The 115,343-nt window shown below is 42.2% G+C and carries 108 protein-coding genes and 13 tRNA genes (2 of these 121 cut by a window edge); 58 read left to right on the top strand and 63 right to left on the bottom strand.

Translation table 11 applies throughout. From position 1 onward, the window contains the following. The 3 genes from MP3633_RS10220 to MP3633_RS10210 form a co-directional block, all read left to right on the top strand. On the top strand, positions 1-466 hold the 3' portion of the coding sequence (locus MP3633_RS10220; protein WP_112138483.1) for a ZIP family metal transporter. It extends 248 nt beyond the left edge of the window; the window shows 466 of its 714 coding nt (coding positions 249-714); its start codon lies beyond the left edge, outside the window; the stop codon is at positions 464-466. Positions 467-577: 111 nt separating this feature from the next. Further along, complete coding sequence (locus MP3633_RS10215) at positions 578-1,723, top strand: benzoate/H(+) symporter BenE family transporter (protein WP_342356098.1); 1,146 nt, start codon at positions 578-580, stop codon at positions 1,721-1,723. Between the two features lie 12 nt (positions 1,724-1,735). Next, a complete protein-coding gene (locus MP3633_RS10210; RefSeq protein ID WP_176335468.1) occupies positions 1,736-2,359 on the top strand; it encodes a GntR family transcriptional regulator in 624 nt (207 codons plus the stop codon). On the opposite strand, the gene MP3633_RS10205 is transcribed toward MP3633_RS10210, so the two are convergent. The 12 genes from MP3633_RS10205 to nadC all read right to left on the bottom strand — a co-directional run bounded on the left by MP3633_RS10205 (position 2,356) and on the right by nadC (position 13,092). Further along, positions 2,356-3,045 carry a sensor histidine kinase gene (locus MP3633_RS10205; RefSeq protein ID WP_112138489.1) on the bottom strand — a complete coding sequence of 230 codons (690 nt, stop codon included), beginning with the start codon at positions 3,043-3,045 and terminating at the stop codon, positions 2,356-2,358. The genes MP3633_RS10210 and MP3633_RS10205 overlap by 4 nt on opposite strands. A 2-nt stretch (positions 3,046-3,047) precedes the next feature. Continuing rightward, on the bottom strand, positions 3,048-4,259 hold the full coding sequence (locus MP3633_RS10200) for a response regulator (RefSeq protein WP_112138491.1): 1,212 nt from the start codon (positions 4,257-4,259) through the stop codon (positions 3,048-3,050). Between the two features lie 26 nt (positions 4,260-4,285). Further along, positions 4,286-4,510, bottom strand: coding sequence for a DNA gyrase inhibitor YacG (gene yacG, locus MP3633_RS10195; RefSeq protein WP_176335467.1), 225 nt, complete (start codon positions 4,508-4,510; stop codon positions 4,286-4,288). Then, complete coding sequence (gene coaE, locus MP3633_RS10190) at positions 4,504-5,115, bottom strand: dephospho-CoA kinase (protein ID WP_176335466.1); 612 nt, start codon at positions 5,113-5,115, stop codon at positions 4,504-4,506. Before coaE ends, yacG begins: the two co-directional genes overlap by 7 nt. Positions 5,116-5,118: 3 nt before the next feature. Continuing rightward, positions 5,119-5,904, bottom strand: coding sequence for a prepilin peptidase (locus MP3633_RS10185; RefSeq protein WP_176335465.1), 786 nt, complete (start codon positions 5,902-5,904; stop codon positions 5,119-5,121). Further along, entirely contained in the window at positions 5,905-6,969 is a 1,065-nt protein-coding gene (locus MP3633_RS10180) for a type II secretion system F family protein (protein ID WP_176335464.1), read from the bottom strand. Beyond that, positions 6,956-7,906 carry a GspE/PulE family protein gene (locus MP3633_RS10175; protein ID WP_176335463.1) on the bottom strand — a complete coding sequence of 317 codons (951 nt, stop codon included), beginning with the start codon at positions 7,904-7,906 and terminating at the stop codon, positions 6,956-6,958. Before MP3633_RS10175 ends, MP3633_RS10180 begins: the two co-directional genes overlap by 14 nt. Then, positions 7,903-8,355, bottom strand: coding sequence for a pilin (locus tag MP3633_RS10170; protein WP_112138503.1), 453 nt, complete (start codon positions 8,353-8,355; stop codon positions 7,903-7,905). The genes MP3633_RS10175 and MP3633_RS10170 overlap by 4 nt, the downstream gene beginning before the upstream one ends. Positions 8,356-8,430: 75 nt before the next feature. Further along, positions 8,431-8,805: a hypothetical protein gene (locus MP3633_RS10165; protein ID WP_176335462.1), complete on the bottom strand. Its 375-nt coding sequence runs from the start codon at positions 8,803-8,805 to the stop codon at positions 8,431-8,433. A 100-nt stretch (positions 8,806-8,905) separates the two neighbouring features. After that, positions 8,906-11,005 (bottom strand): phosphate acetyltransferase, encoded by a 2,100-nt coding sequence (gene pta, locus MP3633_RS10160; RefSeq protein WP_176335461.1) that lies wholly within the window; start codon positions 11,003-11,005, stop codon positions 8,906-8,908. Positions 11,006-11,050: 45 nt separating this feature from the next. Beyond that, complete coding sequence (locus MP3633_RS10155) at positions 11,051-12,241, bottom strand: acetate/propionate family kinase (RefSeq protein ID WP_176335460.1); 1,191 nt, start codon at positions 12,239-12,241, stop codon at positions 11,051-11,053. Next, entirely contained in the window at positions 12,238-13,092 is an 855-nt protein-coding gene (gene nadC / locus MP3633_RS10150; RefSeq protein WP_176335459.1) for a carboxylating nicotinate-nucleotide diphosphorylase, read from the bottom strand. Before nadC ends, MP3633_RS10155 begins: the two co-directional genes overlap by 4 nt. 905 nt (positions 13,093-13,997) lie before the next feature. On the opposite strand from nadC, the gene aceE reads away from it, so the two are divergent. Further along, positions 13,998-16,664: a pyruvate dehydrogenase (acetyl-transferring), homodimeric type gene (aceE, locus tag MP3633_RS10145; RefSeq protein ID WP_176335458.1), complete on the top strand. Its 2,667-nt coding sequence runs from the start codon at positions 13,998-14,000 to the stop codon at positions 16,662-16,664. 90 nt (positions 16,665-16,754) lie between these two features. Next, on the top strand, positions 16,755-18,680 hold the full coding sequence (gene aceF, locus MP3633_RS10140; RefSeq protein WP_176335457.1) for a dihydrolipoyllysine-residue acetyltransferase: 1,926 nt from the start codon (positions 16,755-16,757) through the stop codon (positions 18,678-18,680). 91 nt (positions 18,681-18,771) lie between these two features. Here aceF and MP3633_RS10135 read toward each other — a convergent pair whose 3' ends face one another. Together MP3633_RS10135 and rne are read right to left on the bottom strand one after the other, a co-directional pair. Continuing rightward, on the bottom strand, positions 18,772-20,418 hold the full coding sequence (locus MP3633_RS10135) for a SulP family inorganic anion transporter (protein ID WP_176335456.1): 1,647 nt from the start codon (positions 20,416-20,418) through the stop codon (positions 18,772-18,774). A gap of 121 nt (positions 20,419-20,539) precedes the next feature. After that, the gene (gene rne, locus MP3633_RS10130; protein WP_176335455.1) at positions 20,540-23,650 is read right to left on the bottom strand and encodes a ribonuclease E; all 3,111 of its coding nucleotides are present in this window, start codon (positions 23,648-23,650) and stop codon (positions 20,540-20,542) included. Positions 23,651-24,124: 474 nt separating this feature from the next. Between rne and rluC the strand changes: the two genes are divergently transcribed. The 4 genes from rluC to MP3633_RS10110 all read left to right on the top strand — a co-directional run bounded on the left by rluC (position 24,125) and on the right by MP3633_RS10110 (position 28,579). After that, on the top strand, positions 24,125-25,096 hold the full coding sequence (rluC, locus tag MP3633_RS10125; protein ID WP_176335454.1) for a 23S rRNA pseudouridine(955/2504/2580) synthase RluC: 972 nt from the start codon (positions 24,125-24,127) through the stop codon (positions 25,094-25,096). A 196-nt stretch (positions 25,097-25,292) separates the two neighbouring features. After that, positions 25,293-26,759, top strand: a complete 1,467-nt coding sequence (locus tag MP3633_RS10120; RefSeq protein WP_176335453.1) for an anion permease — start codon at positions 25,293-25,295, stop codon at positions 26,757-26,759. 559 nt (positions 26,760-27,318) lie between these two features. Then, positions 27,319-27,780, top strand: coding sequence for a hypothetical protein (locus MP3633_RS10115; protein ID WP_176335452.1), 462 nt, complete (start codon positions 27,319-27,321; stop codon positions 27,778-27,780). A gap of 46 nt (positions 27,781-27,826) precedes the next feature. Next, positions 27,827-28,579 (top strand): CLCA_X family protein, encoded by a 753-nt coding sequence (locus MP3633_RS10110; RefSeq protein WP_176335451.1) that lies wholly within the window; start codon positions 27,827-27,829, stop codon positions 28,577-28,579. Between the two features lie 82 nt (positions 28,580-28,661). Here the strand turns inward: MP3633_RS10110 and gcvP are convergent, their stop codons facing one another. The 3 genes from gcvP to glyA all read right to left on the bottom strand — a co-directional run bounded on the left by gcvP (position 28,662) and on the right by glyA (position 33,321). Then, positions 28,662-31,526: an aminomethyl-transferring glycine dehydrogenase gene (gene gcvP / locus MP3633_RS10105; RefSeq protein WP_176335450.1), complete on the bottom strand. Its 2,865-nt coding sequence runs from the start codon at positions 31,524-31,526 to the stop codon at positions 28,662-28,664. Positions 31,527-31,601: 75 nt separating this feature from the next. Next, a complete protein-coding gene (gene gcvH, locus MP3633_RS10100; protein WP_176335449.1) occupies positions 31,602-31,985 on the bottom strand; it encodes a glycine cleavage system protein GcvH in 384 nt (127 codons plus the stop codon). A 58-nt stretch (positions 31,986-32,043) separates the two neighbouring features. Beyond that, entirely contained in the window at positions 32,044-33,321 is a 1,278-nt protein-coding gene (gene glyA / locus MP3633_RS10095) for a serine hydroxymethyltransferase (RefSeq protein WP_176335448.1), read from the bottom strand. A gap of 369 nt (positions 33,322-33,690) precedes the next feature. Between glyA and gcvT the strand changes: the two genes are divergently transcribed. The 4 genes from gcvT to MP3633_RS10075 all read left to right on the top strand — a co-directional run bounded on the left by gcvT (position 33,691) and on the right by MP3633_RS10075 (position 37,324). Next, the gene (gcvT, locus tag MP3633_RS10090; RefSeq protein ID WP_176335447.1) at positions 33,691-34,791 is read left to right on the top strand and encodes a glycine cleavage system aminomethyltransferase GcvT; all 1,101 of its coding nucleotides are present in this window, start codon (positions 33,691-33,693) and stop codon (positions 34,789-34,791) included. 131 nt (positions 34,792-34,922) lie between these two features. Further along, positions 34,923-35,462 carry an elongation factor P hydroxylase gene (locus MP3633_RS10085; RefSeq protein ID WP_176335446.1) on the top strand — a complete coding sequence of 180 codons (540 nt, stop codon included), beginning with the start codon at positions 34,923-34,925 and terminating at the stop codon, positions 35,460-35,462. Continuing rightward, positions 35,443-36,585: a 4-phosphoerythronate dehydrogenase gene (locus MP3633_RS10080; protein WP_176335445.1), complete on the top strand. Its 1,143-nt coding sequence runs from the start codon at positions 35,443-35,445 to the stop codon at positions 36,583-36,585. The genes MP3633_RS10085 and MP3633_RS10080 overlap by 20 nt, the downstream gene beginning before the upstream one ends. A gap of 16 nt (positions 36,586-36,601) precedes the next feature. Further along, positions 36,602-37,324, top strand: a complete 723-nt coding sequence (locus tag MP3633_RS10075; protein WP_176335444.1) for a flagellar brake protein — start codon at positions 36,602-36,604, stop codon at positions 37,322-37,324. A gap of 62 nt (positions 37,325-37,386) precedes the next feature. Here MP3633_RS10075 and htpX read toward each other — a convergent pair whose 3' ends face one another. The 3 genes from htpX to MP3633_RS10060 form a co-directional block, all read right to left on the bottom strand. Next, the gene (htpX, locus tag MP3633_RS10070) at positions 37,387-38,265 is read right to left on the bottom strand and encodes a protease HtpX (RefSeq protein WP_176335443.1); all 879 of its coding nucleotides are present in this window, start codon (positions 38,263-38,265) and stop codon (positions 37,387-37,389) included. Between the two features lie 67 nt (positions 38,266-38,332). After that, entirely contained in the window at positions 38,333-39,550 is a 1,218-nt protein-coding gene (locus MP3633_RS10065) for a pyridoxal phosphate-dependent aminotransferase (RefSeq protein WP_280526375.1), read from the bottom strand. 229 nt (positions 39,551-39,779) lie between these two features. Then, on the bottom strand, positions 39,780-40,349 hold the full coding sequence (locus MP3633_RS10060; protein ID WP_176335441.1) for a YajG family lipoprotein: 570 nt from the start codon (positions 40,347-40,349) through the stop codon (positions 39,780-39,782). Between the two features lie 130 nt (positions 40,350-40,479). On the opposite strand from MP3633_RS10060, the gene MP3633_RS10055 reads away from it, so the two are divergent. From MP3633_RS10055 to MP3633_RS19135, 28 genes are all read left to right on the top strand, one after another. Next, positions 40,480-40,555, top strand: a tRNA-Glu gene (locus MP3633_RS10055). Positions 40,556-40,612: 57 nt separating this feature from the next. Further along, positions 40,613-40,687: transfer RNA gene (locus MP3633_RS10050), tRNA-Gly, on the top strand. Between the two features lie 59 nt (positions 40,688-40,746). Continuing rightward, positions 40,747-40,822 (top strand) — tRNA-Glu (locus MP3633_RS10045). Positions 40,823-40,891: 69 nt separating this feature from the next. Beyond that, positions 40,892-40,966, top strand: a tRNA-Gly gene (locus MP3633_RS10040). Positions 40,967-41,025: 59 nt separating this feature from the next. Then, positions 41,026-41,101: transfer RNA gene (locus tag MP3633_RS10035), tRNA-Glu, on the top strand. Positions 41,102-41,170: 69 nt separating this feature from the next. Then, positions 41,171-41,245: transfer RNA gene (locus MP3633_RS10030), tRNA-Gly, on the top strand. 59 nt (positions 41,246-41,304) lie between these two features. After that, positions 41,305-41,380, top strand: a tRNA-Glu gene (locus tag MP3633_RS10025). A gap of 69 nt (positions 41,381-41,449) precedes the next feature. Beyond that, a tRNA-Gly gene (locus MP3633_RS10020) sits at positions 41,450-41,524 on the top strand. Positions 41,525-41,583: 59 nt separating this feature from the next. After that, positions 41,584-41,659: transfer RNA gene (locus MP3633_RS10015), tRNA-Glu, on the top strand. A gap of 50 nt (positions 41,660-41,709) precedes the next feature. Continuing rightward, positions 41,710-41,785 (top strand) — tRNA-Glu (locus MP3633_RS10010). 49 nt (positions 41,786-41,834) lie between these two features. After that, positions 41,835-42,662 carry an aminodeoxychorismate lyase gene (gene pabC / locus MP3633_RS10005; protein ID WP_176335440.1) on the top strand — a complete coding sequence of 276 codons (828 nt, stop codon included), beginning with the start codon at positions 41,835-41,837 and terminating at the stop codon, positions 42,660-42,662. Continuing rightward, a complete protein-coding gene (gene mltG / locus MP3633_RS10000) occupies positions 42,649-43,680 on the top strand; it encodes an endolytic transglycosylase MltG (protein WP_176335439.1) in 1,032 nt (343 codons plus the stop codon). The genes pabC and mltG overlap by 14 nt, the downstream gene beginning before the upstream one ends. A 12-nt stretch (positions 43,681-43,692) precedes the next feature. Next, positions 43,693-44,331, top strand: coding sequence for a dTMP kinase (tmk, locus tag MP3633_RS09995; RefSeq protein ID WP_176335438.1), 639 nt, complete (start codon positions 43,693-43,695; stop codon positions 44,329-44,331). Further along, positions 44,332-45,270 (top strand): DNA polymerase III subunit delta', encoded by a 939-nt coding sequence (gene holB / locus MP3633_RS09990; RefSeq protein ID WP_176335437.1) that lies wholly within the window; start codon positions 44,332-44,334, stop codon positions 45,268-45,270. A gap of 7 nt (positions 45,271-45,277) precedes the next feature. After that, the gene (locus MP3633_RS09985; protein WP_176335436.1) at positions 45,278-46,087 is read left to right on the top strand and encodes a TatD family hydrolase; all 810 of its coding nucleotides are present in this window, start codon (positions 45,278-45,280) and stop codon (positions 46,085-46,087) included. 213 nt (positions 46,088-46,300) lie between these two features. Next, positions 46,301-48,760 (top strand): Lon protease family protein, encoded by a 2,460-nt coding sequence (locus MP3633_RS09980; RefSeq protein WP_176335435.1) that lies wholly within the window; start codon positions 46,301-46,303, stop codon positions 48,758-48,760. A 522-nt stretch (positions 48,761-49,282) separates the two neighbouring features. After that, the gene (locus MP3633_RS09975; RefSeq protein ID WP_176335434.1) at positions 49,283-49,714 is read left to right on the top strand and encodes a cytochrome b562; all 432 of its coding nucleotides are present in this window, start codon (positions 49,283-49,285) and stop codon (positions 49,712-49,714) included. A 61-nt stretch (positions 49,715-49,775) separates the two neighbouring features. Then, the gene (locus MP3633_RS09970; protein ID WP_112138563.1) at positions 49,776-50,135 is read left to right on the top strand and encodes a hypothetical protein; all 360 of its coding nucleotides are present in this window, start codon (positions 49,776-49,778) and stop codon (positions 50,133-50,135) included. A 109-nt stretch (positions 50,136-50,244) separates the two neighbouring features. Next, positions 50,245-51,312: an AraC family transcriptional regulator gene (locus MP3633_RS09965; protein WP_176336776.1), complete on the top strand. Its 1,068-nt coding sequence runs from the start codon at positions 50,245-50,247 to the stop codon at positions 51,310-51,312. Positions 51,313-51,452: 140 nt separating this feature from the next. Then, entirely contained in the window at positions 51,453-53,225 is a 1,773-nt protein-coding gene (locus MP3633_RS09960; protein WP_176335433.1) for an acyl-CoA dehydrogenase family protein, read from the top strand. 54 nt (positions 53,226-53,279) lie between these two features. Then, on the top strand, positions 53,280-54,929 hold the full coding sequence (locus MP3633_RS09955) for an electron transfer flavoprotein-ubiquinone oxidoreductase (RefSeq protein ID WP_176335432.1): 1,650 nt from the start codon (positions 53,280-53,282) through the stop codon (positions 54,927-54,929). Between the two features lie 119 nt (positions 54,930-55,048). After that, positions 55,049-55,498: a YaiI/YqxD family protein gene (locus MP3633_RS09950; protein ID WP_112138569.1), complete on the top strand. Its 450-nt coding sequence runs from the start codon at positions 55,049-55,051 to the stop codon at positions 55,496-55,498. 79 nt (positions 55,499-55,577) lie between these two features. After that, positions 55,578-56,867, top strand: a complete 1,290-nt coding sequence (locus MP3633_RS09945) for an NAD(P)/FAD-dependent oxidoreductase (protein ID WP_176335431.1) — start codon at positions 55,578-55,580, stop codon at positions 56,865-56,867. Between the two features lie 143 nt (positions 56,868-57,010). Next, complete coding sequence (locus MP3633_RS09940) at positions 57,011-57,421, top strand: MerR family transcriptional regulator (RefSeq protein ID WP_176335430.1); 411 nt, start codon at positions 57,011-57,013, stop codon at positions 57,419-57,421. 32 nt (positions 57,422-57,453) lie between these two features. Continuing rightward, the gene (locus MP3633_RS09935; protein WP_176335429.1) at positions 57,454-60,039 is read left to right on the top strand and encodes a heavy metal translocating P-type ATPase; all 2,586 of its coding nucleotides are present in this window, start codon (positions 57,454-57,456) and stop codon (positions 60,037-60,039) included. Between the two features lie 255 nt (positions 60,040-60,294). Then, complete coding sequence (locus MP3633_RS09930; protein ID WP_176335428.1) at positions 60,295-61,473, top strand: MFS transporter; 1,179 nt, start codon at positions 60,295-60,297, stop codon at positions 61,471-61,473. A 240-nt stretch (positions 61,474-61,713) separates the two neighbouring features. After that, positions 61,714-62,667, top strand: a complete 954-nt coding sequence (locus MP3633_RS09925; RefSeq protein WP_176335427.1) for a cache domain-containing protein — start codon at positions 61,714-61,716, stop codon at positions 62,665-62,667. Next, positions 62,598-62,822: a GGDEF domain-containing protein gene (locus MP3633_RS19135; RefSeq protein ID WP_176335426.1), complete on the top strand. Its 225-nt coding sequence runs from the start codon at positions 62,598-62,600 to the stop codon at positions 62,820-62,822. The genes MP3633_RS09925 and MP3633_RS19135 overlap by 70 nt, the downstream gene beginning before the upstream one ends. A gap of 219 nt (positions 62,823-63,041) precedes the next feature. Here MP3633_RS19135 and yjjG read toward each other — a convergent pair whose 3' ends face one another. From yjjG to MP3633_RS09885, 7 genes are all read right to left on the bottom strand, one after another. After that, a complete protein-coding gene (gene yjjG, locus MP3633_RS09915) occupies positions 63,042-63,722 on the bottom strand; it encodes a pyrimidine 5'-nucleotidase (RefSeq protein WP_176335425.1) in 681 nt (226 codons plus the stop codon). Positions 63,723-63,749: 27 nt separating this feature from the next. Further along, complete coding sequence (gene yjjX / locus MP3633_RS09910) at positions 63,750-64,328, bottom strand: inosine/xanthosine triphosphatase (RefSeq protein ID WP_176335424.1); 579 nt, start codon at positions 64,326-64,328, stop codon at positions 63,750-63,752. A gap of 90 nt (positions 64,329-64,418) precedes the next feature. Next, on the bottom strand, positions 64,419-65,516 hold the full coding sequence (aroC, locus tag MP3633_RS09905) for a chorismate synthase (RefSeq protein WP_112138585.1): 1,098 nt from the start codon (positions 65,514-65,516) through the stop codon (positions 64,419-64,421). 3 nt (positions 65,517-65,519) lie between these two features. Further along, entirely contained in the window at positions 65,520-66,434 is a 915-nt protein-coding gene (gene prmB, locus MP3633_RS09900; protein ID WP_176335423.1) for a 50S ribosomal protein L3 N(5)-glutamine methyltransferase, read from the bottom strand. 53 nt (positions 66,435-66,487) lie between these two features. After that, positions 66,488-67,252 carry a hypothetical protein gene (locus MP3633_RS09895; RefSeq protein WP_176335422.1) on the bottom strand — a complete coding sequence of 255 codons (765 nt, stop codon included), beginning with the start codon at positions 67,250-67,252 and terminating at the stop codon, positions 66,488-66,490. Positions 67,253-67,432: 180 nt separating this feature from the next. Further along, positions 67,433-68,452 carry a signal peptide peptidase SppA gene (sppA, locus tag MP3633_RS09890; protein ID WP_176335421.1) on the bottom strand — a complete coding sequence of 340 codons (1,020 nt, stop codon included), beginning with the start codon at positions 68,450-68,452 and terminating at the stop codon, positions 67,433-67,435. Positions 68,453-68,455: 3 nt separating this feature from the next. After that, the gene (locus MP3633_RS09885) at positions 68,456-69,100 is read right to left on the bottom strand and encodes an HAD-IIIA family hydrolase (RefSeq protein WP_176335420.1); all 645 of its coding nucleotides are present in this window, start codon (positions 69,098-69,100) and stop codon (positions 68,456-68,458) included. A 67-nt stretch (positions 69,101-69,167) separates the two neighbouring features. Between MP3633_RS09885 and MP3633_RS09880 the strand changes: the two genes are divergently transcribed. Continuing rightward, positions 69,168-69,590 (top strand): MaoC family dehydratase, encoded by a 423-nt coding sequence (locus MP3633_RS09880; RefSeq protein ID WP_176335419.1) that lies wholly within the window; start codon positions 69,168-69,170, stop codon positions 69,588-69,590. A gap of 83 nt (positions 69,591-69,673) precedes the next feature. On the opposite strand, the gene adhP is transcribed toward MP3633_RS09880, so the two are convergent. Next, positions 69,674-70,684 carry an alcohol dehydrogenase AdhP gene (gene adhP / locus MP3633_RS09875; protein ID WP_176335418.1) on the bottom strand — a complete coding sequence of 337 codons (1,011 nt, stop codon included), beginning with the start codon at positions 70,682-70,684 and terminating at the stop codon, positions 69,674-69,676. Positions 70,685-70,904: 220 nt separating this feature from the next. Here adhP and MP3633_RS09870 point away from each other — a divergent pair, with 220 nt between their 5' ends. Continuing rightward, positions 70,905-71,210 (top strand): hypothetical protein, encoded by a 306-nt coding sequence (locus MP3633_RS09870; RefSeq protein ID WP_176335417.1) that lies wholly within the window; start codon positions 70,905-70,907, stop codon positions 71,208-71,210. Positions 71,211-71,251: 41 nt separating this feature from the next. Next, entirely contained in the window at positions 71,252-71,845 is a 594-nt protein-coding gene (locus tag MP3633_RS09865; protein ID WP_176335416.1) for a CBS domain-containing protein, read from the top strand. Between the two features lie 64 nt (positions 71,846-71,909). On the opposite strand, the gene tusA is transcribed toward MP3633_RS09865, so the two are convergent. Continuing rightward, positions 71,910-72,146 (bottom strand): sulfurtransferase TusA, encoded by a 237-nt coding sequence (gene tusA / locus MP3633_RS09860; protein WP_112138602.1) that lies wholly within the window; start codon positions 72,144-72,146, stop codon positions 71,910-71,912. A 68-nt stretch (positions 72,147-72,214) separates the two neighbouring features. Beyond that, positions 72,215-72,799 carry an alpha/beta family hydrolase gene (locus tag MP3633_RS09855; RefSeq protein ID WP_176335415.1) on the bottom strand — a complete coding sequence of 195 codons (585 nt, stop codon included), beginning with the start codon at positions 72,797-72,799 and terminating at the stop codon, positions 72,215-72,217. A 184-nt stretch (positions 72,800-72,983) separates the two neighbouring features. Between MP3633_RS09855 and hemN the strand changes: the two genes are divergently transcribed. The 3 genes from hemN to MP3633_RS09840 are packed head-to-tail and all read left to right on the top strand — an operon-like array spanning position 72,984 to position 75,705. After that, a complete protein-coding gene (gene hemN / locus MP3633_RS09850; protein ID WP_176335414.1) occupies positions 72,984-74,354 on the top strand; it encodes an oxygen-independent coproporphyrinogen III oxidase in 1,371 nt (456 codons plus the stop codon). A 21-nt stretch (positions 74,355-74,375) separates the two neighbouring features. Further along, on the top strand, positions 74,376-75,137 hold the full coding sequence (gene fnr / locus MP3633_RS09845) for a fumarate/nitrate reduction transcriptional regulator Fnr (protein WP_112138608.1): 762 nt from the start codon (positions 74,376-74,378) through the stop codon (positions 75,135-75,137). Between the two features lie 25 nt (positions 75,138-75,162). Further along, positions 75,163-75,705, top strand: a complete 543-nt coding sequence (locus MP3633_RS09840; RefSeq protein WP_176335413.1) for an adenine phosphoribosyltransferase — start codon at positions 75,163-75,165, stop codon at positions 75,703-75,705. A 68-nt stretch (positions 75,706-75,773) separates the two neighbouring features. On the opposite strand, the gene MP3633_RS09835 is transcribed toward MP3633_RS09840, so the two are convergent. From MP3633_RS09835 to MP3633_RS09820, 4 genes are all read right to left on the bottom strand, one after another. After that, positions 75,774-76,340, bottom strand: a complete 567-nt coding sequence (locus MP3633_RS09835) for a YfaZ family outer membrane protein (RefSeq protein WP_176335412.1) — start codon at positions 76,338-76,340, stop codon at positions 75,774-75,776. Positions 76,341-76,350: 10 nt separating this feature from the next. After that, on the bottom strand, positions 76,351-77,190 hold the full coding sequence (gene ttcA, locus MP3633_RS09830; protein WP_112138614.1) for a tRNA 2-thiocytidine(32) synthetase TtcA: 840 nt from the start codon (positions 77,188-77,190) through the stop codon (positions 76,351-76,353). Positions 77,191-77,311: 121 nt separating this feature from the next. Next, complete coding sequence (locus MP3633_RS09825; protein ID WP_176335411.1) at positions 77,312-77,830, bottom strand: SprT family zinc-dependent metalloprotease; 519 nt, start codon at positions 77,828-77,830, stop codon at positions 77,312-77,314. Then, positions 77,821-79,587, bottom strand: coding sequence for a RecQ family ATP-dependent DNA helicase (locus MP3633_RS09820; protein ID WP_176335410.1), 1,767 nt, complete (start codon positions 79,585-79,587; stop codon positions 77,821-77,823). The genes MP3633_RS09825 and MP3633_RS09820 overlap by 10 nt, the downstream gene beginning before the upstream one ends. Positions 79,588-79,683: 96 nt before the next feature. Here MP3633_RS09820 and MP3633_RS09815 point away from each other — a divergent pair, with 96 nt between their 5' ends. Further along, on the top strand, positions 79,684-80,328 hold the full coding sequence (locus MP3633_RS09815) for a UPF0149 family protein (RefSeq protein ID WP_176335409.1): 645 nt from the start codon (positions 79,684-79,686) through the stop codon (positions 80,326-80,328). 37 nt (positions 80,329-80,365) lie between these two features. Here the strand turns inward: MP3633_RS09815 and MP3633_RS09810 are convergent, their stop codons facing one another. From MP3633_RS09810 to MP3633_RS09780, 7 genes are read right to left on the bottom strand one after another with little or no spacing between them, the layout of a single operon-like run. Next, positions 80,366-81,505 carry a fused response regulator/phosphatase gene (locus MP3633_RS09810; protein WP_176335408.1) on the bottom strand — a complete coding sequence of 380 codons (1,140 nt, stop codon included), beginning with the start codon at positions 81,503-81,505 and terminating at the stop codon, positions 80,366-80,368. A 10-nt stretch (positions 81,506-81,515) separates the two neighbouring features. Then, positions 81,516-81,818, bottom strand: a complete 303-nt coding sequence (locus MP3633_RS09805) for an STAS domain-containing protein (protein WP_176335407.1) — start codon at positions 81,816-81,818, stop codon at positions 81,516-81,518. A 27-nt stretch (positions 81,819-81,845) separates the two neighbouring features. Continuing rightward, positions 81,846-82,151 carry a BolA family protein gene (locus MP3633_RS09800; RefSeq protein ID WP_176335406.1) on the bottom strand — a complete coding sequence of 102 codons (306 nt, stop codon included), beginning with the start codon at positions 82,149-82,151 and terminating at the stop codon, positions 81,846-81,848. A 10-nt stretch (positions 82,152-82,161) separates the two neighbouring features. Further along, entirely contained in the window at positions 82,162-85,578 is a 3,417-nt protein-coding gene (locus MP3633_RS09795) for an SbcC/MukB-like Walker B domain-containing protein (protein WP_176335405.1), read from the bottom strand. A gap of 9 nt (positions 85,579-85,587) precedes the next feature. After that, positions 85,588-86,235 (bottom strand): DUF4194 domain-containing protein, encoded by a 648-nt coding sequence (locus MP3633_RS09790; RefSeq protein WP_176335404.1) that lies wholly within the window; start codon positions 86,233-86,235, stop codon positions 85,588-85,590. Further along, positions 86,235-87,626 (bottom strand): Wadjet anti-phage system protein JetA family protein, encoded by a 1,392-nt coding sequence (locus MP3633_RS09785; protein WP_112138631.1) that lies wholly within the window; start codon positions 87,624-87,626, stop codon positions 86,235-86,237. The genes MP3633_RS09790 and MP3633_RS09785 overlap by 1 nt, the downstream gene beginning before the upstream one ends. A 39-nt stretch (positions 87,627-87,665) precedes the next feature. Then, positions 87,666-88,073: a sirohydrochlorin chelatase gene (locus tag MP3633_RS09780; RefSeq protein ID WP_112138633.1), complete on the bottom strand. Its 408-nt coding sequence runs from the start codon at positions 88,071-88,073 to the stop codon at positions 87,666-87,668. A gap of 167 nt (positions 88,074-88,240) precedes the next feature. Here MP3633_RS09780 and MP3633_RS09775 point away from each other — a divergent pair, with 167 nt between their 5' ends. Then, positions 88,241-89,125: a TIGR01777 family oxidoreductase gene (locus MP3633_RS09775; protein ID WP_176335403.1), complete on the top strand. Its 885-nt coding sequence runs from the start codon at positions 88,241-88,243 to the stop codon at positions 89,123-89,125. 5 nt (positions 89,126-89,130) lie between these two features. On the opposite strand, the gene MP3633_RS09770 is transcribed toward MP3633_RS09775, so the two are convergent. From MP3633_RS09770 to MP3633_RS09745, 6 genes are all read right to left on the bottom strand, one after another. Then, positions 89,131-89,637, bottom strand: a complete 507-nt coding sequence (locus MP3633_RS09770) for a DNA topoisomerase family protein (protein WP_176335402.1) — start codon at positions 89,635-89,637, stop codon at positions 89,131-89,133. A 5-nt stretch (positions 89,638-89,642) separates the two neighbouring features. Further along, entirely contained in the window at positions 89,643-90,014 is a 372-nt protein-coding gene (locus MP3633_RS09765) for a hypothetical protein (protein WP_176335401.1), read from the bottom strand. Then, positions 90,011-90,748: an HAD family hydrolase gene (locus MP3633_RS09760; protein ID WP_112138640.1), complete on the bottom strand. Its 738-nt coding sequence runs from the start codon at positions 90,746-90,748 to the stop codon at positions 90,011-90,013. Before MP3633_RS09760 ends, MP3633_RS09765 begins: the two co-directional genes overlap by 4 nt. A 1-nt stretch (position 90,749) precedes the next feature. Further along, positions 90,750-91,742 carry a ferrochelatase gene (gene hemH, locus MP3633_RS09755; protein WP_176335400.1) on the bottom strand — a complete coding sequence of 331 codons (993 nt, stop codon included), beginning with the start codon at positions 91,740-91,742 and terminating at the stop codon, positions 90,750-90,752. A 176-nt stretch (positions 91,743-91,918) separates the two neighbouring features. Then, entirely contained in the window at positions 91,919-92,719 is an 801-nt protein-coding gene (locus tag MP3633_RS09750) for a sulfite exporter TauE/SafE family protein (RefSeq protein WP_176335399.1), read from the bottom strand. Between the two features lie 94 nt (positions 92,720-92,813). Beyond that, on the bottom strand, positions 92,814-93,749 hold the full coding sequence (locus tag MP3633_RS09745; RefSeq protein WP_176335398.1) for a chemotaxis protein CheV: 936 nt from the start codon (positions 93,747-93,749) through the stop codon (positions 92,814-92,816). 113 nt (positions 93,750-93,862) lie between these two features. Here MP3633_RS09745 and MP3633_RS09740 point away from each other — a divergent pair, with 113 nt between their 5' ends. Beyond that, positions 93,863-95,047, top strand: coding sequence for an EAL and HDOD domain-containing protein (locus tag MP3633_RS09740; protein WP_176335397.1), 1,185 nt, complete (start codon positions 93,863-93,865; stop codon positions 95,045-95,047). Beyond that, positions 95,044-95,820 (top strand): TatD family hydrolase, encoded by a 777-nt coding sequence (locus MP3633_RS09735; RefSeq protein ID WP_176335396.1) that lies wholly within the window; start codon positions 95,044-95,046, stop codon positions 95,818-95,820. Before MP3633_RS09740 ends, MP3633_RS09735 begins: the two co-directional genes overlap by 4 nt. Positions 95,821-95,829: 9 nt before the next feature. Here the strand turns inward: MP3633_RS09735 and MP3633_RS09730 are convergent, their stop codons facing one another. From MP3633_RS09730 to MP3633_RS09720, 3 genes are read right to left on the bottom strand one after another with little or no spacing between them, the layout of a single operon-like run. Continuing rightward, on the bottom strand, positions 95,830-98,172 hold the full coding sequence (locus MP3633_RS09730; RefSeq protein WP_176335395.1) for a DNA polymerase II: 2,343 nt from the start codon (positions 98,170-98,172) through the stop codon (positions 95,830-95,832). A 27-nt stretch (positions 98,173-98,199) separates the two neighbouring features. Continuing rightward, on the bottom strand, positions 98,200-100,659 hold the full coding sequence (locus MP3633_RS09725; protein WP_176335394.1) for an ABC transporter permease: 2,460 nt from the start codon (positions 100,657-100,659) through the stop codon (positions 98,200-98,202). Continuing rightward, complete coding sequence (locus tag MP3633_RS09720; RefSeq protein WP_112138654.1) at positions 100,656-101,339, bottom strand: ABC transporter ATP-binding protein; 684 nt, start codon at positions 101,337-101,339, stop codon at positions 100,656-100,658. The genes MP3633_RS09725 and MP3633_RS09720 overlap by 4 nt, the downstream gene beginning before the upstream one ends. 26 nt (positions 101,340-101,365) lie before the next feature. Between MP3633_RS09720 and MP3633_RS09715 the strand changes: the two genes are divergently transcribed. The 3 genes from MP3633_RS09715 to MP3633_RS09705 are packed head-to-tail and all read left to right on the top strand — an operon-like array spanning position 101,366 to position 103,675. Next, positions 101,366-101,995, top strand: coding sequence for an arylesterase (locus tag MP3633_RS09715; protein WP_112138656.1), 630 nt, complete (start codon positions 101,366-101,368; stop codon positions 101,993-101,995). Positions 101,996-102,014: 19 nt separating this feature from the next. Beyond that, on the top strand, positions 102,015-102,953 hold the full coding sequence (locus MP3633_RS09710) for a D-2-hydroxyacid dehydrogenase (protein WP_176335393.1): 939 nt from the start codon (positions 102,015-102,017) through the stop codon (positions 102,951-102,953). Next, entirely contained in the window at positions 102,950-103,675 is a 726-nt protein-coding gene (locus MP3633_RS09705; RefSeq protein WP_176335392.1) for a pseudouridine synthase, read from the top strand. Before MP3633_RS09710 ends, MP3633_RS09705 begins: the two co-directional genes overlap by 4 nt. 4 nt (positions 103,676-103,679) lie before the next feature. Here the strand turns inward: MP3633_RS09705 and MP3633_RS09700 are convergent, their stop codons facing one another. Next, positions 103,680-104,186 carry a GNAT family N-acetyltransferase gene (locus MP3633_RS09700; protein WP_112138662.1) on the bottom strand — a complete coding sequence of 169 codons (507 nt, stop codon included), beginning with the start codon at positions 104,184-104,186 and terminating at the stop codon, positions 103,680-103,682. A gap of 147 nt (positions 104,187-104,333) precedes the next feature. Between MP3633_RS09700 and yciH the strand changes: the two genes are divergently transcribed. The 3 genes from yciH (at position 104,334) to MP3633_RS09685 (ending at position 106,310) form a co-directional block, all read left to right on the top strand. Beyond that, complete coding sequence (gene yciH / locus MP3633_RS09695; RefSeq protein WP_176335391.1) at positions 104,334-104,678, top strand: stress response translation initiation inhibitor YciH; 345 nt, start codon at positions 104,334-104,336, stop codon at positions 104,676-104,678. Between the two features lie 236 nt (positions 104,679-104,914). Further along, positions 104,915-105,868 (top strand): GGDEF domain-containing protein, encoded by a 954-nt coding sequence (locus MP3633_RS09690; RefSeq protein WP_244959580.1) that lies wholly within the window; start codon positions 104,915-104,917, stop codon positions 105,866-105,868. Between the two features lie 25 nt (positions 105,869-105,893). Beyond that, positions 105,894-106,310 (top strand): acyl-CoA thioesterase, encoded by a 417-nt coding sequence (locus tag MP3633_RS09685; RefSeq protein WP_112138666.1) that lies wholly within the window; start codon positions 105,894-105,896, stop codon positions 106,308-106,310. A 92-nt stretch (positions 106,311-106,402) separates the two neighbouring features. On the opposite strand, the gene MP3633_RS09680 is transcribed toward MP3633_RS09685, so the two are convergent. Further along, positions 106,403-106,490, bottom strand: a tRNA-Ser gene (locus tag MP3633_RS09680). Positions 106,491-106,578: 88 nt separating this feature from the next. Continuing rightward, positions 106,579-107,145 (bottom strand): nitroreductase family protein, encoded by a 567-nt coding sequence (locus tag MP3633_RS09675; RefSeq protein ID WP_176335389.1) that lies wholly within the window; start codon positions 107,143-107,145, stop codon positions 106,579-106,581. A 111-nt stretch (positions 107,146-107,256) separates the two neighbouring features. Between MP3633_RS09675 and MP3633_RS09670 the strand changes: the two genes are divergently transcribed. Then, positions 107,257-108,774 carry a coiled-coil domain-containing protein gene (locus tag MP3633_RS09670; protein WP_176335388.1) on the top strand — a complete coding sequence of 506 codons (1,518 nt, stop codon included), beginning with the start codon at positions 107,257-107,259 and terminating at the stop codon, positions 108,772-108,774. Between the two features lie 25 nt (positions 108,775-108,799). Here the strand turns inward: MP3633_RS09670 and nadA are convergent, their stop codons facing one another. The 10 genes from nadA to ruvB form a co-directional block, all read right to left on the bottom strand. Further along, positions 108,800-109,843 carry a quinolinate synthase NadA gene (gene nadA, locus MP3633_RS09665; protein ID WP_112138686.1) on the bottom strand — a complete coding sequence of 348 codons (1,044 nt, stop codon included), beginning with the start codon at positions 109,841-109,843 and terminating at the stop codon, positions 108,800-108,802. A 42-nt stretch (positions 109,844-109,885) separates the two neighbouring features. Continuing rightward, positions 109,886-109,961: transfer RNA gene (locus tag MP3633_RS09660), tRNA-Lys, on the bottom strand. A gap of 27 nt (positions 109,962-109,988) precedes the next feature. Continuing rightward, positions 109,989-110,064, bottom strand: a tRNA-Lys gene (locus tag MP3633_RS09655). Positions 110,065-110,105: 41 nt separating this feature from the next. Next, positions 110,106-110,867, bottom strand: a complete 762-nt coding sequence (gene ybgF, locus MP3633_RS09650) for a tol-pal system protein YbgF (RefSeq protein ID WP_244959571.1) — start codon at positions 110,865-110,867, stop codon at positions 110,106-110,108. A 14-nt stretch (positions 110,868-110,881) separates the two neighbouring features. Continuing rightward, the gene (gene pal / locus MP3633_RS09645; RefSeq protein ID WP_176335386.1) at positions 110,882-111,451 is read right to left on the bottom strand and encodes a peptidoglycan-associated lipoprotein Pal; all 570 of its coding nucleotides are present in this window, start codon (positions 111,449-111,451) and stop codon (positions 110,882-110,884) included. A 20-nt stretch (positions 111,452-111,471) separates the two neighbouring features. Further along, a complete protein-coding gene (gene tolB, locus MP3633_RS09640) occupies positions 111,472-112,770 on the bottom strand; it encodes a Tol-Pal system beta propeller repeat protein TolB (protein WP_176335385.1) in 1,299 nt (432 codons plus the stop codon). Then, positions 112,770-113,630 (bottom strand): TonB family protein, encoded by an 861-nt coding sequence (locus MP3633_RS09635; RefSeq protein ID WP_244959570.1) that lies wholly within the window; start codon positions 113,628-113,630, stop codon positions 112,770-112,772. Before MP3633_RS09635 ends, tolB begins: the two co-directional genes overlap by 1 nt. 80 nt (positions 113,631-113,710) lie before the next feature. Continuing rightward, positions 113,711-114,139 (bottom strand): protein TolR, encoded by a 429-nt coding sequence (tolR, locus tag MP3633_RS09630; protein ID WP_176335383.1) that lies wholly within the window; start codon positions 114,137-114,139, stop codon positions 113,711-113,713. Further along, the gene (tolQ, locus tag MP3633_RS09625; RefSeq protein ID WP_112138697.1) at positions 114,139-114,819 is read right to left on the bottom strand and encodes a protein TolQ; all 681 of its coding nucleotides are present in this window, start codon (positions 114,817-114,819) and stop codon (positions 114,139-114,141) included. The genes tolR and tolQ overlap by 1 nt, the downstream gene beginning before the upstream one ends. Positions 114,820-114,828: 9 nt before the next feature. Continuing rightward, positions 114,829-115,343 carry the 3' portion of a Holliday junction branch migration DNA helicase RuvB gene (gene ruvB / locus MP3633_RS09620; protein ID WP_112138699.1) on the bottom strand. The gene runs 499 nt beyond the window's last position, so 515 of the gene's 1,014 nt are visible here — the last part of the coding sequence; the start codon falls outside the window, past its right edge; it ends in the stop codon at positions 114,829-114,831.

The raw sequence follows: 115,343 nt of genomic DNA, 5'->3' as shown, positions 1-115,343 counted from the left end.
TATGTGTCTGGATATTCAACTATCCAAAAGTCAAACCTCTATGAGTCAGTTGGTGGCTATGTTGGCTGATTTTATTCCGGAATCCCTTGCTTTGGGTGCGGCGTTTGCATTGGGTACTATTAATGGCGTGCTGCTCGCGACGCTTATTGCAATGCAAAATCTCCCTGAGGGCTTTAATGCTTTTCGAGAGCTAAAAGCATCCTCTCATTATCGTCCATCTACTATCATTCTTTGTTTTGTGTTGCTGGCATTATGCGGACCAATAGCAGGTGTTGTCGCACATGTTTGGCTTGCTGAATGGCCTGCGGTGGTATCGGGAATCATGTTATTTGCCTCAGGTGGAATTTTATATGCCGTGTTTCAAGACATTGCCCCTCAGGTTACTTTGGAGAAGCGTTGGGCGCCACCAATGGGTGCAGTAATGGGATTTGCGCTTGGTTTGGTGGGTTATATGTTGGTGCAATAATAAAATATAGATAAAAATGTATACAAAAATACTTTTTTTGAAATATAGTTAATATTAATTTCAAACCATATAGGTAATAGGGTTGTGCTCAAAATATTAAAGGATTTCAGTTTGAGTGCATTGGTCGCAGGCTTTGTGGCGGTGCTCATTGGTTTCGCGAGTTCAGTCGCGATCGTCTTTCAGGCGGCGCAAGCTGCTGGTGCTGACTCTAATACAATCGTGTCTTGGATTATGGCGCTTGGTTTTGGCATGGGCGTAACTTGTTTCTTCCTTTCTTTATGGTACAGATCGCCTGTCATTACCGCTTGGTCGACACCTGGAGCCGCATTGCTAGCAACAAGTTTGGGGACAATTAGTTATGCTGAAGCGATTGGCGTATTTGTCTTTGCTGGCCTATTAACTCTGTTAACAGGTGTGTCAGGTTTGTTTGATAAAGTCATGCGTTTGGTTCCCTTACCGCTTGCTTGTGCAATGTTAGCTGGAGTGCTTTTTAAATTCGGTCTTTCTATTTTTGACGCCATGATAAGTGATGTTTTTCTTGTCGGCAGTATGTTGGTTACTTATTTGGTGAGCAAGCGACTTACTCCTCGTTATGCTGTGCTGTTTGTATTGATGGCAGGTGTTGCGCTTGTGCTTGGAAGGTCCGATGGTCAGCTTATGTCTAGTATTCCTGTTGAGATTGGTTCTCTTGTTTGGGTTTGGCCTGAATGGAATATTAGTGCACTGATTGGGATTGGTGTGCCTTTGTATATTGTGACTATGACGTCTCAAAATATCCCTGGTGTCGCAGTAATGCGCAGTAGTGGCTATCAAACGCCGGTTTCTCCTCTCATTAGCTGGACTGGATTTACGTCAATTTTTTTAGCGCCTTTGGGCGGTTTTGCTTTCAATTTAGCAGCGATCACAGCGGCAATTTGTTCTGGTGATGAATGCCATAAAGATCCTAAACGACGTTATATTGCAGGACTATCAGCCGGTATATTTTATTTGTTGGCGGGCTTGGCTGGTACGTCTGTCGTGGCGCTATTCTCCATTTTTCCTGCAACTATGATTGCTGCATTAGCCGGTATTGCTTTATTGGGAACTATTGGGATGAATTTAAAAAATGCCATGGCGGATGACCCTAATCGAGAAGCAGCATTGGTCACTTTTTTAGTTACCGTTTCGGGTGTTTCGTTTGGCGGTATCGCGTCGGCTTTTTGGGGTATTTTATTTGGTGTTATATGTCTTCTAGTATCAAATATTAAGCTTAAGTAAAGGCATTGCTTAGTGGATATTACCCAGAAAATTAAAGAGCATATTGTTAATGGTGAGCTTCCAAGAGGCGTACCTCTTCGTCAAGCTGAATTGTCAGCACGTTATGGTGTGAGTCGAATACCGATTAGAGATGCGCTTCTATCATTAAGAGCCGAAGGCTGGCTTGCCCCTCACGGTAAAGCGGGTGTGATGATACCCGCTCTTAATTGGAAAGAGGCGGAGGATCTTTGCTTAATGCGGGCTGAACTAGAATGTCTTTTGTTTGAGATGGCGTTTGATAATATTCAAGAAGAGAATGTTAAAGAAGCGAGAGGCTTTCTTATCGATTTAGACCATGAAAATTTAACATTAGTGGGACGAGGGGAGCTTAACTGGCAGTTTCATAATGCTTTGTATCAAGCGGCCAATAGACCGACACTTCAAAGAGTCGTGGAGGGGTTAAATAAACAGGCTGTTCGCTATCTAGGTTTTCAGTATGGACCTTTGGGCTATCGATCAATAAGTCAGGATCAGCACGAAGTTTTGCTTCGCCTTATTGAGTCAAAAAATAAGCAGGCTGCGCTCAACTATTTGAGGCAGCACATTGAGCAAGCAGGAAAGTTGTTATCAGAATATCTGAAAGAAATTTCATATTAATAGTGTTCAACGAAGAGCTCTTCTGATGCTTGGGGTAGGTAGACGGTAAGGCTTGCACCACCAAGAGATAAAGAAGATTCCTTTTTTATAAAGCCACATACTTCATCAACAACGTGCGCTGAGGCTGATAATTCAGCAAAATACAATCCTAAGCCAGTGTTAACCTCAAAGATATCTTCCGGTTGCTCTTCTATATGCACAAAACCTTTGCCATCGTCCTCTATAGAGATGACTAGAAATTCTTTTTCCTGCCTTGCACTGAGAATGATTTTTGATTTTGCAAAGCGAAAAGCATTATAAACAGCCGTGCTAACGACCGCCGTCATTAATCTCTCATCAAAAGTACCCGTTAGGTTGGTATCGCAATGGTAGTCTAATACTAGGTTTTTGGCATTGGCAGACGGTTGTAAAGCGAACACTTGATCATCTAAAAATTCATCGATTGAAAAAGTATCAACATGGAGATCGTAGCCATTTGACGCAAGTCTGTAGAGGTAGAGATACTCGACCCATTCGTCATTTAGTTTTTTAAGCGACTCTTCTATCAATATGATTTTACTTTGGTTTGGGTCATTACTGTCTGTTGTGTCTTTCAGGCCTTGTAGCTGATAAAGCAGGGTGCCTACTTGGTTTTTACTTTCGTGTATTGCACTGGCAAGAATAGTACTAATATTCAGTTTTTTCATCTCTAGCCTCCAAAAGCATTGCTATAGGCAGAGCTTTGTTTTTTTGTTGGTGGCGTAGCACTGCCTGATGCTGCTTCACTAAGCCAAACCTCAAATATTTGCTTGGACGTCAATGTGTCTTTTTCCGCTAAATAAACGTCTATTTCATAACTATAAGATTTGGCTTTATTCTCCATGTCATCAAAAAATGACTCATGAACTTTCTTAAGAGTACTTTCAAAATTGTCTTTTTGTCGTGGCAGTAATGGGCCGCTGTCCGCTATTCTGGCGAGGGATTCCAGGTGTTTTAGATAGACTTCAGCCGTGTTGTAACAAGAGTATTTGGCTAAAAAAACCGCTCTTCGATATGCCATTTCAGCGGTTACTGGGTCATTTAGCGATAAACTGATTTTACCTAATTCGATTTGGCGAAGAATATTTTTGGGCGATCTGCCTATCGCTTCAACTAGAGTTGCTTGGGCTTCCTCAGGCTTCCCCTGAGCGACTTGAATTTTTGCAAGCCAATCATAGGCGCTGACAAAGAATCGGTTATCAAACATTAGTTGCCGAAAGTTTTGCTCCGCTTTTTCCAATTCGCCCATAAAAAAATAGGATTTAGCTTTGCCAAATAATGCCCAAGGCATTTTTCGACTTTTTAATGTGTTATTGAATAAAGACAGTGCTTTTTTGTATTCTTTTATCTCTAGCAGGCTTTCACCTATGACTCTTTCACATTTACCAATTAAAGAAGGGTGTTTTTTTATTACCCGTTTTGCGGCGGCAATTGCTTCTTCGTAATTATTTGAATCAAGCGCAACATTCACGTCATACAATTTTTCTTTTGTTTCTAATAATTTGCTGAGACGTCTTTGCAAAACAGCTTGAGAGAAAGGTTTCGTAATGTAGCCGTCAGGCTGATATTCGATGGCGCCCATGACCATTTCAATTGATGTTTCGGCGGTGACCATTAAATAAGTAGCTGTGTTTGGTATGAGTTTAGAATGTCTCACTTCTTCTAACAGTTGTTGTCCATCTTTACCGTTACCTAGGTTGTAGTCAGATAGAATGACATCAAAAGTTCGATTTCTCAGAAGCTCAATAGCAGTTTCTGCTTTCATGGCAATGTCAATTGAGGTAAAACCAAAATCTGTTAGCATTTTTCGCTGCATGATTCTGGCTTCTGCCATATCTTCTATGAGTAACGCTTTTTTCTTAGAGAAGTCTGGTTGTGCCATAAATAATTACATTCCACGTCTAGCAATTATAAAAAGGATTTATTTGGATCAATCACGAGATCTTCCGAAAAAATCTCGTCCTCTTCTGAGGTTTGCTGAGGAATAGAATAAGATTCACTCGCCCATGCTCCCAAGTCAATCAACTTACATCTCGCACTACAAAACGGACGGTCTGGATTTTTTTTAGACCAAGGTGTTTTTGTTTGGCACGTTGGGCAGGCAACTAAGGTTGCAGTATTACTATTTAACATGATAATAACTCTAAAATATTTTGGTGCAATTTGAAGACTTTAGCATTCATTTCAACAATATTACCAGCGTTTTCCAAGACTAGATCAGCCCTCTTAATGCGTTCACTGTTGCTTAATTGTGTACCCATGATTTTTTCAGCGCTTTCTTGGCTTACCCTGTCTCTGTTCATGACGCGTTGAATCTGTATATGTGCGGGAACATCAATCACGACCACTAGCTTGCATATAGCGTCTTGATTTGTCTCAAACAGTAGAGGATGAACAAGTAATGTGTATTTTGAGGATGTAGCATTGATTTGTACTTTTATTTCATCACGAATGGCGGGATGTGTTAAAGATTCTAGCCATAATCTCTCTTCTGGTTGATTGAAGATTATAGTGCGTAAGGCGCTTCGATTCAGGTTGCCATCATTTAATAATATGCGATCACCATAGCGCTGATGAATGTTGCTTAAGCAAGCCGATCCTGGCTGAACGACGAGTCTTGCGACGTCATCAGCGTCGACACTTTGAATGCCCAATTTGTTGAAGCATTTTGTAATTGTGCTCTTGCCTGAGCCAATGCCACCAGCAAGGCCAATGATAGGTGGAGTAGTGTCAGCCATAGGTTATAAATAAAACATCAGCATGCCAGAGAGAATTAAAAATGGGCCAAATGCCATGTGTTTAGATCCATCTTTATTGAATAACAGAGTGTATAGGATTCCGGTTAAACTTGCACAAAGTAACAGAGGCGCTAAGCTTGAAAATCCAAGCCAAGCGCCAAGTGCCGCGATGAGCTTTACGTCGCCTAGCCCTATGCCTTCTTGTTTTCTAAATGTTAAATATAGCCATCGTAACGTGAATATAAGGCTATAGCCTATTAACATCCCCAATACACTGTTTTCTAATGTGTTTGAAAGTAAGTGGAGTAATAAACCACACGCCAATATTATTGTACTGCATTCATCGGGTATTAATTTATGCACTATATCAATGCATGCTGCTGTTATTAAAGCACTTACTAATACAGTCTGCAGCGTAAGCTGATAGACGTCTTCATATAGCCATAACAGAGGAAGGCAGAAAACAAGGTGTAGAAGCTCGATCGTAGGATAATGAGAAGAGATCTTTTTTTGACAGTAGTGGCATTTTCCCTTGAGTAATAAATAACTTATTAGAGGAATCAGGTCTTGCCACCTAAGTATCTGTTCGCAATGTGAGCAGTGAGATCGAGTGTTACTTATTTGGACTGGAGGAAGTTTGTTAAAAGGCAGTGAAAGAAAGTCATGCGCTTCTTTTTCCCATAAGTAAGCGTGCTTCATCGGCCATCGAGAGATAAAAGCCGCGGAATAACTACCAATACTTAAGACAGTTAATGTGTAAAAAAACCATTCTAATATGAATGTATCCATTTAAGGCATCTCAAGCAGTGGTGCGTATAAAGAAATCAGAGCAGAAGTGACAAACCCACCAGCGATAAATAGACACACTGCGGGAATGAGTTTCTCAAGTAAGGAAATATTTTTTTGCCAGTGCTTTTCGTGTTCTATTTTGGCAAGAATAAGCGCTCTTTCTATGTTGCCATCTTGCTCTGCAGAATGAAGGGCTATGGCCGACTGATTGGGAAACCAAAGCTTTGGGAAGCTAGCTGCATAATTATTTCCAAGGCAGAGCGTGTAATACACCGTATAAATTTCTTGTTTCATTGGTTCGTATTGAAAATATTCCGGCATCCTTTTTATCGCCTGTTGCAAAGTGAGCCCTGTTTTTCGTGTTGTACTTAATAGAGAGAAAAGTTTGGTAAGACGAAAGGTTGAGCTGTATTTTTCTAGCCAATAACAAGCATGGCCTCTATAAAGGCTATGGATGATTACGAGTTGAATGGCGCTGCATACGGTATAAATAGACAAGTCACTAATGAATTCAAAAACATAATTACCCATAGACGTTGACCGAAATATACGGTTCACGATCATAATGATTAACGCGATTTGAATGATGCAAAATGGGTAAATAATGGCTTTTAATAATCGTTTTGACCAATCTAGCAATGTTTTTAGTTGATCAATAGAAACAGTAAGGCTTTGTTCGCAGTCTTCTCTTGTGCCGTGTGAGTTCAGTAAATGGCAATAGGGAGCGGCGGCTGATTTTGTTAGGTTGTTTAACGCTTCATTGAAAAGGACACCATGCTCTAATTCGCTCAATATTGCTTTGCTTACTGTTCCGATAATGGGGTGTGTTGATGATAAAGCAAAATGAGTGATGGCTTGATTCAGTTGCAGTCCAGAATGCAGAGCACTCTGTATTTCTTCGTAAAAAGTCTGCAATGCTTTGTAATCCAGTTTCTTTGGATTCCAGTGGGTGATAGAAATTTGCCAGTGACCATCTTTTATATAATCAAAAAGAACCTTGCTTTCGGATATCCCATGCCTGTAATCGACTTTGTCATTTTGGTGTTTGATTTTATACCAAGGCAATTTGAGCCTCGCTATCTTTATGGGTAAAGGTTTGCCATAGGGCGGGAGTAGAAATAAGCATTTCGTAGTTTTTGGGTAGAGAGTCTTTCCATAGAGGCTGTAAACCATTGAATACGGGCTGTTGTGAAGCAATTTTATAAAGCATGGATTGGTGAATAATGAGTTTCAAAGAGCTAACTAGGGAAAAAAAGTCTACTTGCCAGCCATGGCAACGATGCATCGCATCAAGTGCTGAGTTTGTATGCAGAGTGGCGAGTACCAGATGTCCAGTGAGAGCCGCATTAACTGCAAGGTTTGCTGTGATCGAATCTCGTATTTCACCGACCATAATGATATCCGGATCTTGTCTTAAAAAAGATTTCAATAGAGCGGCAGAATCTAATCCAATAGCGTGATTTGGCTCACATTGGAATAACCCCTGAATCTCATATTCAACTGGGTCTTCAATAGTAAAAATGGTTCTTTTGCCATTATTTAAAGAGTCAAGACACGAATACAGTGTGGTGCTTTTGCCTGCCCCTGTGGCTCCGCAGACTAAAATTAAGCCGCTGGCACCCTTTAGTGTTGAGTTCAATGTCGTCAGTAATGATGGCTTTATGCCTATATCATTAAGCCCTAAGCGGTTTTTTTCAGGTAATAATCGCATGGCGATTTTTTCGCCTTTGACCGTTGCAACAATACTTACTCTAATAAAAGTCTGTCGATTTCGCTCCTCAAATAAAAACTGGCCTTCTTGTGTTCTCCTTGTTTCTGACAAGTCTAAATTTGAACGCATTTTGATGCGGTTGATGAGATTGCTACCTTGGGATAAATTAGCGATTTTGTGTAGTAACCCGAAGTTGCGTTGAAAGACTGTTGCTCCAAGGTTTGAGTGTTCAATATGCACATCGGTCGCATGGCTGCTAACAGCATTGGAGAGTATTTCTTCTAATGTCATTCTTCTTCCCCCGCTAAGCTTTGGCATTGCATCGGAAGAATGTTTGAGTCTAAATCAGAGCTGCAATGCCAATTTCTATTTACATCTCGTGTGTATTTTAGATATTGGTTTTCATTTACTCCCGTGCTGCTATTAAGGCTGATAGCCAGGATTCCTGAGCTTTTATTTTGACTATTAACAGACAGTGACTTAACGATTGAATCTTTGGATAAGGGGTGTTTTATGAGGTTAAATTCGGATTTGGTTGGAAAGGATCCGTGTAAAAGAATAAATTCCTCAACCATAGATTGATGCTGAGTCGCGAGGTTTTGTGCTTCTATTAATTTTGCTTTGGCAATTTGGCGTGTAAAGGTAGGGGCTGACAGGCTAGCGAGTATTGAGATAATCGCTATCACAACCATGAGCTCTAATAGCGTAAAACCACGCATAGTTAGGCGGGAACGTAACATTCTTCACTCCTTGAAGGTTTTTAGTTATCAGCATCCTGCCAATAAAATTACATTTAATGAAAGAGTCTGTAAGAATCAAACAATTTGATCGAGAACATCTCCAGTCGGTGTTTTTTCTTTATAGCTGGTGGTTTTTGTCTCTTTATTCATACCGTCGATGAGAGGCTCAAGGTCATCTTCTATAAACTCTTCCTCTAGATCATGCCATATGTCACTTTTTTTATTGATTGTTTCTTCTTCAAATTTTTTTTGTTTTCTTTGTGAAAGGGCCTGTCCTTGTTCCGATATAGTAACAACAAGGTCGCTTGATGCTTTTGCATTGCGCGTATTCAGGGCCGCTAAGCTAGTGTCTTCGTCCGAGCGTAAATCAAAAGTGGTATAGCCAGGTGTTGTCGTACTTGTTGAAGTATGACTTGAAAGCGCTATTGTGTGTGGGAGGCTGCCAGACATTACAATCACCAATCAAACGATTATCAGTAAATGATAATAGGCATTTGAGGATATGTCCAATACAGGTGAAAAATGACGTACTTGTATTGGACTGTGATTTTTATAGATCCTTAAGTTTTCCGGCTTGGATCGCGGTAATCGCAATGGTATAGACGATATCATCGACCAAGGCACCGCGAGACAAATCATTAACCGGTTTGCGAATACCTTGCAGCATCGGTCCTATGCTTACAACATCGGCGCTTCGTTGCACGGCCTTGTAAGTGGTATTGCCGGTATTCAAATCAGGGAAAATAAAGACGGTGGCTTTACCTGCTACCTTGCTGTTTGGCGCTTTTTGTTTTGCGACTTTTTCCATAATAGCCGCATCGTATTGCAAGGGACCATCAATCAAAAGATCAGGACGAAGCTTTTGCGCTATCGCTGTCGCTTCTCTGACTTTATCGACATCATTACCTGTTCCTGACCCACCTGTGCTGTAACTAATCATAGCGACTTTAGGGGTGATGCCGAACGCCGCTGCGGAATCTGCACTTTGAATGGCGATTTCTGCAAGCTGCTCTGCTGTTGGGTCTGGGTTGATGGCGCAATCACCGTAAACCAATACTTGGTCCGGTAAGCACATAAAGAAAACTGATGACACTAAGCTTGCGCCAGGCGATGTTTTGATCAGTTGAAGCGCAGGTCGAATGGTATTTGCTGTGGTGTGAATAGCGCCAGACACTAAGCCATCAACATCGCCGACTTGTAACATCATGGTGCCTAAAACAACGTTATCTTCAAGCTGTTCTCGGGCGACAATGTCCGTTAGGCCTCGGCTTTTTCTAAGCTCAACCATGGGCGCGACATAACGGTCGCGAATACTGACTGGATTAAGGATTTCAACACCATGGTTTAATTCAATGCCGTTGTTTTGTGCAATTCGAAGAATTTCTGTTTCATTACCTAATAAAGTGCAGCGAGCAATGCCTCGCTCAGCACAGATAGAAGCCGCTTGAATGGTTCTGATATCTTCGCCTTCTGGTAGGATTATTCGCTTATTAAGAGAGCGTGCCAATTCAATAAGGCGAAATCTAAAGGCCGGTGGTGAGAACTTGCGTTCTTCTTGGTTCATGGCAAATGAATTGATCCAGTCATGATCAATGCATCGTGCAATGTGCTCTTTCACCATCAAAATCCGCTCTTTATCATCTAATGGAATCTCTTGGTTAAAAGACTGCATATTGATAACGGTTTCCCAGCTGTTTGATTCAACCGATAAAATGGGCAAGCCTTTTGCCATGGCTTTCCCGCATAGTGACATGAGCGCTTCACTTGGTTGGTAACCACCAGTGAGAACTAATGCCGCGATTTTAATATCGTTTAGTGCGGCAATGGCCGTTGCCATGATGACATCGGTTCGATCACCCGGTGTGAAAACTAATACGCCTGGGCGTAAGGCTTCAAGCATATTTTCAACACCGCGAGCACACAAGGTATAAGATTGCACACGGCGAGAATCGATTTCTCCAGCGTTGATAATACGGGCATTAAGAAAGTCTGCTACGTCTTTGACTCGAGGATAGGTTAGTTCAACTGCCGCTGGTATTTGACCAAGTAAACTAAAGTTGCGCTTAAAAATACCTCTTTGTGCAAATAGATCACCGTAAGATTTTACTCCTAACGACCCTGGTGTTGTTTTATTCAGGATACAGCCAATCACATCATTTGCTTTAATTCCGCCATAAGAGCCTGCGGCAATTTCAACATGATGCTCTAATTCATTTACACGCATGTTGTTAGGCGCTGTTACCAATACAAGTCCAGCGTCTAGGGTTCTAGCAATGGCTTTATTAAGTCTAGTTGCATAGGGGTGTCCTGCTATTTGGGCAAGACCTTCTACAATAACCGTCGAGTCTGGTTCCACGCTTGCTTGGAAGCGACCAACAATTTCTTCCATGAGCTCATCAATATTATCATTATAAAGGTAACGTTCTGCATCATGTAACGGAATGGGCTCGGCAGGTGATAATGTTGACCCTTGAGCGACCATTGCGGTTGATTTATCGGGTCCCTTATCGCCTGGCTGAGGTTGAGCGATAGGTTTAAAGAAGCTGGCTTTTAACCCTTGTTGCTCGAGTGCTCGAACAAGGCCTACTGAGACAGACGTTAAGCCAACGCCAGGGCCGGTAGGGACAGTCATAAGTACATTAATTGACATATCTGATGAATCCTAAGTTAGTCCATTATGGGAGCACGGTCATGATCAATGTTGAATTAAGCTAATAGTATCCAATGCAATCATTAACTCTTCGTTTGTTGGAATGATCCAAACGGTTGTGTTGCTATTGTTTGCTGTGATGTCATATTCTGCGCCACGTGGTGCTTTTTCATTAAGTGTCGAGTCTATATTGATATTTAGTGCTTTCAGGTGATTACAAATCACCTGACGCAAATAGCTCGAATTTTCTCCGATACCACCAGTAAAGACTAAATGATCAATGCTCTCTAACGTCGTTGCTACACTCGCCAAATGTTTCGCCGTACGTGCTGCAAACATATCTAAAGCCAGCTTTGCTCTTTGGTCACCTGATGCCATTGCTTCTTCAAGTGTTCTGCAATCATTGGATATTTCCGATACTCCAAGTAAACCGCTTTTCTTGCTAAGAATATCCAGAGCCTCGTCCGCTGAAATATTTTCAGCATGACTGATAAAAGAAATGAGACTTGGGTCTAGGCTGCCTGAGCGGGTCCCCATCATTAACCCTTCTAATGGGGTGATACCCATGCTTGTATCAGATGATTGACCATGATTGATTGCGCAAGTGCTAGCGCCATTGCCTAAGTGGGCGACGAGTACGCCTTGTTGATCGCTGCCTAGCGAAATTTGCGCTAATCGCTGGCTGATATAACGATAGCTGGTGCCATGGAATCCATATTTTCGAAAATGATGTTCTCGATAAAAGCTCATGGGAATAGGGTACAGGAATTGCTCTGGTGCAAGTGTTTGATGAAAAGCTGTATCGAAAACTGCCACTTGAGGAAGTCCAGGAAAAAGCTCAAAAGCCACTTCTATGCCTTTGGCATGCGCTGGATTGTGTAGTGGGGCGAATTTCGAACAATCTGTTATGCCGTTTATGACCTCTTGATTGATCAATACAGACTTAGTGAATGCTTCACCGCCATGAACCACTCGATGGCCGATTCCCATCAATGAGTGTTCAATATCTAAGTGAGCATTTAACCATAGCTTGACTTGAGTAACGGCGTTCTTATGGCTGCCTTCGTCAAGCATGACGATACTTTTTTTTTCTTGGTATTTGAAGGTAATGCTACTTTCACTTGAACCCAACCTGTCGGCGATACCTTCAACCAGCGTTGTCTGGCCTGCATTGGCTAAGATGGCAAATTTTAAAGAGGAGCTTCCGCAATTAATGACTAGAATACTATCTTTCATACTTTTTCCTGGGATACGCGCAAAGATAGATCTATTGCTTGAACGTGTTTTGTTAAGGCACCAATAGAGACAAAATCAACACCCGTTTCTGCTACTTTCAAAAGTTGCTCTTTGGTCATATTTCCAGACGCTTCAAATTTCACTTGGCCTTGAAAGCGAGAGACCGCGGTGGTCATGTCTTCATATGAAAAGTTATCCAGCATAATAATGTCGGCACCAGCATCCACTGCCATAGCGACTTCTTCGAGGTTCTCTGTTTCAACTTCTATTGTTTTGCCTGGGGCGATTGTTTTTGCCATGCTAACGGCATTGGCGATGGAGCCAGCGGCCATAATATGGTTTTCTTTTATTAAAAATGCGTCGTATAAGCCCATACGATGATTTTTTCCACCACCTACCGTCACCGCATATTTTTGAGCTTGTCGCATGCCGGGCAATGTTTTACGAGTGTCTAAAATAGTGAGTTTCGTATTTTCTACGATCTGCGAATACTGGCGAGTGATATTGGCAGTGTAAGACAAAGTTTGTAAGAAGTTTAATGCGGTTCTTTCACCTGTTAAAATGCTTCTGGCGTGACCTTTAAGCGTTAAGAAAACGTGATTAGGCTCCAGTAGGTCGCCTTCATTTTTTTTCCACTCAAGGGAAACTTTCCCTTCTAGCTGAGAAAATACTTCATTCACCCATGCTTGACCGCATAAAACAGTGTGCTCGCGGCTTATAATAGTGGCGGTGATTTCTTGGTCATCAGGAATGAGCTGGGCAGTAATGTCACCTGAACCTATATCTTCTTTCAACGAAAAAGCAACTTGCGATTGAATGTGCTCGCTTAATAGAGCGCTCATAAGGGTCATGTACTATCCTAATATGCCACATAATAAAATAGGTATTGTAGCGCTATATTAATGTTGCGTCAGTGTTGTTTTTTCTATATTCCTTGATTTACTTAGGCTTTCTATGGGAGACACCATTTTTTTGTTTTTCCACAATCTCAGTTTGCACTGCGTAATAACCTTGACGTTATGGTTTATAAAGCTTGTTTTTGGGGTTGGTTGTTAGCTCGTATTTGCTGTCTTAAGCTTGTTTTTGTGATTTTTTTTGAAAAATGCAGGTAATTCACGATATTTATACAAGCCATAGATTTAGTGAATTCCAATGTGTTTGTATCGCATTCTAGAGGGTTGGCATGGTTTACTGTCAGTTTTTCGGTATGCATCATGGCATTTTAAAGCTTCAAAAGTGTCTTGCTGGCTTCGATCTTTATGTGGGTGGCTAGGCGATCTCTTGATTAGGTGTTAATCTTAGGCCCAAATTAGACCCTGTTATGGTGAGTTTATCCCCACTACATGTAAGGTTTAGGTAAAGTTTTTATACTATGTGTGCGTTTTACGTACGCAGTTTAGTAAATAGTTTTGAATTTTTATGTGCATTTAGTAACGCTATTTGTATGTAAAAACTTAATGTTGGGTTTGATGAACCAAACCCAAATTGGAAGCGAGCCGACTAGAAAATTTAGTGGTCGATGCAATGGACAAAATATAAAAACAATAAGAGTTGCCATTGGAACGTATAAAACGACGCTTTAAACATAAGTAAACTAGTGTGTCGTTTTATCCTAGGTCGGCTGGATCTTTATATAGCTATTTTTATAGCTATATAAATAGGGTCCGACGGCTCGTTTAAGTAGCCTCTAAGACATTAATACATAATTGATCTTGGTAGGTTAGTATCTGTTCTAATAGCGGGAGTTATTAACACGATGACTGAGCAGCATATTCTCGAAGACATTGATCCAATTGAAACCAAAGAGTGGGTCGATGCGCTTGAGTCTGTCCTTCGCGAAGAAGGTCCTGATCGCGCACAATACATTTTAAATCGTTTATCGAATGAAGCTTCAAAAGCTGGCACATCAATGCCTTCGTCTATCACGACGGCATACCGGAATACAATTGCTCCTGAAAATGAGAAGCCATTACCGGGTGATGTATTTATGGAGCGTCGTATACGTTCTATAATTCGTTGGAATGCATTGGCTATGGTAATGAAGGCAAACCGTGTTGATTCAACACTTGGTGGCCACATTACGAGCTTTTCTTCTGCGGCAACGCTTTATGATATCGGTTTTAACCACTTTTTCCGTGGTAATGACGGTAAACAACAAGCTGATATGGTTTTTTTCCAAGGCCATATCTCTCCAGGTATTTACGCTCGCTCATACATTGAAGGTCGTTTGACTGATGAGCAGTTAGATAACTTCCGTCGTGAAGTAGATGGCAAAGGTATCTCTTCTTACCCACACCCTTGGTTAATGCCTGATTACTGGCAGTTCCCAACGGTATCTATGGGTCTTGGGCCATTACAAGCCATTTATCAAGCACATGTAATGAAGTACCAGCATAGTCGTGGTCTTATTGATCAAGGCGATCGTAAAGTATGGGCGTTCCTTGGTGATGGTGAGTGTGACGAACCTGAATCTTTAGGTGCAATTGCGCTTGCTGGACGTGAAAACCTAGAAAACCTTATTTTCGTGATCAACTGTAACCTACAGCGTCTTGATGGCCCTGTACGTGGTAACAGTAAAATTGTTCAGGAACTTGAAGGTGTATTCCGTGGCGCTGGCTGGAATGTGGTCAAGTGTTTATGGGGTCGTCATTGGGATCCTCTTTTCGCGAAAGATCATAACGGTTTGCTTGTTAAGCGTATGAACGAGGTTTGCGATGGTGAACTTCAGAACTACAAAGCAAATGGTGGTGCTTATACTCGTGAACATTTCTTCGGCAAATATCCAGAGTTGCTAGAAATGGTTAAAGACATGACTGACGATGAGATTATGAATCTTAATCGCGGCGGGCATGATCCTTACAAAGTTTACGCAGCGTATTCCGAAGCAACTTCTCATAAAGGTCAACCGACTGTTATCTTGGCGCAAACCGTTAAAGGTTACGGCATGTTTAAAGCGGCTGAAGCGCAAAATACAGCGCACCAAACTAAGAAGTTAGATGAAGAGTCACTTGCTCTGTTTCGTGATAAATTCGGTATTCCTATCAGCGATGAAGACCTAAAAGACTTACCGTATTACAAACCGGCTGAAGACAGCCCAGAAATGCAATACATGCGCTCTCGTCGTAAAGAATTGCATGGTGCTTTCCCTATTCGTAACCACGATTGCGAAGCGCTTGAAGTACCTTCTTTAGAAGCCTTCAAAGCTCAAATTGCGGGAACAAAGGGGCGTGAAATTTCTACGACTATGGCATTTGTGCGTGCGCTGAATGTTATGGTTAAAGATAAAAAAATCGGCAAGCGTGTCGTTCCAATCGTTGCAGATGAAGCGCGTACGTTTGGTATGGAAGGCATGTTCCGTCAGCTAGGTATTTACTCTTCTGAAGGTCAGCGTTATACGCCTCATGATCATACTCAGATAATGTATTACAAAGAATCTGCGGATGGTCAAATCCTTCAAGAGGGCATTAATGAGCCTGGTGCATTCTCTGCCTGGTTAGCATTGGCTACGTCTTATGCCAACAGCGCTCTTCCAATGATTCCTGTTTACATCTATTACTCAATGTTCGGATTCCAGCGTATTGGTGATTTGGCTTGGGCTGCCGGTGATTCACAGGCACGTGGTTTCTTGATTGGTGCGACTGCAGGTCGTACTACGTTGAATGGCGAAGGCTTACAGCATGAAGATGGTCATTCCCATATTCAGGCTGGTCTTATCCCTAACTGCATATCTTACGATCCGACTTACTCTTACGAAGTGGCTGTCATTGTTCAAGATGGCTTGCGTCGTATGTATCAGGAAAAAGAGAGTGTTTTCTATTACCTAACTGTAATGAATGAAAACTACGCTCATGAAGATATGCCTGAAGGTGTTGAGGACGGCATCATTAAAGGGATGTATAAGCTTAAATCTCATGAGAAGAAAGCCAATAAGAAACAGGTACAATTACTTGGTTCTGGTGTCATTCTTCGTGAAGTGGAAGCCGCTGCAGAAATTCTCTTTAACGACTTTGGTGTAAACTCTGATATTTGGAGCATAACATCATTCAATGAATTGCGTCGCGAAGGTCTTGATGCAAGTCGTTGGTCTATGCTTCATCCAGAAGAGGAAGCTCGTCAGTCATATGTCGAGTCTTGCTTGGATGGTAAAGGTCCAGTTATTGCATCTACCGATCATATTAAATTGTTCGCAGATCAAATTCGTCCGTTCATTAAGAGTACGTACAATGTGCTAGGTACGGATGGTTTTGGTCGCAGTGATACACGTGCACAATTACGTCATTTCTTTGAAATTAACCGTTATTGGGTCGTTGTTTCTGCTTTGAACGCGCTGGCGAAAGACGGTGTGATTGATGCATCTGTAGTTAGTGGGGCGATTGCTAAGTTTGGTCTTGATCCAGAAAAGCCAAACCCAGTAACTTGCTAATTACCCAACAAGCTAGGTATCTGACTCAAGAGTATCTTGAGTCAGATAAGTTTTTAAGTTTGATGCGTCTATACGACGAAGGAGATTTCTGTGAGTACTGAAATCATTCGAGTACCGGATATTGGTGGTGCGACTGATGTCGAAGTTATCGAGATCAGTATTAAGGTTGGCGATACTGTTGAAGTTGACCAATCTATAATTGTATTAGAAACGGATAAAGCCTCTATGGATGTTCCATCTTCCATGGCTGGTAAGGTAACAAGCATTTCCGTTAAAGTGGGCGACAAAGTCTCTGAAGGCGATGACGTTATTGTTATCGAGATTGAAGGTGCTGCTGCATCTGCGCCTGAAGCGAAAGAAGATGCTCCAGTCGTTGCAGAGGCTCCTAAAGCCAAGGCAGCTCCAACTTCGACGCCGTCTGCTTCTAGTGATAAGAAAGTTTCTGTACCTGATATTGGTGGCGCAACAGATGTTGAAGTCATTGAAATCTGTGTTGCAGAAGGCGATATGGTTGAAGAGGGTGACTCTATAATTGTATTGGAAACTGACAAAGCATCGATGGATATTCCTTCACCGTTTACCGGTAAAGTTGGAAAAATATCTATTAAAATTGGCGATACTGTTTCGGAAGGTGCTGATATTTTAGTGGTTATTGCTGAATCTAGTGCTCCTGTTGCTGAAGCCGCAGAAGCGCCACAGCAAATAGAGGCTGCTCCAGTGACAGCAGCACCTGTAGCTGGTGGTGTTGAAACGGTTAATGTTCCTGATATCGGCGGCGCAGAAGGCGTTGAAGTTATTGAGGTGGCTGTTTCTGCTGGTGATAAAGTTGCAGAGGGCGATTCAATTATCGTTCTTGAAACTGATAAAGCATCTATGGAAATCCCTGCACCTAAGTCTGGAACGGTTAAATCTGTTTCGATCAAAGTGGGCGACAAGGTTTCTGAGGGTCATGCTGTTCTTGAGTTAGAAGTTGAAGGTGGTTCTGTGCCGGTAGCGGCGCCTGTTGTTGCTGAAAAAGCAGAACCTGTTGCCACTGCGCCTCAAGCTAGTGCGGTTAAAGCCGCGCCAGTCGATCAGTCTGCTGTGCTGTCAACGCCATCTACGAAAGTTCATGCTGGACCTGCGGTTCGCATGCTTGCTCGTGAATTGGGCGTTGAGCTTGCTCTTGTTCGTGCTACGGGTCCTCGTGGCCGTATTACGAAAGAAGATTTGCATGCTTATGTTAAAGCAGCGGTGCAAAAAGCTGTTTCAGCTCCAGCAGGTGGTGTTACGTCAGGTTCTGGTTTGCCAACGGTTCCAGATCAAGACTTTAGCAAATTCGGTGAGATCGAAGTTGTTAAGATGAGTAAGATTCAGCGCTTAACTGCTCAAAATATGGTTCGCAACGCGCTTGTTGTGCCTCAGGTTACGCAGTTCGATAAAGCTGATATTACAGATCTTGAAGGCTTCCGTAAGGGCTTGAAAGGAGAGATGGAGAAGCAAGGTATTAAGCTGACGCCACTTCCGTTCTTGATTAAAGCGGTTGCTCAGGCGATGGTCGCGAACCCTAGCTTTAACGTGTCGCTGATGGCTGATGGTGAAAGCTATGTCCAGAAAGGCTATGTACACATTGGTATTGCAGTGGATTCACCGGTAGGTTTGGTGGTTCCTGTATTGCGTGATGTTGACAAGAAGTCAGTGGTTCAGATCGCTAAAGAAGCAAACGAGTTAATTAAGAAGGCCCTTAGTAAGCAACTTAAGCCTGTTGATATGCAAGGTGGTTGTTTCACTATCTCTAGCTTAGGTGCTATTGGCGGTACAGGATTTACACCTATCGTCAATTGTCCTGAAGTGGGTATCCTTGGTGTTTCTAAAGCGGACATTGAACCACGCTGGAACGGCAAAGAGTTCCAGCCTCGCACTATGTTGCCACTGTGTTTGTCTTATGATCACAGAGCGGTTAACGGTGGAGATGCTGGTCGCTTTATGACGTTCTTGAATTCGCTATTAAGTGATGTGCGTCGCTTGTCTCTTTAATGAGTCGCTTTGATCCATATTGCTAGTGTACATAAAAGCCGCTTTTAAAAGCGGCTTTTTTTTTGTTCAAAATTTTTCTTATGATTGAGCGCTAACCGAGATTATTAATGGCTAGCATGAGTGCGGATTTTCGTGAATCACAGAAGGCATTATGTGGTAGACGCTTCAATACACCCAATTTTTCTAAACGTTCTGTGGTTTGTCCGTTCGGACTAAAGATATAAACGGCGCAATCTGCTTCTATCGCATCTTTTATTGCATTTTCTAGCGCTAAGCTGATGGTTAGATCCATCATAGGAACGGCGCTTAAATCCAATACAACCGCTTTATAATTATGGATGCGGTTGTGATGTTTTGCGATGGCTTTACTGGCGCCAAAAATCATTGGACCAGACAAATAGAACAGTAAAACTTTCCCGTCTGCCTCATCAAGTAGCTGCTTTTCTTCGTCAGTTAAAGGCACGTCATCGTCAGCATCACTAATGGCCTTTACATTTCCAGACTGCAGTCGGCTGAGTTTCTCTATCGTAATAATGTTGGCAATGAAGACACCGATTCCTACTGCGACCATTAGATCGACAAAGACAGTGAGCGTCATTACTCCGTACATGATGATGGTAGGAGATAAGGCTATTTTATGGGCGCGTTTTAGAAAGCTCCAGTCAAGAATGTTGATACCCACATACAGGGCAATGCCTGCCAATACAGCCATAGGAATCGGACTGATAAGTTCAGAGGCACCAAGCACAACCAATAGCAAAATGAATGCTCTTGCAATGGCGGCTATAGGAGACTTTCCTCCAGATTGAATGTTGACCACGGTGCCCATGGTTGCACCAGCACCTGGTAGTCCTCCCAATAGGCCTGAGAAGAAATTCGCTATACCTTGACCTATTAATTCACGATTCGAATCATGTTCTTTACGGGTTAAGCTATCGGCGATGACAGCAGTTAATAGTGTGTCGATACAGCCTAGTGTTCCAAGGACGAGTCCATCTATAATCATTTCTATGATGACAGGGCTTTCAAAATGAGGCCAGTTGATAGAGGGTAGTCCAGATGGAATGACGCCAATACGGCGAACGTCAGTGTCATTAAAGAGAATGACAGATACTAATGTGATAACGACTAGGGCAACCAGTTGAGGAGGTACGTAACGACGCCAATGTTTAGGTAGGTAGAACAGAACACCTAACGTTAAAAGTCCTAAAAAAAGTTCTGAAAATTTCAGATTCATTAGCAGTTTTGGCAGCGCAGTAAGCGTTCCTATGACTCCGCCAGAGGGTGAGGGATGTCCTAGGAATGGAGCGAGCTGAAGAATGATTAAAATAATGCCAATGCCAGACATAAAGCCTGAAATGACACTGTACGGCATTAGAGTGATGTATTTTCCTAATTTTAGGTAACCAAGTGTGATTTGAAACAGGCCAGCTATCATAACAACAGTGAAAGCCATGGCCACCCCGCCTTCAGGGCTGCTCGCAATCATACTGGTGAGTACGGCGGTCATGATTACCGTCATTGGGCCTGTTGGCTCAGAAATTAGGCTGGTTGATCCACCAAAAACAGCGGCAAAAAAACCGACAAGTATCGCCCCCCATAATCCTGCCTCTGCGCCAGCACCTGACGCAACACCAAAAGCTAGAGCAAGGGGAAGGGAAACGATGGCAGTAGTCGCACCTCCAAATAAATCACCCACTAAAGCCCAATCTTTGAAGCGAGAAAAATCAATGATCATTGTTTTATACCTATCCGTTATCTATGTTCATATCAGACTATTGAGATTGTATATTTTATCTGTTTGCAAAAGAGCCCGCATAATGCGGGCTCTTTTTTTTCTTAGATATAATTTGTAGGTTTTATTCTACATGGGAATCTGACGTTGTTTCAGTGCCGCTTTGCTCTTCTCGAGAAGCTCTTGGGTCATTTTTTACTCGACCGGCTGAAGCTCGTCTGCGAGATGTCGCTGCGCTGCGTTTTTCCTCTTGTTCTAAGCGAAGCTTTTCTTGCTGGGCCAAAATAGCGGCAGGCAGCTCAACAGGTGCTTTGGTTTCCGTGTTTGCCTGCTTGGTAGCTGGTTTACCACGACCGCGGCGAGGAGCCCTAGATGAGCGACCAGTATTTTCTGGTGTTTCTTCTTTCGTCTCTTCACTTTCTGTTGTTTGCTGTATTGCTTCTACTGGTTCGGCTTCTTTTATTTCAGGTTCAGAAGGCGCGACACTCTCTTCAATTTTTTTCTCGATAGTGGCTTCAGCTTCTACCGTGTCTTCCACTTGATCTTCCGAAAGTTCTACTGCTGGTTTATCTGCAATAGGGGCTTCGGTTACTTGTGGTGTTTCTTGCTCAACTTTACTCATTTGAGCTTTTACTGACATTTTAGGCTTTACCGTTTCTACCGGTGTTTCGCTTTCTGTAACAACTTCTTCTATTGCTTGTTGTGCTTCTGTTGTTGAAACTTGTTCAGCTTCAACAGCTTCAACAGCTTCAACAGCTTCAACAGCTTCAACAGCTTCAACAGCTTCAACAGCTTCAACAGCTTCAACAGCTTCAACAGCTTCAGGCTCTTTTACTGATGGTGATTTTGATGTTGTTTCTTCTGTATTTGTTTCAGCTTTTACGGTTTCTGACGATTCAGCAACAACATTTGTTTCTTGGTTGTCAGGCTCTGTACTTTCATGTTGTACGTTATTTTCTTCTTTTTGTGGGCGACGAGAGCGACGAGAGCGACGTGAGCGGCGTTGTGGTTCATCGCCATTTTCATTGCTTTCTGCTACGGCGTTCTGAGCAGCTTCTAGTAAAGCAGCATCTTCTTGCTCTTGTAGTTTTGTTGCTTCTAGTACTTCGTCTTTCAATTTCCCGTTACGACGACGATTGTCATTACGGTCACGCTTACGTTCTTTTACTTCAGGAATTTCTTTTTCCTTTTGTTGTTGGCGAGGTGCTTTTACAGCCGCTTCTTGCTTTTCAACTTTAGGTTCTGGCGTCTCTTGTTTGTTTCCGCGATTATTACGGCGGTTGTTGCCTTTGGTTTCAGTTTCGGCTTCCGCCTGTTCGCGACGCGATTGACGGGTCGAGCGATTTTGCTCGGTTTTATTGTCGCCATGATCTGAGTTTTGGTGTTTTACGTTACGCTTGTTTCTGTTTACACGACTGCCGCTAGGTGTACTTGAAGCGTTGCGTTCACTGGGTGCAGGTGTATTGGAAGCGGTTTTACTTGGCGTCGTTTTACTTGTTGGCTTTTGTTTTGTCTTGGTTTGTGGCTCTCCAAGTAAGGCCGTCATAATACGTTTAAGTAAGCTAGGTTTTGCTTGCGTACTTTTGGTCACTTTATTAGCCGCAGGGGTTGGTGCGTTATGTGCTGGTGCCGGCGCTTTAGGAGCTATGCTTGTCACGGCTGCTTGTGGACGCACATTTTCGTTCACCTGGCGAGGTTCGTAAGGTGGTTGCTCAGGCGCTTCGACTAATGAGTAGCTGTTTTCGTTCTGAGCTACCACTGTGCTGTCATCACGAATACGTTCCACTTCGAAGTGTGGCGTTTCCATATGCGGATTCGGAACAAGGATAATATGAACGCTGTTACGTTTTTCAATTTTGGCGATATTGGTGCGCTTCTCATTGAGCAAGAAGGTTGCAACGGATACCGGTAAAACAGCGCGAATTTGAGCGGTACGTTCTTTAGAGCATTCTTCTTCGATAAGACGAAGCACAGAGAGTGCTAGAGACTCCACGTCACGAATAAATCCTTGACCATTACAGCGAGGGCAAACGATACCACTGGTTTCACCAAGCGATGGGCGTAGTCGTTGACGGGACATTTCTAGTAAACCGAAACGTGAAATGCGTCCAATTTGAACTCGGGCACGGTCAGCTTCTAGCGCATTCTTCATGCGCGTCTCAACTTCTTTTTGATTGCGTACTGGTGTCATATCGATAAAGTCGATAACCACCAAGCCGCCAATATCTCGTAGACGTAGCTGACGAGCAATTTCATCTGCGGCTTCTAAGTTTGTTTGAAGTGCTGTTTCTTCAATGTCTCCACCTTTTGTTGCGCGGGCAGAGTTTATATCGATAGAAACCAAAGCTTCTGTTGGATCAATAACAATAGACCCACCAGATGGCAGACGAACTTCACGCTGAAAGGCGGTTTCAATCTGACTTTCGATCTGGAATCGATTAAATAGAGGTGTGGAGTCTGTGTACATTTTAATGCGCGATTTGAAATGCGGCATAACTTGCATTACAAAGTTGATCGCATCTTGGTAAGCGTCTTTTTCATCAATCAATACTTCGCCAATGTCTTCACGTAAGTAATCGCGAATCGCACGAATGACGATATTACTTTCTTGATAAATTAAGAAAGGGGCTGGCTTCTCTGTTGCGGCTTTGGTAATTGAGGTCCAAAGGGTATCAAGGTAATCCAAATCCCATTGAAGCTCTTCTGTTGAGCGACCAACACCGGCCGTTCGAACAATCAGACCTCCATTTTCTGGCGTGTTTAGGCCTGACATGGCTTCTTTTAGGTGAGATCTGTCATCACCATCAATGCGGCGAGAAATACCACCAGCTCGTGGGTTGTTTGGCATCAAAACCAAGTAACGGCCAGCGAGACTAACGAAAGTAGTAAGGGCTGCGCCTTTATTACCACGTTCTTCTTTATCTACTTGCACAATCACTTCTTGACCTTCACTTAACACATCTTTGATGTTAATTCGGCCTTCGTGATTTGTTTTTTTAGAAAAATACGTTTTTGAAATTTCTTTCAAAGGAAGAAAGCCGTGGCGATCAGCACCGAAATCAACAAAAGCAGCTTCTAGACTCGGCTCAATGCGAGTAATGCGGCCTTTGTATATATTGGACTTCTTCTGTTCGCGTGAACCGGATTCGATGTCTAGATCATATAGACGTTGACCGTCTACGAGGGCGACGCGCAACTCTTCTTGTTGAGTTGCATTTATAAGCATTCTAATCATTGTATATGTGAACTCTGTTGGCTGATGCGAAAGAGTCACTGCAGTGATAGGGTAACCATTAATAAATTTGACTCAGAATTAGAGCATGTCATTCAGTCTTTCCTGGCAAGAGGAGTACGCTTATTCGTTTATTTTATGTTAAACGCTTTTGTGCGGTCGCTGCCCTAATGAATACTAAATAGTCTCTTTAACCGGTCTCGTTTTTATTTGCTTTTTACGATACAACGCGAACGCGCGGTCGAGCAATTTAATGAGATGTCCTTCCACTGAAGCGGATTTTTCCGAATCATGCGGTTTATTATTTAAGATTAACTGTTACAGAGGTAAGATAGGGGCCAAAGTGTCGCTTCGGCAATTTTCATTCAATTCTTGCATCTTATCTTCGAGGTGTTTTGTTGCCTCTTATCCTTTGCGAATGTGAATATAACAGTAAAAACTAAGTGCTTCAATTATAAAGGAAACCAATCTTTGCTTATGTCGGACTCAGAACAAAATCAAGTAGAGCGCCCAGCGGTTCGTTACGTCACTATTGACGAGAATAATGAGGGGCAACGAGTAGATAACTTTTTGCTTACTTTTTTGAAAGGCGTGCCTAAAGGTAAAATCTACAACCTGCTTAGAAAGGGGGAAATCCGTGTAAATAAAAAACGCACGAAGCCAGATTATCGCCTTCAGAATGACGATATTGTGCGAATAGCGCCAATTGTTATTGCGCCAGAATCAGAAAAGCCACTTTTGGGTGATCGACTGAAAGGCGAAATAGAGTCACGTATCGTCTACGAAGACAAAGGTCTAATTGTCGTAAATAAACCATCTGGACTGGCTGTCCACGGTGGCAGTGGCTTGAGTTTTGGTCTTATTGAAGTAATTCGGCAAATGCGTCCTCTGGAAAAGTTCACTGAGCTTGTCCATCGATTGGACAGGGATACGTCGGGTCTTATTATGATTGCTAAGAAACGAGCAGTATTAAAAGAGCTTCATACGGCATTGCGTGAAAAAGAAGGCGTACAAAAAACATATCTTGCCTTGGTGTATGGCAGCTGGCCAAAGCGTAAATTGCAAGTTAATGCGCCTTTGCTTAAAAATGAGCTGAAATCTGGTGAACGTGTTGTGAAGGTTCATACCGATGGAAAAGAATCTTTGACACGATTCAAGTTGGTAAGACAATTTGAGGGATATAGTTTGGTTGAGTGCGAACCTGTGACTGGGCGTACACATCAAATTCGAGTGCACGCTCAATATGCCGGCTATCCGATTGTTGGCGATGAAAAATATTCACCGGACGAATCATTAAAAGAAACCAAAGCATTAGGCTTTAAACGTTTGTGTCTGCATGCGACGCGATTAGACATTATGCTCAATGGCGAGCGTATGTTGTTTGAGGCACCAATAGACAAAGAGTGGCAGAGTTTGATGAACGATAAGTTGACGGCGGCTTTTCCTTAGCAAGCTACTGGAATGCGTTTTACATTGTATTGTTAAAAAAGGCCTACTTATGTAGGTCTTTTTTTGCCTTGTTTCGGTCTCTGGATTTATTTTTTGTGATATGAGTCACCTCTTGTTACTAGTGAATAGGGTAATATAGGCGCAATGACTCCTTGCTTATTCTTGGGGAGAAATCTTCTGAATTTTAGGGTGCATAATGAAAGTCGCTGATATTCGCGTTATTCCAGGGCTAATCTCCATCGCTACGATTTTTTTGCTTTGGTTTGTTGTGCCTGTTCCTGATGGCGTGTCGGTCAATGCGTGGCATTTGCTGGCTTTATTTGTCGGTACCGTCGTCGCCATCATTGGCAAGGCCATGCCAATCGGCGCGATTGCTATTTTGGCGATTACTTTGGTTGCGCTAACTGGCGTGACGAATGATGACCCTTCAGCAGCAATTAAAGATGCCTTAAGTGGTTTCTCTAATTCTCTTATTTGGTTGATTGGTATTGCCATCATTATTTCAAGAGGTTTGGTGAAAACGGGTTTGGGTAATCGCATCGGTTACAACTTTATTTCTTTGTTTGGCAAAAAAACCATTGGAATTGGTTATGCGCTGGCGCTTTCTGAATTAGTTATCGCGCCTGTTACGCCGAGCAATACGGCTCGTGGTGGCGGTATTATTCATCCCATTATGAAATCCATTGCCACAAGCTTTGGCTCTTCTCCTGAAGAAGGCACTTCTCGCAAGATTGGCCACTACCTTGCCTTAGTTAATTATCATATTAATCCTATTACCTCTGCGATGTTTATTACAGCGACGGCGCCAAACCCTTTGATTGTTAAGTTGATTGCAGATGCCACAGGTTCCAGCATCAGTATTACTTGGGGGACTTGGGCGCTCGCGGCGTTTTTACCTGGCATGTTATGTATTGCATTGGTTCCTTTGGTTGTTTACGCCATTTACCCGCCAGAAATAAAAAGCACGCCAGACGCAAAAAACTATGCAAAATCTAAGCTTGCTGAAATGGGTGTTATGTCTTACGGCGAAAAAGTCATGGTTTGTGTTTTTGCTCTTTTGCTGATTCTTTGGGCTGGTGTACCGGCGATGCTACTTGGCTCCGCTTATGCCGTCAATACAACCGCGGTGGCCTTTTTGGGCTTGTCAATTTTGTTGGTGACGGGGGTGTTGAGTTGGGAGGATGTACTTAAAGAAAGATCTGCATGGGATACGGTGGTTTGGTTCTCCGCTTTGGTAATGATGGCAACCTTTTTAAATAAGTTGGGCTTGGTGCAGTGGTTCTCTTCTGTTGTTGAGAGCAATATCGCAGATTTAGGCTTTGGCTGGGGGGCTTCGGTCGTTATATTGGTTGCCGTGTATTTTTATGTACATTATTTTTTCGCAAGTACTACGGCGCATATTACAGCCATGTTCGCTGCATTCTATATGGCTGGTTTGGCTCTCGGTGCGCCACCTTTGTTTCTTGGTTTATTACTGGCTGGCGCGTCTTCTTTGATGATGTCGTTAACCCACTATGCGACAGGCACCTCACCGATTATTTTTGGCTCAGGTTATGTTTCCATGGAGGATTGGTGGATCATGGGTTTTATTATGAGCCTCGTCAATTTAGCGGTTTGGGGGGTTGTCGGTGGGCTGTGGTGGAAGGTGTTGGGCTATTGGTAGTTATAAATACAAATCCTGAATGCCGGTAACGGCAAAGAGCGGTTAGAAGTTAATCTAACGTGATTGTAGGTAATTTGATTACTGGTAATAGATAAAGAAAAGGGCAGCCAGATGGTTGCCCTTTTCTTTTTTACAGAGTTAAGGCTTTCGTGCTGAACTCTTAGCACTGAGCTCTTAGCGCTTAGCGCTTAAATTTTAGGATAGCTGTGATCAACAGCTACACCATCACGACCTTCATAGTTCGCACGAATGTATGAGGCTAATACATCTATTATTTTTGCATGCAATTTGTCATCTAAATTTTTCAGAAAACGTGATGTTATGTGTGTTAGCAATACGATCTGCGTGAGCTGTGTTGCCAAATTAAAGTGTCAGGTAGTCAACCTGAAAGGCGCAAAGATAAGATTAAAATGTGCATCTGTTCTTTGGGTGTTGTTCTTATCCTTTTGCCTTAATAGAATCAGATGTCACTTATATTTGCCTTGCAATTACTTTGTTTTTGTTGAGATTGAAAAAACAAACCAAGGCATGCCTTACACTGATATAGAAGAAGATCCGCATGAAGAAAGTATTTCTGAAAAAGCTGCAGTCTCTTACCGCGATTCTTGTATTGAACACGGTGCCCGTCGGTTTTGCGCAGGCTAGTGTTGGTTACGAAGCAGAGGTGCTGCAGGCAAGGGTACTTTCTGATGATAGAAAAAGTACTCTAAAAGGCGTTGGTGTAAAGCTTGACCCACTGAATCAACTTTATTTAGATAATTCGCTGGCTTATATACAAAAGCACGCCCAGCAACCGTCCAACTATCAGCATCAAGTCGCCTTAGCTCTGGTCGAAGAGGCGTATCAAGATGACTTTGATGCCTTGTTGGATCAGTATGAACATGAGCTTAATGTTGTAGCCAGTAACGACCCTGTGCAAACAAAAGAGTTAAAGGATTGGGTTGAAGAAGAATTGCAGTTATTAAAAAATATGCGACATTCTAAAATTGCTGAATTCAATCAGCAATTTGGTATCACATAAATTCCTATACAGTTTTAAGTTCAATGTAATTAATTAGCGAGTCATAATGTCAGCTTCACAGGCCTCAATTAATTTTGCCAAGATTCGGCGGCAGTTTGATTTTCGTGGTATTGAAATGGGGCGTTGGGTTACGTCCGAAGAACGAGATCGAGCAGCGGTTAATTTTCATCGTGCGCTAGAAGATTTAATGTCTGTATTGCAAGGGCCTGAGTTGCTTGTATCTCTGCGGGGTACTCTTGGCCTTCAATATGGAAAAGGTGGAAGGCCTGGCGTGGCTGCTCACTATGTTCCAGCAACGCGACAGCTGTCCTTAGCGAAAAATGCGGGCGCTGGAAGCCTTGCTCATGAATGGTTTCATGCTTTCGATCATTACCTAGGTGATAAAATGTTCCACTTCGCCTCTTCAGCTAGCTTTGCATCTAGTAATTGGCTACAGCAACCCAGTTCAAGTAATATCAAATCACATCCCTTGAATGATCTTCTAGGCGACTGTTTCAAGAGTATTCTACTCAGTCCAGACGGCGGCGACACCAGCGAAATGTTTCAAGCGTCTCAATGTGTCGATGAAAAGCACAATACCTTCTATTACTCCAAACCAGAAGAAATGTGCGCTCGTGCATTTGAGTCCTTCGTAGAAGACAAAAAGCCATCAAGTCGATTCTTAGTAAAAGGTACGCGCTATTCCGAGGAAGCAAAGGCAGGGCTTTATCCTCAAGGGGAGCAGCGAGAAAAAATCAATCAGGCATTTCAAAATTACTTTGGCTTACTTGGACGAGCGCTGAATAAAGAGCTTGGCTAAATCGCTTTAGTATTTTCGATAAAATTAAGGACAATAAAAAACGAGCCACTTGGACTCGTTTTTTGTTTCAGGCTATGACGTTTTAATCTTCGTAGCTGTCGATCGGTGGGCATTCGCAGAACAAATTACGATCACCGTAGACGTTGTCTATACGGCCAACTGGTGGCCAGTATTTACGACCTTTGATCCAAGGTAATGGGTAAGCTGCGTCTTTGCGTGAGTAAGCGTGGGCCCATTCGATATCAAGAAGACTGTCCGCAGTATGTGGAGCGTTTACTAATGGGTTGTCTTCTAGCGGCCATTCGCCTGCTTGCACTTTGCTGATCTCTTGACGAATCTTAATCATGGAGTCACAGAAGCGATCTAACTCATCAAGGTTCTCAGATTCAGTCGGTTCGATCATCAGTGTGCCAGCAACAGGGAAAGACATGGTTGGCGCGTGGAAACCGAAATCCATCAAACGTTTTGCGATGTCTTCTTCACTGATGCCTGATTCTGCTTTCAGTGGGCGAATGTCGATAATACATTCGTGCGCTACTGTGCCGTTTTTACCTGTGTAAAGTACTGGGTAATGATCTTCAAGGCGTTTAGCAATGTAGTTTGCATTCAAGATAGCCGTTAGGGTTGCATCACGTAGGCCTTTGTCGCCCATCATTTTGATGTACATCCAAGTAATCACCAGAATGCTTGCGCTGCCGTAAGGTGCTGCAGAAACCGCACCATGTTGTTCTGTCATGCCCATTACGGGTGTGACTGCGTGACCCGGTAAGAAAGGCGCAAGGTGAGATTTAACACCAATTGGTCCCATACCTGGGCCACCGCCGCCATGAGGAATACAAAATGTTTTGTGCAAGTTAAGGTGAGAAACGTCACCACCAAATTTGCCTGGAGGCGCAACACCAACCAATGCGTTTAAGTTTGCACCATCGATGTAAACTTGTCCGCCGAATTTGTGGACGATGTCACACACTTCACGAATGTGTTCTTCGAATACACCGTGAGTGGACGGGTAAGTTGCCATGATGCAGCTTAGTGCTGCGGCATATTTTTCTGCTTTTTCAGCAAGATCGACTAAATCAATGTTGCCATCTTCATCGCATTTTACGATAACCACTTTCATGCCTGCTAGTGCGGCTGAAGCTGGGTTAGTACCGTGAGCAGAACTTGGAATCAAGCAAATGTTTCTGTCGTGATCGCCACGAGACTTATGGTATTTGTCTATCGCGATTAAACCCGCGTATTCGCCCTGTGCGCCCGAGTTTGGCTGCATTGACATGGTGTCGTAGCCTGTTGCTTTCGAAAGCATCTTAATCAAGTCTTGCAACAACGCATGATAGCCGCTGACTTGGTTATCTGGTGCAAATGGGTGAATGCGCCCAAATTCTGCCCACGTCACTGGAATCATCTCAGACGCTGCGTTCAGTTTCATTGTGCATGAGCCAAGAGGAATCATACTTTGGTTCAAGGCGATGTCTTTTACTTCTAATTGGTGCATGTAACGCATCAATTCCGTTTCGCTGTGATGACTATTGAAAACAGGATGCGTCAATATGTCGTCTTGGCGTAGTAGGGTATTGTCAAAGCCGTAAGTCGCATTAGAGTTAGTAACATCTTCTAATGTCAGTGTTGCACCAAAGCATTCCGCCAAATCGATTAGATCGCTTGGTGTAATGGTTTCATTCAAGGAAACAGAAACTTGGGTCTCTGAGACCTTGTAGAAGTTCATCAACTTGGCTACGCCTTTCGCCATAATAGCGTCAGTTTGACTGCCGGAGTTAACAATAACGGTGTCAAAGTAGTTTGCGTTGGTGGTTAAACCTTGTTGTTGAACGGCTTTAGCAAAACAATCTGTTAGAGCGGCAACGCGGTTGGCGATTTTTTTCAATCCAACTGGGCCATGATAGACCGCATAGAAACCAGCCATCATGGCGAGTAAGGCTTGAGCGGTACAAATGTTTGATGTCGCTTTTTCACGGCGAATATGTTGCTCTCTCGTCTGCATGGCCATGCGAAGTGCAGGTTTACCATGACTGTCTTTAGAGACGCCAATAACGCGACCTGGCATAGAGCGTTTGAATGCGTCTTTTGTTGCTAGGAATGCGGCGTGTGGTCCGCCGAAACCCATTGGTACGCCAAAGCGTTGTGCGCTACCGAAAACAATGTCTGCGCCCATGTCGCCTGGAGATTTCAGCAAGACTAAAGACAATAGGTCAACAGCAATACTTACCAATGCACCTTGTTCGTGTGCTTTGGCAATCATAGGCGTTAAATCACTTACGCTGCCGTCAATACCTGGGTATTGGAAGATGGCGCCAAATACGTCGTGGTTTTCAAAATTATTAATATCATCAACAATGACATTAATGTCCAATAGTTCGGCACGGGTTTTAATAACGTCAATAGTTTGCGGTAGGCAATGGCTGGCAACAAAAAGAGAATCGCTCTTTTTGCGATTTGAGCGCTTCATAAGCGTCATTGCCTCGGCTGCCGCTGTCGCTTCGTCTAATAATGACGCATTAGAAATTTCCATGCCGGTTAGATCGATGATGACTTGTTGGAAGTTAAGCAGTGCTTCCAATCGACCTTGTGATATTTCTGGTTGGTAAGGTGTGTACGCTGTATACCAACCTGGATTTTCTAGTAGATTTCTTAAAATAGGCGAAGGGACGTGTGTATCGTGATAACCCATACCAATAAAAGAACGTGCCACTTTGTTTTGGCTGGCAATTTTCTTTAATTGAATCAGTGCATCGCTTTCGCTAACTGGTTCAGCAGATAGGTCTAGATTTGCTTGACGAATGGCTTCAGGAACTGTTTTGTCAATCAGCTCGGGAAGCGAGTTAGCGCCTATAGTTGCTAGCATTTTTGCTTGTTCAGAAGCATCAGGGCCGATATGGCGAGCAATAAACTCATCATTGTTTAACAAATCGCGGATGCACGAAGTCATGTTTCAATCACCTATTAAGATAAAATCGGGAGAATGGGCTCTCTCATCAAAGAAGTAGGAGAGCCTATAAGGAGACTATTCGATGGTGGCTGAATAGCCTGCAGCGTCAAGCAGTTTATCAAGGTCAGCGGCGTCGCTAAGCTTGATTTTTGCAATCCAAGCGCCTTCAAAAGGTACTTCGTTGATCAACTCTGGTGCATCATTTAGTGCTTCGTTGACAGCGATGACTTCACCATTAACGGGAGCATAAATATCAGAAGCGGCTTTTACTGATTCTACGAGCGAAAACTGCTCAGTAGCGGTAACTTCTGCGCCTACTTCTGGTAATTCAACATACACAACATCGCCTAGTAGGTCTTGTGCATGGTCAGTAATGCCAACAGTTACTGTACCGTCACCGTTGTCTAGTACCCATTCATGAGAACCGGCGTATTTTAGATTTTCTGGGATAGTGCTCATTATATTTATGCCTCTTCGAAAAAAATACCCAAGAATACGTATCCTTGGGTATGTGTTTTTAGCGGTAAAGTGGGAAGCGTTTGCAAAGTTCTTTTACTTCAGAAAGTACGCGAGCTTCTACTTCTGGATTGCCTTCTGGCATTGCTACCAAGCCATCGATTACGTCACTGATTAGATGACCAACTTGACGAAACTCTTCTATGCCAAAACCACGCGACGTTGCTGCCGGTGTACCGATACGGATACCAGATGTGATCATTGGTTTTTCAGTATCAAACGGGATGCCGTTTTTATTGCAGGTGATGCCGGCGCGTTCTAGTGCTTTATCCGCCATGTTGCCTTTGATGCCTTTAGGGCGCAAGTCAACAAGCATTAAGTGGTTGTCTGTTCCACCGGTCACGATATCGCAACCGCGTTCAATCATCACTTCTGCCAATACTTTAGCGTTCGCAACTACTTGATCGATGTACACTTTGAACTCAGGTTTTAGGGCTTCACCAAAGGCAACGGCTTTACCTGCGATGACGTGCATCAGTGGGCCACCTTGATAGCCTGGGAAAACTGCAGAGTTTATTTTCTTACCAAGATCAAGGTCGTTGGAAAGAATCATGCCGCCGCGCGGGCCACGAAGTGTTTTGTGTGTTGTGGTTGTTACAACATGTGCGTGAGGAAGCGGAGATGGATGAGCACCTGTCGCTACAAGACCAGCAATATGAGCCATATCAACAAACAAATAGGCGCCAACTTTGTCAGCAATTTCACGGAAACGCTTGAAGTCTATAACTCGAGGTATGGCAGAGCCACCTGCGATGATCATTTTCGGTTTGCATTCCAATGCCTGTGCTTCGATGGCATCGTAATCAATCAATAATGTGTCAGGGTGAACTTGGTATTGAATGGCATTAAACCATTTACCTGATTGCGCTGGTGGTGCACCGTGAGTCAAATGACCACCTGAGTCCAAAGACATACCAAGAATAGTATCGCCTGGCTGAAGTAGAGCAAGCATTACTGCGCCATTTGCTTGGGCGCCAGAGTGAGGTTGCACGTTGGCAAACTCGCAGTTGAAAAGTTGTTTAGCTCGGTCGATCGCAAGTTGTTCTGTTACGTCTACCGCTTCACAGCCACCATAGTAGCGACGATTCGGATAACCTTCAGCGTATTTGTTGGTAAGGACAGAGCCCTGAGCTTCCAAGACTGCTTTTGAAGTGATGTTCTCAGAAGCGATCAATTCAATGCCGGTTTCTTGGCGTTCTTCTTCTGCAACAATCGTTGCAAAAAGCTCTGGATCTCGTTCAGCTAACGTTTGGCTGAAAAAAGCGTCGGTGTTGACCATGGGTAAATTCCTCTTTAATAAACATGTATGCCTAGAAGACAATGAGTTTTGCGTATAATAACACTATGGCAGTCTAGGATGATGAAAAAAGATCATCTTTCTAAGAGCGTCAGTCATTGATCAATTTACGTCATTTTCTTTATCATAATCAAAAAGTTTCCAATTGGAAACAGTAAATTGAAGTGAATTCTAAGTATATATCTTAATATTTTTGACCGATCATTTAGTTGTTTTCTCCATTTTTGTTGGTATTTATTACAATAATCACTTAATAAATATTGCTTAGTACTTGTCAAATCAAGTTGCTTTTAGATACTCTGTTTCCAATTGGAAACAAACCCTACCACTAACTTTATTAAGGTTTTCGTTATGAAACGTACAGCTTTGTATGATCAACATATTGCTTCTGGTGCCAGAATGGTTGAATTTGCAGGTTATGAAATGCCTGTTCAATATCCTCTTGGCGTCATGAAGGAACACCTATGGGTTCGCGAGAATGCGGGGTTGTTTGATGTCTCGCACATGGGGCAAGTGATGTTAAGGGGGGAGGGTGTAAAGTCGTCTCTTGAGGCAATTCTGCCGGTTGATGTTGTTGATTTGGCGGAAGGTATGCAGCGTTACGGTATGTTCACAACAGACGAGGGCGGCATTACAGATGATTTGATGTTTGCGAACTGGGGTGACGATGTCTTTATGGTCGTAAATGCGGCCTGTAAAGAACAGGACATTGCTTACCTTAGGTCATCATTGGTAGGTTGTGATGTTGAAGTCATTGATAATCGAGCGTTGTTAGCTATTCAAGGGCCAAAAGCTCGCGAAGTGTTTACCCGAATGGTGCCTGATGTTTTGTCTATGACATTTATGCAAAGCTCCAAACTGGATTGGCAAGGGGTTGAGCTTTGGGTAAGTTGCTCTGGTTATACTGGTGAAGATGGTTACGAAGTTTCAGTACCAAATGACCATGCTGATGCCTTTGCGAGTGCATTGTTGGCTTTTACTGAGGTCGAATGGATCGGTCTTGGTGCGCGTGATTCGTTACGTCTTGAGGCGGGCTTGTGTCTATATGGTCACGATATTGACACCAATACTACGCCAGTAGAGGCTTCTATTAATTGGGCAATCCAAAAAGTACGTCGTTTGGATGGTGAGCGTGCTGGTGGTTTTCCTGGTGCTGATATCATATTGCCGCAATTTGCGAATAAACCAGCCAGGAAGCGTGTTGGTTATTTGGTGGATGGGCGTGCGCCAGTTCGCGAAGGTGTCGATATAGTTGATGCGCTTGGTAATGTTCAAGGGGTAGTGACAAGTGGCGGTTTCTCGCCAACGCTCGCGCAACCTATAGTAATGGCTTATGTTTCTACTTCATCGCTTGGTACTGATCAGCCATTGTTTGCCAGTGTAAGAGGTAAGAGTATTCCGTTGACGCTAACGACGATGCCTTTCGTGCCTTCACGCTATTATCGCGGTTAAATACTGAAGCTATTTATTAACGTCTGGCTGATGCCTTAAGATGAAAATCTCATGCGTTACGTGGAGTTAATTACTTTGCGTGGCGCATTTTTCTTTCTTGTGTGATAATTCTTTACATTTGGAGTCTGTAGTTGACAGATGTAAAGCAGCTGATGGAAGCCTTTAGTGCTTGTTTCCTTTCAAGTTTCAATACCCGCCTTGTAGGTGGTGCCGCTGAGCCGCTTTATTTGCCCGCTCAGACTGATGTTCCGGCGACCGTTTATTTTCGTTTTGATTATCTTTCTAGTGCGCTGCATGAAGTGAGTCATTGGTGTATTGCTGGACACGAAAGGCGGTGTTTGGAGGATTATGGTTATTGGTATGAATCTGATTCTCGTGACTTGCCTACACAGTTAGAGTTTGAGCGAGTCGAGGTGAGACCTCAAGCGGTTGAATGTGTATTGCATTGGGTAGCTGGGTTGCCCTTTCGTGTCAGTGTCGATAATTTATCCCTGCCTGATTATGATGCTAGGCATTTTGAAAAGGCTGTTATGGCTCAGGTAGGCGAATATATAGTTTCTGGATTTCCTGAAAGGGTTGAGTTGTTTGCAGGGTATTTATTAAAACAACATAGTTCTGATCTGGTATTAGATGAGTTTTTAAAGCGACAGTATGAAGATTATTGCAGATGAAAATATGCCGAATGCGGAAGCTCTCTTTTCACATTTAGGTACCGTTGAGTTGGTTAATGGACGAGCGTTAACGCATGATCAGGTAAATAATGCGGATGTGCTTTTGGTCAGATCTGTAACGAAGGTAACCCGAGATCTTCTTGAAGGTAGTTCTGTTCGTTTTGTTGGAAGCGCTACGATCGGCGTGGATCACATTGATCTGAAATATCTCGCGGAGGCGAATGTTGCTTTCAGTAGCGCTCCAGGGTGCAACGCGGAAGCGGTCGCTGATTATGTTTTCAGTGGTTTGAGTTATCTTTATCTAACGAAGGGTCTTCATTGGTTAAGCAAAAAAATTGGCGTCATCGGATATGGTAATGTAGGAAAATCCGTCTACGAGCGTTTTGCCAGAATGGGATGTCAGGTCTGTGTTTATGATCCTTTAAAGATGGATTCTGGCGGCTCGGTAAATTTTGTTTCTTTGACTGATGTGTTGGCTTGCGATGTGATTTCACTGCATGCCCCCTTAACGCATTCAGGAAGCTATCCCACAAAGGGGATGCTGGGAGCGGAAGCGTTAAGTCAATTGTCTGCTGGCGCTGCTATTATTTCGGCTGGACGAGGTGGCGTTATCGATGAGCAAGCCTTGATTGAGCGTCATGCTCAGCTGAACGGTGATCTGCATTTAGTACTGGATGTTTGGGATGATGAGCCCAACATTAATCAGGCGTTGGTTTCTATCGTCGATATCGCTACTCCGCATATTGCTGGATATAGCAAGCAAGGTCGTGAAAAAGGTACATGGATGGTGTATCAGGCTTTATGCCAGTATTTGAAATTAAATACTCTCGGTATAAGCAGCAAAGATGCCATGAGTGATGGTTGGCTTTCGGCTATTCGTGTGCGTGCAGGTGGGTCGCAAGAGGAAATGCTGGCTCGAAGTATTCATGCGATCTATGATGTTGCAAGAGATGATGCGCGCTTACGCTTTAAATATCGGGAAAATAAAGAAAATAACGTCTTCGATTGGTTGCGAAAACATTACATTGAAAGAGATGAACTAAATACTTGTTTCATGAGCGCTGATATTAGTATTGCGCACAACTTTTTAGGTGCTGCCGGTTTTTCGGTAAATAATAAATAGAGACTAAGGTAAGTGCATGGCTGGAGTAATGCAGGTTGATCTGGGAGATCTTGAAGTGCCAATAGGGACAAATGTTCAGTTGGAGTTTATTTCTCCTCCAGGGCGTTACATGGTGAAAGTGCTTGGTAATATTCCAAGAAGTTCGCTAATTTTGTCTAGTCCTAGGTTAAAAGGAAAAAACATTCTAGTAAGAGACAGTCAGGTCGTAAATGTTCGATTAATGTTGAGTACGCATGTTTGCGCCTTTTCTAGTAAAGTGGCAAAAAGCTATATGGAGCCAGCTGCTCACTTACACATCGCCTACCCAAGTTATGTTGAAACGTCTGAAGTTCGTCAAGCTGTTCGAGTTGAAACTCGTTTAATATCGAATGTTGAACCAAATGGTGCCGTAACAACCATCGCTGCGGCTTCTTCTTCTATTATTATTGATTTGAGTCTTGGCGGCGCAAAGCTTATATCGAAAGAGGATTTCGGTTCGGTTAACCAGACAATGCGTTTGGTATGTAGTGTGAAAATAGGGCCTTATAATCATATTCTAAAGCTAGATTGTGAAATTAGGACACAAGAAATTCAAATGCTTGAGCAGGTTCAGGCTAGTTTAGTAGATAATGATTTTTTAAGCCGAATGGGTGTAGAGTACTTTTATGTCTATGGTATTCGCTTTGTGGATGTTCTGAAGGAGGCGGGTATTCCTTTGATGGCTTTCATCTTAGAAACCCAGCACAACAAAACAAAATAGTTTTTTAAACATAAAAAACGCCAGCAAATAAGCTGGCGTTTTTTATGGTGAAGCTCTGGGGGTTAAAGTGCTTGAAGGGCTTTGATTCTGACTTCGATTGGTGGGTGGCTAGAAAACAACTCGCCCATAGTTGGTTTTCTGCCGCGACGAATGCCGAAAGCAAGCATCGAGTCCGGCATGTGGCTTTCTTCATGCTCTTTCTGTAATCGTACAAGTGCTGCAATCATGGCGTTTTTTCCTGCCAAACGAGCCCCGGCTTCATCCGCTCTAAATTCGCGAAAGCGAGAGAACCACATAACAATCATTGAGGCCAATACGCCGAAGATGATCTCAAATACAAATGTCGCAATATAATAACCCCAACCCACAGAGCCTTCGTTATCGTTTTTACGCAAGAACTGATCGACGGCATAAGCGGCGATACGTGCAAAGAACATAACAAAGGTGTTAACCACACCTTGAATGAGTGACAGGGTGATCATGTCTCCGTTTGCTACGTGCCCTATCTCATGGCCAAGTACTGCTTTAATTTCATCGGGCGAGAAGCGATCTAACATGCCGCTGGAAACCGCAACTAACGCCGCATTTTTGTTCCAGCCAGTGGCGAACGCATTGGCATCGTGAGCGGGAAAAATCGCAACTTCTGGCATTTTAATGCCCGCCTTTTGCGAAAGTTCTTTTACTGTATCAAGTAGCCAGGCTTCTTTGTGGTTGCGTGGTTGCTCAATAACAACGGCACCCGAGCCACGTTTCGCCATGAATTTAGATAATAGGAGTGAAATGATGCTGCCCGTAAAGCCAAAGACACCGCAAAAGATCAGCAAAGAGGTGAAGTCGAGGCCATTGCTGGTCATATAACCATTAACGCCCAAAAGACTTAAGACAATACCTGCCACCACCATGACGGCGAGGTTTGTCAGCAAAAACAGAATAATGCGCATCGATATGCTCCTTAAGAAACTGTTAAGGAGCATAGTAGGGCTTTATTGGATTATTTCAAGAGTGGTGTTAACGCTTTCTTAATCGACCTAAAAACGCAGCAAATCGTTCCATGGCGGGTGTTAGTTCTTCGGTGTGTGGTAAAAAGACAAAACGAACATGATCTGGTGTTGGCCAATTAAATCCGGTGCCTTGAACAATAAGTACTTTTTCTTCTCGCAAGAACTGCAAGACAAGATCCATGTCATTTTTAATTTTGTATATTTTTGGATCGAGACGAGGGAATAAATACAACGCCCCTTCAGGTTTATGGCAGTGAACGCCGGGAATTGAGTCAAGCGCTTCCCAAGCTACTTTGCGTTGCTCATAAAAGCGACCGCCGGGGATAATTAGTTCATTAATGCTTTGGTATCCACCTAATGCGGTTTGTACGGCATGCTGAGCAGGTACGTTGGCGCATAGTCTCATAGAGCTGAGAATGTCTAACCCTTCTATATAATCGCTGATACCGGCTCTATCCCCCGTAATGACCATCCAGCCTGAACGGAAGCCAGCGGTGCGATAGACTTTTGAGAGTCCACCGAACGTAATGCAAGGTGCGCGGCCTTCTGTCAATGTAGCAGTAGGAATATGTTGGGCGTCGTCATAGAGGATTTTGTCGTAAATTTCATCCGAAAAAATCAGAAGGTTGTGTTCTTCAGCAAGATTAATTATTGACTCTAGTATGCCTTTTTCATACACCGCACCCGTTGGGTTGTTCGGGTTTATAATGACGATGGCTTTGGTTTTGTTGGATATTTTTGAGCGAATGTCATTGATGTCTGGTTGCCAGCCGGCGCCTTCGTCGCAGAGGTAATGTTTCACATAGCCGCCTGAGAGGGTGGCAGCAGCGGTCCAAAGAGGGTAGTCAGGGGCTGGTATGAGAATTTCATCACCGTCGTTAAGAAGTCCTTGCATTGCCATGACGATAAGTTCGCTGACCCCGTTCCCCATCCAAACATGGTTTACATCCGCAGATTTGATGCCCATTGCTTGATATTTTTGCATAACGGCCTTGCGAGCAGAGTAAAGGCCCTTGGATTCGCAGTATCCTTGAGAAGTGGGTAGATTGCGAATGACGTCAACGAGTATTTCATCGGGAGCCTCAAAGCCAAATGCGGCAGGGTTGCCTATATTAAGCTTAAGTATACGCTGCCCCTCTTCTTCCATCCGGACAGCTTCTTTTAGTACTGGGCCACGAATTTCATAGCATATATTGGCGAGTTTGTTTGATTTGCGAATTTGCACCACTTTATCCTTATGGAAGCTGGATTGTAAAAATATTCTAACTTTACACTTAACGTCGAGGTGATCAAGATGCAGTGAGAAAAAATCTTACGTTAAAAAGTGAAAGTGGTTGTTAAGCTGCGATCTGGCTTGATTAGAAGAGAGTAATTGGTGATTGTGTTGCAGAGGTTGGTGAAGTAAAAACGACCTTCTTAATACAGTGCATGAAGGTCGTTTATATTATCGGGCTTTATTTAAGTAAAACGATAATGTTTGGATCGCTTAGTAAGCGGTTGACTGTTTGGCTGGCTAGGCTATTCATATCGTCCTGAACGGATTGCTGGTAGGGCATTGTGCCGTACTCTCTCACTTTCTCAGAGCCGTAGTTGGCTTTGTAGGTTTGTCCTTTTGCTGCTAGCGTGGTTTTTAGTTCAAATTCTAACGTGGCTACGGTTTTTAATGTTTCGACTGTTGTGGTGTAGCTCATCTTGGTTATTTCAATTTGTAGGTCTGCTGCTGGCATAACGCCTTGTTCTGGAGTGAAGCCTAATTCGCGCAAGCCTGCCAGTACACTATCCTTAACACTTTCTTTGACGTCGTTTGTTGTAAAAATGTCAGCTCGCTCATTAATGCTTGTTTTAATAAAGCCAATGGAATTAGTCAGTTTAGTGCTAGTGGTGACATTGATAACTCTCTCGTTGGTGAGGCTTTTACCTTTTACATCAGCCTGCGGAGTGACGCTTATATAATGTGTTGTAGAGCAGCCCGCTAATAAAAGCGTTGAAAGTGACAGGGTTAATAATAGTTTTTTGTTTAGCATAAGAGCTCCGATTCAATTGATTTATATGGTACTTTTTTTTTAAGTGACTTAAATTAATAAAAAAAACTGTTGATTTTATGTTTGGTAACAGTAATATACGCACCCGCTCACACAGCAAGATTATAACGTAGTCCCGTTCGTCTAGTGGTCTAGGACACCGCCCTTTCACGGCGGTAACAGGGGTTCAAACCCCCTACGGGACGCCATCTTTATATACAGGTGGTTGTATAGTTTACCTATATTTCTGTGAATGAGAAGTTATTGCGGGAATAGCTCAGTGGTAGAGCACAACCTTGCCAAGGTTGGGGTCGCGAGTTCGAGCCTCGTTTCCCGCTCCAACATCGATGTTAGCGATAACGTGATGTGGTTGTTTATAGTTTTCTCAAAACTAAACAGTGTCCCGTTCGTCTAGTGGTCTAGGACACCGCCCTTTCACGGCGGTAACAGGGGTTCAAACCCCCTACGGGACGCCATTATTTATGGTGCTTTATTTTATAAATAGAGATCGTAAATCGCTTGAATAGAGTAGAGCGGTTAGTAATGCGGGAATAGCTCAGTGGTAGAGCACAACCTTGCCAAGGTTGGGGTCGCGAGTTCGAGCCTCGTTTCCCGCTCCAACATCGATGTTAGCGATAACGTGATGTGGTTGTTTATAGTTTTCTCAAAACTAAACAGTGTCCCGTTCGTCTAGTGGTCTAGGACACCGCCCTTTCACGGCGGTAACAGGGGTTCAAACCCCCTACGGGACGCCATTATTTATGGTGCTTTATTTTATAAATAGAGATCGTAAATCGCTTGAATAGAGTAGAGCGGTTAGTAATGCGGGAATAGCTCAGTGGTAGAGCACAACCTTGCCAAGGTTGGGGTCGCGAGTTCGAGCCTCGTTTCCCGCTCCAACATCGATGTTAGCGATAACGTGATGTGGTTGTTTATAGTTTTCTCAAAACTAAACAGTGTCCCGTTCGTCTAGTGGTCTAGGACACCGCCCTTTCACGGCGGTAACAGGGGTTCAAACCCCCTACGGGACGCCATTATTTATGGTGCTTTATTTTATAAATAGAGATCGTAAATCGCTTGAATAGAGTAGAGCGGTTAGTAATGCGGGAATAGCTCAGTGGTAGAGCACAACCTTGCCAAGGTTGGGGTCGCGAGTTCGAGCCTCGTTTCCCGCTCCAACATCGATGTTAGCGATAACGCGATGTGATTGTTTATAGTTTTCTCAAAACTAAACAGTGTCCCGTTCGTCTAGTGGTCTAGGACACCGCCCTTTCACGGCGGTAACAGGGGTTCAAACCCCCTACGGGACGCCACTTTATATTGAGTGGTCAGAAAGTAGATAATTAATGCAATAAAATGTTGTGTCCCGTTCGTCTAGTGGCCTAGGACACCGCCCTTTCACGGCGGTAACAGGGGTTCAAACCCCCTACGGGACGCCATCTTTTTTTTGCGCTATCATAGCTAACCTTATTTTTTGAGTTTTTAGCCATGACTTGGTTCGTTAATTACAGATTAGAAAAATCTGTTTCCGTTGCTGACCGTGGTTTGGCTTACGGTGATGGCGTATTTGAAACCATTCGTGCGTTTCCTCAGTGTTTTCTACAAATTGATGATCACCTTTCTCGTTTATATCGAGGGCTATATAAGCTCGGTATGCCTTTTTCATCCGATCAAAAAAAAGTCTTATCGGATTTCTTAGATAAAAATGTTCAGTCTTTGATTCGTGATGAGTCGGTTGTAAAAATTATCGTCAGCCGCGGAGAAGGCGGAAGAGGTTATTTAGCACCTGAGCCCTGTATTCACTCCATCATTATCGGTATTTTACCGGCTCCAGATTATCAAGATCACCGCGCCAAAGGTGTCTCACTCTCTATTTCTCCTGTTCCTATCAGCAGTAATCGCTTTCTTTCCGGCATTAAACACTTAAATAGGTTAGAAAATGTTATGGCTAAGCGGTTCTTGAAGGTGATAGATTTTGAAGCCATCATGTTAAATGAGCGTCAAGAATTGGTGGAGTGTATTCAAAGCAATCTTTTTTGGGTTGAAAAAGGTATTTTCTATACGCCTTCTCTTCATCGATCGGGAGTGCAAGGTACTTATCGAAAGGCCATTATAGAAAACCAAGAGCGTTATACTGTTCAGGTTGGTCATTATTCACTGTCCGATCTGATGGTGGCGGATGAGGTTTTTATTACCAATAGCTTGATGGGGGTCGTACCTGTCATTCATATTGCAGGAACATCTTTTCCGATTGGTATTCATACTCGAAAATTACAAATTTCAATGCAAGCTAAGGATATGCATGGCACTCATTAAGTGGTTTTATCGTGTTGTTTTTCTGTTGATTACCTTATCGGCTATATTTGCAGGCTACCTTTATTATTCTATTACGGTTCCGGTGACACTGACGTCTGTAGAAACGTTTGAAGTCCGTGCTGGAGATACCTCTCATAGTTTAGGTGATGAGCTGAATAAAAAAGGTTTGATCGCATATCCTTTTCTTACTCGAGTGGCTTCAAAACTGAATCCTGAATGGGTTCCCAAAGTTGGAAAGTACGCAATCCAGCCTGAAATGAATTTATTGGACATCATGGCGCTGTTTGATTCTGGGCAATCTATTTTTTACTCTATTACCTTGCTGGAAGGCAAAACGACTCAAGATTTCTTGTCGGCGATGAAGGCCAGAGGCAATATCACAATGACTTTGCTGGACTCTTCGAATGAAGAAATAGTCGAAAAATTAGGACTTGAGGTTGAGCATCCAGAAGGGCAGTTTTTCGCGAATACTTATCGTTATCATGAAGGTGATACTGACGCTAGTATTTTAAAACATGCTCATGAACTAATGACGCAAACATTGACAGATTTATGGAAACATAAAGCGCCAGACTTACCTTATAAATCAGCGTATGAAGCCTTGGTTATGGCGTCTATTATTGAAAAAGAAACGGGTGTGCCGGATGAGCGACCTTTGATCGCTCAGGTATTCATTAATCGACTAAAAAAAGGCATGCGGCTGCAGACTGATCCGACGGTAATTTACGGCCTGGGAGATTCGTTTAAAGGTAATTTGACCCGCAAAGGTTTGCAGGATTCGTCTCCCTATAATACTTACCGATTTTATGGTTTGCCGCCATCGCCTATTGCTAATGTTGGCCGTGAAGCCATCGAGGCGGCATTGAATCCAGAGCAAACCAAAGCCTTGTATTTTGTCGCTAAAGGGGATGGCACCCATGCTTTTTCTAACACTCTAATAGAGCACAATCAGGCCGTAAGAAAATATCAGTTTAAGCGTCGAGAAGATTATCGATCGACTCCAAAAAATGCGAAATAGAGGGGTTGGTGTATGAGAGGTAAATTTATTTCGCTTGAAGGTGGAGAAGGTAGCGGTAAAACAACGGCTATTCACTTTATTCGTCAGTGGTTAGAGTCTCATAATATCTCTTACATACTGACCCGAGAGCCTGGTGGCACGCCCCTGGCGGAAGAGATACGTCAGTTGATATTAACGCCTAGAGAAGAACCGGTGAATGATGTCACTGAGTTGTTGCTTGTGTTTGCCGCCAGAGCCCAGCATTTGGCAGAAAAGATACAGCCCGCATTAGAGAAAGGCACATGGGTGATCAGTGATCGCTTTTTAGATTCGAGTTATGTTTATCAAGGTAAGGCGCGCGGTGGTGACACTAAGGTTTTAGATCAATTAGCCAGTTGGGTCGTTGGCGACAACAAGCCGGATGCCACGCTGGTTTTAGATGTTCCTGTTGAATTGGGCCAAGAACGCGTAGTGCAGCGTCAACATCAAGACCGTTTGGATAAAGAATCCGTACTCTTTCATCAAAAAGTGCGTGATGGCTTTCTTGAGTGCGCAAGCGCAGATCCACACAGAGTCAAGGTGATTGATGCGAGCCTATCTTTAGATGCTGTGCAAAAACAAATTGAAGACCAGTTGATGCAGCTGAGTAAAACGTGGTCTGGTGATGAATAGATGACAACGATTGCTCATTGGTTGATTCCTTGTTTGCGACAAGTTCAAGTGCTGAAACAAACGAATAGTCTGTCTCATGCTTTGTTAGTGACGGGGGCGGATGGCGTAGGGCAAGAGCAACTTGCTCGTGAAATTGTCAAAGACTTGATGTGCGAGGGTGATCAGGCTGCGGCTTGTGGACAGTGCCATTCATGCGACTTGATGCGAGCCGATACACATCCAGATTTCCGTGTTTTAGATGGTGAAGCATCGACGATTAAAGTCGATCAAGTGCGCTTGTTAGTAAAGCAAATAAATCAAAAACCGCAAATAGGTCAAAATAAAGTTGTCTTAATTACGCACGCTCAAGCGATGAACATCAACGCAGCAAACGCTGTATTAAAAGCGTTAGAAGAGCCTGCGCCGCGTACTTATTTTGTGCTTACCAGTTCCCAATCCACTAGTCTTTTGCCAACCATAAGAAGTCGATGTCTTTTGGTCAGCGTACCTACCCCAACTGTTGATGACGTAAAGCAGTGGTTGCTGCAGTTTCCAGATCACCAAGAGCTGAGCTCTCTGTTTTGGTTAACCATACAGCCTTTTCGTTTGTTGTCGATTCAACAACAAGGTAAGACTAATTTATACGCTGGTTTGCCTGAGCAACTGAATAGCATGTTGCAAGGCGCGGCGGCAGTTAGTGATGTATTAAAAGGGTTGGACAGTAATAATATTGGAGATTATTGCAACGGACTGGCGGCTATTCTGCATCAATGTATTTGTCATTCAACAGGCGCTCCATTAGATGGCGCCTTACGTGCGATTTATTCGACCTTGATAGTAAGATTGAGTGTTCAATCGCTCATGTTGCGTTATCAAGCGTTGCAAAAGCTGAAATCAGACCTTAAAAAAACAAACTTAAACCCGATAATACAACTCACACACGAATTGAATCAGTGGTAAACCAACTATGTTAATTGACACCCATTGCCATCTCGACATGCTGGATCTGGCACCTTATAACGATGATATAAACTTGGCTATTGATGCGGCGTATCAAAAAGGCGTCAGACAGTTGCTGGGTATCAGTGTTGATCTGAAGAAAATGGATACCATTTTAGGGTTCACTAAACGAAATGGTGTTTATGCTAGTTGTGGCGTTCACCCATTGCAGAGTGAAGGCTTAATTCAGGATGAGCTTTTATTGCGGCAATACGCGGCGAACCCTAAAGTGATTGCGATCGGTGAAACAGGGTTGGATTATTTTTATGAGACATCAGTGTTGGCCCATGAAGCCCAAAAGACCAGTTTCATTCATCACCTTAAAGCAGCTGGGTCGCTTGGTTTGCCTGTCATTGTCCACACTCGAAATGCAAAAGAAGACACATTGTCACTGATCAAACAATACGGTAATCGAGATACCGCTGGCGTTTTGCATTGTTTTACTGAAGATTATGAAATGGCCAAAGCGGCATTGGATGAAAACTATTTGATCTCCATTTCTGGAATTGTAACGTTTAAAACCGCAGCGGATCTTAAGGAGACAGTTCGTAAACTTCCTTTAGAATCTTTGATTGTTGAAACGGATTCGCCATACCTTGCTCCTGTGCCTTATCGAGGTAAGAAAAATGAGCCTAAATACGTATCAGAAATCGCTCAGTATGTAGCTGATTTAAAAGGTATTCGTTACGAGGCTCTGTTAGAGGCAACTGCCGCGAATTTTCATCGTGTATTTTCAAAAGCAAATATACAGCATCAACTTCAGCTTGGTACAGAATAGTTGAGTAATCCGGTTCGTTTTGTCGTTTTTTGGAACATCAATACTGTTTTGATAGTCAATAATCGCGATGATATTTCTACTTCAATATAGGCGAAGTGAAACCGGAGTGTTAATCTCAACGTATTGTATTTATTTAACATATTTGAAAGGAGAGTTTTCTTCTTTCGCAAACCAACTTTCTAAGTAGTTTGTTAGACAAAAGGAAATCCATTGATGTCCAACATGGTTACCTCTCTACCGTACCAAGCACTTGCTGCTAAAGTGCCTGATGATCACCTAGCTTTTAAGACGTTAAATGACATTGAGCCACTGAGTGGCATTTTAGGTCAAGAGCGTGCCGTTGAAGCCATTCAATTTGGCGTGGCCATGCAGCGTCCAGGCTACAATATTTTTGCTATGGGCGATTCGGGAACAGGCCGTTCTTCTTACGTCTTGAGTTATCTCAAAAGCGAAGCTAAACGCCGTTCAGCGCCAAACGAATGGGCGTATATTAATAACTTTACGGAAAGTCATCGACCAAAAGCAATCGAATTTGCACCAGGATTAGCGTCTGAATTCGAGAAAGAAATTCGTGCATTAATTGATGGCTTAATGGCTACTTTTCCTGCCGCCTTCGAAAATCCTTCTTACCAACAGCAAAAGAGTGTAATTGACCGTGCTTTCAGTGATCAATATGAAGCCGCAATTAACAAAGTTGAGCGTGTTTCAGGAAAAATTGGTGTGGCAATGTTCCGCGACGCTTCTTCTGTTAGTTTTGCTCCGATGAAAGAGGGCAAAGCGTTAGAAGAAAATGAGTTTGCTGCATTAACCGATGACGAACGCGATGTGTTTCAAGAAGGCGTTTCGACATTAGAAGGCTTATTGAACGAAGAATTATTAGGGTTGCCGCAATGGAAGCGAGCGACATACGATCAAATTCGCCAGTTGAACTTGGACACGGTGAAAGAAGCGTTAGACCCTTTGATGTCTGGCTTGTTTGAGAAATACAAAGATGATGCGGATATTGCTGCTCATCTTAGTGCCCTAAGAGAGGATCTTGATAAAACTATTATAGATCAAATGGCCGATGAGAAAGCGTCTGAGAATCGAGATGAAATTGGTCGTCGACAATTTTATGAAGAGTTGTATTTGCCCAATATCGCGATAACGCATGAAGCGGATGGTGGGCAGCCCGTAGTTTATGAGTCTCATCCAACGTATCGAAACCTATTTGGTCAAGTCGAGCACAGTAGTGATCAAGGTATGCTCGTTACTAGCTATCGTTTGATTCGTTCTGGTAGTTTGCATGCCGCAAACGGCGGTTATTTGATATTGGATGCAGAGAAACTGCTCACAGATCATTATTTGTGGGAAGCGCTTAAGCGGGCTTTGAAAAGCAAGACCATAAAAATCGAACATCCTTACGCCGACATGGGGCTGATGAACACCACAACGCTGTCGCCACAAGATTTGCCGTTGCAGGTAAAAGTGGTGTTGATTGGTGCGCGTGATATTTATTATTTATTGCAAGACGCAGATCCTGATTTTCAGGAAATGTTTCGTGTTTTAGTCGATTTTGATGACACATTAAAGCGTTCAAAAGAGTCTGAATTATCTTTTGCCCGTCTTATGAAAGACCGTGTAGATAAAGAAGAGTATGCGAACGTAACACGCGATGGCGTGGCTGCCCTTATTGAATACAGTAGTCGTTTGGCAGAACATCAGCGAGAAATGGCGGCTAAAATTGGTGATGTTTTTGAATTGTTAGGTGAAGCAGATTTTGTTCGTGAAATGGCCAAAGACACCGAAATCACGGCAGATCATATAGCGCGCGCTTTAAAAGCTAAAAGACATCGTACCGGTCGTGTCAGTGAAAAAATCATTGAAGAAATTATTGATGGCACGGTGTTATTAGAAAGTGAAGGTTATGCCGTGGGTAAAATTAACGGCCTAACGGTTATGCAAATCGGCGATAGTAGCTTTGGTGCACCGGCTCGGATTTCAACGACTGTGTATCCTGGTGGCAAAGGGATTATAGATATTGAGCGAGAATCTAACTTAGGTCAAAACATTCACTCTAAAGGTGTGTTAATTCTATCTGGTTATCTTGGCAACAAATACGCTCAGCGCTTTCCACTTGATATCTCGGCTTCTATTGCGATGGAACAAAGTTATGGCTATATCGATGGAGACAGTGCTTCCACGGCTGAGCTTTGTTGTTTGTTGTCTGCGTTGATCCAAGTGCCAATCCGCCAAGATCTTGCAATTACGGGTTCATTAAACCAGTACGGTGAAATTCAGGCAATTGGTGGTGTGAATGAAAAAATAGAAGGTTTCTTCAATGTTTGTAATGCGCGTGGTCTGACGGGGACGCAAGGTGCCATCATTCCTAAATCTAATACCATTAACCTGATGTTAAATGATGATATTGTCGAAGCCGTTAAAGCGGGTAAATTCCACATTTATGCCATTTCTACAGCGGATGAAGCGTTGCATTTATTAACGGGTATGGAGCCAGGCGTTCCCGATGAAGAAGGCGAGTATCCGGAAGGCACGGTATCTGCAAGAGTCATTGAGCGCCTAGAGGAAATCTCTAAGCTTGGTGAAGAGGAAGATGATGACGAAGAAGAAGACGATGAGGCTGAAGACACTGAGTCTGAAGGGACTAAGAAAGCGGACAAAAGCAAGAAATAAACGTTAGTGGTAACTAGTGTTTACCATTGGTTCTTTTGATTATCTTCGTTTTGCATTGAGAATTTACTAAAGAATAAACCGTGTAATAGAGGTCGTCTGCTTTGACATAAATATAGCTGGCGACCTCTTTTCGTTTACTTGGCAAATGCGTCTTTAGAATCAAAGCACTTTTGAAGGTTTTACCACTCATTAAGTCTTGTGCGGCTTTATCCGCCTCTAGCTTTGCGTCAAAGTCACTGCACTCTGCAAAGGCTCGGAAACTCAATGTTAAACAAAACACGATAAAAAAATTGTATCTAAAATTTAAAATACTAAACTCCAGTGTGACTAGTGATCGGTTTGCGAGCACTCTATAAAAGATAAGTATCCGCTAAGTGAAATAATTCAACAAGATTAGAAGTATGCCAAAAAGCTTACAATTTATAGGGTGTATTTTTTAGAGAGCATGTTATTTTAAACATCATTGTTTAAAACGATCAACTAAGCCAATGCAAATGTATTTTGGATTTAAAGGGTGTTTTTATGAATAAAGGTCTTCTTGTTGCTACGATTCTCTCGATTTCTTGTTCGTCTTTCGCCTTTGCGGAAGGCGCTTGTGATGAAACTGCGTTGAGCGGTTACATGGCGAATATTAAAGATGAAATGCGTTTAATGTCATCTGATGTAAAGTCAGGAGATAATGACGCAGCGGTACAGAGAGTGGACACGTTAATTTCTTTTTTCGAGAAAGCGCGTAATGAAACCCCTTATAAGTTCAGTGCCAATAATTTACAGGGTAGCCAGCTCAAAGAACAAAAAGCAGAATACACAAAAGTCGTTGACGATACGATTGTGATATTGAAAAAGCTGGAAAATGCATTGCAGTCTGGAGACGCGCCTCAAGTGAAAATGCTGTTTGGTGAAATAGGGGGCCAAAGAAAGCTAGGACATGGTTCTTTTAAAGCAAATTGCTAGTACTGTTGGATGACCTAGCTTGAATTCACTGCTACAATGCGCGCGATAAAGAGAGGATATTATGGCTCGTGCTAAAAAATCGCGTAGTATGCGTGGAAAACTTGGAAAAACTGGTTCAAAAGAGCAGATGAAAGAGCAGAATAAAGCTCGAAAAGCCTCATCTACTCGTCGTTTTGCAACAAAGAAATCCAAGGAACGCAAAGAACAAGCGCACAAAAAACTTGATAGATTAGGGTTACTTCCAGAAAAAGATGCGGCTCCTGCTGCTGGGCGTCCTCGCCGTTTTGTTTTCGTTAAGCCTGTAGATGAAGCTGCAGAACAAGCGAAGGCTGAAGCAATGGCAAAGTCCAATGACATCGATACCGACAGCGAAGATTTATCGCTTGATGAATTGTTGTCTGCCTTTACTGAAGAAAAGTAAGCGCAGAAATGTAAAATAAAAAAAGGGCTGCTTATGCAGCCTTTTTTTATGCATGAAAAGCGCAGTACAATAAAGAATAATAATGACGACTGTTCCGTTATATAAGGTGATGAATGTGAAAGCTTCTGTTCCCATGTCGAGTGTTCGCTATCTTTTAAAAGCCGTTGAAGAGCAAGGTCTGGATCGTCAGGCTGTGTTAGACAGTCTAGAAATAACACAAGATGAAATAGAGAAGAGCGATTCATTCCCTGCTTATCGCTACGGAATGTTATATCAAAAAATCATGTGGCTAATGCAAGATGAATCGTTTGGTATGTTGAGCGGTGGTAAAGTGCCAAATGGTACTTTTAGAATGATGTGCCTTTGTATTATTCATGCAAGAAGTCTTGCTCATGCCCTGTACCGTTGCAGTGACTTCTATGAAATCTGCCGAGGTCCAACAGTCAAGCCGGTACTGATCAAAAAAGGTCGATTTGCCATGGTGACTTTTGCGCCTTTGAATTCGTCGGAAGAAGCTATTGATACTTTAGTTGTCACTGAATCAAAAGAGCAGTTAAGAACAACACTGTCAATGTGGCACCACTTTATTTGTTGGTTGATTGGACGTCGTTTAAATCTTAAAGCTGCGTACTTTACAAGTGAGCGTCCTGACGACGTTGAGTACTACAAAACCCTATTCCAGTCAGAAGTGAAATTTAATCAGCACGCCAACGCTCTGGTGTTTCCTTCCAGTTATTTAGACATGCCTATTGTGCAAACCGAAGACAGTTTAAGGGGCTTCTTAAAAACTGCCCCTTATCAATTGTTGGTGATGGTTGAAAATGATAACAGCCTTAAGTCCCAAGTGATGGCGATGCTAGGCAAAGATTTCTCGCGTGAGATGCCAAGTGCAGAAGAGGTAGCGAGTGCGCTTAATATGAGCGTTTCTACATTGCGACGTCGCTTAAATGATGAAAAAACGTCTTATCAGAATATTAAAGACGAGTGCCGAAAAGAAGCCGCAATCACCTACATGAACGTACCTCAGTTAAGTATCAATGATATAGCAGCATTAATGGGGTTTGATGAGCCAAGCGCTTTTTTCCGTTCCTTTAAAAAGTGGACGGGAATGACGCCGGGAGAATATCGAAAAAGTGAGGAATATCTTAAATTCGGCAAGGCGATGAAACGCCCATGATATTTACTTCTGAGTCGGATTTTTTTAAGTGCTGATTGTTTTTGTTAGAAATATAGGCCTGAATTGTTATTGAGAGATTGGTCGCCTTTTTACATGCTATAGGGATACATCCGCTCGGATAACTAACCGGAGAATAAAAAATGAGCGAATACCAGTACCCAATCAATGATATTTTATTTAGTTTGCTTTGTGTTGCCCACATAGAGCGCTTAACACCATACCTTGAAGATGAAGTAGATAGCGATCTCTTAGATGCTATTCTTGGTGAAGCAGGTAAATTGTCAGAGCAAGTTATTGCGCCTATCAATGCCAGCGGTGATAAAGACGGTTCACGCGTCGAGCAAGGCGAAGTGATCGAGGCGAAAGGCTTTAAAGAAGCCTTTAAAGCCTATTCGGAAGGTGGCTGGATTGGCCTTTCAGGTGATCCTAAATACGGTGGCCAAGGCTTGCCTTCTTATATAGCTACTGCCGTCAATGAAGGCGTTCAAGCCGCTAACTTATCTTTTTCACTTTGTCCTTTGTTAAGTTTGGGCGCAATTGAAGCGATTAGCTTACATGCGAGCGATGAGCTAAAAAATCTCTATTTGCCAAAAATGTTAGCGGGCGAATGGGCGGGGACGATGAATTTAACCGAGTCTGCTGCCGGTTCTGATCTTGCTGCTATTAGTTGTAAAGCGATGCCCGATGGCGATGTCTTTCGTATTAAAGGCCAAAAAATATTCATTACGTGGGGCGATCATCAAATGAGTGACAACATCATTCATTTGGTATTGGCTCGTTTACCTAATGCACCTGAGGGTGTGAAGGGGATTTCTTTATTCATCGTTCCAAAATTCATATTGAATGAGCAGGGAGAGCCTAGTGAGCGTAATGATGTTCAGGTTGTTTCTGTTGAGCATAAGATGGGAATTCATGCGTCTCCGACGTGTGTGATGAGTTTTGGCGATAAAGAAGGCGCTGTTGGTTACCTTGTTGGTCGAGAAAATGAAGGCATAAAAGCCATGTTCACCATGATGAACAATGCTAGACAAGGCGTTGGCTTACAAGGTTTGGCTATCTCTGAACGTGCTTATCAGCAAGCATTAGGCTATGCAAAAGAACGCAAACAAGGCATGAATGCCTCGCGGACAGAGAGGGCTGCCATCATTGAGCATCCTGATGTTTTGCGTATGCTTATGACGATGAAATCACAAATTGATGCGATGCGTTCGCTCGTTTATGTGGCCGCTGTTGAGAATGATTTGTCTCACTTGTCTACTGGAGAGCAACAAAAGCAATCTATTGCAAGAACGGCTTTGTATACACCGATTGTGAAAGGCTGGATCACTGAGCAAGCTCAAGAAATAACGTCTTTAGCAATCCAAGTGCATGGCGGAATGGGATTCATCGAAGAAACTGGAGTAGCCCAGCATGCGCGAGATGCTCGTATCCTTCCCATTTATGAAGGTACAAACGGCATACAAGCAATTGACTTAATTGGCCGTAAATTGCACTCAGACAAAGGTGAGGCCATGACGTCTTTATTGGCTGAGATTGAAGGCGAATTAGTTCAATGGCAAGAATCGACTTTTTCTTCTCAGGTAGAAAAAGTACGAGTTGTTCTTGTTCAAGCTCAAAAAGCAACGCAATACTGTCTGTTAGCAATGGAAAAAAATCCAATTTTAGGCACAGGGTTAGCCTATTCATATATGATGCTGATGGGGTATTTGATCGGTGCTTGGTTACAACTTAGAGCCCTAGATGCTTGTCTTCGTGGTCAAGGTAAGCTTGATGAAACCCAGAAACGCTCATGGGAGCATTCAGTGGCTTTTTACTGTGATCATCTTTTGTCTAGATCGTCGTCGCATTTTCTCTCTATTGAGCATGGTCAGTCATCCGTTGAAGAGTTGGACGAAAATAGCTTTATACGCTAAAAGATAGCGTAAATTATTCATATAAAAACAATAATGCCAGTTATCGGAGGCAGTATGACAGACAGAGAAGTAATGGAATTTGATGTTGTGGTTGTTGGTGGTGGCCCAGCAGGGTTATCGGCAGCTTGTCGCATTATGCAAAGAGCCCAAGCAGAAGAGAAAGAGATTAGTGTTTGCTTGGTTGAGAAAGGTTCTGAAATCGGTGCCCATATTCTTTCTGGCGCTGTTATTGACCAAAAGGCTCTCGCAGAATTATTCCCTGACTGGCAAGAAAAAGCAGCACCATTAAATACTCAGGTGAATAGTGATGAATTACTTTGGTTAAGTTCTGAAAAAGACTCAAGATTATTAAATCATTGGATGGTACCGAAAACCTTGCATAACGATGGTAACTACATCATTAGTCTTGGCAATCTTAGCCGCTGGCTTGCAGAGCAAGCCGAAGCGTTGGGTGTTGAAGTCTTTCCTGGCTTCTCTGCTGCGCACCTTTCTTATGACACGAACGGTAATGTGGAAGGCATTATTACAGGTGACATGGGCGTTGCTGAAAATGGAACAGAAAAAGACGGCTTCATGCCTGGTATGTTGTTGAAAGCAAAATATACGATTTTCGCTGAAGGTTGCAGAGGTCATCTTGGTAAAGAGTTGATGGCCCACTTTGAGCTTGATAAAGGCAAGGCTCCGCAGCATTACGGTTTGGGTATTAAAGAATTATGGGATGTGCCTGAGTCTCAAAGTAAGCCAGGTACTGTTATTCATACGGCGGGTTGGCCATTAGGTAATGAAGCGGGCGGTGGCGGTTTTTTATATCACTTAGAAAATAACCAAGTGGCTGTCGGTTTAATAGTCGATTTAAACTACAAAAACCCATACTTAAGCCCGTATGATGAATTTCAAAAATACAAACATCATCCAATTATTGCGGAACATTTAAAAGGCGCGAAACGCGTTTCTTACGGTGCTAGAGCGATTGCAAAAGGTGGCTGGGCATCATTGCCTAAAATGAGCTTTCCAGGCGGTTTGGTTATTGGCTGTGATGCCGGCACACTTAACCCTGCAAAAATCAAAGGAACGCATACGGCAATGAAAAGCGGTATGTTGGCGGCGGATACTATTTTTGATGCATTGCAGATGGACACTCCACCAGCAGAGTTACACCAATTTAATGATGCGCTGCGTAACTCTTGGTTAGGGAAAGAATTACAGCAAGCTCGCAACTTTGTACCTGTAATGCACAAACTTGGTACTTTTTGGGGCGGGGCTTACAACTGGTTGGATCAGAATATCTTCTCTGGAGGATTGCCATTCACATTCAATGATATGGTGCCAGATTACGCCAGTTTAGAATTGGCGAAAAAGCATGTTGCACCAGTGTATAAAAAGCCGGATGGATTACTGAGTTTTGATAAGCTATCTTCCGTATTTTTGTCTAACACGAACCATGAAGAAGATCAGCCTTGTCATTTGCAATTGAAAGATCCAAGTATTCCAGTGCAAAGTAATTTAATGAAGTTCGATGAGCCCGCTCAGCGTTATTGCCCTGCGGGTGTTTACGAAATTGTAGAGTCGAATAATGAATCAATTTTCCAAATAAATGCACAAAACTGCATTCACTGTAAAACTTGCGACATTAAAGATCCTGCGCAGAACATAACTTGGGTAACGCCAGAGGGGTCTGGCGGGCCGAATTACCCGAATATGTAATTATATCCAACTCCTCAAAACAAACGGGTCACATATCTGTGCTCCGTTTGATCTCATTCGCTACTGGATTTCACCACGCGCCTGATGAATAATAGTGTCCTACAAAAAAGGGGAATACTATGCGTTTATGGGTTGATGCCGACGCCTGTCCTAATGTTATTAAAACCATTCTTTTTCGTGCCGCCGAACGTGTTAAAATTCAATGTATTCTAGTGGCTAATCAAGCTATCGCTATTCCACCTTCAAAATGGATTGAGCGCCGTGTGGTGAGTTCTGGCTTTGATGTTGCAGATAATTATATTGTCGATAACATTGATATACATGACTTGGTTATCACGGCAGACATTCCATTAGCGTCGGATGTGATCGACAAGGGCGCCTTGGCCATTAATCCTCGTGGCGAGCTGTATACCAAAGAAAATATCAAACAAAGACTTGGCATGCGTGACTTTATGGAACAAATGCGTTCTTCTGGAGTGCAAACAGATGGCCCAGCAAGCTTTAATCAGCAAGATCGTATGGCGTTTGCGAATACGCTAGATAAGCTGTTAGCACAAAGAGTTCGGTGACGCGGCCCTCTCATTGAGTCATCTGGAAAGTGTTTTATGGGTACTTTCCAGATTATTCAATATTTATAGGTGAGTTCATATGAAAAAAATCGTTATTGTTGGCGGTGGTGCAGGTGGCTTGGAATTGGTGACTAAGCTAGGCCATGCGTTTGGTAAAAAACGCCAAGCAGAGGTCGTGCTTATTGATCGGAGTCAGACACATATTTGGAAACCTTTGCTGCATGAAGTTGCAACTGGGTCTATTGACATTAACAGTGATGGCTTAAATTACAGAGCGCATGCCGCCAAACATCATTATCAGTTTCAATTAGGCACGTTAATGGGTGTTGACCCAGAGAAGCGCACGCTGACACTGGATTCTCTGTCTGATGATATGGGTCACACAGTACTACCGGAACGTACTATTTCCTACGATATTCTGATCATGGCTGTGGGGAGTGTTAGTAACGATTTTGGAACGCCTGGTGTGTCTGACCATTGTTATTTTTTAGATTCCCATAAACAAGCCGAGCGTTTCCAGCAAGCCCTACTAAATCAATTCTTGCGGGTCCATCAAGAAGGAAGTGACGCTAAACTTAAATTGGCAATTGTGGGTGGCGGCGCAACGGGTGTAGAGCTGTCTGCAGAACTGTTCCATGTTGCCGATATGCTCAAGGCTTATGGGATGCCTGAAATGTCAGGTAAGCGCGTTAATGTCCAGCTGATTGAAGCTGGAGCGCGAATATTACCGGCGCTACCGGAGCGGGTTGCTGCATTGGCAACCAAAGAGTTGGTTCGCCTTGGTGTTACCGTTAGTCAAGGAACCCGTGTCGTACGCGCTTACGATGGTGGCTTTGAAACAGCGGACGGAAAAGATATTGAAGCGGATCTGATGATTTGGGCCGCTGGCGTAAAAGCCCCCGATTTTGTTGCCAAGATTGAAGGTTTTGAAACGACTCGAAATAACCAAATATTGGTAAAAGGAACACTTCAAACAACGGCGTTCGAAAATATTTATGTCATTGGCGACTGTTGTGCCTGTAAGCAAGCGGATGGTTCGTTTGTCCCCCCTAGAGCACAGTCTGCGCATCAAATGGCATCGTTGGTATTTAGCAATATTAAAGCGTCGTTCTTAAGTGAGCCTCAGAAAGAGTACGTCTATAAGGATTATGGTTCTTTGGTGAATTTGAGTCGTTACAGTACTGTAGGTAATTTGATGGGCAATTTAATGGGCGGATCGATGTTTATTGAAGGACGCATTGCTCGCTTTGTTTATGTGTCTTTGTATCGATTACACCTTATTGCCATCCATGGTTGGGTGAAGGCAACGGTGATTATGGCGGCTCAGAAAATTGGTAAGGTTGTGAAGCCAAAATTGAAGCTGCATTAATATTCTTATACAGCACTGATATAAAAAAACCGAGTCATTATGATCTCGGTTTTTTTGTTTTAAATGTCACTTAGAAAAGCTTGACCTATGTGCTACCTATAGGTTTTACACTGATGTTGTTGAAATCCCTTAAAGGAGTTGTTATGCGAGTGAGCGAGCTAGCCAAAAAAGCCAGTGTAACGGCCGAGACTGTCCGTCATTACACTCGATTAGGGTTGATTAATGCTGAGCGAGATCCGAATAATGGTTATCAACTCTACGATCAAGTGGGTTTGCAGCGATTGCACTTTATTCGTCAAGCCAGTGAATTAGGGTTTAGTTTAAAGCAAATAGAAGAGATCTTTCAGCAGTCGGATAGTGGTGATTCACCTTGCCCTTTGGTTAGAGATCTATTGCAAAAAAAAGTGCCCGAAACCAAATTTAAAATAGCCCAGCTTCAAGCCCATTTAGTGAAAATGGAAGACGCGTTAGCCGCTTGGGAAGGCATGCCAAATGGCGCCCCTGATGGTCATTCTATTTGTTGTTTGATCGAAGAATGGGAAGGCACTAAATAACGGCATAAGCAGTTACATAAAAGGAGGTAAGAATGAAACGTCCACAAGAAGCAGACACCAGCCCAATTATAGAGTTAGAACTTAACGTTACCGGCATGTCATGCCAAGGCTGCGTATCAAAAGTACGCAAAATAATCCAAGAAAAAAGTCCAGAAGCCATTGTCGAAGGAACCCCTAAAGAACACAAACTAAAGGTGACATCTGGGCTTTCTTTGGCTTCGATAGAGGCTAGTATTCAAGATGCTGGCTATCAGTTTTTAGGTGTTTCAGATGGTAATGAGCTTGCTCACTCAGAAGAAAATAAAAAACCCAAAGTAGACTCAAATAACGCAGAAGCTAAACAAGTTAAATCAGAGCTCCCAGAGAACTCGTCAAACTATCAGTTTTCTATTTCTGGTATGACCTGTGCGAGTTGTGTAAATACAGTAAAAATGGCTTTGGCGAGTTCAGAAGGGGTTGTTTCTGCCGATGTTAACTTTGCTAACCATACTGCTCAGGTTGTTACTAAAGGGTCCTCAGACGCTCTAATTAAAGCGGTCGCTGCTACGGGTTATCAAGCGAGCCTGATTTTAGATGCTGAAAAAAGTGAGGAGGAGCGAGGTCAAAGAGAACTTACTGAGTACCGCGATAAATGTAAGGCGTCAGCGCTTGGGCTGGGGCTGGGTATTCCACTGATGCTTTACGGAGTTATGGGTGGGAGTATGACGGTGAGCTCGCTCACCGATCGGGTTGTTTGGCTTCTCGTCGGGCTTTTAACGTTGTGGATCATGATTCAAGCTGGCAAGCATTACTTTCGTGGTGCTTGGAAAGCGTTTTCGACTCATCAAGCAAACATGGACATGCTTATCGCTTTAGGAACGGGGAGCGCTTGGTTTTATTCTATGCTTGTTGTATTGATGCCGAACTGGTTTCCGCAGAATACGAATCACTTATATTTTGAAGCGTCCGTAATGATCATCGGCTTGATCAATCTTGGTCAGGCCTTAGAATTACGCGCTCGCCGTAAGACAAGTAAAGCTCTGCATCGCCTTTTAGATCTTCGACCTAAAATGGCTACTCGGGTTGAAGGCGAGAGCGAGTCACGTATTAATGTCTCAGACATTAAGGTAGGTGACACTCTTCGAGTTCGCTCCGGTGATAAAATCCCTGTTGATGGTGAGGTATTAGAAGGCTCCTCCACAGTGAATGAGTCTATGTTGACCGGTGAAGCGGCGCCAATCGAAAAGATCTCCGGCAGTTTGTTGTCGGCAGGCACGGTAAATGGTCAAGGCAGTTTATTATTTAACGCTACGCGTATTGGTGCAGATACCTTGCTCGCACAAATCATAACAATGGTTGGTAAAGCGCAGAATTCAAAACCACCTATTAGTGTATTGGCCGATAAAGTGTCCTCTATCTTTGTACCTAGCGTGATGATCATCGCAATTCTGACGGCTTTGGCTTGGTTCAATCTAGGTAATGAATCGGTCTTCTCTTATATGCTGGTGACAACCATATCCGTACTGATTATTGCTTGCCCTTGTGCTTTGGGGTTGGCGACGCCCATATCAACCATGATAGGTGTTGGTAAGGCGGCAGAATACGGTGGCCTTATTCGTAACGGAGACGCTTTGCAAAGAGCCAGCGAGTTGACCGTTGTAGTATTGGATAAAACCGGCACGATAACCGAAGGCAAGCCTAAAGTGGTTGAGCAATGGTTAGTCGACTCTTCGCAGCAAACACTTGTAGCACAGGTTGTTTTCGCCCTAGAGGCGCGAGCGAATCATCCGTTAGCGGATGCACTAATTCAACATTGTCAAAATCACTTAGATGGAAATGATAAAGCCACACTTGATGAGTTTGAGTCTCTTATTGGGTTGGGGGTGAAAGGAAACGTCCAGGGGGAAATATTTTATCTTGGTAATGAGCGCCTAATGCAAGAGAAGGGAATTCATTTGGGCGTAGCGAACGATGAAAGCCAATACAGTGATGCCACACGAGTGTACCTTGCTGATGAGGCATCATTAATGGCCATATTTTATATTGAAGATCCCATCAAAAAAGGGGTGAAAGCCGCCATTTCGAGCTTTAAAGCACAAGGCTTAAAGGTTGTCATGCTAACCGGTGACAATCCAGAGACAGCGGAGGCCGTGGCTAAGGCTGTTGGGATTGAGGACTTTCATGCTCAGCTCATGCCTGATGATAAATTGAATTGGGTAAAGCGGCTTCAAGAGGAAAATGAAGTGGTTGGAATGATTGGTGATGGCATTAATGATGCGCCCGCTTTGGCTCAGGCTGATGTCGGTTTTGCTATGGGGGCTGGAACCGATGTTGCTATGGAAAGCGCTGATATTACTCTAATTCACAATGATCTCAAAGGTGTCGCGGATGTGATTCAAATTAGTAAGGCCACACTCAGAAATATTAAACAAAACTTGTGGGGGGCTTTTGCGTACAACAGCTTAGGCATTCCGATTGCCGCTGGTATTTTGTTTCCTTTTACGGGTTGGCTTTTGAGTCCGGTGATTGCTGGCGCAGCGATGTCACTGTCCTCGGTCACCGTTGTCACAAATGCTAATCGACTAAGATTGTTCCGCGTGTCACGATCAGATGTACAAAAGACGGAGGAGGTCGAATGAGTATGCTCATTAATGTTTTAGGTTTTTTACTTATTGTGTTTGTTGTCTATTGGTTTTGGTGGCCTAGTAGGCGCAAGAGAAATAACAAAAAATCGAGTTGAACGTTTTACAATATCGTTTTGAGAAAGTAATTATTGCGTAAGTGTTGTAATATACGAGCGCTAAAAATAAGCCAAGAGGGATCTCTTGGTTTATTTTATTTCAGCGTTGAACAAGCCCTTGTCACTTATTATTTAAACAAACTTTGGAGCGATTATGCTTGCTTACCAATGGGGTATTTTTGCCATTGCTCTTGGTACTTTTGGATTAGGTACCACAGAGTTCATGCCTATGGGCTTATTGCCCGTAATTGCCGACGGCGTTAATGCGTCTATACCTGCAGCTGGGTTACTCATTAGTGCCTATGCAATAGGTGTAATGATAGGCGCTCCTTTGATTACCTTATATTTAACCCGATACAGCCACAAAACATCCTTGCTTGCGTTAATGGTTATTTTTGTCGTGGGCAATGTATTGTCTGCGTTATCGGTCAACTACGAAACCTTCTTAATATCGCGCGTTATTACCAGTCTTTCACATGGTGCCTTCTTTGGTATAGGTGCGGTTGTTGCGATGAATCTTGCGCCTTATCACAAAAAAGGCTCTGCGGTAGCGTCAATTTTTCTTGGGCTAACGATTGCTAATATAGTTGGGGTTCCCATCACTACTTGGTTAGGACAAACGTTTGATTGGCGTATTTCCTTTGCGGTTACTGCCTTACTGGGCGTTGTGGCAATTATTGGAATTAGTCGTAGCTTGCCCACTATGCCATTACCTAAGAAGCCAAATGTCAAAAATGAGCTTAAGGCAATAATGCAACCTGCTGCATTAAGAGCATTTGCAACAACGGTAATGTGCGCTGGTTCTATGTTTACGCTTTATACCTATATTGCGCCAATCATGCAGACCTTGGCACAAGCATCGGATAACGCGATTGCAATTATGCTGGCGTTAACAGGAATTGGTTTTACGCTAGGAAATTACATCAGCGGCAAGGTGACCGATAAATCGCCTGATTTAGCGTTGTTTGTGTTTCTTGGCTTACAAGTGCTTGTGTTGGTTATGTTTCGCTTTACTTCGACTTCTGTGGTTGGCGCTGGCGTCACAATCTTACTGTGGGGGATGGTTATTTTTGGTAGCGGACCACCGCTGCAAATGCAAGTGATGAAAATCGCCAATCAAGCGCCTGGATTAGCATCTTCCATTAATATTGGTGCATTTAATCTAGGCAATGCGTTAGGTGCAGCATTAGGTGGATTAGTAATCAGCATTGGTTTCGGTTTTGATTGGATTCCAACCGCGGCGGCTTTACTGTCCTTTATCGGCTTAGTAATGGTCTGGTTGAATCGACGAGCAACGATAAAGAACATAGAAGTGAAGGCAAAAGCCGCTTAAATAAGAGTGTTAGAAAGAGCAGCATCAATATAAAAGACGCAACACTGCGTCTTTTATTTGTACTTTTTTTGATTAATGACGCTGGCGCTCGTTTTAGTAGAATAGGAATAAAGTTTTTTGGGAATCTTGAAAAGTAAATTTTTAAAATTAAATCGGCTGATTTTATTCTTGGCTATAACGGCCACCACACTAACTTTTATAAACAGCTTCTATTCGAATTACGAAGTACAAAGAGAACAATTGATTTTTCAAGCGACAGAAGTCAATCGTGCGTATGCCAGTAAGCTTTCAGATACTACAGAGGTGTTTTTGGCCGCATCACGCCAGCAACTTGAGTACACCGCTAATATTCTATCGGACAAAATGGCAGACGATGTTTTTTTAAGTGATGAAGCCAACAGATTGAAATATCAAACGGACAGTTTTAACTCTGTGGTGATTAGCGACGCTTCCGGCTTGACTCAAGCGGCGTCCCCAGAAACGTTAAACCTAGTTGGCAAACAACTTAACTCAGCCGGCAGTTTAGAAGCGTTAAAAGCAAAAAGAGCGTTGATCAGTAAGCCATACATATCCACGATAAAAAATCTTTTGATCTTTATCTCTGCGCCTATCTTTGACGATCAGCATCATTATTTGGGTTTTTTAGGGGGATCTATCTACCTTAGAAAACCGAATATTCTGAGTAAGATATTAGGCGAACATTACTATGAAGATGGCTCCTATATTTATGTGATAGATAAATATAATCAAATTTTGTATCACCCACAAAAAGAGCGAATTGGAACCTTTGTTAATAACAATGACGGATTGGATGAAATTATCAGTAAGAAAGAAGGGGGCTTACTGCTAAAAAATGGTCAAGGTATCGAGATGTTAGCAGGCTACGCCAGCATCCTTAGTACAGATTGGATCATCATAACGCAAAGTCCTTTAGAATCTACGTTGCTACCGTTAACCGGTATTATGGAAAAAGTTATTTTAAGAACCTTGCCGATGACATTGGCTGTGTTTTTGTTTATTTGGTTATTTGCACGGGCTATTTCACGCCCACTTCAGCAATTGGCTGAGAGGGCGAAATCACTTGATAGTCCAACAGTGAGCGAGGATATAGAAAAAATCAACTCGTGGTACGTCGAAAGCTTGAGCCTAAAAAGAGCAATGTTAAGTGGCGTGAAGCTGATTCATATGGAATAGTTGGACATATTACAGCGTCTATTGGCATTGCGGCATGGAGCGCTGATTCAATAACAATTGAAAAAACGCTTTCGTTGGCTGATCAAGCGCTTTATGAAGCCAAGGGGCAAGGTCGAAACCGTTGCATTATTGCTACGCCAGAAATGGCTAGCTAACACTATTCCAAAAATCATGTGCCGCTGTAGTGTAGCGGTACATAAGCGTAGAGAGCATCTCAAAATCTATTAGCTATCAGGCATGATGGTATTTTCAAACAAAAATTAACCTTATAACAAAGGTTGTTTGATTAAATACGCTATTTCCGATAATAACATTTATCGGAAATAGTAAGTGAATATAGACCTCTTAAAAGCTTCTGTTATACTGCATTTTTCTTACTGGTTCTTCAGCCAAACCAGCAACTCTGTTAATGAGCTGATTTGATGTGTTGGTGTTATCTCTGCCGGATGTTGTTTGCTGTGATGGTTCAACCAACAAGTATCAAACCCAAAACTATTGCCGCCAAGAATGTCTGATTCCAATGTATCGCCAACCATGAGTACGTGCTTCTTGTCTGGGTGGTTCATTTTTCTCAATGCGTCTTCAAATATCAAGGCATTAGGTTTAGCGACACCAACCAATTCTGAAATGACGACAGGTGAAAAATACGGTAAAAATCCAGTTCGTTCTAAGCGTATGTGCTGTAGCTGTGTAAATCCATTGGTGATGATACCCATATTCACTTTGTTTTCATGCAAATACTTTACGAGTTCTACGGCGCCTGGCAATGTTTTACAAATGTCCGCCATAGCGTCTAAAAACTGTTTATTAAGCTCTTTCGTGCTTATGGCTAATGTATCACTCCAGCGCTGAAAACGAAGTGTCTGTAGTTGTTCTGCACTAATGTTGCCGTTTTGGTATTCGACCCAAAGTGGTTTATTCAGTGTTTGGTATTCATCAAATTCTGCTTGCTCGAAAACGACGTTATTTTTGGCGAACATGTGCTTTAGACCTGCGAAGTTATCGAAATGAAAAAGGGTTTCGTCAGCGTCAAATAAGATCCATTGGTACTTCATTGTTTCTACTTTTATATACAAAATTTATTAGTCTGAATAATGCTCTGGATGCAATGATGGTGCTAATGCAAGCACTAAGGCTTGGGTATAAACACTTTCTCTGGTCGCTGCGTGATTGGTAAATAGACCAATTGCTCCGCCTTTTTGCCGAATATTGGATGTATTAAATAAATCATCCATAACCTCACCAAGCTCTTCATTGGCTTGTAATCGGTTATAAACTTTATTTGGTAACGGTAAATTAGCTGACCGGCCAGTCATTAATGCTCCTTCACCGCTTAAAATCACCACATAAGCGAAGGTCGCTGCGCCCTCCTCAAATTTATCGACACCGCCTTCCATTGCCACAAAGTAATCCATGTCCGAATTGTTTTGTTGTTCATGATAATATCGAGCACAGTAACGAGCTCGATTTTGAGCTCCAAGTCGTGTTTCTGCTTCTGTCATCGGTTGGTCTGCTACGCCAGATGGTGCATGCATTTCCTCACAATGGACAATATGATTAGGATACATGAGCGTAAAAGCTTGTTTTGCTGCGCCGACTTTAACCGGATTATTTGATCCGACGCAGATACGAACGACGGTAGAGCCTGTTTTAACTACCATTTAGTCACCTTTATTCTCTAGGTGTTGAAAGAAGATAAAAAAAGCCGCTATTTTAAAATAGCGGCTCTTCATTAGGTCTTACCAAATAAGCTAGGCTTGCCCTTTAATAATCGGCGTTGGGCAAACGACGTCAGCGTTTTGTGCTCTGTGTTTGAGTAGGTGATCCATAATGGTTAATGCCAGCATAGCTTCTGCAATCGGTGTCGCTCGAATACCAACGCAAGGGTCGTGTCGACCTTTGGTAATGACTTCAATTGGATTGCCTGCCCGGTCAATACTTTTACCGGGAATAGTAATACTCGATGTGGGTTTCAGCGCCATGTGAACGACAATGTCTTGCCCAGAAGATATGCCACCTAAAACACCGCCAGCATGATTACTTAAAAAGCCTTCTGGTGTCATCTCGTCTCTGTGTTCGCTGCCTTTTTGTTCGACCACATCAAAACCGTCACCGATTTCAACGCCTTTTACCGCGTTTATGCTCATAATCGCTTTGGCGATGTCTGCATCTAGACGGTCAAACACTGGCGCGCCTAAACCGGGCATGACGTTTGTGGCAATCACTGTGATTTTTGCACCGACAGAATCGCCTTCGCGACGCAAGGCTGTCATGTATTTTTCCAGCTCAGGAATCGCGTCTGGGTCAGGGCTAAAGAAGCTATTCTCATAGACTTGGCTCAAATCTTTAACGGCAAGTTTGATTGGGCCGAGTTGAGATAAGAAGCCTTGAATTTGAATGCCAAACTGCTGCTTTAAATATTTTTTAGCAATGGCGCCTGCGGCAACTCGCATTGCGGTTTCACGAGCAGATGAACGACCGCCACCACGATAATCGCGGAAGCCATATTTTTGATCGTAAGTGTAATCAGCATGAGCTGGGCGAAAAGTGTCCGCGATGTTGCCATAATCTTTTGAACGCTGATCGGTATTTTCGATCATTAAACCAATTGGCGTACCCGTCGTTTTACCTTCAAACACACCAGACAAAATCTTTACTTCGTCTGCTTCACGACGCTGTGTCGTGTGTTTGGAGGTGCCTGGTTTACGCAGGTCTAAATCTCGCTGCAGATCCGCTTCACAGATCTCTATCCCCGGTGGGCAGCCATCAACAATCGCACCAAGCGCAATGCCGTGACTTTCACCAAAGGTGGTGACTTTAAAGAGTGTTCCAAATGTATTACCAGACATAGGCTATTTCTGCTCTTGTAATAGTTCGCTGAGTTGTTCTTTGGTTAGGATGAAAACACCATTACCACCCTGCTCTAGTTCAACCCACATAAAGGGGATGCTAGGGTATGCGGCTTGTAATGCGATTTCAGTATTTCCTACTTCGTACACTAATATACCGTCATCGTGCAGATAATGCCCGACTTGAGCTAAAAAATTACGAGTGAAAGTAAGACCATCTTCACCGGAGGTAAGCGCCAATTCAGGTTCATTATGAAACTCTGCTGGGGAGTTTTTAAAATCTTCAGCGTCTACGTAAGGTGGGTTGCAAATAATAAGGTCGTACTGTTTTCCAACTAACCCTTTAAACATATCTGAATGGATGGCTTCCACTCTATCTTCAACGTGATGACGTAAAATATTTTCATTGGCGACCAGTAGCGCTTTCTCGCTGATGTCCGTTAAGTCAACGCGAGCGTCTTCAAAGACTAGTGCGGCGGCAATGCCCAAACAGCCAGAGCCGGTACACATGTCTAGAATGCTTAAAGGGTAATTTTTGAGCCAAGGAGTAAACTCGTTTTCTAATAAAGAAATAATAGGAGAGCGAGGGATTAAGGTGTCTTTAGTAACTTTGAATGGCAGACCCATAAACCAAGCTTCGCCTAACAAATAAGGCAATGGCTCGCGTTTGGTGATGCGGGTATGTACCAATTTTAGAATGTGTTTCTTTTCATTATAAGTTAATGCGCAATCAAGCATGTCACGATCAAAATCAAGCGGTAGCTTTAATGCCCCCATAACAAGTTGAACGGCTTCATCCCAAGGGTTGTCGGTACCATGACCATAAAATAAATCGGCTTGTTTGAATCGACTGAAAGTCCAGCGAATATAGTCTTTGATAGTGGTTAAATCACGAATTGCTGATTGTTTATTGCTCATCATCTCTTCTTAATAATATGTGCGCGTGTTTGGCTAGAGCCACATTATAACGGTTATTTTTTTGAGCCTCTATCTTTGTGATTGATGGTTTCTATTGAACTTGTCAGTGTGTCCAGTTTTTTTGTGATTTCTAGCCATCTTTCAGCCTCACCTTTTACTTGCTTGATCTGATTGTTCTTTAGTTCTGCGACGAGTTTGGTGTTTTCTTGTTTGAGTAACGTCAGTTGATTGTCTTGCTTGGCAAGATCTACTTCTTTTTGGGACAGGTTTATTCTGAGTTCCGTATTGCTATTTTGCTCCTGTTTTAACTGACTGTTTAATACATGGTTGTGGGAGAGCACATCTTGATATCGTTGATCACTAAAGGCTAACTTTTTTTGTATGTCTTCTGAGTGTGAGCAATTTTTTTTGTGTTCTATTGTTAATGCGTCATGTGTTTCTTGTAGTTCTATCAAGGCGGAAGACAAGGATAGGAAACCACCCTCCGTGGCTTCTTGCTTGCGTATTTGGTGTTGCTCTAGGTCGGTAGACTTTTCATCTAGCAATTGGCCGAGATTTTGTGTGACGTCTCTTGAAAAACGCTTAAAAATTGGCAGCAAAATATCACTTAGTTCTTGAAGCTGGTGTTGTTGGTGCTCTTTATAAGAGTTTTCCCATCCTGCGATGGCGTTCATAAAAGTCGTATTTGAACAGCGCCGCCCATCTTTTAGAGCAAAGTGTTCTGTTAAACGAGGGATGTTAGGGAAAGTGTTTTTTTCGATTAGCTCCCAACAGGCTTGATGGATTTCTTCTCGTGCTATATTTGCTTTGCGAGCCATGATGTCTTCCCGGTTTATTATTTCATAAATATAGGAATATATATTATCAAATATACTATAAGTTAAACATAAGCCTTTTGCTGGAGGTTCTGTGTGTAGAAAAACACGGCTATCTTGCGCATTTTATAGGCAATAAAAAAGCCCCCGAAGGGGCTTTAAAAGAAGAATGGTTTTATTTAATTATTCAATACGGGTAGTGCTTAGTATTTTTGTGGCCATTTCGACACCAAACTCTTTAGCCAATTCTCTCCATGAATCTTGCTTAATTTCATAAAATACGGGCGTTGCGTCCGGGAATCGAGAGTTTAGTAATTCATTTACACTGGACAAACCATCGATCAAGCCAATTTTTTGCGCTTGAGAACCCGTGAACACCATGCCAGAAAAAACATCATCGGTGATCGTCAGTCTGTCGCCACGGCCCTCTTTAACTGCATTGATGAATTGCTGATGCGTTTCATCTAGCACGGCTTGCCATTTATCTCTGGCTTCGTCAGTCATTGGTGAGAATGGGTCTAGAAAGGCCTTATTGCGGCCTGCGGTGAAAGTGCGACGCTCCACGCCAATTTTTTCAAGTAAATTGCTGGCATCAAAACCTGAAGAAATAACACCAATAGAGCCTACTAAGCTGGCTTTGTCTGCGTAGATTTCACTGGCAGCAGACGCGATATAATACCCACCTGAAGCGGCCATATCTTCAACTACTACTAATACCGGAATCTCTGGATAAGCCTGCTCTTTGGCACGAATAGCATCATAAATAATGCCGGAATGAACAGGGCTACCGCCTGGGCTGTTCATTTCAATAATAACGCCTTTAAGACGGCTATTTTGATAGGCGTCATCAAGTAAGTTAACAACGTCAGACGACTCAATCTCTGCATCAGCGCCGATAACGCCACGCATTGGAATCATCGCAATGACATCTCCTTCCAAGTTGGCGTTTTGCAGAGTAGATTGCATAAACCACCCGCCCAAAACCGCCCATATAATGGCCAGCATTGAAAAGCGAAAAAAGATCCTCCAGCGTCTGGCGCGTCGTTTTTCAATAATATTTTCACTGAGTGTCTTTTCAAGTAATGTCCAAATCTCCCTGTTCGGGTCTAGATTCTCTTTTTCTTGTGGTTCGATTGGCTGCTTAGGCGCATTTGCATTTTGGTTAAGTGATTCACTTTTATCTTCATCTTCAGTCCAACTCATTATTTATAACCCTAGAATAGTTGTTAATTGATTGAAATCGTTCACTAGCGCATGAGGTAGGCAGGCTTTAAGGCGAATTTCGTGGTGGGCGCCGTAGGTGACTCCGATACTTTTCATACCGGCATTCGTTGCCATGTTTAAATCGTATTCTGTGTCGCCAATCATGATCGCGTGCTCTGGTGATATGTCCAGTTCTGTGAGTATTTGCTCTAGCATTAGTGGATGAGGCTTAGACAATGCTTCGTCGGCACAACGCGTTGTAATAAAGTAATTTTTTGTATTGGTTAACGTCATCGCCCTTTCAAGCCCTTTACGGCTTTTGCCCGTGGCAACTGCCAGTTTTACACCAGCGTCTCTAAGTTGGTTTAATACATCAATAACGCCTGGATATGCCTCTGCTGGCGTTTGATCTTCTGCGACATAAATGCCTTTATAATGCTCAATAATGATGCCCTGCTCTGTTATTGATAGTTCTGGCCAAACGACTGCGACGGCCTTATCCAGAGACAGGCCAATGATATTTTTGATGTCGTCTTTTTCTCTAGCTGGCGCTTTTGCCAACTGCGCTGCTTGGAGCATGCTAAAACAAATTTTATCGATGGAATCGAATAAGGTACCGTCCCAATCAAAAATCACTAACTTAACCATAGATACCTCTTAAGAATGGCGCGCCGAAAGTGTACCATAGCGATAAAATACAATATAAGGATTGGTAATGACTTCTGGCTATACATTAGAGCAACTTTCTATTGATCAAAGTGTTGAGTATCGTAAAACGGTGACCAAAGCAGATGTGCATGCTTTTGCGGAAGTGACCGGCGATACCAATCCCGTTCATCTAGATGCAGAATATGCCGCAACCACTTCTTTTGGTCAGCCAATTGCTCATGGCATGCTAACGGCGGGGTTTATTTCTGCCGCAATTGGCACGCAACTACCTGGACCTGGCTGCATTTATCTAGAGCAAACATTGAAATTTCGTTCGCCTGTTTTTATTGGGCAAGAAGTAGTGACAACAGTGACTGTGACGGATATTAATGTGCGTCGTCGCCGAGCAACGCTAAAAACAGTGTGCGAGTGCGAAGGTAAAGTGGTTGTAACGGGTGAAGCGACTATTATGTTGCCAGCCGCAGTTTAATCATCGTGACGGTAATAAAACACTAAAAGGAGCGGAAACCCAATATTGTAGGGATTCGCTCCTTTTTTATGTCTCGCTATATATTACATGGACATGACAATTCGTCCCGTAATTTCACCTTTCTCCATGTCTTCAAAAATGTCATTTATATCTTCGAGCTTTTTCTCTTCAACAATCGCCTTTACCTTGCCACGAGCCGCAAATTCCAAACATTCTTCAAGATCTTTTCTGGTGCCGACAATAGACCCAACAACACTGACACCATTGAGAACGGTATTGAATATAGGCAATGGCATGTCTTCTGGTGGTAAACCAACCAATACGCATTTACCTCCACGTCTTATGACATCATAACTTTGTCTAAAGCCAACCTTGCTGACAGCAGTACAAACACTGGCGTGTACACCACTCGTTTTTTCGAGAATGCTTTTAACAACATCGTCGGTTTTAAAGTCAAAGTAATGTTCAGCACCAAGCGACATGGCTAGGTCACGTTTTGGTTTACCCGTATCAACAGCCACCACTCTTAACCCCATAGCGACCGCATATTGAACCGCTAAGTGGCCTAGTCCGCCAATGCCAAAAATAGCCACCCAATCACCAGGTTTAGTGGTTGATACTTTAAGTGCTTTATAGGTTGTTACGCCGGCGCAAAATAATGGTGCCGCTTCAATATAGCTAAGGCCTTCGGGGATCTTTACGACATAGTCAGCATGAGCGGCACAAAATTCAGCATAACTACCATTGACTGAATATCCTGAGTTTTGTTGGGACAAGCATAGGTTTTCATTACCACTTAGGCAGTATTCACAGTGGCCGCATGCACTATATAGCCATGGGATACCAACTCGATCTCCAGTGTTAATGTGCTTAACTGCGCTTCCTACTTCAACGACTTCGCCAACACCTTCATGTCCAGGCACCAAGGGGAGTGTAGGTTTTACTGGCCAGTCTCCGTGGCAAGCATGCAAGTCCGTATGACAAACCCCACAAGCATGGATTTTTACAAGTATTTGGTGAGGCTCAATCACAGGTTTGGCGATATCTTCGATCTTTAGAACAGAACCAAATTTACTAGCAACAGCGGCTTTCATAACACACTCCCAATGGATAAATAAACTCGCATACAGATTAGCTGAGTAACTAGAAGGGAATGGCGACATAGATCAAGTTTATTTGAATTAGGTCGCATTTGACCGACAAAGTGCACGATCGTGAAAATATGATGTTTTTTTTCAAAAAAGACTGTAATTCCCTAAGCAGCAGGCCTATATTTAGTAGATAAAACAAGGGTTAGAAGGGATAGTTAGCGCCATGAAAATGCAATTACTGATGATCATTGCCGTGATTTTATCGTCTTTATTGACGATTTCTCAGCGCGCCAATGCTCAAGAAGTAAATCAATTTCGTTGGTTAGAGCCTACTGTAGAAGAAAAGTGTGATGAGGTCGTTGTTCCAGATCAAGAAAACGGATCAGATAATGTTTGTACGACATTCTTTGCTTTTTACACCGATATTTATGCAGTAACGTTCACGGCCATTCGTCCTTACCGCTTTCCCATTGTCGCTAACGTTAGCGACAATATTAATCCACGAGCCCCACCCTCTTCATTGATTTAACTTACCCAAATTATTTATTTATTTTTTACTGGGGTTCTATCATGAAAACACTAACTTATGTATCTACAAAAGACGTTAACAACCTTATATGGCCTGCTACAACAGAGGATATAAATATTTATTCTTCTGCTTTATCTGTTTTTACAGATTTTACAACAGCAGGGCCACGAGTTATTGAGTCCAGCACACGTGCAGACGAACTTGTTCAATTGATGAAAAAAGAGCATGTGCGGATGAAAATAGTGGTTGATACCGATAATCGCTTCATTGGTGTTATTAGTCTTGATGATTTGTCTGAAGATGTTTTTATCAAACAGATCGCTAATGGGTTCAAACGTTCGGAATTAATGGTTGCTGACTTGATGAGAGCAAAAGAAGAGCTACTTGCGCTGTCTTATACCTCATTGAAAAATTCAGACATTGAGTCACTTCTGTTTAGTCAACGACACAATTTACTCCAACATTTGCTTGTTATTGATGAAGACACCAAAGCAATACGAGGTGTGATTTCGTCTAATGATGTGGTTCGCCAGCTTCGATTGGATGTCGATGTTGCGTTTTCTAGTTTTGCATATACTTATCAAAGTGCGATTCTTGGTCATAAAGATCATGCAAAAAAACTAAAAGTCGCTTAATAGTCGGTTCATCACATTACGATATAAAAAAGAGTCTAGATTTTAAGTAATCTAGACTCTTTTTTTACTTCTCTTCTTTCTTTTCTATCCAATAGTAATAACAGCCATTATCTTGTTCTTGCTGGATTAATTTATGGCCAAGAAATTGACAGAACTTCGGAATGTCGCGTGTTGTTGAAGGATCAGTCGCGATGACCTTTAAAATTGCTTTAGCAGATAGTTTTCGCATTTCAACATGCAGCATCATTACAGGTTCTGGACACAGTAAATCGGTTGCATCAAGCAGAGCGTGGTGTTCCATAATCTTCCTCTCAATGTTTAATAAATAATTATCTATTCAATGAAAATATTCAAAGCTTTGTGAGCCATTTAAGTGTTTGCTTGTAACCAGTTATGAGTGCTAGTTGCTAATTCTGAAATGGTGTCGTTTATTGTTTTACCGTGTTTTTTAAGTGTTTTAAAATCATGATCGGCGCCTTCTACCCAAATAATTTCAACAAGGTTCGGTAGCGATTGTTGGTTTACCCATTCATAGGAACCGAGCTGATCTCTTGTTCCTTGAATAATGAGACATGGAACCTGAAGTTCTGATAGGAAAGATAATCTATTTTTTTCGGGCTTACCCGCTGGATAAAAAGGAAAACCGAAACAGACTACTGCTTTTACCATAGCAAGCTCTGTTAGCTGCGTCGCTACTCGTCCCCCCATTGATTTGCCACCGACAATACAGGCTTGCTCATGTTTAATTAAATCACTGTATTCGGGGATCAGAGTATTGAAACGAGGGGGTGGTCTTCTTTTGCCAGACAGCTCCTGCTCTTGCATGTAGGAAAAAGTGACAGGAATGATAGTGTGCTTTCTCTGCTCTGAAATTTTCTCACAAAGTCGTTTTAAGAAAGGGTTGTTGTGGCCTGCACCTGCGCCATGAGCGATATAAAAAGGGAGAGTATTCATGATGACCATTTTTGAAAATAGTATTAGATCAGATTCGAGAGAGGGTTAGAACCTTGTTGGCTATAAAACACGACGCTTTTCATTCAAACTTTCTTAATCGGGGACGGTAATCATTGATCTGGATCAGAAGATTCCACTTTACAAAAGAGTACACTCCTATTAGAAATTTTAATAGGAACACACCATGATCTGGGACTCTTCACTTATTGGCAAGTACGATTTATCTGGACCTCGCTATACTTCTTACCCTACAGCGCCACAATTTGACTCAACGATAAGCAAAATAGCTCTGATTGATAAGATGCTAATGCCATCAGAAAAACCGCTTAGCTTGTATTTCCATATTCCTTTCTGTGCGCACCTTTGCTATTACTGCGCCTGCAATAAAATTGTGACTAAGCAGTATGATAAAGGTGTCGAATACGTTGAGCTCTTGGGTGAAGAGATGAGACTGCGTAGCCTTATGCTGGATCACACAAGAAAAGTAACGCAGTTGCATTTTGGCGGAGGTACGCCGACCTTTTTAACAGAAGAGCTTATTCGGTCGTTGTTTAGTGACATAAAGCAGTATTTCAATTTGATTAATGACGGAACTCAAGACTACAGTATCGAAATTGACCCGCGTGAAATTACGTACTCTAAGCTTAAGTTACTAACCGATATGGGTATTAATAGAATCAGTATCGGCGTTCAAGATTTTGATTCTAAAGTTCAAGAGGCTATCCATCGAATTCAACCTATAAAAATGGTAGCCGATTTGGTTAGCGATGCCAGAAAACTAAATATCAAATCGATAAACTTCGATCTTATCTATGGCCTGCCCTATCAATCAATGGAAGGTTTTAGGGCGACGTTAGCTGATGTCGTGGCGTTATCGCCAGAAAGAATCTCTCTTTTTAATTATGCCCATTTGCCAGAACGGTTTCGATCTCAACGGCGTATATTGGATGAAAGCTTACCATCACCAAGTATGAAGCTTGATTTGCTAAAAATGAGCATCGAATCTTTAATTTCGGCTGGCTATGAATACATTGGCATGGACCATTTCGCAAAGCCCGGTGATAGCTTGGCCAAAGCTCAAAAGCAAGGCGAATTGCAGCGGAATTTCCAGGGCTATACTACTCATGCGGGTACTGATTTGGTTGCTTTTGGTGTGTCTGCCATTAGTGATATAAAAGGCGTTTATATTCAAAACCATACCGATCTTTCAAAATATAGAAATAGTATCGAGAAGGGGCAATTGGCCATATCAAAAGGCTATATAAGCGACTTAGATGATAGAATTCGTCACACAGTGATTATGACGCTCATTGCGCAGTTTGAACTCAATACTGTCATTATCGAGAAAATGTTTAATATACGTTTTTTCGACTATTTTGGTGAAGAAGTAGACATGCTAAAACCTATGGTCGATGATGAGATGGTGGAAGTTCATCGCGGTGGTGTGCAGGCCACTATAAAAGTCACGGAACGCGGTAGATTACTTATTCGTTGTATTTGTATGGTTTTCGATAAATATTTGAATAACTCTATAAAATACTCAAAAGTTATATAGATCGAAATCAGGGAGATTCACATGGCAATGACACACACACAATCACGATTTAACAGTACGCTTACTTCGCAATGCCAAAATTGCAGCTTAAGTGCGCTTTGCCTACCAATTGCATTAGCGGATGAAGACATCAATAAACTAGATCAAATTATTGAGCGCAAAAAGCCTCTAAAAAAAGGGGAGTTTTTATTTCGTCAAGGGGATACCTTCAACTCTGTTTATGCTGTTCGTTCCGGCACCTTAAAGACTTTTAACATTACTTCTTATGGTGAAGAGCAAATCACAGGCTTTTATTGTCCTAGTGAGTTAGTTGGTCTTAGTGGAATTGACTCAAATAAGTACCCTGTTTCAGCAAAGGCTTTGGAAACAACAACAGTTTGTGAAATTCCATTTACTCACTTAGAAGACCTCTCCGTTCAGATCCCTTCTTTAAGGCACCAATTATTTAGAATAATGAGTCGTAAAATTTCTGATGATCAACAGATGATGGTTTTATTGGGTAAAAAGAATGCAGATGAAAAAGTTGCATCTTTTTTACTGAACTTATCTAATCGGTTTAAAATACGTGGTTATTCGGCGTCATCGTTTCGTTTGTCTATGTCTCGTGGCGAGATAGGGAATTATCTTGGTTTAGCGGTTGAAACCGTGAGTCGTGTGATTACACGATTCCAAAAAAGTGAATTAATACACGTCGATGGTAAAGAAATTGAAATACTCAATTTTCCCGAAATGCAAAAACTCATTGGGGTTGCTAGCGATTGTGGTAAAATTGCTCGAATTTGATTGATATATTGAGGCGCTACTAGATATGCTTTACGACGATTTTTATGTTAAATCACTAATACAAACTGTAGAAGACTGGCCAAAAGAAGGCGTTAGCTTTCGTGATATTACGCCTATTTTTAGCGACCCAAAAGGCATGAGGATGGTGGTGGATGCTTATGTTCATCGTTACATATCCACGGACATTTCTCATATTGCTTGTATTGATGCTCGAGGCTTTTTGATCGCGGCAGTATTGGCTTACGAATTACAGAAGCCTCTAATTTTAGTTAGAAAGAAAGGCAAGCTTCCAGGCAAAACCATTTCACAGAAATACGCTTTAGAATACGGTGACGCTGAATTGGAAATCCAAGAAGGCGCGGTAAAGGCTGGCGATGAAGTGTTGCTGTTTGATGATTTAATTGCCACTGGTGGTACGCTTTTCGCAGCGATTAAATTATTGACCAAGCAAGGCGCAAACATCAAAGAAGTAGCAGCGATTATTGACTTGCCAGATCTTGGTGGAAGCCAGAAGTTAAGAGACAGCGATATTCCTGTTTTTAGTCTGTGCGCCTATGATGGAGAATGATTTTAGTTAACATCAAAATATAAAAAAGGTGGCTGAGCCACCTTTTTTATATGCGAAATTTTTTAAGACTAAAAGTCTACTGATGCACCAATAGATAAGCCTTTATTAGCTTCTATTCGACTATTGTCATCATATATAGCTGTTGTTTTACCATAGCTAAGATAGACGCGTGCATTACGCATTGTCATGTATTCAGCGCGAAACTCATAAGTGTACATATGATCAAGGTTGGTAAAGGAAAGTACTTCAGGTGCGTAATACAAAGACCCATAAATACTTATTCGGTTTGCTTCTGGAAGAGTGTAGCGGTACCAACCACCAAGCGCTAGCGCTAAAGATAAGTCCTCTTCTTGCTTCCGATCAGCGTCTATCGCATATAAACGAACACCAATACCTACTTGTAAAGGCCCACCTGCCCCTTCGGAATCTTCTACATTCAAGCCGATATGTCCTGTAGAAAGGCTTTCGTCTTTATCGTAGCTCATTCCTACATCGATACCAAAAGTTCCCATGTTTAGATTAACGTCACCTTTAACAGTGTCATTCGTTAAACCTACAGAAGCAGTTGAAGCATTTACGAGAGATGACCCTAGAATACCGGCGGTTAACAATAGTGTTTTATGTGTGAGGTTCATTTCTCTTATCCTATAATGAAATAATATTTAATCGGTCAAAGGCCGCTGGCGACTGCTTTAACCCTTTAAAATCAAATAATTCTTTGTCCGCTAAGTGTGACGGAACGACATTTTGCATAGCGGTAAACATGGTTTCTGTTCGTCCCGGAAACTCTTGTTCCCATTTTTGCAGCATGTCTTTAACAACTTGTCGCTGTAGGTTTTCTTGGGAACCGCAAAGATTACAAGGAATAATGGGATACTCCTTCATAACGGAAAATGTCTCAATGTCTTTTTCTTTGCAGTACGCCAATGGACGAATAACGATATGTTTGCCATCATCGCTTAAAAGCTTTGGCGGCATAGATTTCATTTTTCCACCAAAAAACATATTTAAGAATAACGTTTCAAGAATGTCATCTCTATGATGACCAAGTGCTATTTTTGTCGCTCCAATTTCTTCCGCGAAACCATACAAGGATCCACGACGCAAACGAGAACATAAACCGCAAGTGGTTTTACCTTCAGGTATAATTTCTTTCACAATGCTGTATGTGTCACGTTCTAGAATATGAAAGTCTACTCCTACCTCTTCCAAGTAAGCTGGTAAAATATGCTCAGGAAAACCGGGTTGCTTTTGATCTAGATTGACCGCAACGATACTGAAATTAATCGGTGCGCTAGCTTGTAGATTTCGTAAAATCTCAAGCATAGTGTAAGAGTCTTTGCCACCGGATAGACACACCATCACTTTGTCACCTTCTTCAATCATGTTGAAGTCAGCAATCGCTTGGCCTGTTAATCTACGAAGGCGTTTTTGGAGCTTATTCAGCTCAAGTTTTTCTTTGGGTTTATTAGATAAGTCCATCATATATACGCTTTAAACAAAACGTGCCTATATTACTATAAATGAAGGTGGAATCGCATATAAAATGGAGGATATACGACAAAAGTGTATAAAAAATCAATTTCCTTCTGCTTTATGTACGCAGTTACTTATTTAGATCTACAAATTGTAATGTTGATCGGCATCCTCTGCAAACGTATTCAACGCCCTGTTGAGCTCTAGTATGGCGACGCTTGCTAAAGTGGTGCTTTTGACAGGAGCAATGATATTCATAGGATTGCTTTTGAGGAGGCACATCAAAGGAATGAGTCCTACTTGGCCTAATACCATAGACTTTCTGCATAACCGCTTGCCACTCTTTACCGTGAGGTCTCACTGTATCACCATAAATTTGATAAACAATGATATGGGCCACCTCATGGGGAACTACCGTGCTGACAAACTCGTCTGGATTTTGTTGATACATAAAATGATTAAAGCGCAGTTCATTCTTTTGTAAGTGCGCTGTACCTGCTGCCTTCCCTCTTTGTTTTAGGTTGCACGTTGCGGGGATAAATTCATGACCAAAAAACGTGTTTGCCTGATTGAAACATACATTTGCCTTATCAATAATGATGTTTAATGCATCATAATCTGCCGTCATATTTTTAGACGTCATAGGCATGATGTACTGACCTCTTTTGGATTCGATTCGTGAATGATTTTCATCAAGCTTTCGGAAAAATCAGCCACATTTTCTTTTGACAGCCCAGTTAAGCGACTTAATGAAGCAATAGAGTTGGGTTTATGTAAACAAATTAACCTAAGTTGAGTGTCGCTCAAGTTTATTTTTCCGTATTCGTATTTCCATGCCAAAATCTTATGCCACTTAACCTTGTCTAACGCCAGTTGGTCTTCCTGAAGTGCTGGGTAATAGTGTTCGCTTGGAATAATAATTTGCGTTTTACCTTGCAGTACACTTCGTGATTTTTCAGTAATTTGCACTGTGAAAATACTAGATATGCCAATTTTGATGTATTCATAGGCGATTAAATGACGCACAACAGACTTCCATTGCACTTCGTTTAGCTCTTTCCCCTTGCCAAATAATGGGAGTAACTCCGCTCTGATGGCACTTACGGCTTTGGTTCTCTTTCCCAGTAAAATTTGGATGAGTAATGCAAATGGCTGTAAGCCTTTTGTGTGATAAATTAGTGACAAAAACTTTTGGCTGGTTGTTGTCATATTTTGCTCTGATTTTGTAGAAAGGCAGCGATCGCAGTGAAGGCAAGCGGGAATGTTTTCATCAAAGTGAGACAGTAAATTTTGTCGCCTACAACCGCGCCCTTCTAAGATTTGAAATAAGTTGCCTAAGTGTTGAATTTCTTTCTCTGCTGCCAAAGGCTGTGAAGCGGCAAGCTGCTGAGCTTGTAACATATCTTGAAGGCCATACAGCAAAAGTGATTTCGCTGGTTTTCCATCGCGACCAGCCCGACCTACTTCCTGAAAATACGATTCTGGGCTATTAGGCAAGTCCAAATGCACTACAAACCGCACATGGGCGATATCAATACCCATTCCATACGCCGTGGTTGCGACCATGATGGTGCCATATTGCTCAGCAAAGGTTTTATGGTTTCTTTGTTTATCTTCCTCTGTCATTGCTGCGTGGTAGCTCAAACTGGGCAGTCCTAAATGGCTCAGCCAACTAGCAATGTCTTCTGTTTTCTTTCTAGAGCGGCAATAAATAATTCCTGTTTCGCCCGGTACTTCATGGTGCAGAAAATACAATATTTGTTGCTTGGCTTTTCTTTTTTGTGCAATTTGAATATTAATGTTGGCACGGTCGAAGCTGTTTTTCATAACAAGGCAGTCATGAAGTTGCAACGACTCTTGAATCGTAGTCATGGTCTCTTTATCGACTGTTCCGGTAAGCGCGATGATAGGGACATCAGGGAAAAAAGCTTTAAGCTGACCTAATTGACTGTACTCAGGCCTGAAAAAATTACCCCATTGAGAAATACAGTGAGCTTCATCAATGGCAAACAGAGCAATGTCAAAACTATGAAGAAATCCGATCACGGAAGGTTGAACCAGTTTTTCTGGAGATAGATACAGCAAATCAATGTGTTTATGTCGTAACGCCCAAACAAGATCATCTTGTTCGCCAGGGTTTAATGTGGAATTAAGAAACTGTGCCCTAATGCCCTTCTTATTCAATTCATCCACTTGCTGAGACATAAGGGATAACAAAGGGCTGACAATGACCGCGACGCCATTTCTAATGAGTCCAGCCGCTTGGTAAACCAAAGATTTTCCGCCGCCTGTTGGCGCCGCGAGTAAAACGTCTCGACCAGAGCATAATGCGTCTATTGCTTCTTCTTGCAGTGGACGATATTCGGTGTGGCCTAAACGGGAAAGTGTACGTTTCTTTAAGTTCATTTGGGAATTATCCCTTAACCACGCACTTTCTGCATCGATTTTTCACCTTCTTTTCGCTAGAATCGGATACTTAATCTGTATTAGGGAATTATTTACATGGCACACCAACCTCTTGATGATCTTGAATTAGAAACGTTAGAAAGTTTTTTGGAGTCGGATCAAGTTCATGAGGAATGTCAAAACTTTGTTATGACACATGGCTTCTTAACGGCATTGTCTATTTGTCCTGTTAGCACAGCTGAGGAGAAGTGGCTGCCCGTTATCTTTGAAGACACACCTAAATTCGAAAATGAAAAACAAGAAAAGCAAATACTTCAATACTTATCACGTCTTTTTATTGATATTCAAAAAGAGCTGGAGTCTGAAGATGGCTTTATGATCCCTTGTGAGCTAGAAATGGGGCAATCCCCAGAAGAGTTGAGCGAATTACAAGAATGGGCCTCCGGTTTTATGGAGGGGGTATTTATGACTGAAAGCGCTTGGTTTGAGTCTGAAAAAGAAGAAGTGGTTGCCGAGTTGTTGCTACCTATTATGGTTGCTTCTGATTTATTTGATGACGAAGAAGTGATTGAGATTAGAGCCAGTGAAAAATTGACTAATTCTTGTATTGCTCAGATACCTGACGTCTTAACGGACCTATTTTTAGTATTGCGTACTGAGCCTGAAAAAAGACCTTTTCCAAAACCTCAGCATAAAGCACAAGGCAATAAGAATAAGAAAAAAGGCGCTAAAAAGTCTTAATATTATAGACAGCCTGCGGCTCTTATTGCTGCAGGCGTTAATTCCTCAGTGCGACAAGAGTGATGTCGTCAAGCTGCACCGATTCACCTCGGTACTCGGTGAGCTTTTTTTCTGTCATTTTTTGCGCCAAAATGAGACTTTTTTCTGCGTAAGAACTTGAAATTAGTTTTTCCACCTGATCGTCTCCAAGCATCTCATCACGACAGTTTTTAAGCTCTAAGACGCCGTCTGAAACAATCACCAGTGTATCATCCACATTCAATTTGTTGCTTTGCACATCGGCTTCAAATTCGTATGCAGGAAGAATACCTAATGGCATATGATTCGATCGTAAATAGTCTATAGCGCCACAAGCTCTTCGAATCAATGCGTTTGGCATTCCCCCTCCCCAATACAGAATTTCACCGTTTGGAGTCATTAATATTAAGTAGCCTGCACAAAACATATAATCGGGCAAAATACTGAATAGTATTCTGTTCATCTGCCCTGCGAGTTCATTCACATCGAGTAAATCATCAACGGCGTCAAAAAAAGCATGCATGACGGGTAATGCACCGATAGAAGCGGGTAGGCCATGCCCCGTAAAATCGCCTACAAAAATTAGGCGAGCGCCGTCTGATCGAGTCTTTACTAAGGCGAGATCGCCATTAAAGCTAGCAGCTGATAGTCGAGTAATAACAACATGCTCAGAGTTGTTTTCGCTGCGCGTTTGAATGTGATCAAGAACGTGGTGAGCCATTTCATGCTCACGTTCTATCATCGTTTGAAAATAAGTGAGCGCTTTGTTTTTACGGTACATTTCTTTCATTAACTCGACATGACGCATGTGCGTTTTTAGTCTAATGTTGAAAAGTACTTCATTAAATGGTTTTGGAATAAAATCATCCGCTCCAGACTTAAAGCACCTATCCATAACAGTATCTGAAGTCTGTGAAGAGAGAAAAATCATAGGGATGAAACGATTGCCAGATAATGCTTTGAGCTTTTTAACGAGATCGAAGCCACTACCGCCTTTTACAACAACATCCAACGTCACCATGTCTGGTGCATAGTCAATAAAAGCCTGAACAGCATCTTCGTAACTGCTGACACTCGTGACCGTGACATTTTCTTTTTCCGCGCACAAAGAAATAATTTCGCGGTAAACGGGTTCACTGTCTACGCATAATAATTTCATCTGTCTTGCCTTATTGAATATCGAAGCGTTTGTCGAAACGAGAAATCATTAGAATATTTTTAATGAAGGCATTTGCTCCTTTTAGCTGAATATTACTCCCTAATTCAATGGTATTTCTCATACTCAACAGCATACCCAGTGCCGCGCTGTCTAAATATTCAACCATGCTCATATCAACAACATAGACTTTATAATGATTCGTGAGGTCAGAATAAGCCTCACGAAAATCATTAAACAAGGAAAAGTCGAAGCTGCCAACAATCGTGATTGTCACCGTGTTTATAGAATCATTTGCTGTGACTGAAATACTCATTAGCGCGTCGAGTTTTGGGCATTAGCCCTACTCGCCTCCGTGGCATTTTGGCGATGAAGGAGCAAGCGCATTACGCCTACTCCATTCTTGAATCGAATACAAGTGCATTGCAAGTGCATGGATTTTTGTCATTTCTTCTTGCAGTGTTGCGTACACAAGTTGATGTCGCTGAACCAATCTCTTTCCTTGGAATACATCGCTGACCAAAACAAGTTTAAAATGAGACTCACTTCCCTCAGGGACATTGTGCATATAACTCTCGTTTTCAAGCGTCATATGATGTATATCGATTTTTTCATTAATGCGTTGGTCAATTTGCGTTTGTACGTTCATAGTTTTCCTATTATGCCGACGTTAACAAGCTGTTGGACTCTCCATTCAATAGTACTTGGCCCTTTTCTTTTGGGTAAGCTACGTCAATGGAAACCGCACCACCTTCACGCCACACGCTGATAATGGTGTCCATGTTAGCGGCCATTACGGCACGTTTATCATCTGGTGCTGCGGCGATTACTTGCAGACCGATGTCTTTCATAAAGCCCATACACGTTGAGGTTTTTACCATGTCTATTTTGTTAAACGCCTCGTCAAACATGGCCAAAGAGAATCCACCAACGATATCCCCTTCCATGGTTTCATGTAATCGATACGTAGTAGAGAGGGCAGCCGCAATGGCTAGGTAAAATGGTATTTGGTGCTCACCACCAGACCCTGTTTGAATACGCTGGCTCAGAGTGGTTTTTTTATTGCCTTCGGCGTCCAAAATATCGACTTCGAAGTTATAAAATTTACGATAGTCAGCAAGGTCTTGTTGCTTGTCTTCATCCGATATAAGTTCCTGAATGGATGCGATAGCGCGTGCATGCTCAGGATCATCACTTAGGTGCGGGTCAAACAATCCACCTACATTTGCCTGATCTTGCGCGCTAAAGCGTTCAACAAGGTCGAGAATGTCTTTCATATCCCCGTTAGGGTAATAACGGAATTGATAGATTTCCAAGTTAAAGGGTCTACGCTTTAAACTGTGGTTGAGCTCTCGAATAATATGAGCAACTTGGTCTAAAGAGTCTTTCAACTTAGACACATAATCCGAGCGGAAGGTTTCCTCTGCTTCTTTACGAGCCAGCTCCGCGCGTTTCGCGTATTTGGCCAATTCAGTTTCGCTCAGAATGTCGATTTGATAAGAGACATAATGTTCAAACTCTTCAAATTTAGACTCTAAGTAATCTAGTTGAACATCGTTGTCTAAATTCGCTTGATGGTATTTTCCGTAATGATCTGCGACATCTTTGCGTACCTTCTGGTCAAAGCTGCGTGCTTTCTCGTTGGCTTTTTCAGCTCGACTGATGGCTTCTTTATAGATAGCCGCCCCATTTACCATGCTGCTTTCTAATAATGAATAGCGCTCACTTGCAAATTCTGCATCGTATCTCGGGTTAGAAGTTAGTCGATTGCGCTCTTCATCTAATGCTGCGAGTGCAGAACTCAATTGGCTTTTTTGTGTGTTTAGCGCTCCAAACTGCTCTGCAATTTGTTGGCGTTCACGGTCCAGCTTCTTCTGCTCTAATTCAACATTAGCAATGCGTATTTTCAGTTCTTCGATACGATCTTGAAGTTCCGTGTCATCATGCTTTTGAAGCTGTGACATTTCGGCTTCAACCGATTCTAATTCCTGGGTTAATCGAGTAACGGTATGACTTGCATTGCCAATACTGTCTGCATCAAATTGATTATTGGCTATCACTCGACCGAGTAATGAATCAGCCTGCTCAAGACGCTGGTCTGCTTTTAAGAAGTTCATCAACTCACTACTAAGGCTTGTAAGCTGCTTTTCGCGTGACTCACGCATACCTTCGGTATTGATGCCGACCATCATGTGAGGTACAAACCGAATAGTAGAAATCGTCCCAGCCAGTTTCAACATGCCGTCGGCTGTCATTGCACTGTCTTCACGGAGTAATTCACGTTCAGTTTCGACGGGCTTAATACCACCTAAACGTCGATTAATATAAGCTTGAGCGTGATCATTATTACAACGAATAAAGCGCAATGCCGAATTATTGTCTCCACGATTTAACCAGAGTCGTGTTTGGGTTGTATCAATAACTCGACAGCCCATTAACTGACGTCGGTGAGCTCGAAATATACGGATGGCTTCTTCTGCGTCATCCGGTTCTACGATCAGCGCTTCACGTTGAGCGCCAAGGTAGCCTTCAATCGCATCCTGCCATTTTCTATCGGTCACTTCTGCTAAATGACTTAATGGTGTCGCCTTAATATTGGCGTCGTTAAGTAATGCAATAAGACGTTTTGTATTCTGTGAAAGTGGACTAACGCCACCTTTTAGCGAAGAAACATCGGATTCCAGTTGTTTACATTCATCTTTCAAGTTCAGGATATTACGATTCAGTTCTGAACGTTGCGCAAACACTTGAGACTTTTCTTTATCTAAAATGTCATTTAGTGCTATTAATTTCTGGGTTAACGGCTTTAGATTGCCTTCAATACGGCCATCTTCGGTGATCAGTCCATTAAATGCAGAAAACTCCTTCACTAGGCTTCTTGTTTCTTTCGACAGTAAATCTTCAAAAGAATTAAGAGCCCCTAAAAGCAAAGTGAGCTGGCGTACTTGTAAAATCGCTTTTTGATCTTGCTGACCTTGCAATACTAAAAGCTTTTTACTTTGCTCTAATTGTTGCAGCTTCAAACCAACGTCAGAATGTTCGTATTGCTGTTCAAAACGAAGCAATTGGCCTTGTAGCTGTTTTAACAAACTTCCTTGCGTCGCTAGTTCTTCTTCAATCTCTTCTTCGCGTTCTTTTTGAAGTTCGTATTGATCTTGAATGTCGTCTTGTTTACTGCCCAACTCATCAAAACGAGCTTCAGTTGCGATCCATTGATAGTTGATTGCACTTTGCTCTTGCTGATGCTTTTTCTCGCAGTCTTGCTGAATCAGTTTTAGATCATCAATGCGCTTGGAAACTTCTAACGTTTTGGCTTCTAAGTGACGATACTCATTCAAAGACTTCTGGTAAGCACCAACCTGAAGCGGCGCTTCGGCCAATACAAAATCTTGTACAAAACGTGTAGGCGAGGCAATAGGGACAAATTTCAACGCATTCTTGAAGTTTTTAAGGAAACTATCCAGAGTGATAAGTTGATCTGGGCTTGGGCTTAACTCTTCAAGGTAGCGATTTATGTATTGGGTAGCCGACGCGCTACCCGATTTAATGTAGGGATCTAAACACACCTTTTTCATCGACTCACGAACTTCGATCCAAGGCTTAGCTTTGTAGCTTTTGCCTTCCATTGCATCGATAAAGTCAGACTTTTTTGCGCCAAAATTAGGCAATACAAAACGACCCAGTACGTCTTCTTCTGGCGACGCCAATGAAGCGCTTAATGCTAAACCAAGAGTTGATTCATTGCCGGTGACGCTGTCTTCAAAAACCAATGCCAGATAGCTGGTGGCGTCTTGTCTTGGCTGAGTCCCCAATGCTTTTACGTTTGCTTGGCCAGAATCTATCATGCCCAAAATATAAGAACGAATGCTACGGCCACTGGCTTTGCCATCATTTGCGCTAGCGTTGTAATTAAGGTGACGCTTACTGGCACCTGTTAATACTGTTTGTATGGCATCAAGTAACGACGATTTGCCTGAACCCGTTGGTCCAACAATGGCGGTATTTCCACGAATATTAATTTCTTCTGCACCAAGTAGGTACCAATTCACTAATACGATTCGATTTAGCTTTTTCATATTTTGGCCCTAGTCTTGATTGGTTGCTTGCACTGTTTCTGTTTCAACATCTGTGTCAGCGACATCGTCTTCATCAGGTTCTGCGCCATTGAATGATTCTAATTGTCTTAGGTAGGCTTCTGTGACAATTAACCTGACGACAGGAGTGATATTAATCATCTGGTTTTTGCTGTCTTCTTCGTAAGATTTTCCACGAATAACAATGCCATGGCGACTAAACAACGCCAAAATATCTTTGAAGCGTGTTTCGTTTGGAATTTCGCGTTTAACCAGTTGCACAAATCTATCGAGTATCGTGTGCGTATTGGTAGCAACAAAGCCATTATCTACTTCAAAATTTTCAATTTTTTCTTCGTAAATCTGGCGAAGCACTAATAGAAATAATGTCTCATCTGTTTTTAAACGAACAAAGGCTTCTTTTTGAATGGGTAGGACGCCCGCGAGTCGTTCATTCTCATTGATATAGAGTTTCATGCCTAGGGCATCAAACAATCGATCAAAATATTCTTGGTAGGACTCTAATAGAAGGTAATGCTTTCGCTGACCATGCTTATAAGCGCTCGCGAACTGATTCGCAATGACAAAATTTGCGGTCTGTTGGAATTCTTGAGCGTCTTTACCGGACTCTTCAACAACTTTTTTTAATTCTCTAAGCATTACGCTTTGCTCCTACGTACCACATTAAATTCGCGACATTCAACGAACTCATGTACATCCAAATACTGATTGGTAAAGTGTATTTCAAATAAGTCTTCTAATCTTTTAGCACTGACGCCCAGCGAACCGATATAGCGTAAATGGTCAAAACAAACAAAGTCTTCAACCGATTCAATAGTGAAATCTAAAATATGTTTGCTGTTTCCAGAGTTCATTTGTTTTTCTAGATAGCTTTGCATTTTCGGAATGGTGACTTGGCGAGCCTCATGGAAGCGCCGCTGTTGATCACGTGCTTTTATCGCGTCAGCAGACACTTCCGCTGGAGTCATCACTCGAGGCGGTGGCGGTTCACGTCGTTTAGTCGGTTGGGCAGCAGAAGCCATACCAACAAACCGAGCGCCTACAACCTGTTTTAATATGGGCAAGGTGTCGTACTTTGCAACATCTGAAATAATGCCAGCGATCTTATTGGCCATGCCTGGTCGAGAGCTGTCCATATAACGTGCGGTATCCGCTGCACGCTTCTCTAATCGGTATCGATATTCATCAATGCGCTCTAAGCGTTGCTCAATATTGCTAAATGTCTGAATGATATCGCGACAGTCTTTCTCAACCATTGCCTGCGCTTCGGCCATAGAAATAAGCTGCTGATCAACATAACACTGAGAAACCTGCCCCATGGTGTCTGGGTTGGTTAAAAAGTCTTGAGTCAATTCAAGTATTTGGCGACGAAAGCGAAAGGGGTTGTTGCTGGTTTTGATCGTCTTGTAGTCAGCAATCAAAATACCCTCTACAAATAAGTCAAAGAAGCCTGCAACAATGGCTTTTGGATCGCGCGTCGCAAAAAGCTCTCTTTGCAAACTGCGAATGCCCAGTAATATTTGGTTCAGATGCGCTGAAAAGTCTCTTGACGCTTCTGCAGACTGACGAAGCGTTACCCCGCGTTCTTTAGGGTTTTTAGCGACGGCTTCTAGGTTACTAAGAATACTCAAAACGGTTGCGCCATAGTTACGCTTACCGTGTTGGCTGATCTCGACTAAAGATCGAAGTAACATGGATATTTGAGGCGTCATTAATACGCTAACGCGGTACAGTTCTTGTTCTTCGACCAACCAGCCAGTGTTCACTAAGCGATGATAAATTCTTAACGCATAATCGTGAATGGTCTTTGGCGAGTCAAAAGGCTCTTTTTGTTCGTCATGCCAGGCAAGCGTATCCAATTTATGAAGCGTGTCTTCAATCGATTCTATAATGGTCGATTTATCTTTTATCGGATCTTCTGCATGATCATAAAAAACGCCAGCCAGATCATTTAAAACAGCTTCAATCAAAGCTCTATTTGAGCCGCTTAATGCCTGAAATATTTCGTCAGGTAAGTGTTTAAACAGCATTCATTCGACTCCATGAATCCACTAATAATAATGGCATACTTAAACCTTACCTAAATGATGGGCAATTACCGTCTGCATAGCCTGCTTTACTAACTCATCATCTCCAATTGGAGACAATAATTCTATGTGTAAATCATCTCGTTGCAATTCCGCTATTTGTGCAGGTACATCCTGTCTTAAATGACGGCCTACTGCCAGAAAAAGTGGCAACACAGCCACGCTTCGAACGTCTTTATCTAGTAACGCAATGACATCTTCTAGTGAAGGTGAGGTTAATTCCATATACGCCAAGCTCGCATTATTCTCGCCATAGGTTTGAGTAACGTGATGATAGAGAGATTCGAAGGGCTGTTTCCAAAGAGGATCAGGGCTTCCGTGTGCAAGAAGTATGATGTGATCGTATTCTTTGTGTAGCATTTTGATACCTAATGTTTCTCGATTCCCCATTTTAGCCATCCTATTTCAGAAAAAGAAGGTGCAGATTAAAAAACCTTTAAATCTTCTGATCAAACTTAAGGAAAAACAGATAATGACCTAAACTTAGGAAGTTATTGATCCTATTTCTTTTTTTGTACGTAACATAGTGATTATTGCAATACATGGAGCATTATAAAATGAAGATACTATTGTCTGGGGCGACAGGATTTATTGGGCGATCCTTGCTTAAAAAACTATTAACCGCCAACCATCATATTTATGCCCTAGTAAGGCAGGTGGATAACCGATTAGACGCCAGCATCAATCAACTCACTTTAGCGTCTTTGAGCGTGCTAAATGAGCAGTTCGATGTGATTATTAATTTAGCAGGTGAGAATATTGCTAGTCGCCCATGGACAAAAAAACGCAAACAAACTTTGCTCAATAGCCGGGTTGAATTAACTAATAACATTAAGAGCGCATTAAAATACCCACCAAAACTACTTATTTCAATGTCAGCGGTGGGTTATTACGGTGTAGCAAGTCAAGGTGTTTTTTATGAAAGCACCCCCCCTAAAGAGGGTTTTTCTCATGATCTTTGTGCAGCATGGGAGGCCTCTGCTACAGCATTTTATCAAGATCAAACGCGGGTTGTAATATTTCGATTAGGGGTAGTGCTCGGCGATGGAGGAGCCTTAAGTAAAATGCGAACGCCATTCTTATTTGGTTTAGGCGGGCCTATTGCGGGAGGAAAGCAGTGGTTTTCATGGGTTCATATTGATGATGTTGTTGAAGCAATATTTACTGCTATAGATGATCAAACCTATACTGGAGCTTACAACCTAGTTGCCCCTCAATTAATAGAGCAAGATCACTTCGCCAAGTCTTACGCGGCGTCACTCAATCGCCCGGCTGCGTTACCTACACCTAAGTGGATGCTTAAACTTCTATTTGGTGAAATGGCCTGTTTGTTGACTGAAGGGGCAAAAATTGTTCCTCAAAAACTGGAAAAACAAGGCTTTAGGTTTTGTTATACCAATATAGACGAGGCGCTATTGCAGATAGAACAAGTACGACATTAAGCGAATTAGTGTTTTTTCTTTAAAACTGGCAAACCTTTGTCATCGTTTAGTGTATTTGTGCATTTTGGATAAGTAATACAGCCCCAGAAGTATCCATTTTTGCTTTTTTTTCTCACTAAATAATGACCACAAGTACGGCACGGATATTTTTTTGTACTAGACGGTACGCCCTGATCATCTTCTACGGTTACCTTGCATTCAGGGTAATTCGTACAACCCCAAAATACATTGTCTTTAAAGGTTTTTTTTCTTAAAGGGGCTTGGCAGGAAGGACACAGATAGCGCTTTGCCCTAACCGGTTTTCCTTCTTCGTCATTAGCAGTGTAATCACAGACAGGATAAGATTCGCACCCCCAGAACGCCCCATTAGCACCTTCTTTTAAAACCAGTAAACTTTCGCATTTGGGACAACGATAACGAACTTTGGCTGATGTTATATGAGCATCGTCCTGCTCTAAGAACTCTTGTTCCCAGTTACTTGTTCTAGGTGTTTTGCGGTCTTTTTCCTGCATGAGCGTTACTCTTTATCTTTATAACAAAGCGCACTGTCTTCTTTGCAATCTTCTGCACTTACTAACTTTCTAATTTTTGAAGCCCCTTTCCTAGCGCCCTCAGCCGTAGCGGCTCCTACTTCTTTCATTTTATCCCAAACCACGGCACCCGTTTCTTTGGCATTTTTGGACGCTTTGTTTCCAATATCAGAGGCTTTACCGCCGACTTCACTTGCTTTTTCCGAGGTGCTGTCTGCTAATTCAATGGTGGTTTCTTTTGTTTTATCCCATAGCTGAAGTGCGCCGCCTTTCGCTTTATCAAGGGTACTTTCTTCGGCCTGTGCCAAGGTCGATATTAGAATAAGTGAACCTATAAACTCTTTTATGTATTTCATCATACTGCCTGTTTATTATTCAAAGATGAAAAATCTAACCAGCCAAGAAGATCCGCTATATCGTTGAGCGTGGTTAGTTGAGGATATTGTAATAACGTGTCGTCGGTGACTTTTTCATGGTCCCAAGTGCTGTGATAAGGTACATGAAGTGCTTGAGCTCCTAAATCCAGAACCGGTAATATATCGGATTTTAAGGAGTTACCTACCATTAAGAAATGCTCGGTAGGAATGTTGTGGCGTTGCAATATCTGTTGATAAGCATCAGACGTTTTATCGCTGACTATTTCAATGGTTTCAAAATAATCTGCAATCCCAGAACGTGCTAATTTACTTTCTTGATCCAGTAAATCCCCTTTGGTGATCACAAACAACCGTGCTTTACCTTCGAGTTTAGACAGTACGTTTTCCACGTTAGGCAGTAACTCAACAGGTGATGCCAGCATGCATTTTGCAAGCTGTATAATTTCATGTATTTCGTTACCGGAAATACGCCCTTCAGTTAATTCAATGGCCGTTTCTATCATGGAAAGCGTAAAGCCTTTGATACCATAACCAAAGTGCTCTAAATTCTGAATCTGTACATCACCTAAGTGAGACCGTATGTAAGTTTCGTCATGATATGGCAGAAGTAGATTAATAAATTCGTCTTGCGCATGAATAAAAATATCTTCATTGCGCCAGAGTGTGTCGTCTGCATCAAAAGCAATCACTTTGAACTCTGTACGTCTTAGTGTCATGTTACTTCCATTGTTTGGTATTTTGTTCTATCAAATTTATATACAGTGCAACTTGGTCTGGCGTGTCGTTTAACGCGGGAATGTAATCAAAAGCCACACCACCGTTGTTTTTAAATTCATCACCCAGTTCTAATGTCACTTCTTCAAGTGTTTCTATGCAATCAATTGAAAAAGCAGGGCTAATGACGTTGATTTTTTTAACGCCCATAGATGGCAGAGCTTTCAATGTGGCATCTGCATAAGGCTTTAGCCACTCCTCACGCCCAAATCGAGATTGATAGACATGAGTCCATTCGTGATCGCCCAACTCTAGCTCTTCTGCAACGAGTCGGCTTGTCATTTCACAGCGACGGGAGTATGGATCTCCATTCGAGACATATCGCTTTGGGATGCCATGATAAGATAATACAAGGTGTCGCCGCTCTCCTTGTTTGTCCCATTGGGCTCGAATGGAATTAGAGAGCGCTTTAATGTACATCGGATGATCTGCGTAATCGTGCAAAAGCTGTAATGACGGCCAATGAGGGCAGTTTTTTAGCGACTTCATCAATCTATCGTAAGCGGCAGCCGTCGTGGTTGCTGAAAATTGTGGGTACATAGGGATCACAACAATATTTTTAACGCCCTGCTCTCTTAGTTTATTGGCCGCGGTTTCAACACTTGGGCTTCCATAGGTCATTGCTAACTCAACAGGAATGTTTTGCCCTGTTTTTTCGCACAATGTTTTCTTTATATTTTCTTTTAACCGCTGGCTTAATACTAATAATGGCGAGCCTTCATCCATCCAGACTTGTTGGTATATTTTAGCGACTTTTGGTGGGCGTATAGTCAATATAATGAGGTTCAAAATAGGCTTCCAAACCAAAGGGTTCAGATCAACTACACGAGAGTCAGAGAGGAACTCTCTAAGGAATCGACGAACTTCAGGTGCCTTCGGGGCATCCGGTGTCCCCAAGTTCATCATCAATACACCGTAGTCACTCGTGTTTTTCATGCTATACCTTTTGGTTTGAATTGTTGATTCATTATAAACCATGAAATTGGGGGCAATAATGAAAATACCAAGCCTTTTAAGACTTTGAATTGTTTAGTTTCGTATCTTTGTGACGCGATTGAGCTCACTTTTTGGTAGCGAAGCCTGAGTGTGTTTTTCGTTCTTAAGTGGTTTTATTAAAACCATAAGCGTATTAAAGAGCAGGTAGTAAAAATAACAAAGCTGATTGATAGAACGCTTTTGTCTAATGTATTGCCACGATTACGACAAAGCCAATAAAAAAACAAATGGCTAAATGCCAAAACCAGCATTAAAGGGACATGTATTGCGCCTGAAAATCCAGAAAGTGTAGCTTGGTCGAAGGATTGTGCCGGAAAAATAAAACCGACCATAGCAGCAATAGATGCAAACACAACAAAACCATTTATGCTTCCTTGACGCTGCCTCTGATCTACCGCTTTAAGTGTGCTTAAGCTTTCCCCCAGTGTATGACCGCAATTCCCCGACACCAGCGACATCGTTCCAATAAATAATCCAATGGGTATATGACCTAATTTATTAATAGCGATGGAGTGTGTTTTTTTGGTTCTAGATCGTAATATTATGTTTAGAATGGCGATCAATGCGATCAAGGTAAAACCTATTTTGAACACCAAAAAACTGGCTAAAGACAGTAGTTGTGCACCTATTACCCCTCCCATAGCAATGCCCGGCGCGAAATTAATTAAGTGTTGGGAGTCCACTTCGCCATGCTTCATCGATTTTATCCAAGCATAAAGATGAGTCGGTATAAAAGCAGTAATACAAGTGGCAATGGCAGGTAGCATTAAATCTTGGAGTGATAAGCTAAACACGGGAAGAAAAAAGTATAAGGTCGGAATAGCGATGAGGGTAGGAGCAATTTTGATAATTGACGAAATAGCCCCCGTTGCAGCGCCAATAAGGATGAACAATAGGATCAATTCAATCGTTGGCATAAGATAAAAAAACCTAGATTCTGTTATGGAAGTGAGGTAATAAAAAAGCAGGCATTAGTAGCCTGCTTTTTTTATAAACAATAGCGGCAACTGCTTATTCTCGATAAACAACACTTCGAATTCGATCTTGAATCAGAGTCGCCAATTTATCTGGCTGGAACTTCGAAAGAAAGTCATCACACCCTACTTTCTGGACCATAGCTTTGTTAAAGCTACCACTGAGTGATGTATGAAGAACGATGTAAAGGTCTTTTAATGCCGGATCTTCACGCACTTCTCTCGTTAAACGATAGCCATCCATTTCAGGCATTTCGGCATCGGTTATCATCATGAGCAGCTTTTCAGGAACCACGTCCCCCTCAGCAGCCCATTTTTTAAGTTGTTCCAAGCCTCGCTTACCGTTATTAGCTTCATGAACTGTTATACCCAAGTAGTCTAATGTAGAGCGACATTGAGCAAGAGCGACAGAAGAGTCATCGACAACCAACACTTCTAATCCCTTAGCGAGAGACAATAAGTCTTTATCAATAACGTCATCGCTAATAGTTCCGTCATAAGGTGATATTTCAGCTAAAACTTTTTCTACGTCAATAATTTCGACTATGCGATCATTTACACGCGTTATAGCGGTTAAATAATGTTCGCGACCTGTTCCGTCTGGCGGTGGTAGAATTTCATTCCAATTCATATTAATAATTCGGTCTACTTCACCAACCATAAATCCTTGAACGGTATTGTTGTATTCCGTCACAATCAAGTTAGAAGGTTGAGTACGATCAATTGGCTTCATACCGATTGATTCAGACAGGTCAATTACGGGAATAGTTCTGCCTCGAAAATGTGTCACACCCGCGACAGAGGGATGTCTATGTGGCATTTGGTTCAACTTTGGCAGCTGAACCACCTCTTGAACCTTGAACACATTTATTGCAAACATTTGCATTCCACTAAGACGGAACATTAGTAGTTCCAAACGGTTTTCACCTACTAACTTGGTTCTCTGGTCTACAGCGTCTAACATGCTTGCCATATTTTACTCCAAACATTTTATAATTAAGGCTTTAATCCATTTTAGCCATGATATTGTATTAGGCTAAGCGTTACAGTATTTTTTTGTGTCTACTCTTCTTGCAAGGACCTTTAATGAAGAATAATGAAGTACTTTTTTGCCGTGAAGCGGTGGTTAATCGGTTTTCTGAAACGACAGCTTACAACATACTGCATCCAAGTAACGCTATAAAAGGACAAGATGCGGCTTTTTTAAGCTCTTTGTTTGTGGATATCAATCTTACCGAAATTACACAGCAAAAGACCATTTTTTTTCTGAGTAGTTTAGAAACGCTTTATAACCTGCCGTTACAGACTCATATACACACGGTGACCTTCTTGAATGCTACTGAATTATCTGAGGTACATTTAGACGAGTTATCCGAATTCAGACTTCAAGGTTATCAATTAGGTATTATAAACCCTAGTCCCGATACTCTTCCTGACGTTCTGCTTGATATTTTTTCTTATGCCCTTTTGACCCTAGACAATTTAACCATTGATGATGTAATTGTTCGAGTTAAGCACCCATTGATAGCGTCAAAAAAGCTATGGGTCAATAAAATTGAAAATATGGAACAATTTACTCAACTTAAAGAAAAAATTCCTAATGGTCAGTTTAGCGGTAGCTTTATAAGCAAAGTAACGCCAGTGAAAGGCAAGCGCATCTTAGCCTATAAGGCTATTTTGATTGATTTATTAGTTGCGCTCAATGATCGTGAATCTTCTCCTCGTGTATTGGCAGGGTACATCGAAAGAGATCCAACGCTTACTTATCGAATTATAAAATTGACTCATAAGGCTCTGTATCATAGCCAATTTAATGTTTCTAATGCCCAGAGAGCGATAGAAATTATAGGCGTCAGAGACTTAATTAAATGGGTTGGCCTGGTGATGTTGAGCAGTGTTCTGGGTAAACCAGATTGCTTATTTTCCATGGCGGTTTCTCGAGCATGCTTCTGCCAGAGCCTTTCTGCCGTATTGTTTCCAAATTTAGAGGGTGCATTCTTGGTTGGCCTTTTTTCGTATCTACCCAGTTTCTTTGATGAAGAACTTCCTATACTTCTAAAAGATCTACCTCTTGATGAAAATATTAAAGTCGCCTTGCTAGAATATAAAGGCAATTTAGGCGGTATTTTAAAAATAGTTGAAGCCTATGAGTCTGGTCGTTGGGAAAACATTCCTTTTGATCAACTTGCTAGCAAAGATATATCGAAGCAGTCGCTTAAAGATTTGTATGTAAAAAGTTTAAAAGATGCTCGTGAGATGGGGACGTTATGATAGACATTGGTGTAAACATAAATCACAGTTTCTTTCTTGATAATGTAGATAAAACGTTAGGAGAAATGCAAGAGGCGGGGGTGAACGGTATGATTTGCATTGCCTCTGATTTAGAAGAAAGTAGACAGGTTCAAGCATTGAGCCAAATACACCCTATGATATGGAATACCTTAGGCTGCCATCCGCATCAAGCTAAAAAATGGGAAGCTGATAGTCAATCTCATTTTGCTCAGCTTATCCAAAAAGAGAAGCCGGTTGCTATTGGCGAAACAGGTCTTGATTTTAACCGTAACTATTCAACGCCTGATGAACAACGCTACGCTTTTCATCAGCAAATAGAGTTGGCCTCTGAGTATCAACTGCCCTTGTATCTGCACGAAAGGGACGCGCATGAGGAAATGGTCAAAATACTTATGAAGCACCCAGTATTAGCTCAACAGTCAGTAATCCATTGCTTTACTGGAAGTAGAGTAGAGCTAGAAAGGTATTTAGAATTAGGGTTGTATATTGGTATTACTGGCTGGGTGTGCGACGAGCGACGTGGGGCAGACTTACAAGCTTCCATTCCGCATATTCCAATGGATCGATTGCTCTTAGAAACCGACGCGCCTTATCTTTTACCAAGAAATATTCGGCCTCGACCAAAAAAAAATCATCCCAAATATCTGCCTTGGGTAGCGCAAGAGGTCGCGAAGCTAAAAGGTGTTTCTCTTGAAGAGCTGATTCAGGCGACAACGAACAATACACAGGCCGTCTTCGGTATTCGAGCATAAAAATACGTATCAGAGCAATGAAATCTGTTGCGAGAGCAGGCTTGCCATGCTGGTTTTAAAAAACGGCAAGATGCTATCGGCAATGGGCTCAATCTGTTTTTCTATATAATGTTCGTAATCCAAATCGATCAAGTTTTTCTCACTTTCATAAGGCACCACGCCGGATCGCTGATAGACATAATACACACGCTTTCGTCCTTTATTGTATTCCAAAGGAAGTCCCTGCTCCGCTCGTTTTTGATCTATCATGGCAGCGGCTCTAACATGAGGCGGTTTATGTTTAGTATAAGAAGCCAAGGGGCGACTCAGTTGTTTGCTGTAAATGAGTTGATCGTCATACTCCCCCAATCTGAGCTGTGAAATGGTCTCTTGAATAAAGTTAATCGGGTTTTCATCACTGAATATTTTTTCAAACAAAGTACGCTGAAATTGCCTTGCTAGTGGTGTCCAATCGGTTCGAGCAGCTTCTAGACCTTTAAATATCAATTCTCCGTTGGACTTCCCAGCATAACGCTTCTTACTTCCCTCTTCTTGGCCTCGTATGGTTGGCATGAAAAAGCGCTCGTAGATTCGTTCAAATTCCAGCTCTAAATGGGAATCTAATTGAGCATAGTCCTGACACCATTTCGATAAACAAAGGTTAATTTGCTGACACAATTCCTTGCCCTGTACCTGGGGATCTGCTTGTGTGTCATTAAGTGTCACGAAGAGCGAATCCGTATCACCGTATATTACCTTGGCGTCACGCTCCTCCATCCATGCTTGTGTCCTAGCCAGTAATTCATGGCCACGCATGGTGATAGAGCTAGCGAGCTCTGCGTGATAAAAACGGCAAACGTTTGAGCCTAAAACACCATAAAATGAGTTCATGATAATTTTGATGGCATAACTCAAAATATCATTATGCTCTTGTTTGGCTTTTTCCCTTGCTTGAGCAAGTTCGGTAATTAAGCCTGGCAGTATGGCGTTTTGTCTGTCGAAATGGGCACCTAAGAAACCCGCAACCAAATTAGAGGACGATTGATCAAAGTCTTGTTTTCTATGAGTCGCAGTGACTCTTGCTAAAGGATCAATATAAAAAGTTCGGATAATGCTTGGGTAAAGACTTTTAAAATCGAATACTAAAACATTCTTATGTAAGCCAGGTATGGATGACATTACAAAACCGCCCGGACTGGCAACAAAGTCTTCTTCCGTCCAAGCCGGAGCAACCCAGCCAGCAGCGTGTAATCTGGGTAAATAGAGGTTTTCAAAGGCTGCTACCGAGCCCCCCGTTTGCTCTAAAGGGATACCTGTTAAATCGACACGAGTTTGTTGTAATTCGATCAATTTTAGCTTTTCAAAAATCCGCATAACAAGATCACAATCTTGAAGGTTATAAGCCACAAAAGCGTCTAAATCTTCTTTGTGTAATCTTTCTATTTCTTGCCAGCGTTCAGCGCCATGTAACAATTTGCCATCGTCCAAGATTTCTTTACTGACGTTATTTAGACTATAGGATTCAAATTGATACCCACCCACTTTTAACAAGGTAATACCGTCCAACGCGACTCGTCCGGGAATACTGGCAAAATACTTTCCTTGATTGTCGGAAGAGCGGATATTCCAATTTTCACCATTCACGCCAAAAGAAGGACGAATACCTAGGGTTTGACAACGCTGATCAATAAACTGCAAATCAAAGCCGATCAAATTCCAACCAATGAAAATGTCGGGAGAATGTTTTCTGACATAGCGTATAAACGCAAGCAATAAACTTTTTTCGTCAGTAAAGCATTGCACCAAAGGCGACGTATATTCTTGATCTGTCACGACAAACGCAATTCGCTGATCGGCCGCTGTAATGCCAATAGACAGCAAGGTATTGGTGGATACTGAGGTTTCGATGTCGAGCGACCAAACTCTCCAATCCGGCTGCCAATTTCCAGCAATGACTCGTGCTTGGCTAAATGTTTGATTGGCTGAATCCGGTACGCCGATGAATCTGACGGCACCTCGAATATTTCGCTCCATTAAATATCGATTGTGGGCTTTTATGTCTTCTTCAAAAACAGAATAGCCATTCTGCTTGACCACATTAATCATTTGCTGGTGGAGTGTGAGGCTAGCGCTTTGCACTAACGCAACAAGGTTATTATCGAAGGAACGGTACTGCGACTGCGAGCATTGTACGCCATTCAGATTATTTGGCAGGCTATCAAGGGGAGCATCAGTAAAAAATACACTAAGCTGCCTATCCGGAAGTACTTTAACGGTTCCTTCCGGTGTTTTTATAAATAGGCTCATTTCAATCTTGCCGCCTACTTCACGAGTATGGCGGCTGACAATATAACCCTGTCTTTCTACAAACATTAAACAGCCTAGATAATGAAAAGTGCTTTATAGCCCACGCAACAAAAGCATAGGCGGCACTTTTAACACAGTCCTGCTGGCAAATACACCAATGCTTGAAATGACACAGACTCCAATTAAAGGACCAAATAACCATAACAACGGATGAAAGCTCGCATCCGCGTTAAACACAAAGACCTGCAATCCATACAAACAGGTTTCTGCACCAATGGCCGCGATGAGTCCAGAAAAAAAGCCAAGAGCGCCAAACTCAACAAACAAGGCTTGTCGAACTAATGCGCTTTTTGCCCCTAATACTCGCAATAATGCCCCCTCTTCTAGTCTCTCTTCTAATGTTGATCGTACGCTTGCTAATAAAACCAAAGCGCCAGCACTTAGAATGCATAATAAAACAAGCTGAATTGCTTGGGACAACTGACCAATTATAGTCTGTATTTGTTTTAAGATATCACCCACATTTAGAATCGATACCGTTGGAAATGCCGACATAGCCTTGTAAAAAGATTGCGCCTTAGACTCCTCAATAAACAAGCTACTGACAAAGTTAGCAGGATAGTCCTCCAAAATGCTCTTTGGCAAAATGAGATAAAAGTTTGGCTGCATCGACCCCCAATCCACAGTTCGCACTGAAGTGATGGGTAATGTCACTATATTGCCGCCAATATTTATCGTCAGTTTATCCCCCAGTGTGAGATTGGCTTCTTTCGCGACTCGTTGTTCAATAGAAAGGCCTTCAGCAGTAAAATCCCCAGAAACTAATTCATTGCCTTTACCAATCGATTCGGCCCATGTGAGGTTAAGCTCACGTTCATACAGTTCTGGCTCGCCCTTTTCGTTAGGATAAAGCGCCTGAACCGTTTTGCCGTTTGCCGCCGTGACGCGACCACGAACCATAGGATACCAATCTGATTTTTGAACATTAAGTTTGCTTGTCTCGTCATTTATTTTATCAATTTGGTTGGCTTGAACATTGAACAAATAATGGTTTGGCGCGTCTTCTGGCAGTTGCTGTTGCCAATCGGCAATGAGGCTAGACTTCACACCAATTAGGATAAGCGTCAGCATGATAATTAACGTGAACACTAAGAGCTGAAATAAGTTTGGGACCAACCTTCTGTACAAAGAGGCAAGGCCAATTTGCCAGCCACTGGTGGCGCCTGATGTAAGGGAACGGCCAAGTTTAAATACAATCCAGCCAATACCTGCGACAAGCAGTGCAATGCCAAATATGGCGGCTGTCATGATGCTTGGTAGCAAAAAACCTTTTGTGTAAATACACATCAACCCGTACATACCAAGAAAGCCGATGAGATAAATCACAAAGGTGTTTAGTTCAATTTTGGCATTGGGCTGCAATACAGATAACGGAGATATTTTAATGAGATGAGACATAAGTGGCAGGCAAAATGCCAGCATGGAAATCAATCCCGTCGTTGCGCCCAACCACAAACGGCTTATTGATGGTTCGGGTAATGTTGTCGACATTAGCCCTGATAGCAAAGAGGCAATGATTTCTTGTATGCCCCAACCAATTGCCAAACCAATCAAAGCCCCGACTAAAAATAGAGTAAATAGTTGCTGGAAAAAAACCTTACCTAACAGCTTTGGAGTTGCGCCAAGCGTTTTTAGAATAGCCACCTGCATCAAATGACGCTTCACAAATCGTGCGGATGCAAGTGCCATAGCAACGCCAGACATCACGACAGCCAAAGTACCGGCTAGCAACAGAAAAGACTCCGCTCGGCCGATGGTATCGCCAATTCTTTCACCTCGTTGAGTTGGGGTTTGCCAACGCTGCCCTTCATTTAATTGGGGGGTTATCCATGTTTCATATTGACCAAGTGCGTCCCGATTACCTGCCAGTAATAATGAATAGCGCACACGGCTGCCGGGGATAATGACATTTGTTGCTGCCAGATCCGCCATACTTATCACAGCGCGAGGCGAAATGGCAAAAGCGGATGTACTTGAACCTGGGTCGCGTACCAAGTACTTCGTCAAAGTGAATGTCGCATCACCCACCTCAACTTGGTCTCCAAGCTCAATATCCAATAAACTGGCAAGACGAGATGACGCCCAGATTTCACCTTGCTGTGGCGCCTCTGTCGATCTTTGTCCGGTGCCGAATAAAGTGTCGTCAACGAGATAAGCACCTTTAAGCGGGTAGCCTTTACTTACCGCGCTCAATTGCGATAATTGGAGCGAGTCACCTGCAAACATCATAGTGGTGAAAGACGTTCTTTGTGCGTACTGTAAAGCGAGTTCGTCTGCTCTTAAGGTCCATTCCGCCGGAATGGTATCGTCTGAGCGAACCAAACGATCGGCGGCGAGTAAATTAGCAGACTCTTGCTCAAAGGAAAGCTGTAGACGATCGATAAACAAACCAATAGAAGTGACTGTGCTCACTGAAATAATCAACGCCAGCAAAAGCGTAAGCAAGTCTCCACCGCGAAGGTCGCGTAGCATTAAACGAAAGGTAAAACTCATAGTGTTTTTTCCGTCAGTTGGCCTGAAGACATGACCAATTGACGGTCGCACATTTTAGCAAGTTCGTTATTATGCGTCACCATAACCAACGTCGTGCCTTGAGATTGATTCAGGTCGAATAACAGCTTGATAATCAGGTTGCCGTTCTCCTCATCAAGGTTTCCTGTTGGCTCATCGGCGAATAATATCTTGGGATTAGACGCAAACGCTCTAGCAATGGCTACACGCTGCTGTTCTCCGCCAGAAAGCTGACTGGGGTAATGCGTTAATCGATGTGACAAACCTACCTTTTCGAGTAACACTTCTGCTTTCTTGCGGGCGTCTTTATCTCCTTTAAGTTCGGCTGGTAACATCACATTTTCAATGGCTTGAAGGCTAGGTAAAAGATGAAAGGACTGAAAGACGAAACCAACATATTGGCCTCGAACTAAGGCTCTTTGCTCTTCTGTTTGGCTAGAAAACTTGTTGTCATAAAGAAAAATTTCACCGGAGGTATTAACATCCAATCCAGCCAGCAAACCTAATAAAGTTGATTTTCCGGAACCGGATGATCCCACAATAGCAACAGACTCACTTTCCTTGATTTCCATATTAATTCCTTTCAATATGGTCAAATTCCCTGTATTCGAAGTCACTGTGTGGGTTAAATTAGATACTTTAATCGCGGTGTTTCTAGGCATGGTGATTTACTCTAAAAAGGTTTGATATGTTGTTAAAAATACAATTGCAAAAGTTCTTTACAATAGTAACGCTGCTTTCTATTAGCACCTTTGCTTCCGCGTCAACATTGCTTGTTATGGGTGATAGCCTAAGTGCGGCTTATAACTTACGACAACAAGATGGTTGGGTAAGTTTACTTGAAAATCAACTTTCTCAATCAAACCCTGACATTTCGGTTATAAATGCCAGTGTCAGTGGCGAAACAACGCAAGGTGGTCTGTCTCGTTTTAGCGCTCTTTTAGCGACTCACAGGCCAAATTGGGTTGTATTGGAGTTAGGTGCTAACGATGCTTTACGAGGCTATCCTTTAAATCAGACCACCATTAATCTTGAAAAAATGATAGAGCAAGCGCATCAAGAAAATGCCGTTGTATTGTTAATTGGTAATCAAATTCCGCAAAATTATGGAAAGCGTTATACGCAAATGTTCTTTAACTTATATAAGGACATAGCGAGCAAGTACAATGTTGCCTACTTGCCTTTTATGCTTAAGGACGTCGCTTTAAACAAGGATTTAATGCAAAACGATGGGCTGCACCCTAATAAAGAAGGTCAGCCAATGGTACTGCAAAACATTCTGCCCTACTTACAGCCATTATTAGATAGTATTAAGTAGATCAAAATAAGGAAAATAGATGAAAGCGGTTTTTTTAGACAGGGGTTCATTCCCAAAAAACATAAATATTGAGCTACCAACACACATCAGTGACGTTGTTGAATATGACAAGACAAGACCTGATCAAGTTGCAGAACGTATTAAAGAGGCGAATATCGTCCTTACAAACAAAGCGATTGTAAGTGCAGAAGCCATTAATGGTGCTTCAAAATTACAACTTGTTCAAGTCATGGCGACGGGCACAAATAATGTTGATAAAGAAGCTTGTGCAAGTCACGGAATCACCGTCCAAAATGTGGCTGACTACTCTACTATTAGCGTTCCTGAGCATACGTTTGCGATGTTGCTAGCACTTCGAAGAAACTTAACCTCTTACATAAACGATGTGAAGTTGGGTAAATGGGCTGATTCAAAGCATTTCTGTTTTCTCGATTACCCTATTCAAGATCTTTCTGGTACGACTATGGTGATTATTGGCGGCGGTACGTTAGGGAAAAGAGTCGCTGATATTGCGCAAGCGTTTGGTATGAAAACGATATTTGCTGATCGTAAGGGGGCTGCGACTATCAGAGCTGGCTATGTAGACTTTCAAGAGGCGTTAAAAGCGGCTGACGTCATAAGTATTAATTGTCCATTAACAGACGAAACCAAAAACCTTATTAGCGATGCAGAGTTTTCTTTGATGAAATCCAGTTGTTTGTTATTGAACATTAGTCGTGGCGGTATTGTTGATGAACATGCGCTTGTAAATGCCATCAAAAACAGCTCCATTTCAGGTGCAGCGTTTGATGTTGCTACACAAGAGCCCATGCCGTTAAATCACCCTTTACAGGCTCTTGCTAAGCAGCCGAATTTTTTACTTACTCCTCATATTGCATGGGCAAGTAATGAGGCGATGCAGACCTTGGTGAATATTGCGATGGACAAAATAGCGACTTTCATAGACAAGACAAAATGACGCTAGATATTTTATTTCAAGATGAGTATCTGGTTGCCGTCAATAAACCGGCAGGCTTACTCGTACACAGAACATATTTGGCGAAAGACGAAGAGGATGCAGTGGTTCAAAGGTTGCGAGATCAGACAGGAAAATGGGTTTTTCCTGTTCACCGGCTTGACCGAGGAACCTCCGGTGTATTGATCATGGCTTTTAATTCAGAGATAGCAAGATTGCTTTCGGCTCAGTTTTCGGAGTCTAAAACACAGAAAACTTATCATTGTTTAGTTAGAGGCTTTTGTGACGAGGCTGGCGTCATTGATTATCCTTTAGCGAAGCTTAATGAACAGAAAGGTCGTTCTCGCTTTAAACTAGAAGGAACAGAGAGAGACGCAGAAACTCGATTTACCAGATTGGAGCAATACCAACTTCCCGTGGCTGTTAGTCGATATGACAGCATGCGGTTGAGTTGGATGGAAGTAAGGCCAAAGCAAGGTCGAAAACATCAAATTCGCCGGCACTTTAAACATTTGTTAAATCCACTTGTGGGCGACTCCTGTTATGGTTGCCGTCATATTAATAAAGTGGCAAAAACCATTTGGCCTGATGATTTTAGATTAATGCTTCACGCCTCAAGCCTTCAGTTCAACCACCCAATAACAGATCAAATAATGACGCTAAAAGCCGATTTTAGTGACAAAATAGTCAACATTCTAAATAGCTTGGAACTTTATAAAACTTGATTATTCAGACAAAACTGTCTGACCATCGATAAACCCAACAATCATGAACTTCAGACTCTAAATTAATAGCGCCTTTCTGAACTTCATTTATTTCAAAGCCGCAAGATAGAAGGACTTGTATTGACGCTTTGTTATGGTCTGCCACTTGAGCATAAACATTTCTCACACCATTACTGGCCCAAACTAGTAGTAAATTTTTTAGTACATACTGAGCTATGCCTTTATTTGTAAAATTTTTAGCTATTCTGTATGACACTTCCAGTGACAGATTTTCATTGTCTAAAATTTGACCATTGAAACGCCCAATCAAAACATTATTCGGCAAATACACTAAATACTGGACTCGCTTAAGGTGCTTCTGAAGTAAGCGTTTTAAGTGAATCTCTGTTTGTTGGCGTAGCATTTGTTTTGGTAGAAATTGAGAGAACCAGCCTCTATTACGAAACTCAAAAAGTAAAATACTTCTAAGGTCAGCTTCAGTGGCTTGTCGAATTATAAGTGTACTTTTCATTGGCTGATTTGTACTTTCAAACTAGTAATACTGTGAGCTTAGTGTAGATAGCAATGAAATGCTGAATAATGTACTTTTTTCTCTCAATCACATTAGTTCAAGTGATAAAATACACTATTTAAATACATGGTAGAGGCACCATAGCCCATGAAGAACCGAAATATAGTTTATTCAACAGATCAGGGGCGACTTTGCCCGAATTGTGAGTCCCCTATTTCAGACTGTCAGTGCAAAAATGAGCAGATTGTTGGTGATGGTAAAGTACTCATTAGTCTTGAGACAAAAGGCCGTAAAGGAAAAGGAGTGACGGTTATCAAAGGCCTTCCAATGACGAATGAGGATCTCAAAGTGTTCGGGAAAAAATTAAAAACACAATGCGGCACAGGTGGCGCTGTAAAGGATGGGCAGATTGAAATCCAAGGAGATAGTCGCCAGAAAATAAAAGAATTACTCGAAAAAGCTGGATTCTCTAGTAAATTCTCGGGGCGCTAATGGCTATTAGAAACTAATAGCTTTATTATATTTTTGCTTTCAAAAACAGTAATATGCAACTAAGCTGCATAAGATATGGAACGGTAACTCTATCGAGCTTCTAGGTGTTTATAATAAGCATGAACTACCACTAACGAAATGGAACGTCTTAGAGGTTAAAAAATGTGACAGAGGGTTCAATGTTCCAACATAATATCAAACAAGCTAATCAGCTAATGCGATCAGCGATTCCACTTATGGTGAAGCTAGATATCCCCCCTACTCCTTACAACTATGGGATATGGTATGAATACGCTTCAAATAAGAACCCAAAGCTTAACCAAGTAGTGGATCGCGCTCTGCGTCGATTTGGTAGCTTGCCTGCCTTCGTATCAAAAGAACTTTTCCATGAATTTTTATTGCCTGAAGAGCATAAACATGCCCAACGTCAGGGCTCAGCATTAAAAAATCTAACGACGAGCTTAGGTGATGAAACGACAACAGTATCAAGTGAACTTGCAAAGTTTAATCGTACACTTCGGGATACAAAAAAAGCATTAAAAAATGCTAACGATGCAACTCAAATAGAGCAAGTTGCTCTTTTGTTAGACCAAGGCACTTTCAAAGCAAATCAAGCAATCGAGACTTTTGGCCGTTCCCTTTTTGCAGCTCAAGAAGAACTTGCAACACTCCGAGCGCAACTTTCTGACGCCAAGAAGAACACAGAGCTCGATGCTATGACGTTGCTTGCGAATGAAAAAGGTTTTGAACGGTCATTATTTACATTAATTCCTCATGCCGAAGATGATTTAACCTTGCTTCTCATTGATATTGATAACCTTGGTGAGATCAATCAAGAATATGGCAAGAAGGCAGGTACATCTTTAATTCGGTATGTTGCTAAACTACTGTTAGGGCAGTTACCTGAAAATGGTTTTATAGCGCGCCTGAATGGCGGCCGATTTGCTATGTTGCTCAGTGAAACTGAATTAGGTATTGCCTCTCAATTAGCTGAGTCTTTACGAAACGACGTCTCAAATCAGAAGATACGTTATAAGAATACGAAAGTTTTGTTACGCCAAGTAACAGTGTCTGTAGGTGTAGCAACCTTGTTTGGTGATGAGAGCCCTACGGAGTTGGTCGAACGAGCACAACACTATTTATTGTATGCAAAGCGATCTGGAAAAAATCGTATTGCACATCATGAATAAAAAGCATTATGTTTAAGGTATTGTCATGAAAAACAATTTAGATCAATTGAATTGCGCTTCTTTTGAGGTTCGAGATTATGAGTGTGATTTGCAAGGAATTGTGAATAATGCGGTGTATCAAAACTATTTAGAGCATGCCAGACATCAATTTATTAAGTCTCGTGGATTAGATTTTTCTGAAATCACAAAGCAAGGTATTCAGCTAGTATTAATAAAAGCAGAACTTGAATACAAGCGATCCTTACAAAGCGGAGATCATTTTTATGTTCAAACACGCATAGAAAGAACTTCAAAGCTGAAGCTAACATTCTACCAAAAAGTGTATCGAACTCGCGATGAGCAGCTGATGCTTAATGCAATAATGACAGTGACATCTACCACTAAAGAAGGTCGTCCTATCGTTTTTGAGCAAGCAGACCTTTTGCTCGATAATAGAGCTTAAAACTCAAATAAATGAATCAAATTTCGGGCATAAAAAAACCGCTTTGTTTGAAGCGGTTTTTTTATGTCTATTAGCGCTAACTAATAAAATAATGGCGGTGAGCAAGAGATTCGAACTCTTGATGCCTTACGACATACACGCTTTCCAGGCGTGCTCCTTCGGCCACTCGGACAGCTCACCAAAACTTACGCTCTGCGTAATTTGTGTCGCGTATTTTAGAGATCAAGACTTTAGATTGCAACTTATTTTGCAAAATAAAGCTTAAGAATTAGTCTCTTACCCATTCTAAATGATTTTCTAAATCAACCTCAGAAATCGATGACGATTTTTCTTTTGGTGTGCCAACATAAATAAGACCAACAATTTGGTCAGTTTCTTTTAAAGAAAGCAGCGCTTTGGTTTTTTGAGTAAAACACGCCGGACCGCTACGCCAGATAGCACCATAACCAAGAGCATTTAAACCAAGTAGTACTTGTTGGGTGGCGGCTGATACGGCCATGACTTGTTCTATTTCTGGTACTTTAGGGTGCTTTTGTATGTTCGCATAGACTAATAGGACCGTAGGTGCTCGAAATGCTTTTTTAATAAAAGCCTCTTCTTTATTTGCAGGAATTGAGTTTACTTCTGATAAGGCATGTTGCCAATAAACTTGACCTAACTTAGCGCGCCCTTCACCTTCGTAAATGCGAAAGCGCCACGGTTTAAGGTTGCCATGATCCGGGGCACGACTTGCGGCACTAAGAATAGACGTCCATTCAACAGAAGTCGGTGCTGGCGTAATCAAGAGCGACTGAGATACACGATTACGCATGAATGTTATAAATTCTTTGCTCATAAAATATTTATTCCGTTAACATTAAGGTGGGCTGCAGGTTAAGATAACGATTTTCTATGGTTTAATGGTAATGGAAATTGCATCCATTATCTCGGGGTCTAGGAGTTTTTTATGTCTAAGTGGTTAGTTTGGACTCTACTTGAGTTAAGTACTTTTCTTTTATTGGTCAATCTCACTTTTTTATGGCTATCTCATTCTCTTCGTAAAAAAAACCAAGAGGATAAAGCTCACGCTCAGCAACAGGAAGGGTCTGCTGAGGGCGTCGGAATCGATAGCGAACCCAAAAGCTATAAAGGCTTGGCACACTATTTAGACTTACAAATTAATTTCGCTGCAGCCTCTATTATTCCGGGAAAAGTAAATCAAAACGAAATAAATAGGTTAAAAATTTGGGGGACTGTACTTAAGGCAGAAAGAGCAATTTTACTTAACCAAGCTAGTGAAAATCCAAAGCCAATTTTAAATAAGTTTTTATCAGACTTGCTCAATGCTTTGTCTGCTCCAAAGCTACAAAACACTAGCACTGATGAGCTGAATCGAAACTTAGAAGAAATGGAGGCAGAATTTTACCAAACAACAGAGCTGCTAATAACGAAGGAGTCTTTATCAAAAAGCCAATTTTCACTTAATGAAGATTTACGTAAAAATATTGATCGAGCGAAAAAACGCATTAAGCAACTGGAAATTAAAAAGCTTGAGCATAAACGTTTAGAGATAGAAGTTTTTGAGTTGACAAAAAAAATCAAACACTTAGAAAAAACTCAAGCAGAAAGTGCTGGAGATTTTGCTGAATTTAACTTGCAGGCTCCAACAGCTCAAAAGCAAGATAAACAAGTTCGTAGCGCCTCATTTAAACAAATATCAAGCTTAAGTAATTTATCCGAACGCCAGAAAATGGTTATTGATCAGCTTAAAATTCAAATAGACAAAGCGAATAAAAATAATAATTCAGAAGGTGCTGTTGAGGCTCAAAGAGTGGCTATTGCCAAAATGGAGCGCATGTCGGAAGAGTCTCAAAGCTTAATTTTGCAGCTTGATAGTGAACTTGAGACATCCAGCTTATCTATTTCGTCATTAAGGCAGGACATTAGTGCAAAAGATGCGACGCTGGCTGAAATGGAAAGACAGCTGCTTCAAAGCAATGAAACAGCAATAGGAAATCTTCAAACTCTCAGCGCAAATAAGAAAGAGACTCTGGTATCTCTTCGTGATGATTTGAATTCAGCACTTGAAAATATGTCCACGGATAGCCTTATAGAGCAAGACAAGGACACTAAAATGCTTGAGCGATTATTACAGGAATCTGAAACTTGCGTCACTTTATTGGCACAAGAACTAGAAACAGCAGAAGATACAAATCACCACCTAAGAGAAAAGGTCGAAACTCTTATGCTTGATGGAAAGGGTTCATCATCAAGTTTATCTAAGCCTCTTCTAGAGCAAAGAGAAAGAAACAAAGGTTTAGCACTGCAGACCACAGAGCTTAAGAAAAAACTAATGAATGTAGCATCAAGTAAAGATTACCAAGAACTGAGAGTGGTGTATAACAAGAAGAGTCTTGAATGTGATCGATTACAACTTGCATTTTCTGATTTGGAAATGAAATATTTAGGGACCCTAAGCAATTAGTTGTCCCTAAATTTAATTTTAATTATTATCTTTGAAAGTTGAGCATTCGCTGTAATGGAATGAGTGCTTTCAATCTAGTTTCTTCTGGGATATGAATTTCCCCAGAGCCGTCCCTGAGCGCATTGCGCAGCATCTCTAGGCTGTTTAGCGCCATCCAAGGGCAATGCGCACAACTCCTGCAACTTGCACCTGAGCCTGCCGTTGGAGCCTCAATGAATCGTTTTTTTGGGGAAGCCTGTTTCATCTTGTAAAAAATCCCCCTATCCGTTGCTACAATAAACGTTTCATTTGGCATATTCTTCGTAGCATTCAGTAACTGCGACGTTGAACCTACAACATCTGCAATCTCAACCACTGACTCAGGCGATTCAGGATGAACAAGAATAGCAGCATTAGGGTAGACAGTTTTTAAGTCTAAAATCCCTTTGGCTTTAAATTCTTCATGGACAATGCAAGCCCCATCCCAAAGAATCATATCCGCACCTGTTTCTCGCTGAATATAACCACCTAGGTGCTGATCCGGTGCCCAAATGATCTTCTCGCCCTGCTCAACAAGGTGTTCGACAACGTCTAGCGCAATACTGGATGTAACTACCCAATCAGCGCGAGCTTTGACGGCCGCAGAAGTGTTTGCATACACAACCACTTTTCTCTCAGGGTATTGATCACAAAAAGCAGAAAACTCATCAATCGGACAACCGATGTCTAATGAACATGTAGCTTCTAGGGTTGGCATTAGAATGGTTTTTTCTGGGCTCAATATTTTTGCGGTTTCGCCCATGAATTTAACACCTGCAACCACTAAAGTTTCGGCATCATGGTTTGCCCCAAAACGAGCCATTTCCAAGGAGTCAGCGATTACCCCCCCTGTTTCTTCGGCTAATTCTTGAATGGCATCTTCCGTGTAGTAATGCGCTACTAAAACTGCATTTTTTTGTTTCAGCAAAAATTTGATTTCAGTACGAATTTCTTCATTGTCGATAGACTTTATTTCAAGGCTTTTTTCAGCTTCCGATAGATACTTTTGAACAGTATCTCGAAGTGCTGCTTTATTGAAAAGTTCGGACATATCATTACCCCTTAAGAAACTGGGAGCGGAATGAGTGTTTTTTGGTGGGTCGTACTGGATTCGAACCAGTGACCAATTGATTAAAAGTCAACTGCTCTACCAACTGAGCTAACGACCCAAAAATCACAAAAGGAATAAAATACGTTGGTGGGTCGTACTGGATTCGAACCAGTGACCAATTGATTAAAAGTCAACTGCTCTACCAACTGAGCTAACGACCCAACGGGTTGCGTATATTACAGAACCCGTTGAGAAATACAAGCTATTTAATTTTACTTAAATACCCAGCAGATAGCTTAGCGGCTTTACTGTCGGGAAAGCGCCTAATGACATCTTGTAAATAAGATTTCGCCTTGACTGTGTCGCCAAGTTGATCGCTAACAGTTCCTAACTTATACAAGGAGTCTTGTTCTTTACTATGCCCTGGAAAATTCTGGAGAACAGTAGAAAATGCTTCTATTGCTTCTCTGGATTTCCCTTGAACCAACTTCACTTCCCCTAACCAATAATAACCATTACCAGTTAATGAGTTGTTTGGAAAATCATTAACAAACTTAGTAAATGCTACTTCAGCTTCGTCAAATTTCCTCTGACGAATTAAATTATAAGCATCATTATAAGATTGCTGAGATTGCTCTGTTGGTGGCTGTAAATTGACAGGAGCCAATGGTGAGGCGATTAATGCATTCACCTTTTTGGCTGGAGTCTGAATGATGGGTTGCTCTGTCTTTGGTGTTGGGGCAGATATGTATTTTGGTTCACTTAAAGAGGCCGACATAAGCAAAGATATGCGTTTATCGAGATCAATATAACGGTCTCTTTGGCTTTGCTTCATTAACCTTAATTCATGACCTTGCTCTTCTAATTGACCTCGAAGGCTTTGAACCTCTTGCTGAAGTGTATCCAATTGGAAAAGTAAGTCCGCAGCAGCATTTGGTGAAAGGCCGCTGCTTACTTGCTGAATCTCGGCTAATGCAAATGGCGCTGTAAAACACAGCGCCATTGCAAAAGAGCGAATTTTCACGTCTTTATAGATCATTATTCGTAACGAACTTCTACTCGACGGTTTAACTGCCAAGCGTTGCTATCATGACCAAAGGCTACAGGAACTTCTTCACCAAAGCTTACTGTTTCAATTTGAGATGCGGCTACGCCTTGGATAGTCAAATAACGGCTGATTGCCTTAGCTCGACGCTCACCAAGAGCCATGTTGTATTCACGAGTACCACGTTCATCAGCATGACCTTCTAATACGATACGCGCATCAGGATTCGATACAAGATGCTCAGCATGTTTCGCTAGAGCTTCACGAGACTCTGGACGTACAATTGATTTATCAAAATCAAAGTAAAATACAGTTTGCACGCCTGCTAAAGAGTCCATGCTAGCTTTTTCAGTTGCTGCTGCGTCATCTACAATAACGCTTGTTAAAGCACCTTCTTCACCAGCACCAAATGCTTGATCAGAATCTTCAGTTGCTTGCTCTGTTGAATTAGCATCTTCAGCAACAGTTGAAGAATCAGTATCCGTCGCTGTTGTACTACAACCTACAATCCAAGCTGCAGACAATCCAATTACAGCAATCTTACCTAGTTTATTTACACTCATTATTCACTCCTCAATGTCTTTTATTTGAAATACGGGGACCAAGATGGTTCACGTACATCACCCTCTGCCGATGGTAACCTATATTTTACAAGCCCATCAACGGATACTACCGCTAAGATACCCTTTCCTTGATAGGTTGTGGCATACATCACCATGCTACCATTTGGCGCAATGCTTGGCGATTCGTCTAAGTAAGTCTCTGTGAGAACTTGAACTCTGCCTGTTTTCATATCCTGTAACGCAACATGATAATTGCCATCGTTCTTTTGAACCGTCACAAGATATCGGCCATCAGGCGTCATTCTTGCTCTGGTATTTAGATCACCTTCAAAAGTAACCCTCTCAACACGCTTACTGCTTACATCCAACCGATATATTTGCGGATTTCCGCCACGATCAGATGTGAATACAATTCCCTTACCATCTGGCTCCCAGCTTGGTTCGGTATCAATAGCATAATGATTTGTCATGCGCTCAAGTTTTTGAGTCGCAATGTTTAAAGTATAAATTTCTGGGTTATTATCTTTAGACAACACCAATGCTAATTTTGTACCATCTGGCGACCATGCTGGTGCACCATTCAACCCTCTGAATTGCGCAATCTGCTGACGCTTGCCGGTTGCTAGTTCTTGAATGAAAATATTCGGGCGACGGTTTCTAAACATTACGTACGCGATATTTCGTCCGTCTCCACTCCATGATGGAGATAAAATAGGCTCTTTAGATTCCACCACGACCTGAGGTCTATGTCCGTCAGCATCAGCAACTTGCAATTTAAACAAAGGGGCTTTTTTATCGCCTTCAGCAGTAACATATAATATTCTTGTGCTGAATGCTCCTCTTGTTCCTGTCAACAGCTCGTAAACTTTGTCGCTAATGTAGTGAGCGGCATCCCTAAAATTTCTTGAACTAACATCAATAGAGCTGTGTTTTTGAACGGGTTTTTGACTTAAAACATTTAACAACTCAAAGCCAATGCGATATTGATTATTGGGCAACTTTTTAACACTGCCGATGACAACATAATCGCTTTTTAAAAGGCGCCAATCTCTATAAAAAACATCCGCTTCTTTTGATGGCATGCTTAACATATTAGACCGCGGTACCGGCTGAAACAAGCCACTTCTCGCCAAATCACTTTCTACAATTTGTGCTATATCTTCAGGTAGCGCTTCAAAGCCCTCATACCCAAAAGGTACCACGGCAATAGGAAGCAACTGGTCAGCGCCACTCGTTATTTCAATGACTAATTGAGCTTTAGCTGAACTTAAAAATATCAAGCAAGTGAAAATAACACTCAACCATTTTTTAAACATCATTAATTTCTCAAATCTTGCGGGTTAAAAATTAAATCTATCTGACGAAAATTTCTTTCAAATATATAAGAGTCAACTGTTGCCAACTCTTCAATTCGTCTTACCTTATAGACTGCATCAACAGCCCTTTGATCAAACAAAGCATCACCACTACTTTTAGTAACTTGAGCATTCATAACCTCACCGTTCGGTAAGAAATAAATACGTAACTGTGCGATCATATTATTGCGTGCATTGGGTGGACGAATCCATGCTGATGTCACTCTATTATTAATCAAACTACTAATAGACTGCACCATTTGAGCTTCTTCGGCAGCACGTTTTTTCGCTTCTTCAGCCGCCGCTTGTGCAGCCTCTTCTTCCGCTTTTTTCTGTTCCGCTAATCTTGCTGCTTCTTCCTGACGTTTGCGTTCTTCTATCGCGACACGCTCAGCTTCCGCTTTACGGATCAGCTCTTTACTCAGTTGCTCTTTTACCTCGGCCTCTTTTGCTAAACGCTTTTTGTCTGCCACTTGCTCCAATCGTTTTTTCTCAGTTTCTTGTGTAATGCGCTTTTGCTCCGCATCACGTTTTTTTTCGTTGGATTTCTGCAGTGCTTCGGCTGCTTTTTCTTTTATCTGCTTAGCTTGAGCGACTTTTTTTTGCTTGTCTTCTAAGGCTTTGCGTTCTGTTTCTTTCTTTTGATTTTGTTCAGCTTCTTTTCTATTTTTTTCAGATAAAGCCGCCTGTTGTTGTTTAGCAGCCTTTTCTTCAGATTCTTGCTTACCAATTATTGTTTGAGAGATATCAATAACCGTTGCATTGACAATGTGTGGCCTTTTAGGTTGCTGAGGGGCATTATCACTAAAATCAATAACAACCACGCCAGCGACAATGATACTAAGGTGCAAACCCACTGCTAGCAAGATTGGAATGCTGTAATTTTCACTGCGCAACCACTTCATTAATTTTTATCCGGTTCTGTCACTAGCCCTACGTTAGGAACCCCTGCGCCTTGTAAAGCAACCATCAATCCAATGACATCGCCATAAGGCACATTTCTATCACCTCTGACCAATACAGACGTCTTCGGATTTTGGCTCAATACCTTTCTGACTCTATCTTGTAGTTGCGCTAATGCTATTGATTCCTGCTTGCCGCCGACATCCAAATAGAACTTACCTCTTGAATCTACCGAGGCAATCATTACGTCGTTTTCACTGTCTTGTATTGGAGACGCGCTGGCATTAGGGAGCTCCACGTCAACACCTTGAGTAAGCATAGGGGCAGTTATCATAAAAATAACCAGCAACACCAGCATTACGTCAATGTAAGGGACGACATTTATTTCAGCCATCGGGCGACGTTTATTTCTTCTTCTCGGGCGAGCCACTATACAGCGCCTCCCTCTCTGACATGTACCTTGCGGTGTAAGATACTAGTGAATTCATCAGCGAAGTTTTCATAGCTTGAACCCAGAGATTCAGCGGTCGAAGAAAAACGGTTGTACGCTATAACCGCGGGAATGGCGGCTGCTAGCCCTATCGCTGTCGCTATAAGCGCTTCGGCAATACCAGGTGCAACGGCAGCTAGTGTTGCTTGCTGCACTTCGGCTAGCCCAATAAATGAATGCATGATTCCCCAAACGGTACCAAACAAACCTATATAAGGGCTCGTTGAACCGACAGTCGCTAAGAACGGAAGATGTTGGTCCAGTTTTTCCTCTTCTCGGTACAGTGCTACTCGCATTGCTCTCTGTACTCCATCCATAATGGCATCAGGATCGACATTTTGACTCTGTCTCAATCGAGTGAACTCTTTGATTCCCGAGGTGAAAATATTCTCCATACCTTCAACTTTTCGACCTTCTTGCGTCAGCTTACGATACAGCTGACTAAGATCGATACCGGACCAAAAGCTCTCCTCAAATGCAGCACGAACTTTTTTCGCTTCTTTTAAAACTCGAATTCTCTGAAATATTGCAATCCATGAAAAAATGGAAGCAGCTAGTAATATCAACATAACAAGTTGAACAACAAAACTAGCACTGGCGATAAGACCCCAAATTGACATTAGTAACCTCTATTTAAAATCTGAAGGTAGTTGATAATTAAAATGTTCATATGCACGTTTTGTAACCTGACGACCTCTTGGTGTCCTGATTATAAAACCCTGCTGAATCAAAAATGGCTCAATGACATCTTCGATCGTATCTTTGTCTTCACCTAGCGCAGCAGAAACGCTATCCAGTCCAACCGGTCTTCCGTCGAACTTTTCTATCATAGTCAATAACATACGTCTATCTAAATGATCAAATCCTTGACTATCTACACTTAACATATCCAATGCACTTCGAGCAACGGCTTGTCCTACAAGCGCCTCACCTCGTACTTGAGCTACGTCTCTCACGCGTCGAAGCAACCTATTCGCTATTCTGGGTGTTCCTCGCGATCTTCTTGCGACTTCAAAACAACCTGGGTTATCAAGTACCATGCCCATTTTCCCTGCAGAGCGAGCCACAATAGTAGTCAATGATGCAACGTCATAGAATTCTAATCGCTGAACAATGCCAAAACGATCACGCAGTGGCGAGGTTA

This window comes from Marinomonas primoryensis, assembly GCF_013372285.1.
GTDB lineage: Bacteria > Pseudomonadota > Gammaproteobacteria > Pseudomonadales > Marinomonadaceae > Marinomonas > Marinomonas primoryensis.
Note: the sequence above shows the minus strand (reverse complement) of the source record. Positions and strands in the feature narration are given on the sequence as shown.

Coding starts and splice junctions, on each gene's coding strand:
- MP3633_RS09705 (WP_176335392.1), top strand. CDS start 102,950: ATGACGCTAGATATTTTATTTCAAGATGAGTATCTGGTTGCCGTCAAT.
- tolB (WP_176335385.1), bottom strand. CDS start 112,770: ATGATGTTTAAAAAATGGTTGAGTGTTATTTTCACTTGCTTGATATTT.
- MP3633_RS09670 (WP_176335388.1), top strand. CDS start 107,257: ATGTCTAAGTGGTTAGTTTGGACTCTACTTGAGTTAAGTACTTTTCTT.
- MP3633_RS09885 (WP_176335420.1), bottom strand. CDS start 69,100: ATGGTTAAGTTAGTGATTTTTGATTGGGACGGTACCTTATTCGATTCC.
- MP3633_RS10155 (WP_176335460.1), bottom strand. CDS start 12,241: ATGAAAGATAGTATTCTAGTCATTAATTGCGGAAGCTCCTCTTTAAAA.
- yjjG (WP_176335425.1), bottom strand. CDS start 63,722: ATGAAGTACCAATGGATCTTATTTGACGCTGACGAAACCCTTTTTCAT.
- htpX (WP_176335443.1), bottom strand. CDS start 38,265: ATGCGCATTATTCTGTTTTTGCTGACAAACCTCGCCGTCATGGTGGTG.
- MP3633_RS09985 (WP_176335436.1), top strand. CDS start 45,278: ATGTTAATTGACACCCATTGCCATCTCGACATGCTGGATCTGGCACCT.
- MP3633_RS09790 (WP_176335404.1), bottom strand. CDS start 86,235: ATGCTTAGAGAATTAAAAAAAGTTGTTGAAGAGTCCGGTAAAGACGCT.
- MP3633_RS09965 (WP_176336776.1), top strand. CDS start 50,245: ATGAATGTGAAAGCTTCTGTTCCCATGTCGAGTGTTCGCTATCTTTTA.
- MP3633_RS10075 (WP_176335444.1), top strand. CDS start 36,602: ATGGCTGGAGTAATGCAGGTTGATCTGGGAGATCTTGAAGTGCCAATA.
- gcvP (WP_176335450.1), bottom strand. CDS start 31,526: ATGACTTCGTGCATCCGCGATTTGTTAAACAATGATGAGTTTATTGCT.
- coaE (WP_176335466.1), bottom strand. CDS start 5,115: ATGGCTGACACTACTCCACCTATCATTGGCCTTGCTGGTGGCATTGGC.
- MP3633_RS09700 (WP_112138662.1), bottom strand. CDS start 104,186: ATGAAAAGTACACTTATAATTCGACAAGCCACTGAAGCTGACCTTAGA.
- MP3633_RS10115 (WP_176335452.1), top strand. CDS start 27,319: ATGAAGAAAGTATTTCTGAAAAAGCTGCAGTCTCTTACCGCGATTCTT.
- MP3633_RS09735 (WP_176335396.1), top strand. CDS start 95,044: ATGATAGACATTGGTGTAAACATAAATCACAGTTTCTTTCTTGATAAT.
- yciH (WP_176335391.1), top strand. CDS start 104,334: ATGAAGAACCGAAATATAGTTTATTCAACAGATCAGGGGCGACTTTGC.
- hemH (WP_176335400.1), bottom strand. CDS start 91,742: ATGAAAAACACGAGTGACTACGGTGTATTGATGATGAACTTGGGGACA.
- MP3633_RS10170 (WP_112138503.1), bottom strand. CDS start 8,355: ATGTTACGTTCCCGCCTAACTATGCGTGGTTTTACGCTATTAGAGCTC.
- prmB (WP_176335423.1), bottom strand. CDS start 66,434: ATGAGCAATAAACAATCAGCAATTCGTGATTTAACCACTATCAAAGAC.
- MP3633_RS09880 (WP_176335419.1), top strand. CDS start 69,168: ATGACTTCTGGCTATACATTAGAGCAACTTTCTATTGATCAAAGTGTT.
- MP3633_RS10080 (WP_176335445.1), top strand. CDS start 35,443: ATGAAGATTATTGCAGATGAAAATATGCCGAATGCGGAAGCTCTCTTT.
- mltG (WP_176335439.1), top strand. CDS start 42,649: ATGGCACTCATTAAGTGGTTTTATCGTGTTGTTTTTCTGTTGATTACC.
- yacG (WP_176335467.1), bottom strand. CDS start 4,510: ATGTTAAATAGTAATACTGCAACCTTAGTTGCCTGCCCAACGTGCCAA.
- MP3633_RS09855 (WP_176335415.1), bottom strand. CDS start 72,799: ATGAATACTCTCCCTTTTTATATCGCTCATGGCGCAGGTGCAGGCCAC.
- MP3633_RS09835 (WP_176335412.1), bottom strand. CDS start 76,340: ATGAACCTCACACATAAAACACTATTGTTAACCGCCGGTATTCTAGGG.
- MP3633_RS09945 (WP_176335431.1), top strand. CDS start 55,578: ATGAAAAAAATCGTTATTGTTGGCGGTGGTGCAGGTGGCTTGGAATTG.
- MP3633_RS09720 (WP_112138654.1), bottom strand. CDS start 101,339: ATGCCTAGAAACACCGCGATTAAAGTATCTAATTTAACCCACACAGTG.
- aceE (WP_176335458.1), top strand. CDS start 13,998: ATGACTGAGCAGCATATTCTCGAAGACATTGATCCAATTGAAACCAAA.
- gcvT (WP_176335447.1), top strand. CDS start 33,691: ATGAAACGTACAGCTTTGTATGATCAACATATTGCTTCTGGTGCCAGA.
- MP3633_RS09785 (WP_112138631.1), bottom strand. CDS start 87,626: ATGCTGTTTAAACACTTACCTGACGAAATATTTCAGGCATTAAGCGGC.
- nadC (WP_176335459.1), bottom strand. CDS start 13,092: ATGACCCTTATGAGCGCTCTATTAAGCGAGCACATTCAATCGCAAGTT.
- MP3633_RS09825 (WP_176335411.1), bottom strand. CDS start 77,830: ATGCCTATGACGTCTAAAAATATGACGGCAGATTATGATGCATTAAAC.
- MP3633_RS09950 (WP_112138569.1), top strand. CDS start 55,049: ATGCGTTTATGGGTTGATGCCGACGCCTGTCCTAATGTTATTAAAACC.
- MP3633_RS09750 (WP_176335399.1), bottom strand. CDS start 92,719: ATGCCAACGATTGAATTGATCCTATTGTTCATCCTTATTGGCGCTGCA.
- MP3633_RS10060 (WP_176335441.1), bottom strand. CDS start 40,349: ATGCTAAACAAAAAACTATTATTAACCCTGTCACTTTCAACGCTTTTA.
- fnr (WP_112138608.1), top strand. CDS start 74,376: ATGGCAATGACACACACACAATCACGATTTAACAGTACGCTTACTTCG.
- MP3633_RS10165 (WP_176335462.1), bottom strand. CDS start 8,805: ATGTCTGGCAGCCTCCCACACACAATAGCGCTTTCAAGTCATACTTCA.
- MP3633_RS09800 (WP_176335406.1), bottom strand. CDS start 82,151: ATGAACGTACAAACGCAAATTGACCAACGCATTAATGAAAAAATCGAT.
- tusA (WP_112138602.1), bottom strand. CDS start 72,146: ATGGAACACCACGCTCTGCTTGATGCAACCGATTTACTGTGTCCAGAA.
- glyA (WP_176335448.1), bottom strand. CDS start 33,321: ATGGTCAACACCGACGCTTTTTTCAGCCAAACGTTAGCTGAACGAGAT.
- hemN (WP_176335414.1), top strand. CDS start 72,984: ATGATCTGGGACTCTTCACTTATTGGCAAGTACGATTTATCTGGACCT.
- MP3633_RS09675 (WP_176335389.1), bottom strand. CDS start 107,145: ATGAGCAAAGAATTTATAACATTCATGCGTAATCGTGTATCTCAGTCG.
- pabC (WP_176335440.1), top strand. CDS start 41,835: ATGACTTGGTTCGTTAATTACAGATTAGAAAAATCTGTTTCCGTTGCT.
- ttcA (WP_112138614.1), bottom strand. CDS start 77,190: ATGATGGACTTATCTAATAAACCCAAAGAAAAACTTGAGCTGAATAAG.
- rne (WP_176335455.1), bottom strand. CDS start 23,650: ATGATTAGAATGCTTATAAATGCAACTCAACAAGAAGAGTTGCGCGTC.
- MP3633_RS09725 (WP_176335394.1), bottom strand. CDS start 100,659: ATGAGTTTTACCTTTCGTTTAATGCTACGCGACCTTCGCGGTGGAGAC.
- MP3633_RS09710 (WP_176335393.1), top strand. CDS start 102,015: ATGAAAGCGGTTTTTTTAGACAGGGGTTCATTCCCAAAAAACATAAAT.
- MP3633_RS09690 (WP_244959580.1), top strand. CDS start 104,915: ATGGTGAAGCTAGATATCCCCCCTACTCCTTACAACTATGGGATATGG.
- pal (WP_176335386.1), bottom strand. CDS start 111,451: ATGAGTGTAAATAAACTAGGTAAGATTGCTGTAATTGGATTGTCTGCA.
- MP3633_RS09970 (WP_112138563.1), top strand. CDS start 49,776: ATGGCTCGTGCTAAAAAATCGCGTAGTATGCGTGGAAAACTTGGAAAA.
- nadA (WP_112138686.1), bottom strand. CDS start 109,843: ATGTCCGAACTTTTCAATAAAGCAGCACTTCGAGATACTGTTCAAAAG.
- MP3633_RS09940 (WP_176335430.1), top strand. CDS start 57,011: ATGCGAGTGAGCGAGCTAGCCAAAAAAGCCAGTGTAACGGCCGAGACT.
- MP3633_RS09930 (WP_176335428.1), top strand. CDS start 60,295: ATGCTTGCTTACCAATGGGGTATTTTTGCCATTGCTCTTGGTACTTTT.
- MP3633_RS10135 (WP_176335456.1), bottom strand. CDS start 20,418: ATGATCATTGATTTTTCTCGCTTCAAAGATTGGGCTTTAGTGGGTGAT.
- MP3633_RS09895 (WP_176335422.1), bottom strand. CDS start 67,252: ATGGCTCGCAAAGCAAATATAGCACGAGAAGAAATCCATCAAGCCTGT.
- MP3633_RS09780 (WP_112138633.1), bottom strand. CDS start 88,073: ATGGGGAATCGAGAAACATTAGGTATCAAAATGCTACACAAAGAATAC.
- MP3633_RS09715 (WP_112138656.1), top strand. CDS start 101,366: ATGTTGTTAAAAATACAATTGCAAAAGTTCTTTACAATAGTAACGCTG.
- MP3633_RS10205 (WP_112138489.1), bottom strand. CDS start 3,045: ATGAAAAAACTGAATATTAGTACTATTCTTGCCAGTGCAATACACGAA.
- adhP (WP_176335418.1), bottom strand. CDS start 70,684: ATGAAAGCCGCTGTTGCTAGTAAATTTGGTTCTGTTCTAAAGATCGAA.
- MP3633_RS09685 (WP_112138666.1), top strand. CDS start 105,894: ATGAAAAACAATTTAGATCAATTGAATTGCGCTTCTTTTGAGGTTCGA.
- MP3633_RS09870 (WP_176335417.1), top strand. CDS start 70,905: ATGAAAATGCAATTACTGATGATCATTGCCGTGATTTTATCGTCTTTA.
- MP3633_RS09955 (WP_176335432.1), top strand. CDS start 53,280: ATGACAGACAGAGAAGTAATGGAATTTGATGTTGTGGTTGTTGGTGGT.
- tolQ (WP_112138697.1), bottom strand. CDS start 114,819: ATGTCAATTTGGGGTCTTATCGCCAGTGCTAGTTTTGTTGTTCAACTT.
- MP3633_RS09975 (WP_176335434.1), top strand. CDS start 49,283: ATGAATAAAGGTCTTCTTGTTGCTACGATTCTCTCGATTTCTTGTTCG.
- MP3633_RS09820 (WP_176335410.1), bottom strand. CDS start 79,587: ATGAACTTAAAGAAACGTACACTTTCCCGTTTAGGCCACACCGAATAT.
- MP3633_RS10185 (WP_176335465.1), bottom strand. CDS start 5,904: ATGGATACATTCATATTAGAATGGTTTTTTTACACATTAACTGTCTTA.
- yjjX (WP_176335424.1), bottom strand. CDS start 64,328: ATGGTAGTTAAAACAGGCTCTACCGTCGTTCGTATCTGCGTCGGATCA.
- MP3633_RS09765 (WP_176335401.1), bottom strand. CDS start 90,014: ATGATGAAATACATAAAAGAGTTTATAGGTTCACTTATTCTAATATCG.
- sppA (WP_176335421.1), bottom strand. CDS start 68,452: ATGAGTTGGACTGAAGATGAAGATAAAAGTGAATCACTTAACCAAAAT.
- MP3633_RS10110 (WP_176335451.1), top strand. CDS start 27,827: ATGTCAGCTTCACAGGCCTCAATTAATTTTGCCAAGATTCGGCGGCAG.
- MP3633_RS09960 (WP_176335433.1), top strand. CDS start 51,453: ATGAGCGAATACCAGTACCCAATCAATGATATTTTATTTAGTTTGCTT.
- MP3633_RS09805 (WP_176335407.1), bottom strand. CDS start 81,818: ATGAGTATTTCAGTCACAGCAAATGATTCTATAAACACGGTGACAATC.
- aroC (WP_112138585.1), bottom strand. CDS start 65,516: ATGTCTGGTAATACATTTGGAACACTCTTTAAAGTCACCACCTTTGGT.
- MP3633_RS09810 (WP_176335408.1), bottom strand. CDS start 81,505: ATGAAATTATTATGCGTAGACAGTGAACCCGTTTACCGCGAAATTATT.
- MP3633_RS09840 (WP_176335413.1), top strand. CDS start 75,163: ATGCTTTACGACGATTTTTATGTTAAATCACTAATACAAACTGTAGAA.
- MP3633_RS09865 (WP_176335416.1), top strand. CDS start 71,252: ATGAAAACACTAACTTATGTATCTACAAAAGACGTTAACAACCTTATA.
- MP3633_RS09770 (WP_176335402.1), bottom strand. CDS start 89,637: ATGCAGGAAAAAGACCGCAAAACACCTAGAACAAGTAACTGGGAACAA.
- MP3633_RS09775 (WP_176335403.1), top strand. CDS start 88,241: ATGAAGATACTATTGTCTGGGGCGACAGGATTTATTGGGCGATCCTTG.
- holB (WP_176335437.1), top strand. CDS start 44,332: ATGACAACGATTGCTCATTGGTTGATTCCTTGTTTGCGACAAGTTCAA.
- rluC (WP_176335454.1), top strand. CDS start 24,125: ATGTCGGACTCAGAACAAAATCAAGTAGAGCGCCCAGCGGTTCGTTAC.
- gcvH (WP_176335449.1), bottom strand. CDS start 31,985: ATGAGCACTATCCCAGAAAATCTAAAATACGCCGGTTCTCATGAATGG.
- MP3633_RS09740 (WP_176335397.1), top strand. CDS start 93,863: ATGAAGAATAATGAAGTACTTTTTTGCCGTGAAGCGGTGGTTAATCGG.
- MP3633_RS09980 (WP_176335435.1), top strand. CDS start 46,301: ATGTCCAACATGGTTACCTCTCTACCGTACCAAGCACTTGCTGCTAAA.
- MP3633_RS10120 (WP_176335453.1), top strand. CDS start 25,293: ATGAAAGTCGCTGATATTCGCGTTATTCCAGGGCTAATCTCCATCGCT.
- MP3633_RS09935 (WP_176335429.1), top strand. CDS start 57,454: ATGAAACGTCCACAAGAAGCAGACACCAGCCCAATTATAGAGTTAGAA.
- MP3633_RS09795 (WP_176335405.1), bottom strand. CDS start 85,578: ATGAAAAAGCTAAATCGAATCGTATTAGTGAATTGGTACCTACTTGGT.
- pta (WP_176335461.1), bottom strand. CDS start 11,005: ATGTCAATTAATGTACTTATGACTGTCCCTACCGGCCCTGGCGTTGGC.
- MP3633_RS10175 (WP_176335463.1), bottom strand. CDS start 7,906: ATGACATTAGAAGAAATACTCTCCAATGCTGTTAGCAGCCATGCGACC.
- MP3633_RS09815 (WP_176335409.1), top strand. CDS start 79,684: ATGGCACACCAACCTCTTGATGATCTTGAATTAGAAACGTTAGAAAGT.
- MP3633_RS09730 (WP_176335395.1), bottom strand. CDS start 98,172: ATGTTTGTAGAAAGACAGGGTTATATTGTCAGCCGCCATACTCGTGAA.
- MP3633_RS10200 (WP_112138491.1), bottom strand. CDS start 4,259: ATGGCACAACCAGACTTCTCTAAGAAAAAAGCGTTACTCATAGAAGAT.
- MP3633_RS09745 (WP_176335398.1), bottom strand. CDS start 93,749: ATGGCAAGCATGTTAGACGCTGTAGACCAGAGAACCAAGTTAGTAGGT.
- tmk (WP_176335438.1), top strand. CDS start 43,693: ATGAGAGGTAAATTTATTTCGCTTGAAGGTGGAGAAGGTAGCGGTAAA.
- MP3633_RS09760 (WP_112138640.1), bottom strand. CDS start 90,748: ATGACACTAAGACGTACAGAGTTCAAAGTGATTGCTTTTGATGCAGAC.